General features: G+C 41.7%; 129 protein-coding genes, 1 tRNA gene, 2 riboswitches and 1 other annotated feature (2 of these 133 cut by a window edge). Of the genes, 28 read left to right on the forward strand and 102 right to left on the reverse strand.

What is annotated here, in order from left to right; all coding sequences use genetic code 11:
* Nucleotides 1-221, forward strand: partial view of an alpha/beta hydrolase gene (locus SB660_RS07490; protein WP_061408438.1) — the end only. It extends 712 nt beyond the left edge of the window; the window shows 221 of its 933 coding nt (coding positions 713-933); the start codon falls outside the window, past its left edge; its stop codon occupies nucleotides 219-221.
* A 26-nt stretch (nucleotides 222-247) separates the two neighbouring features.
* Here SB660_RS07490 and SB660_RS07495 read toward each other — a convergent pair whose 3' ends face one another.
* The 3 genes from SB660_RS07495 to SB660_RS07505 all read right to left on the reverse strand — a co-directional run bounded on the left by SB660_RS07495 (nucleotide 248) and on the right by SB660_RS07505 (nucleotide 2,394).
* Nucleotides 248-1,510, reverse strand: coding sequence for a Rap family tetratricopeptide repeat protein (locus tag SB660_RS07495; RefSeq protein WP_058014757.1), 1,263 nt, complete (start codon nucleotides 1,508-1,510; stop codon nucleotides 248-250).
* Between the two features lie 305 nt (nucleotides 1,511-1,815).
* Nucleotides 1,816-2,055, reverse strand: coding sequence for a YqkC family protein (locus SB660_RS07500; protein WP_003215790.1), 240 nt, complete (start codon nucleotides 2,053-2,055; stop codon nucleotides 1,816-1,818).
* 12 nt (nucleotides 2,056-2,067) lie between these two features.
* Nucleotides 2,068-2,394, reverse strand: a complete 327-nt coding sequence (locus SB660_RS07505) for an iron-sulfur cluster biosynthesis family protein (protein WP_180310559.1) — start codon at nucleotides 2,392-2,394, stop codon at nucleotides 2,068-2,070.
* Nucleotides 2,395-2,659: 265 nt separating this feature from the next.
* Here SB660_RS07505 and exlX point away from each other — a divergent pair, with 265 nt between their 5' ends.
* Nucleotides 2,660-3,322, forward strand: a complete 663-nt coding sequence (gene exlX, locus SB660_RS07510) for an expansin ExlX (protein WP_410582260.1) — start codon at nucleotides 2,660-2,662, stop codon at nucleotides 3,320-3,322.
* Nucleotides 3,323-3,343: 21 nt separating this feature from the next.
* Here the strand turns inward: exlX and SB660_RS07515 are convergent, their stop codons facing one another.
* Both SB660_RS07515 and SB660_RS07520 read right to left on the reverse strand, forming a co-directional pair.
* On the reverse strand, nucleotides 3,344-4,315 hold the full coding sequence (locus tag SB660_RS07515) for a GNAT family N-acetyltransferase (RefSeq protein WP_180310557.1): 972 nt from the start codon (nucleotides 4,313-4,315) through the stop codon (nucleotides 3,344-3,346).
* Nucleotides 4,312-4,791: a GNAT family N-acetyltransferase gene (locus SB660_RS07520; protein WP_034661184.1), complete on the reverse strand. Its 480-nt coding sequence runs from the start codon at nucleotides 4,789-4,791 to the stop codon at nucleotides 4,312-4,314. The genes SB660_RS07515 and SB660_RS07520 overlap by 4 nt, the downstream gene beginning before the upstream one ends.
* A gap of 278 nt (nucleotides 4,792-5,069) precedes the next feature.
* Here SB660_RS07520 and SB660_RS07525 point away from each other — a divergent pair, with 278 nt between their 5' ends.
* From SB660_RS07525 to SB660_RS07540, 4 genes are all read left to right on the forward strand, one after another.
* The gene (locus SB660_RS07525; RefSeq protein WP_061408447.1) at nucleotides 5,070-5,519 is read left to right on the forward strand and encodes a YfmQ family protein; all 450 of its coding nucleotides are present in this window, start codon (nucleotides 5,070-5,072) and stop codon (nucleotides 5,517-5,519) included.
* 150 nt (nucleotides 5,520-5,669) lie between these two features.
* Nucleotides 5,670-6,902, forward strand: coding sequence for a DNA polymerase IV (locus SB660_RS07530; protein ID WP_169057042.1), 1,233 nt, complete (start codon nucleotides 5,670-5,672; stop codon nucleotides 6,900-6,902).
* 15 nt (nucleotides 6,903-6,917) lie between these two features.
* Nucleotides 6,918-7,262 (forward strand): YolD-like family protein, encoded by a 345-nt coding sequence (locus SB660_RS07535; protein WP_058014751.1) that lies wholly within the window; start codon nucleotides 6,918-6,920, stop codon nucleotides 7,260-7,262.
* Between the two features lie 186 nt (nucleotides 7,263-7,448).
* Entirely contained in the window at nucleotides 7,449-8,684 is a 1,236-nt protein-coding gene (locus SB660_RS07540) for an MDR family MFS transporter (protein ID WP_058014750.1), read from the forward strand.
* Between the two features lie 30 nt (nucleotides 8,685-8,714).
* Here SB660_RS07540 and coaA read toward each other — a convergent pair whose 3' ends face one another.
* Nucleotides 8,715-9,674: a type I pantothenate kinase gene (gene coaA, locus SB660_RS07545; protein ID WP_058014749.1), complete on the reverse strand. Its 960-nt coding sequence runs from the start codon at nucleotides 9,672-9,674 to the stop codon at nucleotides 8,715-8,717.
* A 188-nt stretch (nucleotides 9,675-9,862) separates the two neighbouring features.
* Between coaA and SB660_RS07550 the strand changes: the two genes are divergently transcribed.
* Entirely contained in the window at nucleotides 9,863-11,191 is a 1,329-nt protein-coding gene (locus SB660_RS07550; RefSeq protein ID WP_268466014.1) for a CoA-disulfide reductase, read from the forward strand.
* 67 nt (nucleotides 11,192-11,258) lie between these two features.
* On the opposite strand, the gene SB660_RS07555 is transcribed toward SB660_RS07550, so the two are convergent.
* Together SB660_RS07555 and SB660_RS07560 are read right to left on the reverse strand one after the other, a co-directional pair.
* Nucleotides 11,259-12,035, reverse strand: coding sequence for an SDR family NAD(P)-dependent oxidoreductase (locus SB660_RS07555; protein WP_410581992.1), 777 nt, complete (start codon nucleotides 12,033-12,035; stop codon nucleotides 11,259-11,261).
* 12 nt (nucleotides 12,036-12,047) lie between these two features.
* Nucleotides 12,048-12,998: an MBL fold metallo-hydrolase gene (locus SB660_RS07560; protein ID WP_410581994.1), complete on the reverse strand. Its 951-nt coding sequence runs from the start codon at nucleotides 12,996-12,998 to the stop codon at nucleotides 12,048-12,050.
* A 169-nt stretch (nucleotides 12,999-13,167) separates the two neighbouring features.
* Nucleotides 13,168-13,379: a binding site (T-box leader), on the forward strand.
* A gap of 41 nt (nucleotides 13,380-13,420) precedes the next feature.
* Between SB660_RS07560 and proC the strand changes: the two genes are divergently transcribed.
* Entirely contained in the window at nucleotides 13,421-14,248 is an 828-nt protein-coding gene (gene proC / locus SB660_RS07565; RefSeq protein WP_058014745.1) for a pyrroline-5-carboxylate reductase, read from the forward strand.
* A gap of 48 nt (nucleotides 14,249-14,296) precedes the next feature.
* On the opposite strand, the gene SB660_RS07570 is transcribed toward proC, so the two are convergent.
* From SB660_RS07570 to SB660_RS07580, 3 genes are all read right to left on the reverse strand, one after another.
* A complete protein-coding gene (locus SB660_RS07570) occupies nucleotides 14,297-14,431 on the reverse strand; it encodes a hypothetical protein (protein WP_410581996.1) in 135 nt (44 codons plus the stop codon).
* Nucleotides 14,432-14,445: 14 nt separating this feature from the next.
* Entirely contained in the window at nucleotides 14,446-14,934 is a 489-nt protein-coding gene (locus SB660_RS07575) for a DinB family protein (protein WP_058014744.1), read from the reverse strand.
* Nucleotides 14,935-15,064: 130 nt separating this feature from the next.
* The gene (locus SB660_RS07580) at nucleotides 15,065-16,678 is read right to left on the reverse strand and encodes a M20/M25/M40 family metallo-hydrolase (RefSeq protein WP_410581998.1); all 1,614 of its coding nucleotides are present in this window, start codon (nucleotides 16,676-16,678) and stop codon (nucleotides 15,065-15,067) included.
* 140 nt (nucleotides 16,679-16,818) lie between these two features.
* On the opposite strand from SB660_RS07580, the gene namA reads away from it, so the two are divergent.
* Nucleotides 16,819-17,835, forward strand: coding sequence for an NADPH dehydrogenase NamA (gene namA / locus SB660_RS07585; protein WP_410582000.1), 1,017 nt, complete (start codon nucleotides 16,819-16,821; stop codon nucleotides 17,833-17,835).
* Nucleotides 17,836-17,954: 119 nt separating this feature from the next.
* Nucleotides 17,955-18,719 (forward strand): alpha/beta fold hydrolase, encoded by a 765-nt coding sequence (locus SB660_RS07590; protein ID WP_058014742.1) that lies wholly within the window; start codon nucleotides 17,955-17,957, stop codon nucleotides 18,717-18,719.
* 45 nt (nucleotides 18,720-18,764) lie between these two features.
* Here SB660_RS07590 and SB660_RS07595 read toward each other — a convergent pair whose 3' ends face one another.
* Together SB660_RS07595 and rnz are read right to left on the reverse strand one after the other, a co-directional pair.
* Nucleotides 18,765-20,072 (reverse strand): aspartate aminotransferase type Ic, encoded by a 1,308-nt coding sequence (locus SB660_RS07595; RefSeq protein ID WP_061408458.1) that lies wholly within the window; start codon nucleotides 20,070-20,072, stop codon nucleotides 18,765-18,767.
* Nucleotides 20,073-20,211: 139 nt separating this feature from the next.
* Nucleotides 20,212-21,141: a ribonuclease Z gene (rnz, locus tag SB660_RS07600; protein ID WP_410582003.1), complete on the reverse strand. Its 930-nt coding sequence runs from the start codon at nucleotides 21,139-21,141 to the stop codon at nucleotides 20,212-20,214.
* A 221-nt stretch (nucleotides 21,142-21,362) separates the two neighbouring features.
* On the opposite strand from rnz, the gene zwf reads away from it, so the two are divergent.
* On the forward strand, nucleotides 21,363-22,838 hold the full coding sequence (gene zwf / locus SB660_RS07605; RefSeq protein WP_410582005.1) for a glucose-6-phosphate dehydrogenase: 1,476 nt from the start codon (nucleotides 21,363-21,365) through the stop codon (nucleotides 22,836-22,838).
* A gap of 46 nt (nucleotides 22,839-22,884) precedes the next feature.
* Here zwf and SB660_RS07610 read toward each other — a convergent pair whose 3' ends face one another.
* The 10 genes from SB660_RS07610 to SB660_RS07655 all read right to left on the reverse strand — a co-directional run bounded on the left by SB660_RS07610 (nucleotide 22,885) and on the right by SB660_RS07655 (nucleotide 32,970).
* Complete coding sequence (locus tag SB660_RS07610; RefSeq protein WP_003215808.1) at nucleotides 22,885-23,607, reverse strand: GntR family transcriptional regulator; 723 nt, start codon at nucleotides 23,605-23,607, stop codon at nucleotides 22,885-22,887.
* A 153-nt stretch (nucleotides 23,608-23,760) separates the two neighbouring features.
* A complete protein-coding gene (locus SB660_RS07615; RefSeq protein WP_410582007.1) occupies nucleotides 23,761-25,167 on the reverse strand; it encodes a glycoside hydrolase family 1 protein in 1,407 nt (468 codons plus the stop codon).
* Entirely contained in the window at nucleotides 25,151-26,497 is a 1,347-nt protein-coding gene (gene celB, locus SB660_RS07620; RefSeq protein WP_012010487.1) for a PTS cellobiose transporter subunit IIC, read from the reverse strand. The genes SB660_RS07615 and celB overlap by 17 nt, the downstream gene beginning before the upstream one ends.
* A gap of 25 nt (nucleotides 26,498-26,522) precedes the next feature.
* Nucleotides 26,523-26,855: a PTS sugar transporter subunit IIA gene (locus SB660_RS07625; protein WP_058014737.1), complete on the reverse strand. Its 333-nt coding sequence runs from the start codon at nucleotides 26,853-26,855 to the stop codon at nucleotides 26,523-26,525.
* 3 nt (nucleotides 26,856-26,858) lie between these two features.
* Nucleotides 26,859-27,170 carry a PTS sugar transporter subunit IIB gene (locus tag SB660_RS07630; RefSeq protein ID WP_061408468.1) on the reverse strand — a complete coding sequence of 104 codons (312 nt, stop codon included), beginning with the start codon at nucleotides 27,168-27,170 and terminating at the stop codon, nucleotides 26,859-26,861.
* Between the two features lie 143 nt (nucleotides 27,171-27,313).
* On the reverse strand, nucleotides 27,314-28,099 hold the full coding sequence (locus SB660_RS07635; protein WP_058014736.1) for a glucose 1-dehydrogenase: 786 nt from the start codon (nucleotides 28,097-28,099) through the stop codon (nucleotides 27,314-27,316).
* 12 nt (nucleotides 28,100-28,111) lie between these two features.
* A complete protein-coding gene (locus SB660_RS07640) occupies nucleotides 28,112-28,960 on the reverse strand; it encodes a GRP family sugar transporter (RefSeq protein WP_180310791.1) in 849 nt (282 codons plus the stop codon).
* Between the two features lie 119 nt (nucleotides 28,961-29,079).
* Nucleotides 29,080-30,489 (reverse strand): NADP-dependent phosphogluconate dehydrogenase, encoded by a 1,410-nt coding sequence (gene gndA, locus SB660_RS07645; protein WP_058014734.1) that lies wholly within the window; start codon nucleotides 30,487-30,489, stop codon nucleotides 29,080-29,082.
* Nucleotides 30,490-30,587: 98 nt separating this feature from the next.
* Nucleotides 30,588-31,832: a DNA polymerase IV gene (locus SB660_RS07650; protein WP_410582011.1), complete on the reverse strand. Its 1,245-nt coding sequence runs from the start codon at nucleotides 31,830-31,832 to the stop codon at nucleotides 30,588-30,590.
* Nucleotides 31,833-31,977: 145 nt separating this feature from the next.
* Complete coding sequence (locus SB660_RS07655) at nucleotides 31,978-32,970, reverse strand: carbon-nitrogen hydrolase family protein (protein WP_257474624.1); 993 nt, start codon at nucleotides 32,968-32,970, stop codon at nucleotides 31,978-31,980.
* Nucleotides 32,971-33,150: 180 nt separating this feature from the next.
* On the opposite strand from SB660_RS07655, the gene SB660_RS07660 reads away from it, so the two are divergent.
* Both SB660_RS07660 and SB660_RS07665 read left to right on the forward strand, forming a co-directional pair.
* Nucleotides 33,151-33,432 (forward strand): hypothetical protein, encoded by a 282-nt coding sequence (locus tag SB660_RS07660; protein WP_003215677.1) that lies wholly within the window; start codon nucleotides 33,151-33,153, stop codon nucleotides 33,430-33,432.
* A gap of 27 nt (nucleotides 33,433-33,459) precedes the next feature.
* Nucleotides 33,460-34,278, forward strand: coding sequence for a membrane protein insertase YidC (locus SB660_RS07665; RefSeq protein WP_058014732.1), 819 nt, complete (start codon nucleotides 33,460-33,462; stop codon nucleotides 34,276-34,278).
* 36 nt (nucleotides 34,279-34,314) lie between these two features.
* On the opposite strand, the gene SB660_RS07670 is transcribed toward SB660_RS07665, so the two are convergent.
* From SB660_RS07670 to mce, 4 genes are read right to left on the reverse strand one after another with little or no spacing between them, the layout of a single operon-like run.
* Nucleotides 34,315-34,779 (reverse strand): chemotaxis protein CheW, encoded by a 465-nt coding sequence (locus SB660_RS07670; protein WP_410582014.1) that lies wholly within the window; start codon nucleotides 34,777-34,779, stop codon nucleotides 34,315-34,317.
* 14 nt (nucleotides 34,780-34,793) lie between these two features.
* The gene (locus SB660_RS07675; protein WP_058014730.1) at nucleotides 34,794-35,915 is read right to left on the reverse strand and encodes a M20/M25/M40 family metallo-hydrolase; all 1,122 of its coding nucleotides are present in this window, start codon (nucleotides 35,913-35,915) and stop codon (nucleotides 34,794-34,796) included.
* Between the two features lie 16 nt (nucleotides 35,916-35,931).
* Nucleotides 35,932-37,401, reverse strand: coding sequence for an acyl-CoA carboxylase subunit beta (locus SB660_RS07680; RefSeq protein WP_410582016.1), 1,470 nt, complete (start codon nucleotides 37,399-37,401; stop codon nucleotides 35,932-35,934).
* The gene (gene mce / locus SB660_RS07685; RefSeq protein WP_180310544.1) at nucleotides 37,388-37,810 is read right to left on the reverse strand and encodes a methylmalonyl-CoA epimerase; all 423 of its coding nucleotides are present in this window, start codon (nucleotides 37,808-37,810) and stop codon (nucleotides 37,388-37,390) included. Before mce ends, SB660_RS07680 begins: the two co-directional genes overlap by 14 nt.
* Nucleotides 37,811-37,924: 114 nt before the next feature.
* Between mce and SB660_RS07690 the strand changes: the two genes are divergently transcribed.
* Entirely contained in the window at nucleotides 37,925-38,005 is an 81-nt protein-coding gene (locus SB660_RS07690; protein WP_257736823.1) for a hypothetical protein, read from the forward strand.
* A 38-nt stretch (nucleotides 38,006-38,043) separates the two neighbouring features.
* Here the strand turns inward: SB660_RS07690 and SB660_RS07695 are convergent, their stop codons facing one another.
* The 6 genes from SB660_RS07695 to SB660_RS07720 all read right to left on the reverse strand — a co-directional run bounded on the left by SB660_RS07695 (nucleotide 38,044) and on the right by SB660_RS07720 (nucleotide 42,576).
* Nucleotides 38,044-38,553: a L,D-transpeptidase gene (locus SB660_RS07695; RefSeq protein ID WP_058014727.1), complete on the reverse strand. Its 510-nt coding sequence runs from the start codon at nucleotides 38,551-38,553 to the stop codon at nucleotides 38,044-38,046.
* Nucleotides 38,554-38,606: 53 nt separating this feature from the next.
* Nucleotides 38,607-39,560, reverse strand: coding sequence for an aromatic acid exporter family protein (locus tag SB660_RS07700; RefSeq protein WP_061408485.1), 954 nt, complete (start codon nucleotides 39,558-39,560; stop codon nucleotides 38,607-38,609).
* A gap of 120 nt (nucleotides 39,561-39,680) precedes the next feature.
* The gene (gene artM / locus SB660_RS07705) at nucleotides 39,681-40,403 is read right to left on the reverse strand and encodes an arginine ABC transporter ATP-binding protein ArtM (RefSeq protein WP_003215712.1); all 723 of its coding nucleotides are present in this window, start codon (nucleotides 40,401-40,403) and stop codon (nucleotides 39,681-39,683) included.
* The gene (gene artQ, locus SB660_RS07710) at nucleotides 40,396-41,052 is read right to left on the reverse strand and encodes an arginine ABC transporter permease ArtQ (protein WP_003215691.1); all 657 of its coding nucleotides are present in this window, start codon (nucleotides 41,050-41,052) and stop codon (nucleotides 40,396-40,398) included. The genes artM and artQ overlap by 8 nt, the downstream gene beginning before the upstream one ends.
* 126 nt (nucleotides 41,053-41,178) lie before the next feature.
* Complete coding sequence (locus SB660_RS07715) at nucleotides 41,179-41,943, reverse strand: transporter substrate-binding domain-containing protein (protein WP_012010505.1); 765 nt, start codon at nucleotides 41,941-41,943, stop codon at nucleotides 41,179-41,181.
* A 195-nt stretch (nucleotides 41,944-42,138) separates the two neighbouring features.
* Nucleotides 42,139-42,576, reverse strand: coding sequence for a BrxA/BrxB family bacilliredoxin (locus SB660_RS07720; protein WP_169057025.1), 438 nt, complete (start codon nucleotides 42,574-42,576; stop codon nucleotides 42,139-42,141).
* 170 nt (nucleotides 42,577-42,746) lie between these two features.
* On the opposite strand from SB660_RS07720, the gene SB660_RS07725 reads away from it, so the two are divergent.
* Nucleotides 42,747-43,640 (forward strand): YegS/Rv2252/BmrU family lipid kinase, encoded by an 894-nt coding sequence (locus SB660_RS07725; protein WP_180310542.1) that lies wholly within the window; start codon nucleotides 42,747-42,749, stop codon nucleotides 43,638-43,640.
* 15 nt (nucleotides 43,641-43,655) lie between these two features.
* Here the strand turns inward: SB660_RS07725 and SB660_RS07730 are convergent, their stop codons facing one another.
* The 9 genes from SB660_RS07730 to SB660_RS07770 all read right to left on the reverse strand — a co-directional run bounded on the left by SB660_RS07730 (nucleotide 43,656) and on the right by SB660_RS07770 (nucleotide 54,077).
* Nucleotides 43,656-43,949, reverse strand: coding sequence for a YesK-like family protein (locus SB660_RS07730; protein ID WP_410582021.1), 294 nt, complete (start codon nucleotides 43,947-43,949; stop codon nucleotides 43,656-43,658).
* A gap of 65 nt (nucleotides 43,950-44,014) precedes the next feature.
* Complete coding sequence (locus SB660_RS07735) at nucleotides 44,015-45,271, reverse strand: dihydrolipoamide acetyltransferase family protein (protein ID WP_180310541.1); 1,257 nt, start codon at nucleotides 45,269-45,271, stop codon at nucleotides 44,015-44,017.
* 18 nt (nucleotides 45,272-45,289) lie between these two features.
* Nucleotides 45,290-46,273, reverse strand: coding sequence for an alpha-ketoacid dehydrogenase subunit beta (locus tag SB660_RS07740; RefSeq protein ID WP_003215848.1), 984 nt, complete (start codon nucleotides 46,271-46,273; stop codon nucleotides 45,290-45,292).
* Between the two features lie 12 nt (nucleotides 46,274-46,285).
* Nucleotides 46,286-47,278 (reverse strand): thiamine pyrophosphate-dependent dehydrogenase E1 component subunit alpha, encoded by a 993-nt coding sequence (locus tag SB660_RS07745; RefSeq protein ID WP_050943786.1) that lies wholly within the window; start codon nucleotides 47,276-47,278, stop codon nucleotides 46,286-46,288.
* Between the two features lie 17 nt (nucleotides 47,279-47,295).
* Nucleotides 47,296-48,720 carry a dihydrolipoyl dehydrogenase gene (gene lpdA, locus SB660_RS07750; protein ID WP_169057022.1) on the reverse strand — a complete coding sequence of 475 codons (1,425 nt, stop codon included), beginning with the start codon at nucleotides 48,718-48,720 and terminating at the stop codon, nucleotides 47,296-47,298.
* Nucleotides 48,710-49,831: a butyrate kinase gene (gene buk, locus SB660_RS07755; RefSeq protein WP_058014720.1), complete on the reverse strand. Its 1,122-nt coding sequence runs from the start codon at nucleotides 49,829-49,831 to the stop codon at nucleotides 48,710-48,712. Before buk ends, lpdA begins: the two co-directional genes overlap by 11 nt.
* A gap of 33 nt (nucleotides 49,832-49,864) precedes the next feature.
* The gene (gene bcd, locus SB660_RS07760) at nucleotides 49,865-50,959 is read right to left on the reverse strand and encodes a branched-chain amino acid dehydrogenase (RefSeq protein ID WP_003215658.1); all 1,095 of its coding nucleotides are present in this window, start codon (nucleotides 50,957-50,959) and stop codon (nucleotides 49,865-49,867) included.
* Between the two features lie 25 nt (nucleotides 50,960-50,984).
* A complete protein-coding gene (gene yqiS, locus SB660_RS07765; protein WP_339165790.1) occupies nucleotides 50,985-51,932 on the reverse strand; it encodes a phosphate butyryltransferase in 948 nt (315 codons plus the stop codon).
* A gap of 72 nt (nucleotides 51,933-52,004) precedes the next feature.
* Entirely contained in the window at nucleotides 52,005-54,077 is a 2,073-nt protein-coding gene (locus tag SB660_RS07770) for a sigma 54-interacting transcriptional regulator (protein WP_339163052.1), read from the reverse strand.
* Nucleotides 54,078-54,226: 149 nt separating this feature from the next.
* Between SB660_RS07770 and SB660_RS07775 the strand changes: the two genes are divergently transcribed.
* Entirely contained in the window at nucleotides 54,227-54,463 is a 237-nt protein-coding gene (locus SB660_RS07775) for a DUF2627 domain-containing protein (RefSeq protein ID WP_144462757.1), read from the forward strand.
* Nucleotides 54,464-54,497: 34 nt separating this feature from the next.
* On the opposite strand, the gene SB660_RS07780 is transcribed toward SB660_RS07775, so the two are convergent.
* From SB660_RS07780 to SB660_RS07920, 29 genes are all read right to left on the reverse strand, one after another.
* On the reverse strand, nucleotides 54,498-55,235 hold the full coding sequence (locus SB660_RS07780) for a glycerophosphodiester phosphodiesterase (protein ID WP_339163055.1): 738 nt from the start codon (nucleotides 55,233-55,235) through the stop codon (nucleotides 54,498-54,500).
* 225 nt (nucleotides 55,236-55,460) lie between these two features.
* On the reverse strand, nucleotides 55,461-56,561 hold the full coding sequence (locus SB660_RS07785; protein ID WP_058014715.1) for a Rap family tetratricopeptide repeat protein: 1,101 nt from the start codon (nucleotides 56,559-56,561) through the stop codon (nucleotides 55,461-55,463).
* 457 nt (nucleotides 56,562-57,018) lie between these two features.
* Entirely contained in the window at nucleotides 57,019-57,822 is an 804-nt protein-coding gene (gene spo0A / locus SB660_RS07790) for a sporulation transcription factor Spo0A (protein WP_003215740.1), read from the reverse strand.
* 285 nt (nucleotides 57,823-58,107) lie between these two features.
* Nucleotides 58,108-59,385 carry a SpoIVB peptidase gene (gene spoIVB, locus SB660_RS07795; RefSeq protein WP_058014714.1) on the reverse strand — a complete coding sequence of 426 codons (1,278 nt, stop codon included), beginning with the start codon at nucleotides 59,383-59,385 and terminating at the stop codon, nucleotides 58,108-58,110.
* A 198-nt stretch (nucleotides 59,386-59,583) separates the two neighbouring features.
* Nucleotides 59,584-61,320, reverse strand: coding sequence for a DNA repair protein RecN (recN, locus tag SB660_RS07800; protein ID WP_061408509.1), 1,737 nt, complete (start codon nucleotides 61,318-61,320; stop codon nucleotides 59,584-59,586).
* A gap of 33 nt (nucleotides 61,321-61,353) precedes the next feature.
* Complete coding sequence (gene ahrC / locus SB660_RS07805; protein WP_058014712.1) at nucleotides 61,354-61,803, reverse strand: transcriptional regulator AhrC/ArgR; 450 nt, start codon at nucleotides 61,801-61,803, stop codon at nucleotides 61,354-61,356.
* Nucleotides 61,804-61,962: 159 nt separating this feature from the next.
* Complete coding sequence (locus SB660_RS07810; RefSeq protein ID WP_106067130.1) at nucleotides 61,963-62,817, reverse strand: TlyA family RNA methyltransferase; 855 nt, start codon at nucleotides 62,815-62,817, stop codon at nucleotides 61,963-61,965.
* Complete coding sequence (gene dxs / locus SB660_RS07815) at nucleotides 62,814-64,715, reverse strand: 1-deoxy-D-xylulose-5-phosphate synthase (protein WP_061408514.1); 1,902 nt, start codon at nucleotides 64,713-64,715, stop codon at nucleotides 62,814-62,816. The genes SB660_RS07810 and dxs overlap by 4 nt, the downstream gene beginning before the upstream one ends.
* 150 nt (nucleotides 64,716-64,865) lie before the next feature.
* Nucleotides 64,866-65,762: a polyprenyl synthetase family protein gene (locus SB660_RS07820; RefSeq protein ID WP_199800955.1), complete on the reverse strand. Its 897-nt coding sequence runs from the start codon at nucleotides 65,760-65,762 to the stop codon at nucleotides 64,866-64,868.
* Nucleotides 65,746-66,006, reverse strand: coding sequence for an exodeoxyribonuclease VII small subunit (locus tag SB660_RS07825; RefSeq protein WP_003215880.1), 261 nt, complete (start codon nucleotides 66,004-66,006; stop codon nucleotides 65,746-65,748). Before SB660_RS07825 ends, SB660_RS07820 begins: the two co-directional genes overlap by 17 nt.
* Complete coding sequence (xseA, locus tag SB660_RS07830; protein WP_268466060.1) at nucleotides 66,003-67,349, reverse strand: exodeoxyribonuclease VII large subunit; 1,347 nt, start codon at nucleotides 67,347-67,349, stop codon at nucleotides 66,003-66,005. Before xseA ends, SB660_RS07825 begins: the two co-directional genes overlap by 4 nt.
* Before the next feature lie 70 nt (nucleotides 67,350-67,419).
* Nucleotides 67,420-68,271 carry a bifunctional methylenetetrahydrofolate dehydrogenase/methenyltetrahydrofolate cyclohydrolase FolD gene (folD, locus tag SB660_RS07835; protein ID WP_024422943.1) on the reverse strand — a complete coding sequence of 284 codons (852 nt, stop codon included), beginning with the start codon at nucleotides 68,269-68,271 and terminating at the stop codon, nucleotides 67,420-67,422.
* 11 nt (nucleotides 68,272-68,282) lie between these two features.
* A complete protein-coding gene (gene nusB, locus SB660_RS07840; RefSeq protein ID WP_058014707.1) occupies nucleotides 68,283-68,678 on the reverse strand; it encodes a transcription antitermination factor NusB in 396 nt (131 codons plus the stop codon).
* 210 nt (nucleotides 68,679-68,888) lie between these two features.
* Nucleotides 68,889-69,296 (reverse strand): Asp23/Gls24 family envelope stress response protein, encoded by a 408-nt coding sequence (locus SB660_RS07845; RefSeq protein ID WP_058014706.1) that lies wholly within the window; start codon nucleotides 69,294-69,296, stop codon nucleotides 68,889-68,891.
* A gap of 25 nt (nucleotides 69,297-69,321) precedes the next feature.
* Nucleotides 69,322-70,671, reverse strand: coding sequence for an acetyl-CoA carboxylase biotin carboxylase subunit (gene accC, locus SB660_RS07850; protein WP_410582031.1), 1,350 nt, complete (start codon nucleotides 70,669-70,671; stop codon nucleotides 69,322-69,324).
* A gap of 11 nt (nucleotides 70,672-70,682) precedes the next feature.
* On the reverse strand, nucleotides 70,683-71,165 hold the full coding sequence (accB, locus tag SB660_RS07855) for an acetyl-CoA carboxylase biotin carboxyl carrier protein (protein ID WP_012010533.1): 483 nt from the start codon (nucleotides 71,163-71,165) through the stop codon (nucleotides 70,683-70,685).
* 196 nt (nucleotides 71,166-71,361) lie between these two features.
* Entirely contained in the window at nucleotides 71,362-71,994 is a 633-nt protein-coding gene (locus SB660_RS07860; RefSeq protein WP_003216063.1) for a SpoIIIAH-like family protein, read from the reverse strand.
* Entirely contained in the window at nucleotides 71,994-72,665 is a 672-nt protein-coding gene (spoIIIAG, locus tag SB660_RS07865; RefSeq protein WP_012010535.1) for a stage III sporulation protein AG, read from the reverse strand. Before spoIIIAG ends, SB660_RS07860 begins: the two co-directional genes overlap by 1 nt.
* Complete coding sequence (gene spoIIIAF, locus SB660_RS07870) at nucleotides 72,658-73,290, reverse strand: stage III sporulation protein AF (protein WP_144462747.1); 633 nt, start codon at nucleotides 73,288-73,290, stop codon at nucleotides 72,658-72,660. Before spoIIIAF ends, spoIIIAG begins: the two co-directional genes overlap by 8 nt.
* A gap of 14 nt (nucleotides 73,291-73,304) precedes the next feature.
* The gene (spoIIIAE, locus tag SB660_RS07875) at nucleotides 73,305-74,498 is read right to left on the reverse strand and encodes a stage III sporulation protein AE (protein WP_058014702.1); all 1,194 of its coding nucleotides are present in this window, start codon (nucleotides 74,496-74,498) and stop codon (nucleotides 73,305-73,307) included.
* A 19-nt stretch (nucleotides 74,499-74,517) separates the two neighbouring features.
* A complete protein-coding gene (spoIIIAD, locus tag SB660_RS07880; protein WP_144462743.1) occupies nucleotides 74,518-74,931 on the reverse strand; it encodes a stage III sporulation protein AD in 414 nt (137 codons plus the stop codon).
* Nucleotides 74,928-75,134 carry a stage III sporulation protein AC gene (gene spoIIIAC / locus SB660_RS07885; protein WP_003153142.1) on the reverse strand — a complete coding sequence of 69 codons (207 nt, stop codon included), beginning with the start codon at nucleotides 75,132-75,134 and terminating at the stop codon, nucleotides 74,928-74,930. The genes spoIIIAD and spoIIIAC overlap by 4 nt, the downstream gene beginning before the upstream one ends.
* Before the next feature lie 19 nt (nucleotides 75,135-75,153).
* Nucleotides 75,154-75,669: a stage III sporulation protein SpoIIIAB gene (spoIIIAB, locus tag SB660_RS07890; RefSeq protein WP_058014701.1), complete on the reverse strand. Its 516-nt coding sequence runs from the start codon at nucleotides 75,667-75,669 to the stop codon at nucleotides 75,154-75,156.
* Entirely contained in the window at nucleotides 75,663-76,586 is a 924-nt protein-coding gene (gene spoIIIAA / locus SB660_RS07895; protein WP_268496891.1) for a stage III sporulation protein AA, read from the reverse strand. The genes spoIIIAB and spoIIIAA overlap by 7 nt, the downstream gene beginning before the upstream one ends.
* A gap of 66 nt (nucleotides 76,587-76,652) precedes the next feature.
* Nucleotides 76,653-76,934, reverse strand: coding sequence for a YqhV family protein (locus tag SB660_RS07900; protein ID WP_268496889.1), 282 nt, complete (start codon nucleotides 76,932-76,934; stop codon nucleotides 76,653-76,655).
* A 179-nt stretch (nucleotides 76,935-77,113) separates the two neighbouring features.
* On the reverse strand, nucleotides 77,114-77,671 hold the full coding sequence (gene efp, locus SB660_RS07905; protein WP_003215497.1) for an elongation factor P: 558 nt from the start codon (nucleotides 77,669-77,671) through the stop codon (nucleotides 77,114-77,116).
* 25 nt (nucleotides 77,672-77,696) lie between these two features.
* Nucleotides 77,697-78,758 carry a M24 family metallopeptidase gene (locus SB660_RS07910; protein WP_410582036.1) on the reverse strand — a complete coding sequence of 354 codons (1,062 nt, stop codon included), beginning with the start codon at nucleotides 78,756-78,758 and terminating at the stop codon, nucleotides 77,697-77,699.
* The gene (aroQ, locus tag SB660_RS07915; protein WP_003215787.1) at nucleotides 78,755-79,198 is read right to left on the reverse strand and encodes a type II 3-dehydroquinate dehydratase; all 444 of its coding nucleotides are present in this window, start codon (nucleotides 79,196-79,198) and stop codon (nucleotides 78,755-78,757) included. The genes SB660_RS07910 and aroQ overlap by 4 nt, the downstream gene beginning before the upstream one ends.
* Before the next feature lie 108 nt (nucleotides 79,199-79,306).
* The gene (locus SB660_RS07920; protein WP_410582038.1) at nucleotides 79,307-79,834 is read right to left on the reverse strand and encodes a YqhR family membrane protein; all 528 of its coding nucleotides are present in this window, start codon (nucleotides 79,832-79,834) and stop codon (nucleotides 79,307-79,309) included.
* A 222-nt stretch (nucleotides 79,835-80,056) separates the two neighbouring features.
* On the opposite strand from SB660_RS07920, the gene SB660_RS07925 reads away from it, so the two are divergent.
* Entirely contained in the window at nucleotides 80,057-81,013 is a 957-nt protein-coding gene (locus SB660_RS07925) for a DUF1385 domain-containing protein (protein WP_410582040.1), read from the forward strand.
* Between the two features lie 38 nt (nucleotides 81,014-81,051).
* The gene (locus tag SB660_RS07930; RefSeq protein WP_003215754.1) at nucleotides 81,052-81,447 is read left to right on the forward strand and encodes an SA1362 family protein; all 396 of its coding nucleotides are present in this window, start codon (nucleotides 81,052-81,054) and stop codon (nucleotides 81,445-81,447) included.
* On the opposite strand, the gene SB660_RS07935 is transcribed toward SB660_RS07930, so the two are convergent.
* From SB660_RS07935 to SB660_RS07945, 3 genes are all read right to left on the reverse strand, one after another.
* Nucleotides 81,444-82,319: a patatin-like phospholipase family protein gene (locus SB660_RS07935; RefSeq protein WP_058014695.1), complete on the reverse strand. Its 876-nt coding sequence runs from the start codon at nucleotides 82,317-82,319 to the stop codon at nucleotides 81,444-81,446. The two genes, SB660_RS07930 and SB660_RS07935, sit on opposite strands and share 4 nt — an antisense overlap.
* Before the next feature lie 103 nt (nucleotides 82,320-82,422).
* The gene (mntR, locus tag SB660_RS07940; protein WP_003215946.1) at nucleotides 82,423-82,857 is read right to left on the reverse strand and encodes a transcriptional regulator MntR; all 435 of its coding nucleotides are present in this window, start codon (nucleotides 82,855-82,857) and stop codon (nucleotides 82,423-82,425) included.
* Between the two features lie 86 nt (nucleotides 82,858-82,943).
* A complete protein-coding gene (locus SB660_RS07945) occupies nucleotides 82,944-83,780 on the reverse strand; it encodes a lipoate--protein ligase family protein (protein WP_003216009.1) in 837 nt (278 codons plus the stop codon).
* A gap of 219 nt (nucleotides 83,781-83,999) precedes the next feature.
* On the opposite strand from SB660_RS07945, the gene SB660_RS07950 reads away from it, so the two are divergent.
* A complete protein-coding gene (locus SB660_RS07950) occupies nucleotides 84,000-84,380 on the forward strand; it encodes a rhodanese-like domain-containing protein (RefSeq protein ID WP_041816283.1) in 381 nt (126 codons plus the stop codon).
* 44 nt (nucleotides 84,381-84,424) lie between these two features.
* Here SB660_RS07950 and gcvPB read toward each other — a convergent pair whose 3' ends face one another.
* Genes gcvPB through gcvT form a run of 3 tightly spaced genes read right to left on the reverse strand, consistent with a single transcriptional unit; the run spans nucleotide 84,425 to nucleotide 88,335 of the window.
* Entirely contained in the window at nucleotides 84,425-85,882 is a 1,458-nt protein-coding gene (gene gcvPB / locus SB660_RS07955) for an aminomethyl-transferring glycine dehydrogenase subunit GcvPB (protein WP_058014693.1), read from the reverse strand.
* The gene (gene gcvPA, locus SB660_RS07960; protein WP_410582044.1) at nucleotides 85,875-87,221 is read right to left on the reverse strand and encodes an aminomethyl-transferring glycine dehydrogenase subunit GcvPA; all 1,347 of its coding nucleotides are present in this window, start codon (nucleotides 87,219-87,221) and stop codon (nucleotides 85,875-85,877) included. The genes gcvPB and gcvPA overlap by 8 nt, the downstream gene beginning before the upstream one ends.
* Before the next feature lie 16 nt (nucleotides 87,222-87,237).
* Nucleotides 87,238-88,335 carry a glycine cleavage system aminomethyltransferase GcvT gene (gene gcvT, locus SB660_RS07965; protein ID WP_144462734.1) on the reverse strand — a complete coding sequence of 366 codons (1,098 nt, stop codon included), beginning with the start codon at nucleotides 88,333-88,335 and terminating at the stop codon, nucleotides 87,238-87,240.
* A 104-nt stretch (nucleotides 88,336-88,439) separates the two neighbouring features.
* Nucleotides 88,440-88,535: riboswitch (glycine riboswitch) on the reverse strand.
* A gap of 3 nt (nucleotides 88,536-88,538) precedes the next feature.
* Nucleotides 88,539-88,646, reverse strand: a riboswitch (glycine riboswitch).
* A gap of 250 nt (nucleotides 88,647-88,896) precedes the next feature.
* Here gcvT and SB660_RS07970 point away from each other — a divergent pair.
* From SB660_RS07970 to sinR, 4 genes are all read left to right on the forward strand, one after another.
* Nucleotides 88,897-90,567 (forward strand): DEAD/DEAH box helicase, encoded by a 1,671-nt coding sequence (locus SB660_RS07970; protein ID WP_410582046.1) that lies wholly within the window; start codon nucleotides 88,897-88,899, stop codon nucleotides 90,565-90,567.
* A 14-nt stretch (nucleotides 90,568-90,581) separates the two neighbouring features.
* Nucleotides 90,582-91,379, forward strand: coding sequence for a YqhG family protein (locus SB660_RS07975; protein WP_058014689.1), 798 nt, complete (start codon nucleotides 90,582-90,584; stop codon nucleotides 91,377-91,379).
* Nucleotides 91,380-91,561: 182 nt separating this feature from the next.
* Nucleotides 91,562-91,726 carry an anti-repressor SinI family protein gene (locus SB660_RS07980; protein ID WP_003217357.1) on the forward strand — a complete coding sequence of 55 codons (165 nt, stop codon included), beginning with the start codon at nucleotides 91,562-91,564 and terminating at the stop codon, nucleotides 91,724-91,726.
* 33 nt (nucleotides 91,727-91,759) lie between these two features.
* The gene (sinR, locus tag SB660_RS07985) at nucleotides 91,760-92,095 is read left to right on the forward strand and encodes a transcriptional regulator SinR (RefSeq protein WP_012010555.1); all 336 of its coding nucleotides are present in this window, start codon (nucleotides 91,760-91,762) and stop codon (nucleotides 92,093-92,095) included.
* Nucleotides 92,096-92,162: 67 nt separating this feature from the next.
* Here sinR and tasA read toward each other — a convergent pair whose 3' ends face one another.
* From tasA to tapA, 3 genes are read right to left on the reverse strand one after another with little or no spacing between them, the layout of a single operon-like run.
* On the reverse strand, nucleotides 92,163-92,963 hold the full coding sequence (gene tasA, locus SB660_RS07990; protein WP_058014688.1) for a biofilm matrix protein TasA: 801 nt from the start codon (nucleotides 92,961-92,963) through the stop codon (nucleotides 92,163-92,165).
* A gap of 57 nt (nucleotides 92,964-93,020) precedes the next feature.
* Nucleotides 93,021-93,593 (reverse strand): signal peptidase I SipW, encoded by a 573-nt coding sequence (sipW, locus tag SB660_RS07995; protein ID WP_058014687.1) that lies wholly within the window; start codon nucleotides 93,591-93,593, stop codon nucleotides 93,021-93,023.
* A 44-nt stretch (nucleotides 93,594-93,637) separates the two neighbouring features.
* Entirely contained in the window at nucleotides 93,638-94,165 is a 528-nt protein-coding gene (gene tapA / locus SB660_RS08000; RefSeq protein WP_410582052.1) for an amyloid fiber anchoring/assembly protein TapA, read from the reverse strand.
* Nucleotides 94,166-94,464: 299 nt separating this feature from the next.
* Between tapA and SB660_RS08005 the strand changes: the two genes are divergently transcribed.
* On the forward strand, nucleotides 94,465-94,743 hold the full coding sequence (locus tag SB660_RS08005) for a DUF3889 domain-containing protein (protein ID WP_234034921.1): 279 nt from the start codon (nucleotides 94,465-94,467) through the stop codon (nucleotides 94,741-94,743).
* A 33-nt stretch (nucleotides 94,744-94,776) separates the two neighbouring features.
* Here SB660_RS08005 and SB660_RS08010 read toward each other — a convergent pair whose 3' ends face one another.
* The 9 genes from SB660_RS08010 to SB660_RS08050 all read right to left on the reverse strand — a co-directional run bounded on the left by SB660_RS08010 (nucleotide 94,777) and on the right by SB660_RS08050 (nucleotide 100,040).
* Nucleotides 94,777-94,971: a YqzE family protein gene (locus SB660_RS08010; RefSeq protein WP_044140973.1), complete on the reverse strand. Its 195-nt coding sequence runs from the start codon at nucleotides 94,969-94,971 to the stop codon at nucleotides 94,777-94,779.
* A gap of 59 nt (nucleotides 94,972-95,030) precedes the next feature.
* Nucleotides 95,031-95,414, reverse strand: coding sequence for a competence type IV pilus minor pilin ComGG (locus tag SB660_RS08015; protein ID WP_058014684.1), 384 nt, complete (start codon nucleotides 95,412-95,414; stop codon nucleotides 95,031-95,033).
* Complete coding sequence (comGF, locus tag SB660_RS08020; RefSeq protein ID WP_208856856.1) at nucleotides 95,411-95,866, reverse strand: competence type IV pilus minor pilin ComGF; 456 nt, start codon at nucleotides 95,864-95,866, stop codon at nucleotides 95,411-95,413. Before comGF ends, SB660_RS08015 begins: the two co-directional genes overlap by 4 nt.
* On the reverse strand, nucleotides 95,850-96,167 hold the full coding sequence (gene comGE, locus SB660_RS08025) for a competence type IV pilus minor pilin ComGE (RefSeq protein ID WP_339163096.1): 318 nt from the start codon (nucleotides 96,165-96,167) through the stop codon (nucleotides 95,850-95,852). The genes comGF and comGE overlap by 17 nt, the downstream gene beginning before the upstream one ends.
* A complete protein-coding gene (comGD, locus tag SB660_RS08030) occupies nucleotides 96,151-96,597 on the reverse strand; it encodes a competence type IV pilus minor pilin ComGD (RefSeq protein ID WP_410582055.1) in 447 nt (148 codons plus the stop codon). Before comGD ends, comGE begins: the two co-directional genes overlap by 17 nt.
* The gene (comGC, locus tag SB660_RS08035) at nucleotides 96,590-96,883 is read right to left on the reverse strand and encodes a competence type IV pilus major pilin ComGC (RefSeq protein WP_003217322.1); all 294 of its coding nucleotides are present in this window, start codon (nucleotides 96,881-96,883) and stop codon (nucleotides 96,590-96,592) included. The genes comGD and comGC overlap by 8 nt, the downstream gene beginning before the upstream one ends.
* A 16-nt stretch (nucleotides 96,884-96,899) precedes the next feature.
* Complete coding sequence (gene comGB, locus SB660_RS08040; protein WP_180310521.1) at nucleotides 96,900-97,940, reverse strand: competence type IV pilus assembly protein ComGB; 1,041 nt, start codon at nucleotides 97,938-97,940, stop codon at nucleotides 96,900-96,902.
* Nucleotides 97,921-98,991, reverse strand: a complete 1,071-nt coding sequence (gene comGA / locus SB660_RS08045) for a competence type IV pilus ATPase ComGA (RefSeq protein WP_257474620.1) — start codon at nucleotides 98,989-98,991, stop codon at nucleotides 97,921-97,923. The genes comGB and comGA overlap by 20 nt, the downstream gene beginning before the upstream one ends.
* Before the next feature lie 176 nt (nucleotides 98,992-99,167).
* Entirely contained in the window at nucleotides 99,168-100,040 is an 873-nt protein-coding gene (locus tag SB660_RS08050; protein WP_410582058.1) for an STAS domain-containing protein, read from the reverse strand.
* 98 nt (nucleotides 100,041-100,138) lie between these two features.
* Here SB660_RS08050 and SB660_RS08055 point away from each other — a divergent pair.
* Nucleotides 100,139-100,209 (forward strand) — tRNA-Gln (locus tag SB660_RS08055).
* A gap of 54 nt (nucleotides 100,210-100,263) precedes the next feature.
* On the opposite strand, the gene SB660_RS08060 is transcribed toward SB660_RS08055, so the two are convergent.
* Entirely contained in the window at nucleotides 100,264-100,644 is a 381-nt protein-coding gene (locus tag SB660_RS08060; protein WP_003217382.1) for a Spx/MgsR family RNA polymerase-binding regulatory protein, read from the reverse strand.
* A gap of 214 nt (nucleotides 100,645-100,858) precedes the next feature.
* On the opposite strand from SB660_RS08060, the gene SB660_RS08065 reads away from it, so the two are divergent.
* Complete coding sequence (locus SB660_RS08065; protein ID WP_003217440.1) at nucleotides 100,859-101,101, forward strand: DUF2626 domain-containing protein; 243 nt, start codon at nucleotides 100,859-100,861, stop codon at nucleotides 101,099-101,101.
* Nucleotides 101,102-101,147: 46 nt separating this feature from the next.
* On the opposite strand, the gene SB660_RS08070 is transcribed toward SB660_RS08065, so the two are convergent.
* The gene (locus SB660_RS08070; protein ID WP_003217463.1) at nucleotides 101,148-101,786 is read right to left on the reverse strand and encodes an MBL fold metallo-hydrolase; all 639 of its coding nucleotides are present in this window, start codon (nucleotides 101,784-101,786) and stop codon (nucleotides 101,148-101,150) included.
* 157 nt (nucleotides 101,787-101,943) lie between these two features.
* On the opposite strand from SB660_RS08070, the gene SB660_RS08075 reads away from it, so the two are divergent.
* Entirely contained in the window at nucleotides 101,944-102,117 is a 174-nt protein-coding gene (locus SB660_RS08075) for a DUF2759 domain-containing protein (RefSeq protein WP_003217333.1), read from the forward strand.
* A gap of 24 nt (nucleotides 102,118-102,141) precedes the next feature.
* Here the strand turns inward: SB660_RS08075 and SB660_RS08080 are convergent, their stop codons facing one another.
* The 11 genes from SB660_RS08080 to rpmG form a co-directional block, all read right to left on the reverse strand.
* A complete protein-coding gene (locus SB660_RS08080; RefSeq protein ID WP_034662003.1) occupies nucleotides 102,142-102,456 on the reverse strand; it encodes an MTH1187 family thiamine-binding protein in 315 nt (104 codons plus the stop codon).
* A 77-nt stretch (nucleotides 102,457-102,533) separates the two neighbouring features.
* Nucleotides 102,534-103,787, reverse strand: a complete 1,254-nt coding sequence (locus SB660_RS08085) for an MFS transporter (protein WP_410582061.1) — start codon at nucleotides 103,785-103,787, stop codon at nucleotides 102,534-102,536.
* Nucleotides 103,788-103,942: 155 nt separating this feature from the next.
* Nucleotides 103,943-105,067: a M14 family metallopeptidase gene (locus SB660_RS08090; RefSeq protein WP_410582063.1), complete on the reverse strand. Its 1,125-nt coding sequence runs from the start codon at nucleotides 105,065-105,067 to the stop codon at nucleotides 103,943-103,945.
* Nucleotides 105,068-105,153: 86 nt separating this feature from the next.
* Entirely contained in the window at nucleotides 105,154-107,073 is a 1,920-nt protein-coding gene (locus SB660_RS08095; protein ID WP_180310516.1) for an LTA synthase family protein, read from the reverse strand.
* Between the two features lie 213 nt (nucleotides 107,074-107,286).
* Nucleotides 107,287-108,240, reverse strand: coding sequence for an ROK family glucokinase (locus tag SB660_RS08100; RefSeq protein WP_144462713.1), 954 nt, complete (start codon nucleotides 108,238-108,240; stop codon nucleotides 107,287-107,289).
* 13 nt (nucleotides 108,241-108,253) lie between these two features.
* Nucleotides 108,254-108,457 (reverse strand): YqgQ family protein, encoded by a 204-nt coding sequence (locus SB660_RS08105; RefSeq protein WP_008342322.1) that lies wholly within the window; start codon nucleotides 108,455-108,457, stop codon nucleotides 108,254-108,256.
* Between the two features lie 70 nt (nucleotides 108,458-108,527).
* Complete coding sequence (locus tag SB660_RS08110; RefSeq protein ID WP_410582066.1) at nucleotides 108,528-110,066, reverse strand: rhomboid family intramembrane serine protease; 1,539 nt, start codon at nucleotides 110,064-110,066, stop codon at nucleotides 108,528-108,530.
* Between the two features lie 86 nt (nucleotides 110,067-110,152).
* On the reverse strand, nucleotides 110,153-110,326 hold the full coding sequence (locus SB660_RS08115) for a hypothetical protein (RefSeq protein ID WP_017367602.1): 174 nt from the start codon (nucleotides 110,324-110,326) through the stop codon (nucleotides 110,153-110,155).
* 89 nt (nucleotides 110,327-110,415) lie between these two features.
* Nucleotides 110,416-110,880, reverse strand: coding sequence for a hypothetical protein (locus SB660_RS08120; RefSeq protein ID WP_058014672.1), 465 nt, complete (start codon nucleotides 110,878-110,880; stop codon nucleotides 110,416-110,418).
* Between the two features lie 77 nt (nucleotides 110,881-110,957).
* On the reverse strand, nucleotides 110,958-111,518 hold the full coding sequence (locus SB660_RS08125) for a 5-formyltetrahydrofolate cyclo-ligase (protein ID WP_180310512.1): 561 nt from the start codon (nucleotides 111,516-111,518) through the stop codon (nucleotides 110,958-110,960).
* A 48-nt stretch (nucleotides 111,519-111,566) separates the two neighbouring features.
* Nucleotides 111,567-111,716 carry a 50S ribosomal protein L33 gene (gene rpmG, locus SB660_RS08130; protein ID WP_012010579.1) on the reverse strand — a complete coding sequence of 50 codons (150 nt, stop codon included), beginning with the start codon at nucleotides 111,714-111,716 and terminating at the stop codon, nucleotides 111,567-111,569.
* 420 nt (nucleotides 111,717-112,136) lie between these two features.
* Between rpmG and SB660_RS08135 the strand changes: the two genes are divergently transcribed.
* Nucleotides 112,137-112,441, forward strand: partial view of a hypothetical protein gene (locus tag SB660_RS08135; RefSeq protein WP_410582069.1) — the 5' portion only. It continues 43 nt past the right edge of the window; 305 of the gene's 348 nt are visible here — the first part of the coding sequence; its start codon is at nucleotides 112,137-112,139; the stop codon falls past the right edge of the window.

Below are 112,441 nucleotides of genomic sequence, written 5' to 3' on the forward strand. Positions count from 1 at the left end.
TGAGAGAACCTGTGCTTTTTATCCATAGTCTTCATGATGACTATATTCCATGCGAGCAGAGTCAGCAGCTATATGCTCGAAAAAAAGGTGATAAACAGCTATTTATAGCGCCGCACGGGGCGCATGCGATGTCTTTTAGTGAAAATAAAGAAGCTTACGAACAAGAAGTTCAAGCATTCCTTCAACAATTTGCATCAAATGAAGATAAAAGAGGAGATTGAACAGCGGTTCGTCTCCTCTTTTTGAGCTAACTTATGCGATAGTCACCACTGTTGTATGGTGTCTGCCCGCCAGTTCCATATGACTCTCTTCCGATTGCTGCTGACTCATGACCGATAATCCTGCAGTTGCTGCCAATAAAAGAACTATCAAACTCGTTTTCATATAAATGACCCCCATTTTGAATTTTTGATATGGCTTGAATCTTCCGTTCGTAAAACCGTGTCGATGCTTCATACAGCCCAAGCTCATTGTAATAATGAGCCGCATCAAGTGCCAATTCCTCAATGTCTGGGTATAAGCGCTTGTCCTCAAGCAGGTCTAATGTATCGTCTATGATCGTTATTTCTGCATCAACGTATAATGCTTTTAAGAACTGAAATTTGCAGATGTAAATTTCATCTTCTAATTCACAGGCTTTCATAATACCTTTTTGATAGAGGGTTAACGACTCTTCTATTTGTTTTTGTTTAAACAGGATTTGGGTGAGCATAAATAGTGGGTCTAGAGAGCGATTAAGATGGGTTAAATTCTCCTTTTCAAACACTTCAAGAGAGTCTTTCAGATAACGGCTTGCTTCCGCAAGGTTGTTCATTTGGTAATAACAGTTACCTAAGTTGAAAAGGGCCGAACCTATGACTCGAGGGTTTCCAATTGAGCGTGCTCGATTTAGAGCATTTTTAAAGTAGGGCAATGCATGTTCATAGCATTTCAAATCATCATAGTTTGCACCGATGACAAATTCACAGTGGATGATTCTCAGCGTGTACGTTCTGTAGGCAGAGTACGTATTTAACGCTTGCAAGGCATAGTGCATCGAAAAGTGGGTTTGTTTCATGTGGTAGTATATTTCAGCTAATTTAAAGTAAAATTCTGCTCTTTCTATATCATCTGATATGAGATTGAGCTTTTTTTCTGCTGAACGGTAATAGGCAATGGCACTTAAATAGTTTTGCTGTTCAAACTCAAACATTCCTGTGAAAAAATGAACATAGTATTCAAGCATGTCCGTTAATTTCGTTTGCGAATGTTCGATCGTTTCTAGCAGGTTTTTAATTTCTTCATCATTTGAGGCTTTCTTTGCCGGTTCAAAATATTCAAGCATCACCTTATGGCGAAAATCCATCAGCTGGTAAAACAGCAACAAGTTTTGATCTTGCTCCATCTCCAGAATTTCCTGCTCGATCTCGGCCTTCAGCTTCTCTGCTTTCATGACATGAAATCCGCAAATCTGCCTATACCATTCGTTTATTTTGATTCCAACCTGAGGCGATGACAGCTTGAGCTTCAATTCACTTTAGCACCTCCCTTCTCATATACGATACATGTTGTATTCTATCACATTTCCTCGAATGGAAGAAATATGAAATGTCATTTTTCGCAAAGTTTTCGGTATCCCGCAATAACCGCTTTCATTGCCTATTTTTCGGCATGTATATTCAAGATTTTTTCATGTCTATTTTTCTCATTTTGTCGAATTAGTTGTTATAAAATGGGCTTTTTTCGTTTCAAAAGATCATTTTACAGATTAGACATTCCCAGCTGCTTGGTGAGATGATGAAGGCACGAAAAAAACCCTTTTGTCAAAAAGGGCTTTTATAATACATCTGTTACCTGTTCCATATTCTCTTTGATCCAATTGACAGCTAATTCGAGTGTTGGAAACTCTTCCGTTTCAAATGTGACTTCATCCTGAAGAAGCCAAACATCCTTTTTCACCGAATCCATTCCACCTATTGACCAGTGCAAAAGGGTATAGGGATGATTGTTATTTAAAAACGACACCCATGTTTTATTTTGTGCCGTGTTTTGTATCACTCTAAGCTTCTGATCCACTACGTTTCCACCTTACTTTACAAGTATGCCCATTCTTGGACTGAGTATTTGCTGAGGACTTTTCAGCATCAATGTATTGGCTTTTTCATTAAAATCGATGGTCATTTCCTCATCAAAAAATACCTTCTGTGCAATGTGTATATATAGTTTTAAATGTTGGCTATTATTAAGTTGTTCCCATTCACCTGTTCTTTCACTTGTTAACCAAAGCATTGGTACGCCACTCACTGCACAGCCACAACCTTCTGAATCGTAGCGAAGCAGTAATTCCTTAGTTTCGTTTTCTATTTGCTGTTTTTTTATATATGTTTTAGCCAGTTCTGTGATGTGAATATACATGGAGAACATCCTTTTTAAATTGATGCTTACATTGTAACACATAAAACACCATAAAACATGACACACGACTACACGACTAAATCCGAAAATCATATTCTTTGAAATACACGCTCTTCTCACTAGGATTATATCTATCTATTGACTCTTTTCGCTTCTTGTTTTTTAGAATTATACTGATGACGCTACCAATTTCAAAAGAATAAACAGGAGGTTTTAGATCGTGAAAAAAAGATTATCTCTCTGCTTTATCGGGGCACTGATATTTATGTTGAGTTTCGCTGTGCCAAACATGAAAGCGTCATCTGTCCTTGATGAAGTACGAGAAAGCTATGCGACTTATACGGGATCTGGTTACTCAGGGGGCGCTGCATTATTAGATCCTATTCCATCTGACATGGAAATTACGGCTTTAAATCCTCATGACTATAACTATAAAGGGGTAAATGCGGCACTTGCAGGCGCTTACCTTGAAGTAAAGGGTCCAAAAGGAAAAACCGTTGTGTATGTAACCGATAAATATCCAGAAGGAGCAAAAGGAGCTCTTGATCTTTCTCCTAATGCCTTTGCCAAAATCGGTAATATGGCAGATGGGAAAATCCCAATTAGTTGGAAAATTATAAAAGCACCGATTAGCGGAAATGTAGCTTACAGAATAAAAGAAGGCAGCAGTGAGTGGTGGGCTGCGATTCAAGTGCGCAATCATAAATATCCGATTATGAAAATGGAATATTACAAAGATAGACAATGGGTGAACATGGAAAAGACAGACTACAACCATTTCCTTGGATTTAATATGGGGTCTAAATCTCTTCCTGTTCGAATCACAGATATCCGCGGGGTCATTGTAAAGGATAAATTACCCGCTCTTCCATCTACTGCTGCTTCACAGGCCTATATTGTAAAAGGCAATGTTCAGCTTCCTAATTAACGAGGAAAAGAGGTAGCTTATTTAAAGAGCTCCCTCTCTTCCTTCTCTATCCCAGTGATATGCCTCATTTTCTATTTCTTTTATGATTTCATTCTTTCCTGCCATATAGCTTTGTATATCTTCTGGATACTGACTTGCTAATTGTTCCTTGACAGACGCATACGCTACAGCTCGTTCTGGATGGGCCCTTAAGTAATCTCGAAACAATAAATGCCTTTTCACATCAGGGTGATTTCTCTCATAAACATGGACATGATGCGTACGATTCAAGCCACCCTTTTGAAAAAAACGTCTCCCTTTTATGCCATTTTCACCTAGCGCTTGATATCCAAGATGTTCAAAGCTCTCTCTTTTTCTATCGATCTCTTTTATATGACTTACTTCTATTAAGATATCAATAATTGGTTTGGCAGCAAGTCCTTCAACTGACGTACTACCAATATGATGTCCTTCTATCCAGCTCTTTTGAATGATTTGCTTGAGTTGCTGCTTTTCTTGATGGAATTCTTCATGCCACTCTTTTTTGAATTCGACAACCTCAACCTTTCGCCTCGGTGTCCATGTCATTTTTGATAAGGTGAGCTCTTTTGCAACATGAATCACACCTGTTTCAAGAAACCCTAACTTTTCATACAGCTTTTTTGCAGGGGTGTTTTTTTGCCCTGTGGTCAGTTCTATAGGGACATTTTTCTCCATAATTGTGGACATAAGTCTTGTTCCAATACCCTGCTTTAGCGCTTTTGGATGTACAGCCAATCGACTAATGATCAAATAATCTTTCTGCTCTTCATAAGAGGCAACACCTAGTAAGATTCCCTTTTGCTCAAAACCAATAAATTGCTCTTTTGCTTTCATTACATCTTGAATGGTCTCTTTTAATGGTGGGAGATCGGCATAGCCAATTTGCTCAGCTTCTTGTTGGTATGCAGCTAGTTGAATATGTAAGATCTGCTTTGCTACATCACTTATTGTTTGATCTAAATTGACAATCATTGCATTGCCTCTAATTTTTTCACAAATAAAACACGATCTTCATTTATTCCATCATAGTCTGAAAACACGGAGATTCCTTCTACAGTTTTGTCCCCTTTTTCAATTTGAAAGCCCAATTTTGCATGATAGGCAATCGATACTTTATTTACAGGGGCTGTTACCGCTTTAATGGTTGTTCTTCCTTCCTGTTTTGCCACATCATAAAAGGCTTGATATAGGATTTTTCCTATCTTTAATTTCCGATGGTCTGGATGTACACCTACAAAATGAATGTAGGCTTCATCTGAATGAGATTGCGATAAAAAACCGACTAAAAAGCCTATCAGTTCACCTTTTTCAACGACGACAAAACTTGTTTGCTGAAAATGTTCAAAAAATAGCTTCGGCAATTTTGCGCGCAAATCTCTACCTCCCCACCAGCTTTGGATGACGGATGTGACGGCGTAAAAATCTGACGGCTTCACTTGACGTATCATGATGACCTCGCCCCTTTTCATTTTTAACTTACCGCTCTCTTTTTTCACAAAAAACTGTTGTTTCAATAGTCTACCTGTCCGATTTATTGTTTGTAAAGATCACGTGTCAGCCTTTTTCCTTTCAGCTTTGTTGATTCTTCGTTCTTTCGCGGTCATCTCCTTTTAAATCTTCACACTTATTTCAAAAAGTTCACTTTTTGTGCGAAAGTTTCATTCTTTTGGTATGTTAAGATGGTTCATATAGGAAATGTAACAAATGTTTATTGGAGATGATGATATTGGTTTGGATTGTTACTTCACTTGTTGTGTTTAGTCTTTTAAAGCTTCTTGTCACTTCGCTGCCTTCTGGTGTTGTGGAACGCCTTTTTAGCCGTTATGCAGTGCATGCAAAAGTAACAAGTGATCAAACAACGATCATGTTTGAAGATCGTCCGCTCGATGATCAGCAAGCATCTGAAATTATTCAACATTTTAATGATGCGATCTTTATTGAACGCTATTATATTTATCCTGGTGATGAAGAACGCTTTCTTCGTCCGCAGGAAGGGCCTGCGCCGCTTACTATGCAAACAAAGCTTGGCAAGCATGATGTGACCCTTTATCTGTATCATTACGATGACCACGTGGATGTGGTGCGGCAATTTACTCATAAGCCTAAGAAAAAACTGACGGCCTATCGTTTGCGTTCTGAGCCGCTCCAAACATCTTACAATTTAGCACATGCTTAAAAATATGTTTGATCAAATGAGACGAAGTGGAAGATACTTCGTCTTTTTTATATGGTTTTACACTCTTTTCTTTGAATGATTTACCAGTATCAATTTCGCCTCTTGACGGTTACAATAAATATAGAACATACGTTCTAAGAGGTGAAAATAATGAATGAACGAGCCATTCTGCTTGTGGATATGCAATCGTTTTATGCGTCAGTCGAAAAAGTGGAGGCTCCCCACTTGAAGGATGTACCGCTCATCGTTTCTGGAGATCCTGAGCGGCGGAGCGGGGTCGTACTTGCTGCCTGCCCGCTTGCTAAAAAACGGGGCGTACAAAATGCATCAAGATTATGGGAAGCACAGGAGAAATGCCCCGAAGCTGTCGTCGTACGCCCCCGTATGCAGCGTTATCTTGATATCTCTGTCATGATCACAGAGCTGCTTGAACAATACACAGATCTTGTCGAACCGTATTCAATTGATGAACAATTTCTCGATATTACAGGTAGTCTGACACTACTCGGTTCTCCCCGTGAGATCGCTCAAAATATACAAACAACCATTATGAACCAGACGGGTATTTACGCACGTGTTGGCATCGGTCCTAATAAAGTGCTCGCCAAAATGGCCTGTGACCATTTTGCTAAAAAAAACACATCTGGCATTTATGAACTTCGCGCAGACAGTGTTGCGGCTGATTTATGGCCGCTTCCGATTGGAAAATTATTTGGCGTTGGTAAACGAATGGAGCACCATTTAAAACGAATGGGCATCAGTACCATTGGGACGCTTGCTGCTTATCCGTTAGACCGGCTTAAAAAACGCTGGGGAATCAACGGAGAGCTTTTGCAGCGAACAGCATTAGGGCATGATCCCTCTCCGGTCACCATTCACACACATAATGAGCAAAAAGCGGTGGGACATCATATGACTCTCCCCCATGATTATGCGTCTTTTGAGGATATCAAAGTCGCTCTTCTTGAATTGAGCGAAGAAGTGGCAAGACGTGCACGCTTTAAGCATTATCTTGGTCAAACGGTGTCTGTTGGCGTGAGAGGCGCTGATTTTTCTCACCCGACCGGATTTCATAGACAAACTAAGCTTCATTCGCCTACACAGTACGGGAGAGATATTGCAGACGCAGCCATTCAGTTATGCCAGCAGCACTGGGATGGTCAGCCCATTCGAAGTGTCGGTATTACTCTCTCACAGCTGCAGTCTGACAGTCAGTATCAGCTAAATTTATTTGATCATCATGTTCAAAAAGACAAACTCAGCAAAGTATTTGATGCAATCCACATAAAGTATGGGCCTGCTGCCCTGCTGCACGCTTCGTCACTGACAAGCGCAGGGCAGGCGTATCACCGCGCCGAAAAAATTGGCGGACATTACAAATAACGGAGGCGAACAGCCATGAATCCCAATAAATTAACACCTGGATACAACCTCATGTGGGAATCAAGCCGAATGATGCTTCCAGAGCACCGGGAGCAGCTGCTTGCTCAAAAACGGAAGAAAAAAGAATACATCCCTCTCCCGCTGAGCACCGATCAACTGGAGGAAATGAATTTTTTGATCACACAGTCGATTACCGAGGATCAAGCGATTTGCGTGACATATGCCGTAGAAGGTAGGAAAGAGCAGTTTTGGGGCTGGGTAAAAGCCATTCATTATGAAACGCAGCGCATAAAAATCATCAATGATGAAGATGTTCTCAACCTGTCCTTGCAGCAAATCGTCGCGATCGACCTTGATTAAATGGGGTCAAATGACCGCACGAATCAGTGTCATAAAAGCACCGGCATAAAAAAGCACGCGTCTTCAAATACGCTAATCAAGCTTCTCTGCCATATGGCGGATGTCCCCTCCATCAAATTGTGTATTTAATTTGCACAATTTTTCATGTATGATTGGAACATCTTACAAACTCAGGGGAGAAACAGCATGAAAAATAACTTACGTACACTACATCCGCTTAGTTGGACGATCATCATCGGCACCATATTTGGCCGAATGGCGACGTCCATGAGCATTCCTTTTTTGGCCGTTTATTTAACACAAGTCAAAGGCGCCTCAGCTTCTTCTGCTGGATTAATCATTGCCGTTAGCTCTCTGATTGGGATCGTTGCGAGTTTTTACGGTGGATATATTTCTGATCGTATCGGAAGAAAAAAGGTCATGCTTCTATCAATCTTCGGTTGGACACTTGTCTTTGTTGGCTTTGCATTTGCAGATGCCATTTGGGTCTTCTTTATCATGAACGCTTTAAACGGACTGTGCCGGGCACTGTTTGAACCAACATCTAAGGCGCTCTTATCTGATGTCACCCCATCAAGTATTCGGTTGTTTGTGTTTAATTTACGGTATACAGCCATTAACATTGGTGTCATTTTCGGCCCGCTGCTTGGCTTATATCTTGGGTCATCAAAAACGACTTTTCCATTTCTCGTCGCTGCCCTCATTTACTTGTTGTACGGGTTAACGCTGGCATGGCAATTTCAAAAGCATCCAGTGGCTGCTCCAGAAAGCACCAAACAAATCGGTGTCAAAAAAGCTCTTTCCATTATTCAGAAAGATACGGTCTTTAGCATCATCCTCATTGGCGTTACTTTATGTTCGTTTGGCTATTCGCATCTAAGTTCAACACTGCCTCAATATTTATCGGCATCGCCTATGATTGAGGATGGCCCTAAGCTATTTGGTTACCTTTTATCCTTAAACGCTGTTGTTGTCATTGTCATTCAGTACCCGCTGATTATGATCGCCAAGCGCTATTCAACGATTTTGTCGTTAACGACTGGGAACTTGCTTCTAGCAGGCAGTTTGTTTGCCATTGCTTTTTCACAAAGTCTCGGTGCGCTTGCTTTTATCATTGTCGTGTTTACGATTGGTGAAGTACTGCTCTTTGCAATGATGGATCTGTTTGTGGACAATATTGCAAAACCTGAAATGAAAGGATCATACTTCGGCGCAATGGGGTTTTCTCAGCTAGGCAGCGTCGTCGGACCGTTTGTCGGAGGATTGTGTATTGATTTATTTGGTGCATCCCATCCCCTTTCCATTTTTTCAGTCTTGGCGATTGTCACTGCTGCAGGCGTTCCGTTCTTACTCATCGGATACTACCGCCTAAAAAAACGAACGGCGGCTGCCGTCGCTGTAAAAGTAAGTGGAGGTCACTAAAAAAACCGCTCTCGTTTGAGCGGTTTTTCTTTATACTCGGCGGATGGCGATCTCTTCCACCTTATGCTGATCGCCTTTTTTTAAAATGAGATCAGCTCGATATTTTGTCGGTAAAATATTTTGATATAAATTAGGGCGATTGACAGTATTCCAAATTGTGCTTGCCATGTGATCTGCCTCTTCATCCGTCAAATCTTTGTATTGATGAAAGAAGGATTCAGGGTCTTGGAAAGCTGTTTCCCTCAGCAAACGGAACCGTTCTTTATACCATGATTGAATTTGCGCTTCAGCAGCATCTACATAAATCGAAAAATCAAAGAAATCTGATACAAACACACGCGGTTCATCCTTCAGATCATCCAGCGCTGGGGATTGCAGCACATTGATTCCTTCAATGATGACAATATCGGCATCTTCCACCGTTTCATACACACCTTCAAGCCGGTCATAAGTCAGATGCGAATATACAGGGGCATGCACGGTTTGTTTCCCTGATTTTAATTCGTTTAAAAAAGACAACAAGGCTTTGACATCATAGCTTTCCGGGAAGCCTTTCTTTTCCATGAGTCCTCGATCCTTTAATTCTTTTTGAGGATACAAAAAGCCATCTGTTGTCACAAGACTCACTTTCAGTCCATCTCCAAGCCTCGATAAAAGTGTTTCGATGATACGGGCCGTTGTGCTTTTCCCGACAGCCACACTTCCAGCAATCCCAATTAGAAAAGGAATTTTCGCATGATGCGGGTAGTTTAAAAAGGCATTCACATGCTGATTTTTTTGTTTTTCTGCAAAAACATGCAATGTCAAAAAACGAATAAGTGGTATGTAAATATCTTGAACTTCTTCAAGCGATAAATAGTCATTTAATCCTTGAAGTGCTCTTGCTTCCTCTTCTGAAACAGATACCGGCATATATTCTCCAAGAGCAGACCAAGCCTCTCTTGTATGACGTGTATATAAAGTATTAAAATCTAGTCGTGTGTCACTCAAAGTCTTTCCCACCAATCTTCACTAAACTCGTAACCAAAAAGACGATAATCCGATTGTAGCTTAAAATGAAGGCGCTGTCTTTATTTTTCCACTAAAGTTTGCTTCTTTTGCGAAAAAAAAGCATTAAAAAAAGGAAAATGAGGGTAAATAAGAGTATTCAGTTCGATAGATAGAAGGGAGCACACCAAATGAAATATGTGATCATTGGCGGAGATGCAGCAGGAATGAGCTGTGCTATGCAAATATATCGAGAGGACCCGGATGCACATATTGTCGCTTTTGAAAAAGGAGAGATTTTCTCATATGGACAGTGCGGCCTCCCCTACTTGATCGGCGGTCTCATTGATCACCACAGCAAGCTGATTGCACGCAGTGCTGAAACATTTCGCGACAAATACGGAATTGATGCTAGATGCTTACACGAAGTGACCTCCATTGACCCAAAGCAAAAAATGGTGTCAGGGGCTCATACGAAAACAAAAGAATCCTTTACCGAAAGCTATGACCGCCTCTTAATTGCGACAGGAGCAAGCCCCGTCACACTGAATTTAAATAATCAGCCGCTAGAAGGCGTACACGTATTAAAAACCATTCCGCATGCGCTGTCCATTTTAGACCACTTAAAACAAAATATCACACATGTCACCATTATCGGCGGTGGATATATCGGCTTAGAGCTGGCTGAAAATTTAAAAGCACTGGGGAAAAATGTACATATCATTCAGCGGGGTTCAACACTTGGTCCGGGCTTTGACCCCGATATGGCAAAGCACCTGAAAGAAGAGGCGGATGCCCAAGGCATTCACGTGACTCTCGGGGAAACCGTGCAGACATTAGAGGGCGAGTCACGTGTCACAGCTGTTCAAACAGACAAACAAACCATAAGAACAGATATGGTCATCATGGCCATCGGCGTCACCCCGCAAACCTCTTTTTTAGACAAAACAGGAATCAAACGACTTTCAAATGGTGCCATTGTTGTAAACGAATACATGCAAACCAATGTAAAAGACATCTATGCTGCCGGGGATTGCGCAGCCACTTATCACCGCATCAAACAATCACTCGATTATATTCCGCTCGGCACAACGGCGAATAAACAAGGAAGAATCGCTGGTTTTCATATGACGGGAACAAACCGGGCGTTTCAAGGCGTGACTGGAACTGCCGTCATGAAATTTATGAGCATGACAGCAGGACGAACGGGTTTATCTGAAAAGGAAGCACAAGCAGCTGATATTCCTTTTTCCACCATCACCATTGACAGTACAGATCACGCTGGATATTATCCAGATGCGCAAAAAATGAAAATCAAACTGCTTTACAGAAGTGATGACTACACCTTGCTCGGTGCCCAAATCATCGGAAGAAACGGTGTAGATAAACGGATCGATGTGATGGCAACTGCTCTTTACCAACAGCTAACCATAACAGATCTTGAAGATTTAGATATTAGCTATGCACCGCCTTTTAACAGTGTGTGGGACCCGCTTCAGCAAGCAGCAAGGCGGAGATAAAAAGACGGTCACAATGGCGGGCTTACTTCAAAAAAAAGAAACCAGTTCACGACCGGTTTCTTTTTTGTTATTTTTTCATCATCGCTTTGCGTGCTGCTTTTTCAAATAAAAATGGGGATAATTGATACAATTTACTGCCAGTGTTCATCCATCCAGGCAGATTAATCTCTCTTTTTTTCGTCATCATAGCGGATACGACCTTCCCCGCCACCTTGTCCGCACTAAGCATCATGAATTCAACATTCTTCACATATTCACCGCTGCGGTCGGCGATGGTAAAGAAGTCAGTGGCAATCGGGCCTGGATTCACTGTGGTGACGTGAATGCCGATGTCTGACAGCTCCATTCTGAGGCTGTTTGAAAAGCCAAGGACGGCATGCTTGGATGCAGAATAAATGGCTGATTTCGGGGTGGCAATCTTTCCTGCCTGAGAGGCAATATTGATAATATGTCCGTGTCCTCTTTGTTTCATCTCTGGAATGACCTTTTTAGTGCAGGCGATTAAACCAAACACGTTTACTTCAAACATCGACACCATTTCCTCAATGGACGCATCTTCAACGAGATCAAACGCACCAAAACCGGCATTGTTCACCAAAATATCAACAGCCCCCACTTCTTTATATGCGCGATCAATGTCCTCAAGGTGACTGACGTCTAGCTCCACGATGTGACACACCCCGCCAGCACTCATAATCTTTTCTTTTACATCCGCCAGCTTTTCAATTCGTCTTGCTGAAATAATGATCTCTGCGCCTTCTGCTGCTGCCAAGTACGCCATTTTTTCACCAATGCCGCCAGATGCGCCTGTAATCCATATTCTCTTTCCTGTTAATCGCCCCATGCGTTTCACTCCTTAGTTTGCCCTGTAATAGAGAATTCCATCTTTTTGCACTTCTTCAATTTGTCCAGCTTCTAAGAGGACATCCAGCTGCCCAACTGTCTCTGACATCGTTAAAAACAAGGCCTCTTCATACAGCACTGGAAATAGCTTGCGGCAAAGATGAAAGGCAGTCATTTCTTTTCGTTTAAGCAGCTGATACATCGTATTTGCCCGTTTTTCTTGTTTCTTAAATCTTTCTTTGATCAATTCATGATGAGACGTGATAAGCTGCCCGTGTCCTGGATAAATCGTCTTGATCGGCAGATGAAGTAATCGATTGAGTGATGCTTTATATTGAAGCAGCGATTTTTGGCGTTCCTCCCCTTCATACGGCGCTTCCATTAACGGGTTTGAGGAAATAGTCGTCAAAAGAAGGTCTCCACCAATGAAGTGGCCCGTTGTTTCATCTAGAAAGGAAAGATGAGATTGTGCATGTCCCGGTGTTTCCATGACGAAAAAATGTTCATGCCCTTTCAACCGATCTCCTTCTTTGATGACGTCATCTACATGTGCAGTACAGGAATATGTATAAGATTGCTTCACGATTCTTTCACACTCATCAGGGCGAAGCGGCACACCTAACTGCTGAAAAAGGTGTTTCGTAAAAGCAATTTGACGCTCTTTAAACACAGGGTCCTGGCTAATATACGGCTCATTTAACTCATGTCCAATCACACGGACATGAGGTTTCATCAAATTTAAAAGACCGACATGATCTGCATGATGATGGGTCAACACCACTTGATCAATATCGTCAATTGATAGACGATGCTCATGTAATTGCGTGACAAAGGCGTGCTCCGCCTCTTCTGTCATCGGCCCGCAGTCCACTAAAGTCACAGCTTCTCCTTTTAAAATATATGCATGTACATCCCCCACAGCAAAAGGGGTCGGGATAGATAATTGAATGATGTCTTCTTTCACTTTTTTATGTCATCTCCTGCTTTTTGACTCATGATTCATTGTCACTTCGTCTTCTTTATTCATTGTATCCTGCAAAGGGCAGACTGTCATGCGGTTTAGGCGGTCAATTTTTTTATCTGTCCCTATTGACACAAACTTGTCCATCGTTGCATAATGAACAACAAATATAAAATGCGTGATGACAAGGATTAGTAAGCAAAATAATGATGCAAGAGAGTGAGGTCCGCCGGCTGTAAGACCTCACCATCCTCTTATTTGCTGAACCTGCCCTTTGAGCTGTTAGGCAAACCTAAACGTTTCCCGCGTTAAGGGACTAGAGCTGAGTATGCATATTTGCATGCTAATTGAGGGTGGTACCGCGAAAAACCTTTCGTCCTTTTCAGGCGAGAGGTTTTTTTATTTTCTACAAGGAGGAGCGGCTTATGAGTAAAATTGGATTTATTGGTGCAGGCTCAATGGCAGAGTCGATGATGAAAGGTTTATTAAAAAGCGGCATCATGTCAAACGAAGATATTATTGTCACAAACAAAACGAATGAAAAACGTCTAGAAGAATTAAAGGTGCGTTATGGGGTCAAAACGGATTTCTCTCGTTCTTTTATTTATGAAGAAGCGGATATTCTCGTATTTGCTTTAAAACCGAAAGATGCTGAAAGCGGGATATCTGAAGTTCGGCCTCATTTACAAGGGCAGCTGATCATTTCGATTTTAGCAGGCATCTCAATTGAAACGATCCAACACTATGCTGGCGAGAAGACTGCAGTGGTTCGCGCGATGCCAAATACATCAGCCGCCATTCAGCAATCAGCAACAGGCATTTCTGTCAGTCAAGAAGTGACAGAGGATCAAAAGAATAAAGCAATCGAGCTGTTTGAAACGATCGGTCATGTGACGGTATTAGATGAATCACAGCTTAATGCTGTTACAGCTATTGCAGGAAGCGGTCCTGCCTTCATTTATCATTTGATTGAAGGAATGGAGCGAGGCGCTTCGGAACTTGGGATGGACCAAGCAACAGCGAAGCTGCTCATCTGCCAAATGATTGCGGGTGCCGCCAACATGCTTCAAAGCAGCGGTAAAGAACCTGCTGAACTGCGCAAAGAGATCACAAGTGAAGGCGGAACGACAGAAGCCGGCCTGAACACACTTGCTGCCTATCAATTTGAAGAAGCCGTTGTCGATTGTGTCAAAACCGCAACAAAACGAGCAGCAGAATTAAACGAAATGTTTTCAGCAAGCACGTATAAATGATAGAGAAAAGCACCTGTGTTGATGACAGGTGCTTTTTGACATACACATCTATTTTTTCTCACTAGCAACTTGATGCAAACTGCCTGTTTCACACTTCGGTTCTTTTTTAAAAATGGCTTGTTCTAATAAAGAATTACGTGCCTGATAAAAATTCATATCGATTAACAATTCTTGATGCTTCACTAATTAGCATCTCCTCATGCAGATGATTCACTCATTGACATGATGGCTTTGATTTGATCGAGATGATGTAGTTCATGTAAGGCGATCGTTTCAGCTAATATTTGCACTGTCATCACCCCTTCTTCAGGATGCAGACCTGATTGCTCCCATGTATCGTTTTCTAATAGATGAAGTGTCTTGCTTCTTCTCTCTTTCAGTCTTTTAATCAATGCTTTGATTTCCTGTACGTTAAATCTTTCGTAAGCTCTTTCCTTCACATACATTTCAGGATCATACGATTGAAAAGGCGTATGGTCATTTGATATTGCTTGCTTTATTCGCTCTGACCAGACTTCTTCTGTATCATACAAATGCCCTGCAATTTGCTTGATCGACCACTTGCCCTCTCCCAAAGATTGATCTAGTGTGTGCTCATCACATGTCCCCACTAGCTGTTCTAGTTCACGGATACTTTCCTGAAGCGATGTAGTAATTTCTGTTTTTGTTAATTTTCCAGTTTCCATTTCATTCTCACCATCCCCTTCAAATAAATGTAAGTCATATTCTTTATCATACTCTATTTATCTAAGTCGTCGGATCGTTTATTTAAAAATAAAAAGCCCAATCATCACGATAGGGCTCTTCATCATATACTTACTTTTTCTCTAACAAAGCATGAATCGCTGAGTCTAATAATTCTGGCAAAATGCCAAATGAGAACGGGATGTGCAGGCGCTCTGTCCATTTGTGTGGATCCTTTCCTAATGGACCCACGTTGATGACTGGAACGTAAAGTGCTCCCTTTTCTCCTTCCGGTAAAGAATAGCCTTTCTGGTAAAGCGGCATATTGGTCGTGTAATGCCCTACGTCCTGTTTTTCGAGCTGTAAGTAACTTAAATCAGACAATCCCGGAAAATATTTCACTTCTTCTATTTCAAGCCCATAACTATTCTTTGCCTCTATTTGAATCCTCTGTAAGGTGGCTTGAATATGCGGATCTTCCGTTGAGGAAACCGCTGGATAAAATGGCGGACTATAAAATAAAACAATCAGCGGCCCTTCTTCCTTACAAAGCGTCGTCAGCTCAGAGACGATTTTGGTTGAAAAATCACGATCTCCAAGCTCACCTCGATTGGCGAATGCATAGTTGACAATGCGCTCGACTTCCTGTTCGCCAGAGCGTTCTGCGGCTTTTTGATACAGCTCGTGATACGTGAGAACCGTAACCTGAGTGTCTATTGGTGTAAAGTGTTTAAAGCGCTGAAAATCTGCTGTTTTTTGTTTGAGATCAGCTTCGATTTGGTCTGCTGCTTGTTTCGCCGTGTCATAAAGAAGCCCATGCAGTTCTTCACTTGAACGATTCATCATCAGCACATTAAATAAAGAAACAGCGGTGTGAGGTGTTTGAACGGAATAGGCTTCTTTTAAATCCTTTTGCATTAAGTTAGTTGGGGGCGGCGTGACTTCCCCATCTACTTCCTCACAATAATCACTATTCAGCTCTAACAGCCGGTTTAATGCAGATACCATAAAATTCGCATTTAAGCCTGAGAACGGCTCTCCTACATGTGTTTCAATTCCTTTGCAGAAAAATCCGGCCAGCACCTTCCCTATACTGCCTGTATACATATAATAATGTTCATCACCCGGATATGTTTCAAACATAGGCTCACTGTTTAAGCATGCGGTATAGTCAAGGTTATGCTTTTCCTTAAGCTCCTTTAGTTTTGGAACAGCTTCAAGCATTCCTTGAGAATTCACTTCTTCATCCGGCACTGTGACGAGTAGCACATTTCCATCAAATGTCTCTGCCATCGCTCTCTCCAGCATAGACAGCTGTACAGTAAGACCTGCCTTCATATCCATGGCACCTCTTCCAAACAACCAGTCGCCTGAAGCTAGATCTTCTCTTGCTCTTTTTGGGAGAAGCGCACTTTTTTGAGAAAATGACGCCATTAACTCCTCTGGCTTGCATGCCATGTTTTGAAATTCACCGTAATCTTCTGTATCGACGACATCGAAGTGACTAAGCAGCAAAACGGTACGAGAAAGAGAACTGCGCTTTACAAGCGCCGTTAAATAATACCGTCCATCTTTCATCGGATGCAAAGCCAAATGATCAGGATTCTGCTTATAATAAGGCCGCTCCCTCAGTAAATAATATAAATATTCAGCTAACGCAACTTCTCCAGTTGTACCCGATATGCTTTCATACTGCATAAGAGCTGTGAGCAGTTCCTTTCGTTCACTCTCTGTTTGCCATTTCATTCGTTCTCCCCCTTTGCTTTCTCTATTTCTCCATTATACAAAAACGTGTATAAAAGCTATATTCTTTGAGCACCTTTTATGACGAAAGTTTGAATGGCTGTTATAATCGGCTATACAATTCTATGAGGAGGCGAAGGTATTTGGAAACAAAACTCTTTTCACCTTGGACATTAAAAGGTGTGACGCTGAAAAACCGCATCGTGATGTCTCCGATGTGTATGTATTCATCCTATGATCGGGATGGGAAATTACAGCCTTTCCACTTTACACATTATATTTCCCGTGCCCAAGGTCAAGCTGGCCTGATCATGGTGGAGGCAAGTGCCGTTTCCCCCGAGGGAAGAATTAGTGATCAAGACCTCGGGATTTGGAGTGATGAGCACATTGAAGGCTTCGCTTTATTAAACGAACAAATCAAAGCATACGGAACCAAGACAGCCATCCAGCTGGCTCATGCAGGACGTAAAGCTGAACTAGATGGTGACATCCTGGCACCATCTAGCATTCCATTTGATGAACAGTCTAAAACCCCTGTCCAGATGTCCGTCGATCAAATCAAAGATACTGTTCAGGCGTTTCAGGATGCAGCAGTCCGGGCAAAAAAGGCCGGCTTTGACATCATTGAAATTCATGGGGCGCATGGCTATTTGATTAATGAATTCCTTTCACCGCTGGCAAATCATCGAACAGATGATTATGGCGGTTCACCAGAGAACCGTTATCGTTTCTTAAGAGAAGTCGTCGATGCAGTCAATGAAGTATGGGACGGCCCATTATTTGTCCGTGTGTCGGCTTCTGATTACACGACAAAAGGACTTGATATTGCTGATTACATTGGCATTGCTACATGGCTGAAGGAACAAGGTGTCGACTTAATCGATGTCAGCTCAGGCGCTGTCGTACAGGCGAAAATCAGCACATTCCCTGGCTACCAAGTGACCTTCGCAGAAAAAATCAAAGCAGGTGCCGGTATTCAAACAGGTGCTGTCGGTCTGATCACATCTGGTGTACAGGCAGAGGAGATTTTACGAAATCAGCGTGCAGACTTAATTTTTATAGGCAGAGAATTTTTACGGGATCCATACTTCCCAAAAACAGCTGCTGAAGAGCTTCGTACATCCATCGAAAGCCCGCGTCAATATGACCGCGCTTGGTAAAAATGCATAGGAAAAAGGTGTCTATTTTTTGAAATAGGCATCTTTTTTGTTTTTAAGAGAAACATATCTGCCTTTTGTGCCGTCTTTTAGCTAAAGAACCACTTAGAGGAGATGGAAGAATGAACTCGGCAATGATTGAAAGAATGTATCATATAGATGGACATCATTTTTATACAAAACATCGTCAGGGCAAAAGGCAAGCCACCATTATCTTTGAAGCAGGCTACGGCATTTCGGGTGATACGTGGTCGAATATGGCCCGCGATATTGATCCTGAGCTTGGGGTTTTCTTATATGATCGATTAGGAAATGGAAAAAGCAGTGAGAGCAGTGAAGGAAGAACATTGCATGATCTTGCAGATGATTTAGATGCGCTGCTAAAAGAAGCCAATATCCAGCCGCCTTTTCTCATTGTGGCTCACTCATTTGGCTCTCTTGTCAGCCGGTTATGGGCAAGCCGCAGAGGGGATGACGTCATTGGCATGGTGCTGTTAGACCCAGCAAGTGAGGAGCAAGAGCAGGTGATCCTGCCGCTTTTATCAAAGGAAGAACGCACCTCATATATGGCGCAGTTTACAGCAGAATGTACGCATGAGGATTTTCAGCAAATGCTCAGCACAATGAAAGAGGAGCAAACCCATTATGGGATGATGCCGCTCCTTGTCATTTCATCAGGTAAGAGCCGATTGTTTCATCCAGCACACGAGGCATGGCTCAGACTTCATAAACGGATGCTGTCTTTGTCATCCCAAAGCGGATGGATTCAAGCGCAGAACAGCTCGCACTATATTCATCATGATGAACCGCATATTGTGCAGCTTGCGATCTATGATGTATGGTGCGCAGCCAAACAACCTGTTTCCTATTATCAAACAGCCAATTAAAAACAAAAACTCCTTGACTAGTTTTGCGTCAAGGAGTTTTTTTCTTTATGCCGTTGGAGCTGACTGACTTTTTTTAGACAGCAGCTTTTCAATGCTGACAAGCTGAACACATAATGTAAAGATGTCAATCGCTTGCTCTAGTTCTTCAAGTGATGGGAACGTTGGCGCAATGCGAATGTTACGATCAAGCGGGTCTTTTCCATAAGGATAAGTCGCGCCTGCACCTGTCATGGTCACACCAGCTTCTTTTGCCTTTTGCACAACAGCTTTTGCACAATGATCAAGTGTATTTAAACTAATAAAATATCCGCCATTTGGCTTGTGCCATTCTGCAATGTCCTTCCCGCCAAGTGTTTCATCAAGAATGGAAAGAACGAGGTCAAACTTTGGCTTAATGATCGCTGCATGTTTTCTCATATGTTCCTTCAAGCCTTCTGGATTCTTGAAGAAACGAAGGTGTCTTAATTGATTGATTTTGTCTGGTCCGATTGTTTGAATCGATAATTGTTTTTGAGTGAAGCTCACATTATCCGGGCTAGATGCCATGAGTGCAATACCTGAGCCTGGGAATGTAATTTTAGAAGTAGATGCAAACATAAATACACGATTAGGGTGCCCTGCTTCCTCTACTGCTTGAAAAATATCTTTTAACGTATCAGGCGTATCCGTTAGGTGATGGACTGCGTATGCATCATCCCAAAAAATGCGGAAGTCGTCTGCTTTTGTTTTCATCGAAGCAAGGCGGTCAACCACCTCATCTGAATACGTAATGCCATCTGGGTTGCTATATTTTGGTACACACCAAATGCCTTTAATCGCTTCATCCTCTGCGACCAATTTTTCGACCTGATCCATATCAGGTCCATCAGCTTTCATATCTACCGTGATCATCTCTATGTTAAATAGCTCACAAATGGAAAAGTGACGGTCATATCCTGGACTTGGTGCAAGGAATTTTACCTTTGGCAGCTTTCCCCAAGGTGTTTTGCTGTCATATACACCGTGGGTCATGGCACGGGCAATGGTATCGTGCATCATATTCAGGCTGGAATTACCGCCGATGATGATTTGTTCTGGCTTCAGATTGAGCACATCTGCAAAAAATGTCTTCGTTTCAGGGAGCCCTGTCAAACCGCCATAGTTACGCACATCTGTGCCATCTTCAGCCGTCATCGCATCCTTTGATGTCACAACATCGAGCATACCCATAGACAAATCGAGCTGTTTTGGTGAAGGTTTTCCTCTAGACATGTCTAAGTGTAAGTTTTTACTTTTAAACGTTTCGTACTCATTTTGTAGTGCTGCATATAGGTCATTTAATTCTGCTTCACTTAACGCTGTAAAACCGCTCATCTTTGATTGTGCCTCCCGTATTCTTCATAGTTTCATTCGTCATTTGTTTTTTCTTCACCATTTTACCACTACCTGAAAAAGAGAGTCATTATAAATATCAAAAAAATCACACAACTTTTTTTGACGTTTCATCCAATTTTTACAGGGTGCGGTCAATGGAAAAAGAAGAGAAATCCTGTGCAGCTTCTGTCAGCGGGAATATATCGCGTGCCTCTTTCAATAGTTGTTTTAGTGCCTCTTCTCCCTGGTAACGTGCACTAATATGGGTCAAAATTAATCTTTTTGCGCCTGCTTCCTGCGCTGTTTTCGCTGCTTGTTCTGTCGTGCTGTGATAATAATTGTGGGCTAGCTCAGCATCTTCTTTACCGAATGTTGCTTCATGGACTAACACATCCGCATCCTTGGCAAGCCTTGTTATATTCTCGCATAAACGGGTATCTCCTGAAAATGCAACGATTCTCCCTTTTTTAAGGGGTTCCAAATAATCGGTTCCATCAATGATTCTTCCATCTTCGAGCGTCACGGTTTCCCCATTTTTTAACTTCTGATACAAAGGTCCAGGTTTTACACCGATTTCTTTTAGATCTTCGGCTTTTAATGCACCTGGTACATCTTTTTCTACTACCCGATAGCCGTAAGCTGGAATCCCGTGAGATACTCTTCTTGCTTCTACTTGAAAGGTATCATCTTCAAATACGATCCCTTCATCTATCTCTATGATATGCAGCGGATATGTCAAATGCGTTTGTGTAGCTGAAAGTGCTGCGTTCACAAACGCTTTGATGCCCTTAGGTCCATAGATCGTTAGTTCATCTTCTCCGCCTTGGAAGGATCTGCTCCCAAGCAGTCCTGGGAGACCGTATACATGATCACCATGCATATGAGTGATAAATATTTTCTCAATCTTTCTCGGTTTAATCGTTGTATGTAATATTTGATGCTGCGTCGCTTCTCCGCAATCAAAAAGCCACACTGCTTTTCTTTCTTCTAAAAGCTTTAGTGCAGTGCAAGTGACGTTTCTAGTTTTCGCAGGAATGCCTGCACCCGTTCCTAAAAAGAGCAGTTCCATTACTTTTCCTCCTAAAGCCGGTATACAATATCTTTATTCATATAGAATACATGAAGACAAGGTAAATGTGAATTCAGCGGAATTTTCGAAAAAAGTCAAACGAGAGCAGAAAAAGTCGAATCAAATGTTTGCTTTACGAACAATGAACCTTTAAAATAAAGAAAATGTACATACATTCTCGGTTTTTACAACAATGCTACGAATAAAGTGAGGTACTTTTCGTGAATACAGAAACTAACAATCCAAAAGCAGTCATTGTCATTTTTGGCGCAACAGGAGATCTTGCCAAACGCAAGCTCTACCCTTCTATACATAGACTTTATCATAGCGGAAAACTTGGCGATCAATTCGCCGTAGTCGGTGTTGGACGCCGTCCGTGGTCTCATGAGGATCTAAGAGCTGTGGTAAAAGAATCTGTTTCTTCTGATGATGCAGAAGCGAAAATAGAGGAATTCAGTTCACATTTTTATTATCACGACTTTGACGTATCAAGCCCTGCTTCCTATCAATCGCTTAACACACTTCTAACAGGCCTTGAAGATACGTACAGTATCCCAAACAACCGGATGTTCTATTTAGCGATGGCACCGGAATTCTTCGGAACGATTGCAAAGTTCCTAAAAAGTGAAGGTGTATCAAAAACAACTGGCTGGTCAAGACTTGTCATCGAAAAACCATTTGGCCATGACTTGCCAAGTGCGAAAAAGTTAAATGAAGAAATTCGAGATGCATTCTCTGAAGATCAGATTTATCGTATTGACCACTATCTCGGTAAACAAATGGTTCAAAACATTGAGGTCATCCGTTTTGCAAATGCCATCTTTGAACCACTTTGGACAAACCGATATATCTCAAACATTCAAATTACATCTAGTGAGTCATTAGGGGTTGAAGACCGGGCCCGCTATTACGAAAGTTCAGGTGCTCTAAGAGATATGGTCCAAAACCATATGCTTCAAATGGTTGCACTTTTAGCAATGGAGCCGCCAATTAAGCTGAATACCGAGGAAATCCGCAGCGAAAAACGGAAAGCATTACGCGCTCTTCGTCCTTTCTCTAAAGATGAGGTCGATCAATTCTTTGTCCGCGGACAGTATGATGCTGGTACGGTTGATGGCGGCATGGTTCCTTCATATCTTGAAGAGCAAAATGTTGACCCGAACTCAAACACGGAAACATTCGTTGCAGGGAAACTGCTCATCGATAACTTTAGATGGGCCGGCGTGCCATTTTACATTCGTACTGGAAAACGTTTAGAAAAGAAATCTACTCAAATCGTTGTTCAATTTAAAGACATTCCAATGAACCTGTACTATGGTAACGGAAATTCCATGCATCCGAACTTACTCGTCATTCATATTCAGCCAGATAAAGGTATCACCCTTCACCTGAACGCTCGCAAGCTTGATGGTGGTACATTTGCAAAGCCGATTAAGCTCGACTACCAAACAAATCATAATGACATCATGAATACACCAGAAGCATATGAAAAGCTGATTCATGACTGCTTGCTGGGTGATGCTACGAACTTTGCTCACTGGGATGAAGTGGCGCTTTCTTGGAACTTTGTTGATCCGATTTCTGAAAAATGGGCAGAAAACAAAACATTAAAACCAAATTATCCTGCTGGTTCTATGGGACCGAAAGAAGCCGATCAGCTTCTAGAAAAAGATGGGTATCATTGGTGGAATATATAAAATGATATAAAAAAGAGCAGTCTCCCTTGGGGGTTCTGCTCTTTTTTTAACGTCCTGTTTTCGTAATTTCAACCGTTGAAAAGTCGAACTTATCATAGCGATGATGACTAAAGGAGTACTCAAACGGCCGACCTGTGTTTAAATAAGCAACCTGCTCGACCTCTAGCACAGGATCCGTTGGGTCACAGCCTAAATATTGCTGGTCTAGCTCGTCTGATTTAGCCGCTCTAATTTTCTTATGCGCGCCTGCCACCTTTAAATTCAAATCATTTGATATGTAGCCATAGATTGATCCCAATAAAACCTCTTCATCTATTCCCTTAATAAGATTGACGGGCATAAACGTTTTTTCTAATACGTATGGCTCCTCGTCCACAAGACGGAGACGGATGATGTCATAAATGGGTGTGGTGGAGTCTATGGATAGGTGGGCTGCCACCTCTTTGCTTGGAAAATGGACATCAAAGTGAATGATTTGCGTCGTGACGTTTTTATCCGCCATGACTTTTGTGAACCCTTTATTTTCATGTCCTGACACATTGATTGCCCCTTGATTGAGCGCTGCCTTCACAATAAATGTACCGTGACCTCTTTTTCTAAAGAGGAGACCTTCTGCTACGAGAAGATCGAGCGCACGCTTCATCGTCATTCGGCTGCATTGAAATTCAGCGGCAAGCGAGTTTTCATCTGGAATGGGTTGATCTTCTGGATAATATGCTGTTCCTATTCGTTTTCTGATTTCTTCTGAAATGAGTTCGTACTTTTTCATCTCACACCACCAACTGACTTGTTTTTTCATAGCTTCCTCTCATTCTACACTAAGCCTAGTGAGCTTAAAAGGTACCAGCCATTTTTGTTTCATCCATTTACCGTCACATAAGAAAAATACTTGCCCTTTTCAAGGAAAGAGCAAGTATCTTGATTAAAAACCGTTATTTTCTGATACCGATTGAAACCAGTATCCACTTTTCTTAATCGTACGTTTTCCGTCTTCTTGAAGATCAACTGAGACAAATCCATAGCGATTCTTATAGGCATTCGACCATGACCAGTTATCCATAAAGGTCCACAGATGATAGCCTTTTACATTACTTCCTTCTTGAATGGCTTGATGCACCCATTTCAGATGCTCTGAAATAAAGTCAATGCGGTAATCGTCATGAATCATTCCTTCTTCATCCTTAAACCGCTCTTCTCCTTCAACACCCATTCCATTTTCAGAAATAAAACATTCAATATTATCATAGTCTGTTTGGACTTTTTTCAATATATCATAAATGCCTTTTTCATAGATTTCCCAGCCACGATACACATTCATTTTTCTTCCCGGCATGTCAAATGCATCAAAATAATGATTTGGCATAAATGGTGCATTTGGATGCGGCATATGCTCTTTCGCTTTCACTCTTCTTGGCTGATAATAGTTGATTCCAAGGAGGTCGACGGTATTCTCTCGAATGAGCTCAAGGTCTCCTTCTTCCATACTCGGCATAAAGCCTTCTTTCTTTAAGACCTCTACTAGTTTCTCTGGGAAATGTCCCTTCACCGCAGGATCTAGGAAGGAACGGTTAAAGAAAGCATCCGCCATCTCAGCTGCTTCTACATCGCACGGATTCTGGCTTCTCGGATAAGATGGGGTAAGATTAAGGATGATGCCAATCTTACCGCCTTGCTTCAGCTTTTTATAAGCCGCAATCGCCTTCGCATTTGATAAAAGTTCATGATAACCGACCTGTACAGCCTTTTGGAAATCAACTTCGTTTGGATAATGAAAGTTATACATATATCCGCCCTCTACAGGAACGATCGGTTCATTATGGGTAAACCATTTTTTCACCCGGTCGCCAAATAATTGAAAGCACAATTCTGCATAGCTCACATAATCATCTACTACCTGTCTGTTGACCCAGCCGCCTTTTTCCTGAAGTGCCATTGGCATATCGAAATGGTACAGGTTCACAAACGGCTCAATATCATGTGTAATCAATTCGTTGATCACATCATTGTAAAAAGATACTGCTTCTTCATTGACCGCACCTGTCCCTTCAGGCAAGAGACGTGACCATGAAATGGACAATCTGAATGAATTGTGCCCAATTTCTTTCATCAGACGAATATCCTCTTTATATTTTCGGTAAAATTGAGATGTCACATTCGGTCCAACGCCATCAAAAAAACGAGTCGGCTCTTGCTCAAACCAATGATCCCAAATATTCGGTCCTTTTCCATCACCAGGGACGCTTCCTTCTGTTTGCGTGGCAGAGGCAGAAGATCCCCACCAGAAACCTTCTGGAAATGTATATATTTGCTTGTTATTTTCCATCGACATGTATTGAGTCTCCCTCACCTTTGATGTTAGTTGTTTTTGTTTTTTCCGTTGTGGTTATTTTTTCATTTTTCACATTCATACGGTCAATAAACTTCAGGAACGGGAACCAAATGACAAACACGATCATCAGGTTAAACAGCTGAAGAAGACCGCCCGCTAGTGAATTGGTTGCCATGATTCCGCTTATAAAGATCGGCACCGTCCAGGGAATATTCACGCCAGTCGGTGGTGGTACAATGCCTGATGCCATCGCAAAATACGAAATACATGTAATAACCATTGGCGCCAAAATCCATGGAATAAGAATAAGCGGGTTCATGACAATCGGTAAGCCGAAAATAATCGGTTCATTGACGTTAAATAATCCTGGTCCTAAGCCTAGCTTTGCTACCTGTTTTAATTGCTTACTTTTCAGGAAAATTAAAATCGTAAACACGACAGCTAGCGTCATACCGGTTCCGCCCATGCCAACTGTATAAATTTCGATAAACTGCTTGCTGATGATATTTGGAACCTCACCAGTTTTTGTATAGCTCTCTAGGTTTTGAATGGACAACGTATTCCAAATGGGGTCCATGACAGAGTTGATAATAATTTGGCCGTGAAGCCCAAAGAACCAAAGAATTTGTATAAAGAAAACAGCGATCAAGGTAGGAATGATACCGCTTCCAAGTCCGACAAGCGGTGCCTGAATCGCATGATAAATCAAGTCATGCATGTTTGTTTTGAAGCCTTGTGTAATGATGATATTGATCAGTAAAAAGGTTGTGAGTGTCAAAGTAGCCGGGATCAGTGCAGCAAAAGACTTTGAAACAGCTGGCGGAACCCCTTGCGGCATATTAATGACAAATTTCTTTTGGACAAAATAACGATAAATTTCAGCAGACAAAAAGCCTGTGATCATCCCAAGGAACATCCCCTTTGCTCCTAAACGATCGACTGGGATCACGCCTGCAATAGATGCACCGCCTTCTTGTTCTAGTAAAAATGGCGTTAGAAGTAGGAAAGAGGCTAAAGCAATCACGCCGCCAAAGACAGCTTCCACATCATAGCTTTTCGATAAATAGTAGCCAATCCCAAATACAACAAACACACTCATAATGCTGATGGTCGCACTTGGCGCGATATTCAGTGCAGACTGGACGCCTTCCAGTGCGGTTTGACTCATGATTTTATCTAAAAATGGCAAATTCATTAGCACAACCATTATGGAACCAAAAATAGTAAGCGGGAACGCAAGCATAAAGGCATCCCGTAATACACCTAAATAGCGGTTATTGTTCAGTCTCCCAGCAATCGGAACCAAAATGGCACTTATTTTATCAAACATTGGTTTCCCCCCTTGTTTACACCCTTTATTGTTTAAGCGATTGGAAAATCGGCAGGAGCTCTCCCACAAGCTCCTTCATCGTAATAGTCGACATTAAGTGGTCTTCTGCGTGCATGAGCAATAAGGAGAAAGGCGTTTTCTCCCCGCCTGCCTCTTGCTGTACGAGTTGAAAATGGATGCCATGTGCATGACGTAAATCTTCTTCGGCTTCTTTCATGAGACCAAATGCCTCATCTTCTTGACCTTCTCGAAATTGTTTCAGAGATTGAAGCAATTTGCTGCGTGCATTACCGCTGTGTAAGATCAATTGAAAACTGACTTGTTCTTCCGTGAGCCCTTCGAGTGTTTTCTTTTCCATTCTTTACGCTTCCTCCATCAATGAAACGGCTTGTTCATACGCTTTTTGTCCATCGGCAAGCCCATACGCCTGCATATCGATGACCTCTACTGCAATCCCGTATTTTGTTGCTTCTTTTTGAAGATCCCCTTTTAAAAAGCTCATTTGCGGGCCAATTAACACAACATCCGCATTCGCCATTTCTTTCCTCGCTTGATCTTGTCCAACTGCCCAAATTTCTGCCTCGTCCCCTATTGAGTCGGCATGAGCCTTCATCTTTGTAACTAGTAAACTCGTAGACATTCCTGAACTGCATGCTAATAAAATACGTTTCATTTCTCTCACCCCATTGTTGTAATAAAAGCGCTTCCAGTTAATATTATATATTTTTATTTTTAAATGTCTAGACATTTAGAATCATTTGTCTGTATTTTATATAAAAAAGAGCGTATGTGTGTGTACGCTCTTTTTGTTTCTTCTTATCCTTTTCCTGCTTGGAATCCAGGGTACTTCGTCATACCGCCGTCTACATATAACGTCAACCCTGTCACATAGCTTGCCTCTTTTGACGCCAGCCAGACAGCACATGCTGCTACTTCTTCTGGTTTTCCAATATAACCAATTGGGATCAGTTCTATCACGCCTTTTTTCAATGCTGGATCATCAAATTTTTCGGCATTGATCGGGGTATCAATTGCGCCTGGTGCAATGCTGTTTACGCGGATTTTTTTAGGGGCATATTCTAGTGCCAGCGTTTCTGTTAAAAGCTTAGCGCCTCCTTTACTTGCTGCATAATGGACGAAATGCGGCCATGGAATTTGTTGATGGACCGATGACATATTAATGATCGATCCTTCAATTCCATGTTCTGTCATATACTTCAATGCATCACGGCAGCCTAAAAACATACCTGTTAAATTGGTGGACATCACTTTGTTCCAATTATCTAGCGTCATCTCCGTTGAAGGGACTTCATTTTCAATTCCTGCATTATTAATCATGACATCAAGACTGCCATATGTATCGACAGCTTGATCAATCATTGCCTTCATATCCTCTTCCTTTGATACATCTCCTTTAATTTTGACAGCCTGTCCGCCACTTTTCTGAATCTCAGCAATCGTGTCGTCCGGGTTTTCTTTGTCGGAGAAATAATTAATTACCACATTGGCTTTTTCTTGTCCAAACCGGCGCGCCATCGCTTGACCTATTCCTGTACCAGCTCCTGTAATCACGACTGTTTTTCCTTCTAAATCTGGATACATTCGTTTACCCTCCTATTTTGTAAATCCTAATAGCACGCCGCCTGCAATGATCATCAAGCAGCCTGCAATGACAAAGCTTGTTCTGGATGCTTTCTCTTTTAATAAGTAAATGCCGCCTAATGTCGAGATAACGATCCCTGTCTGTGACATCGAAAAACTTACGGCGACACCAATGAGCGGAATGGCCAAAAGAAGTCCGAGATTTCCTGTCGACCAAACAAGCCCGGCAATGATATTTTTAAACGTATATTTACTAAACGGGTTCTGCTTAAGACTAATCGCCAAGGATGAAAGCAGCATGCCGACCGATTGCGGAACGAGGGCAGACCAGCCATCAATATGAAACCATCGCAAAATAACAACATATCCGACATAACCAACCGTTGAGATGAGCAGAATCATGATCCCTTTTTTGAAATTGCCCCCACCGTTTCCACCGCCATTCTTTTTTTGACCGAGCGATGTCAGCACAACACCTGCAATAATCAGTAAAATGGCACAAGAACCAATGAGTATGACCGTCATCGTTTGCCATTCTTTGAAGACCATGACGCCAAATAACGTAGTGCTCACAAGCTGCATGCCGGTTGACAAAGGAACCGCCTTCGAGACTCCGAGAAACGCAACACTTGAAAGCTGATTCATTTGTCCAATGCTCCAAAAGATGCCTGAAATGACAGAAACCGCAAAAATAAACGGTGTCAGCTCTGGCATTTTGATGAAGAAGGCTGCAATTGAAAATATAAATGCGCCAAGCGTAATACCGAGGGTTTGCTGGTAAGCATTCCCGCCAAGTTTGACACTGATGAGAACAATACTTCCCCAAAATATCGCTGGGAGAAGTGCATATAAGATGCCCACTTCGATCCCTACTTTCTTTTCTTTTTTACATAGCATCCCTCTTTTTCGCATTTTTAGCCGAAAAGATGCAAACACAAAAAAACCTTACCAAAGGGTAAGGTTTTTCAGTCATTCTATGTTTATTTCATCCATTCTGTATGGAAGATGCCTTCTTTATCTGTGCGCTCATACGTATGTGCACCGAAATAGTCACGCTGCGCTTGAATTAAGTTCGCTGGCAGGACAGCTGTGCGATAGCTATCAAAGTAAGCAAGTGCACTTGAGAATGAAGGAACAGGAACTCCTTGCTCCACTGCAAGTGAAATGACTTTACGAAGAGATGATTGATAGCTTTGAGCAATATCCTTAAAGTAAGGATCAAGCAATAGGTTTTTCAGTTCTGGATTACGGTCATATGCTTCTTTAATTTGTTGTAAGAAGGCTGCACGAATGATACAGCCACCACGGAAGATCATTGCAATTTCACCGTATTTTAAATCCCAGTTATACTCATCAGATGCTGCTTTCATTTGCGCAAAACCTTGTGCATATGAGCAGATTTTACTCATGAATAAGGCTTTTCTAACCGCTTCGATCAGCTCTTGTTTATTCTCTGCTGATTGTGCTGGCTTAGGACCTTCGATTAATTGACTTGCTTCAACACGCTCATCTTTCATTGCTGAAATGTAACGCGCGAAAACAGACTCAGTAATGATTGGAAGCGGAACACCTAGATCAAGAGAACTTTGGCTCGTCCATTTTCCAGTTCCCTTTTGTCCAGCTTTATCTAAGATCACATCCACAAGCGGCTGGTTTGTTTCTTCATCCACTTTTGTGAAAATATCAGCTGTAATTTCGATTAAATAGCTGTCAAGCTCACCTTTATTCCATTCTGAGAATACTTCATGAAGCTCCTCTGCTGACAAACCAGCCACATGCTTCAAGATAAAGTATGATTCAGAAATCAATTGCATGTCTCCGTACTCGATGCCGTTATGGACCATTTTGACATAATGTCCTGCTCCATCTGGGCCGATATACGTTGTACATGGCTCGCCATCTACTTTCGCAGAGATCGCTTCTAAAATTGGTTTCACTAGTTCATGCGCTTCTTTTTGACCGCCAGGCATGATCGATGGACCTTTTAGTGCCCCTTCTTCACCGCCAGAAACACCTGTACCAATGAAGTGGATACCACTTTCCGCAAGCTCTTGATTACGTCTTTGCGTATCCTTGTAATATGTATTTCCACCATCAATTAAGATGTCACCTTTCTCTAGGTGAGGAAGTAATGATTGAATGGTTGCATCCGTTGCTGCACCAGCTTTTACCATTAAAAGAATTTTACGCGGTGTTTCAAGCGACTGAACAAATTCTTCGATGCTGTATGTGCCTACAACGTTTTTCCCTTTTGATTCTTGAAGAAATTCTTCCGTTTTGCTGCTAGATCTGTTATAAACGGACACGGAGAACCCGCGGCTTTCAATATTAAGGGCAAGGTTTTTCCCCATAACGGCTAGTCCAACCACACCGATTTGTTGTTTTGACATAATTCTGACGTCCCTTCTAACACACTATATTGATTACTGCTGAAATGATGTACCCTTTGAAATTACCACAACACCACCTCTTTTATCAAGTTTTCAGGCTAGTCATTTCCTCTTTTGTCCTGAAAAAAGTCTTTATTAAAACTTGTTCCACTTGTTTTGCTCTCTTCTTCCTTGATAGTTATCCCTCTTTGAACGAGTGATTTTCCATACTTTTCTTTCAGGCCTTCTAAAATGGTTTGAAGAGGCTCTTCTTTTGCATCTTCTGTATAGGAAAATAAATCAAGCTGTTTAACGGCTGCTTTTCGTTCTACAAGATCTGTCCCCGTCACACCTAAGAGTCTCACAGGCTGGTCATTCCAATGTTTAAGGAATAACTGCCTTGCTGCCTCAAATAAGTCTTCCTTCCGATCCGTTGGATTCGTGAGGGTGACACTTCGCGTAATATTTTTCCAGCTTGCGTACCGAATCATGATGAGCAGCCGATTTGCCATCACTTCTTTTCTTCTTAACCTTGCACTCACAGATTGTGATAGCTTATCAATTAACGCGACAAGTTCATCTGGATCGTCAGAATCATGAGGAAGGGTTGACGAATTACCGACGGATTTAAAATCGTATATTCTTTCTGGGTCTACGATGCCGTCATGTTCACCATTCGCCTTTTGCTTTAATCTCGGTCCATTGATGCCCAGTAATTCCTTTAGTGTATACTCATTTGCTTTCGCTAAGTCTTCAATGGTGTGAATGCCAATCGTTTTCAATTTATCTGCCGTTTTTTGTCCAACTCCGTGCATGTCACCCGCTGGCAGCGGCCATAGCATTTGGGGTACATCTCGTTTACGCAAAATGGTGATGCCCATTGGTTTTTTCCAATTAGACGCCATTTTCGCTAAAAATTTATTCGGTGCAATGCCAATACTTGAAGGAAGCATGAGCTCCTCTACAAGCCTCGTTTGAATATCATGAGCCGTTTTCAACGCGTGCTCGGCATATGGCGTATGCGTTAAATCAATATAGCCCTCGTCGATGGATACTGGCTCGACTAAATCGCTGTATTCTCTTAGTATCGTAAACATCTCTTGTGAGGAGCTTCGGTACCGGTCAAAGTTTGGTGTACGGACAATCAGCCCCGGACAAAGCCGCTTCGCTTCCCATAACGGCATTGGGGGCTTTACACCTAGCGCTCTTGCCTCATAGCTGCACGTCACCACAATCCCTTTACGCTCTTTCGCATTTCCGCTAATGGCTAAAGGTTTCCCTCTCAAAGAAGGATCATACGCCATTTCTACATTGGCATAAAACGCATTCATGTCTATATGAAAAATAATATTTGACATTGGCATAACCCCATTTTCTTCAGTTCCTATATTTTAATCAGAAGTTCCGAATCGATCAAATATGATGAATCTCTTTTATGCTCAATTATACATTGATTTATTTCATCTTTCCTCAAAAAAACCTTCTCTAAAAAAGAGAAGGTTTCACGAATTATACTTTTTCTTCAAGCATACCATTTTGATATTGAATAGCCTCGTATGTTAACACTTCATTTTTATTGTCATTCAAATGTTTCACAACCGGAGTCGGCTGCTGATTAAAATTCATACTCAAGCTTTGATTGGAGTAGTGGCCAGCTGGATCAATATAATACTTGTAATCAATGACTCTTTCCACATCAATGTCTGCGTATGCAATTCCCTCTGTTTCAGCTGGAACCATATCACTGATCGGTTCTCCATCTGGACCGTAAATGCACGTATGCCCACTCTTAAATGTGTCAAAGTAATCTCTTTGCTCCTGCGTTAAACAAATCATCTCTTTCATTTCTTCCGTATAGATTGAAGAAGTCATCAGCACAAAAGTTTGTGTCGCAATAGCATAATATCTGCTTGAAATTTCATCATCAAAATAACCTGGCCAAGATGCTACATGCACCTGTTCATTTTGAGCATTCATCGCCATCAGATCTAGTGGTACTTGATGCTCCCAGCACATCAATCCGCCAAGATTGCCAATGTCAGTTTGAAAAACAGGCATCATGCTTCCACTTCCATCTCCCCAAATCAGTCTTTCTGCTACAGAAGCTCTCATTTTCCGATGTTTTCCTATTAAATCCCCATTTGGGTTAAACCAAAGTTGAGCTAAATAGAGGGAACCGCCATCTTTTTCACTGCATGATATACAAACGTACGTTTCATTTCTTTTTGCTGCCTCGCTTATTTTTTGGATAACTAAGCTAGGGATTTCGACTGCATTTTTATATAATTTGTGATAGAACTTTCTTGTATATTCTGGATGACCAATAAAAGCAAACCAAGGATAACCAGGTAAAAATGCTTCTGGGAATGCCACAAGTTTAGCACCATTTGAAGCTGCTTCGTCGATCAGTTCACATGATTTCTGAACGGTTGCCTCCAAATTTAAGTAGATAGGGGCTGCTTGTACCGCAGCTGCTCGAAACTTCGGGTAAATACTTGTCATATTCAAAACCTCCATTTCTTCTATTCCCCCTCATTATAAGATAGGAATGGTGAAGTTTGGATGACAAATACCACTTTATACAAAATAAGGATTTGCACGTAATAAAGAAAACACTTGGTCCTGTTAGACATTTCACAATGTGTATAGTACACTGTGAGTAATGAAATGGATGTGATAATCATGATTATTGATACATTCAATGAAGTCTTTTTCCTTGTTGAATTCTTTACGATTATTCTTCCAGCCCTGACGGCCATCGGCATTGCGTTTTTATTAAAAGACTGCCGTATGAACGAACACCTCGGTGGACATCGTTTGGAAGAGTTGGACGCATCTTTATTGAATCGAACAGACTTTCTGTTTATCATATATGATCGCATTACAACTTGGATTAGTAAAGTCATTCGAATGAAACGATCATCAAACGATGATGAAGACCATTCGCTTCCTCTCTCTAATTAATTTTTTAAAAAATGAGGAGGAAACGAATTGAAACGTTTATTAACGATTTGTACGACTTTATGTTTAATGATGATTGCCTCACCTGCTTTTGCAGCGAGTGGGCAGACAAATGCGAGCTCTGATGGGTTTTTCCATCATTATTTTGTCCAGCCTTTTTCTGAGCTGATCATTTGGCTTGCGAACTTCTTTCATGATGATTATGGTTTATCGATTATGTTCGTAACCTTGATCGTCCGCCTGCTGATTTTCCCTCTTTTTGCGAACCAATTTAAGAAGCAAAGAGTCATGCAGGAGAAAATGGCACTGGTGAAGCCTCAAATTGACGACATTCAAAGCAAATTAAAGAAAACGAAAGAACCTGAAAAACAAAAAGAATTACAAATGGAAATGATGAAAGTATACAAAGAGAACAATGTGAACCCGCTGGCAATGGGCTGTCTGCCTATGCTGATTCAAATTCCAATTGTTCTTGGCTTTTACTCAGCGATCCGTTCAACACCTGAGATCGCAACACATTCGTTCCTATGGTTTAACTTAGGACAAACTGATCTATTGGTCGCGATCTTTGCAGGCGCTATGTATTTCTTGCAATTTTATGTTACGCAAAGGTTTGCGAAGCAATCAGGCACCCAGACAGAGGCTGCGCTAAAGCAAGCCAAAGTGATGGGCATGATTTTCCCAATCATGATGCTGTTTATTTCAATTAATGCCCCCGCTGCCCTTCCTTTATACTGGATGACAAGCGGATTATTACTCACAGTCCAAACCATTATTTTGAATGTCATGTACCAAAAATCAAAATCAAAAGCTGAGGCAAACGACCAAGCTAGCCCAGCTGCTGAATAAAAATAATCCCCTTATCATCAGATAAGGGGATCTTCTTTATGCCAATTTTTCTTTTAACCGCGCTGGCAATTGATCGAGATCCTCAATTCTCCCAAGGAACTTATTTGGGTCCACTTGTAAAATCATCTTGTTCTCTCTCTCCACAACGCCGAAGAAGTATTCAGAGGCTTTTGTGTTCATATGAAATGGCTTGATCTCGCTTTGTTCGATATCGATAATATCTTTTGCATCCGAGACAAGACAGCCTACCATTTGTTCGTTTAATTCAAATAGCAATACCTTGGACTGCTCGTTCACATCAAGAGGCTTTCCGTGAAGCATCACGCCTGTGTCACTGACAGGAATGACCTCTCCCCTTAAAGACATGAGTCCTTTTATTTCTTTTGGAAGGTTCGATACTTCTTGTAAATAAGGGACCTTCTCAATTGAACGAATATGTTCTACACTGATGCCAAAATCCTCTTGCCCCACTTGGAAAATAATGATCTTTTGCGTGCTCACAGAGTCTCCTGCCTTTACGATGGATTTGTCGTTTCTTCGATAATGGCGAGAACCATTTCAGCTGTTTTGACTAATTCTTCAATCGGCATTTTCTCATTTTTCGTATGAATATCTTCATATCCAACAGCTAGGTTGACAGTTGGGACGCCGTTTCCTGCAATGACGTTTGCATCACTGCCTCCGCCGCTCGTCTGTAGTTCTGATGGACGGCCAATTTTCGCAGCCGCTTTTTTCGCCACTTCTACCACTTGATCGCCGTGAGAGAATTTGAAGCCTGGATACATGATGTCAATGTGTACATCGGCACTTCCGCCCATTTCTTTAGCGGTTTTTTCAAAGGCTTCTTTCATCTTCGCTACTTGCGCTTCCATTTTTGCAGGTTCTAAAGAGCGTGCTTCAGCAAGGATATCGACTTGATCGCACACAATATTCGTTTGCGTTCCGCCTTCAAAACGGCCGATATTCGCCGTTGTTTCTTCATCAATTCGGCCAAGCGGCATACTAGCAATGGCTTTTGATGCAATGGTAATCGCTGACACACCTTTTTCAGGCGCGACACCTGCGTGAGCTGTTTTTCCGTAAATGGTTGCGCGTACTTTCGCCTGTGTTGGCGCTGCAACGATAATGGTTCCGACCTTGCCATCTGAATCAAGGGCATAGCCGTATGCCGCTGTCATCAACTTTGGATCTAACGCTTTTGCTCCGACAAGTCCTGATTCCTCACCTGCTGTGATGACAAATTCAATCGTTCCATGCGGTAAATTCTTCTCTTTCAGCACACGGATTGCTTCAAACATTGCCGCAAGTCCTGTTTTATCGTCAGCACCTAGAATAGTTGTTCCATCTGTTTTCACATAGCCGTCTTCAATGACCGGCTTTACACCATTGCCCGGAACAACTGTGTCCATATGAGAAGTGAAATAGATGGTATCAGCCTCTTGAGTACCTTCCAGTGTACAGATGAGGTTGCCTGCACCGTGGCCTGTTTTCGCTTTTGAGTCGTCTTCCACCACTTTTAGTCCAAGCAGCGAAAATTTTTCTTTTAAGACTTCCACAATTTTCTCTTCGTGTTTTGTTTCGGAATCAATCTGAACAAGTTCTAAAAATTCGTCTAATAAACGTTTTTCATTGATCATGATACTGCTCCTCCTCTTATAGCGGCATGTTGCCATGCTTTTTTAACGGTCTTTCTTCTTCCTTCCTGCGAAGCAAATCAAATGAGCGAATCAATCGTTCTCTCGTTTCAGACGGCATAAAAATATCGTCTATCAGCCCTGCCTGAGCCGCTTTTAATACACTTGGCTTCGTTTCAACCTCGCGCGAATCAGGATGAACGATTTCGTCTGCGAACATTTTCCCCATCACATCAATTTCTGCCGCTGGCCATGCATAAACAAAATCAGCGCCTAAGCCCTTGCTATTCATTGCGACATATGCTCCGCCAAACGCCTTTCTTAAAATCACTGTGATTTTTGGAACGGTCGCTTCAGCGTATGCATATAAAAGCTTTGCACCGTGACGGATAATTCCCGCATGCTCGGCTTTCTCACCTGGTAAAAAACCAGGGACGTCTACAAGCGTTAAGATCGGAATATGAAACGCATCGCAAAATCGAATAAACCTAGCCGCTTTATCAGCCGCATCAAGGTCAAGGCTTCCTGCCAGCACCTTTGGTTGATTGGCAACTACACCAATTGAAGCCCCTTGTAATTTCGCAAACCCTGTGACGATATTTTTTGAGAAACAAGGCTGCGTCTCAAAGAATGAGCCTGAATCGATGATGGCTGTCACCACTTGTTTGACATCATAGGTGCGTGATGGATCCTTTGGCAAGATGCTGCCTGGATCAGCTGCGTCTTGCTCACTCGTTTTCGCATCCATGACAGTCTGTTGTTTCGTTGGTATGTACGTTAAAAGTGTTCGAACCGCTTTTAACACGTCTTTCTCATCTTTCCCAGTATAGTGCACATTCCCGCTTGTCTGATGCTGGACACTTGCACCGCCAAGACGGTCAGGACAGACCGTTTCTCCTGTTGCCTTCTCTATGACTTTCGGACCTGTTAAAAACATATGAGCTGTCTGTTCTGTCATGAACACAAAATCGGTCAAGGCAGGAGAATAGACTGCTCCTCCAGCACAAGAACCTAAAATAACGGATATTTGCGGGATTTGACCGGAGTACAGCACATTCCGTTTAAAGATCTGTCCGTATCCTTCTAATGATACCACACCCTCTTGAATTCTCGCACCACCTGAGTCTTTTAGACCGATGACCGGCATCTGATTCTTAGCTGCGAGATCCATGAGAGAAGCAATTTTTTTAGCATGTATTTCGCCTAAAGACCCTCCATGCACTGTTGCATCTTGTGCATAAACACATACTGGCCTTCCATGAATGAGTCCAGTTCCAGTGACGACGCCATCACCGACATGCTCTGACATGCTGCCTGTTGCAAATGCTTGAATTTCCATGAAGCTGCCCTCGTCAAGAAGTTCATGCAGCCGCTGACGAACCGATAGTTTTCCTTTGTTCCGGTGCGCAGCTGCACGTTTCATGCCACCGCCCATGAATGCTTTTTCGCGCCATTTCGCCAAATCATTGAACGATTCATTCATTGCCATGCTCCTCTCCTTTCAAGGGCTCGCACAATTCAAATAACACACCGGACGTTTCTTTCGGTGAAATAAATGCAATCCGCTTCCCGCTCGCGCCTATCTGTGCTGATTGTTGGAGAAGCTCCACGCCAAGATGATCAAGACGGTTAAGGTCCGCCTGTATGTCACCTGACTTTAACGCAATATGATGAAGTCCCTCTCCCCTTTTGGTTAAAAAGGTATGTAGTTTGCTGCTGCCGGACATCGGTTCAATTAATTCAATGTGCACATGATCAAGTGAAGCGAAAGACGCTTTAACCTCCTGTTCAGGAATCTCTTGTATGTCTGAAAAATGCCAGTTAAACAGCTGTTGAAGAATGCGAGATGTATTTTTTATAGAAAAGACTGCAATGGCAATATGGTCGATTTGATTCATCCGTTCACTTCCTTTGTTGATCACTTGTCGCATTTGAAAAAACGAGCTAGAATAAAGAAAGGTGCGTTCGTCGCAAAAAATCTTCGGTTATAGGGGTGCGATATGTCTCAGAAAATGATGAAATTCATGGTATTGCTCATGATTAGCCTGCTGCTAATATCTTCACTTTTAGCAGGAGCGGCAACCTTTTTATAAGATTTCAATAAAAGCAGACAAGCAGGTGATTCGTTCAATCAACGAATGGCCTGTTTGTCTTTGGCAAGCTTTTCAAATGAATCGCTTGATGTTGTAATCCATACTTTTGTCCCAACCGGAAGCTGGTCAAATAGAAGCTCTACATCGTGATTATGAAGTCTCACACATCCTGCCGTGATAAATTTCCCAATCGTTGTTTCGTCACTCGTCCCATGAATTCCGTATGTTCTGCCATCTGTTCCTCGTGCATCAAATCCAATCCATCTTCTGCCGAGAGGGTTATTCTTCGCACCGCCTTCGATATTCTTTTTTCTGTAATAGGGATCTTTCGCTTTGATCATAATGGTAAATTCCCCTTCTGGCGTTAAATCTGACGTTTTCCCTGTTGAAGCAGGATATATTTTTTGGATTTTCCCTTGATCAATATAGGCAAGTTCATTTGTTTGTTTATTAATAATGACATACGGGTCTCCTGGAAGCGGGTTTTGTCCGAGCGGCCAGATTGGTGAAAGGGACATGGTCAATACGGTATAAATTAAAAGACGCATAGGCTCCTCCTTTTTTCATTAGATTGACCAATGAAGGAGGAACTCATGCGTCTCTATTCTTTCATCCCTTTAAAATAGCTTTTCAGTACTAAATATTGTTCCATTTCTCCAAGGAAATGAAACAGTGCAGCTCTTGCCTCAAACTCTTCTCTTGTTTGCGGCAGCGGTAGCTTATCGAACTCTTCTTTCATATCAATGAGGCGCCTTAAGAACTTATGTGCCGTGTTCCCTGGGTGAATATGTTCACGTAAGTCTCTAATGTATTCCGCAATGATTTGTCCATGCTCTGTTGTAATGGAAATGGACGTGATCTTCGGAAGCACACGCTCGATGATTTCGAATTGCTTTTGCCTCATATTGAAATAATGATAATACAGGTTTTCATGTCTTAACACATGGTTTTCAACATCACGATATGCAAGAGCTTTTGCTTCTTTAATCAATTGATGTGTCTCTGGTATTTCTTTGCCTGTCCAGTCTTGTTTCCCTGTCATTAAGTATTGTTCGATTTCCTCAAAAATTTTTGCGAAGTTGGCTTCAATCTGTTCGCTGTAGCGTTTAAGCTTTTTATCAACACTTGGCATATACAGGTTCATGATCAGTGCCACGCCAACACCAATCGTAATCAGCAGCAGTTCATTCCAAATGAGGTGAAGGGTAATCCCGCCGGACATGTATAAATGGAGGATGATGACTGAACTTGTGACAATCCCTTCTTTAATGCGAAGCAATACGGTTGTCGGAATAAAGACAAGCAGCATCAGACCAATTACAAAAGGATGATACCCAATCAGATCGAAAAATAGATAAGAAAATAAAATGGCAAGACTGCATGCGGCAAAGCGGGCGCCCGATGCAAGAAGCGACCGTTTCTTTGTCACCTGAATACACAGAATCGTAATAATCCCGGCAGCGGAATAATTTTGAAGGCCAAGCAGTTGCGCAATATAAATGGCGATCGCTGTTCCTAATGCTGTTTTCAGCGTTCGGTAACCGATTTTAAACATGATGTGAGTCACTCTTTTCTGTCTTGTTTCTATTCACTTATTGTGAAATGATGAACTTTTTTACTTTACCCATTATAATCAAAAAAAGAAGGAGATGTTAAGTCTCCCTCTCTTTTTTCTTTATAATATTTTTTGCAAGAAATCTTTCGCGCGCTGTGACGACGGTGATTCAAAGAATTGCACAGGGTTTGCATCCTCTACAATTTTCCCATCGTCCATAAAGATCACGCGGTCAGCCACTTCTTTTGCAAAGCCCATTTCATGTGTGACGATCACAAGCGTCATTCCAGATTGAGCCAGCTCTTTCATGACCTCTAGCACTTCCTTGACCATTTCTGGATCTAGTGCAGACGTTGGCTCGTCAAACAGCATGATGTCTGGTGTCATCGCAAGCGCACGTGCAATTGCGACACGCTGCTTTTGACCACCTGACAAGCGGTTCGGAAAATCATCTTTTTTCTCTAAAAGCCCTACCTTTTTCAGCAGATCTTCAGCTTGTTTGATGCTGTCTTCCTTCGATTGATTCTTCACATTCATTGGCGCATATGTGATATTTTCCAGCACCGTTTTATGCGGAAACAAATGAAAATGCTGAAACACCATTCCGATGTTCTCACGCACTTTGAGTGCATTGGTTTTTGGGTTTGTGATTTCGGTATCCTGAATCGTAATGACACCAGAAGTCGGCTTTTCAAGCAAGTTGATGCAGCGAAGAAACGTCGATTTTCCTGAACCAGATGGTCCAATGACTGCGACAACTTCCCCTTCTTTAATGGTGGTGTCAATCCCTTTTAATACTTCATTTTTACCAAAAGATTTTGTGAGTTTCTCTATGTTAATCATTTGATTTTAACTTCCTTTCCACCGATTTGCCGACAAAGGTGAGAACAAGCACGATGACATAATAGATGAGACCCGCAAAAATAAGCGGTTCAAGATAATTATACGTGACGGCACCTGCTTGATAGGCTCGTCTCATGACATCTCCCAGTCCAATGACTGTTACAATTGCTGATTCTTTTGTCAGTGTAATCGTTTCGTTCACAAGTGCAGGTGAAATATTTTTAAATGCCTGCGGAAGCAATAAGTCCTTCATCATTTTAGCATAAGGGATGCCTAAAGCAACGGCTGCTTCTTTTTGACCTTTATCAATGGCATTAATACCAGCACGAATAATTTCAGATACGTATGCAGCAGAGTTTAGTGAAAATGCCGCTACAGCAGCCCAGTATTGATCGATTTGAAACCCGAGAAGCTGAGGCAGACCGAAATAAATAATGAGCAATTGAAGCACAAGCGGTGTGCCTCGGAAGATGGATGTATAAAAATCCGCAAGCCAAATGAGCGGCTTAAATACACTAATTTTGCAAAGCGTTAATAAAATCCCTAAGATAAATCCAAGAAAAAGTGATACCACTACAATAGAAAGTGTGACCTTAAGCCCTTCTAAAATAAAGGGCATCTGAGGTATTACATCTTTAAAATCTAACATGACAGTCTCCTTTTTTATGCCTTCATACGAAATCAAAAAATAAAACAGGAAAAAAGTTCAACATGAGTTGAACTTTTCAGCGCTTTCTACTGGATTTTCGTGAATGACGCTGATCCTTTTCCTGACTTATTTTTCATCAGCAAACCATTTTTTAATTAATTTATCAAGTTCGCCATTGTCTTGCATTTCTTTTAATGATTTATTAAATTTAGCTGTTAAGTCGCTATTTTTCTTGAATGCAATGGCTGAACCTTCATTTGAACTATTCAATCCAAATGCTTGGAAGTCTTTTTCTTTTTTCAAATAACCAGCAGCTACTTTATCTTCAATAATGGCTGCATCAAAACGACCTGCTTTGATTTCTTGAATGATATCAGAGATTTTATTACGGTCTTCCACTTTTAAGTTATATTTCTTTTGCAAACCGTTTGCTTCATCCTGCTGAATTGAACCTAATTGAACGCCGACTGTTTTATCTTTTAAGTCTTTCTCTGTTTTCATTCCGCTAGATTTCTTTGAGACAACTAAGTTTTTAGCATTGTAATAAACATCAGAGAAATCTAATTGTTTTTTACGTTTTTCTGTAGGGGTCATGCCTGCAAGGACGATATCAGCTTTATTTGTTTTAAGAGCTGATACAAGGCTTGCAAAATCCATATCTTGAATTTCTAGCTTGTAGCCGTTCTTTTTCGCTAGTGCTGTAGCAAGATCAACATCAAAGCCGACAATTTTATCTCCGTCTTTTGATTCAAATGGCGGATAATCTGCTGATGTCGCCATAACGAGTGTTTTGTCATCTCCTGATGCGTTTGAATTATTAGAAGAAGTTCCGCAAGCTGCGAGTGCAGCTGCAAGACCAGCTGTCATAAGTAATAATAACCACTTTTTCATAAGATAATGCCTCCCAGTATTTAAAATCATGTATTGTTTTGAATATTTATTCACTATAATGTATTTTAAACACTTTCTTTTTAAGATGCAATAGTATTTTGCTAAAATTATTTTGATTCAATGGTCTTATAAAACAAAAAGCAGACCGATCTAAAGACCGGACTGCTTTATATGTCATCATTCAAACGTCACATGTTAAATTTCTTCGCAATGCTCATCGAATGCAGCTTGAAGCTTTGACACGACTTCCATTGGCTCGTGCCCTTCAATTTCATGACGCTCGACCATTTTGATGATCTTTCCATCTTTTAATAATGCAAAGGATGGTGAAGATGGCGGGAAGCCTTCAAAGTATTCACGGGCTCTTGCTGTTGCCTCTTTGTCTTGTCCAGCAAACACTGTCAGCAATTGATCCGGGCGCTTATCGTAATGAACAGAATAGCCTGCAGCTGGTCTTGCAATACCGCCAGCACATCCGCATACTGAATTCACCATGACAAGTGCCGTGCCTTCTTTAGACAAGGCTTCATCCACTTCCTCAGCTGATGTAAGCTCAGTATAGCCAGCCTGTTTGATCTCTTCTCTCGCTTGTTTCACAATATCATTCATAAATAAATTAAAATCAATATTCATTGTCCGTCCACTCCTTTAGCATGCCAAAACCATTTTAACAACATCATATCAAGGAAAACGCCTGCGGGCAAATGTGTTGTCTTTTCATTCCACACTTTTTCTGAACATCGTTTATACGCCGCAAAATTGGGGAAAAGTGATGATAAAGAGATGAAAGGGAGAACTGCGTGATGGCACAATTTAAAAAAGCGATGCTCATTTATAATGGAAATGCTGGACAAAAAAACATGGAAAAAGTTCTCGGTCAAACAGTACCTCTTCTTTCTCTACATATTGATGAACTCATTCTTAAACCAACAAAGCAGCCAAATGATGCTTATGAATTCTGTCGTACAATTGATGAGACGATAGAATTACTTATCATATTAGGCGGAGATGGAACCGTGCATGAATGTATGAATGGCATCGGTGGTTTAGAAAAAAGGCCAGCTGTAGCGATTTTACCAGGCGGGACATGCAATGACTTTTCTAGAACGCTTGGTATTCCGCAACAAATGCAGAAAGCCGCTCAAATGATTGTAGACGGCGTAGAAAAAAAGGTCGACTTAATCAAGGCAGAAGATCGATACTTGTTAAACTTTTGGGGCATCGGCCTCATTGCAGACACGTCCAACAATATTAATGATAAGGAAAAAGCTGTACTCGGCAAAATCAGCTACTTCACAAGTGCCCTGCGCACCTTGCAGCAAACAGATCCTTTTCACGTACGAGTTGAAACAGAGGAGGAAAGCTGGGAAGAAGAAGCCGTCATCGTTCTTGTTATGAATGGACATTTCATCGGGACAAATAAAATTGATTTGCCGAGAGCAGCGATTGATGATGGAAAAGCAGAAATCTTAATTTGCAGAAATACGAGCTTCTCTGCTCTAAAAGAGATCTTTTCTATGAACCGGGAAGAACTGGAGGATTTCACCGGCGACCTCTCTCTCATTCAAGCATCCAGTATTCAGATCCACACAAAAGAGGAAATGGATGCTGATACAGATGGCGAAGTGTATATGACAGCACCAGCTTCTTTAGAAGTGTTAAAACAGCATTTGACCTTTATTGTTCCAGCAGAATAAAGAAAACGCCCGAGATCATTCTTTTTCGGGCGTTTTTTTGATATAGCGTCTGTATAAATATTCAAGTGCATATCCGAGCAGCGTTCCGGTAAGAAGAGAAATTCCTAAAAGGCTATTCGCTGCTCCTTTAAATCCACCGACAAGCAGCAAGCAATACAAAACTTTAATAATAGAAACGATTGATATGATCAGTAGTAATCTTTCAGGATGATTGCGTGATTTAGAAATATATCGAAGAAAAGCGAACGCAATTGCTGTGATAAACATGAGTCCAATCGTTAAAAATGCAAAAAAGTCTAGTCCAGACATATCATCGCTCCTTTCTCATCATGGGGAAATCCCCCTCTCCATAGCGGGAGGGGGACATTCTTGTTTTAGTAAACAGATGTCTGCTCGTCAATGCCTTCAAGGATTTGTTTAATCCGTTGAAGGAATCTGCCGCATACAAGACCATCAAGTACTCTGTGATCTAATGAAAGACAAAGGTTAACCATGTCTCTTGCTGCAATCATACCATTTACAATCACCGGACGCTTCACGATCGATTCTACTTGTAAAATCGCCGCTTGCGGATAATTGATGATTCCCATAGATTGTACTGAACCAAATGATCCCGTGTTGTTTACAGTAAAGGTGCCGCCTTCCATGTCGCTTTGCTTCAGCGTACCTTGTCTCACCTTGGAAGCAAGCTCATGAATTTCCTTGGCGATGCCTTTAATCGTTTTTTCATCTGCATCCTTAATAACTGGAACAAAAAGAGCGTCATCAGTGGCAACAGCAATCGAGACATTGATTGCTTTCTTTTGCACAATTTTATCTCCAGCCCACATGCTGTTCATTTCCGGGAATTCCTTTAAGCCCTGAGCCACTGCTTTGACAAAGAACGCAAAGAACGTCAAATTAAAGCCTTCTTTTGCTTTAAATTGGTCCTTGAGCTGATTTCTTCTAGTCACAAGGTTTGTTACATCAACTTCCATCATCGTCCATGCATGCGGAATTTCATGTTTGCTTCTCAGCATATTTGCCGCAATCGCCTGCCTGATTGGCGTGACTGGCAGTTCAACATCACCAGGCATTGTAGAGATGGAAGGAGCCGCTTTTGGTTTTGATGGCTGCACAGGCTCTGGCTTGACCGCCTGTTCAGTGACAGGTGCTGCCTTCTCTTGCATGCCGCCGCTTTCAATAAGCTGTAGTAAATCTTTTCTTGTAATTCGTCCGCCTGCTCCCGTTCCTTGCACTGCCGCTAAATCAATGCTGTGCTCATCAGCTAAACGAAGGACTGCTGGAGAGTAGCGTTTTTTTTGACTTTGATTCTCTTTTGCTTGATCTGCTTCGGGAGCTTCACTTTGCTCAGGTGCGGCTTCTTCTTTCGCACTTTGCTGCGAGCTGCCTTCTACTTCAATTTCACAGAACACTTCTCCTACTTGCAGTGTATCGCCTTCTTCAGCTGATAGCTTTGTTATCGTTCCTGTAAAAGATGACGGGACTTCTGCGTTCACTTTATCCGTCATGACTTCCGCAATAGGATCGTATTTATTCACATGATCGCCAGGTGAAACGAGCCATTTGCTGATGGTTCCTTCTGTTACACTTTCACCTAACTGAGGCATTTTCATTTGTTCAATTGCCACTTGAAACCCTCCTCTTTCTTAAAACGCCGCTAGCTCTCTCATTTCAGCTTCTACCTTATCTGGGTTGACCATAAAGAATTTTTCCATCGTCGGTGCATAAGGCATTGCCGGGATTTCTGGTCCAGCTAGACGTTTGATTGGTGCGTCTAAATCAAATAAGCAATGCTCTGATATGATCGCCGCTACCTCACTCATGATGCTGCCCTCTTTTGTATCTTCCGTTAGAAGAAGCACTTTGCCTGTTTTTGATGCCGCTTCAATAATGGCTTCCTGATCAAGCGGGTACACTGTTCTCAAATCGAGAATATGCGCAGAAATGCCGTCTTTTGCAAGGCGGTCTGCTGCTTGCAGCGCAAAATGGACGCAGAGGCCATATGTAATGACCGTGATATCATCGCCTTCACGTTTCACATCTGCTTTTCCAATAGGGAGTGTGTAATCCTCTTCAGGCACTTCTCCTTTAATGAGACGGTAGGCACGTTTGTGTTCAAAGAACAATACAGGATCTGGATCTCGCACCGCAGCTTTTAAAAGACCTTTTACATCATAAGGTGTAGAAGGCATGACAATCTTCAAACCAGGCTGGTTGGCAAAAATCGCTTCAACTGATTGTGAATGATAAAGCGCCCCGTGAACTCCGCCCCCATAAGGTGCACGGATGACCATCGGACAGCTCCAATCGTTATTTGAGCGGTATCTAATTTTCGCAGCCTCTGAAATGATTTGGTTAATGGCAGGCATGATAAAATCCGCAAATTGCATCTCAGCAATTGGGCGCATTCCATACATCGCGGCTCCAATCCCTACACCAGCAATGGCTGATTCTGCAAGAGGTGTATCCATGACGCGCGCTTCTCCGAATTGCTCATAGAGACCCGCTGTCGCCTTAAATACGCCGCCCTTTTTCCCGACATCCTCTCCGAGCACAAACACTTTCGGATCTCGCTCCATTTCTTCTTTCATCGCCAGTGTAATGGCGTCTATATATGACATAACAGGCATTTTTCTTCCCCCTTACTCCGCATACACGTAACGAAGTGCGCTTTCAGCATCAGCATAAGCAGCGTTTTCCGCTTCATCAGTAGCTTCGTTTACGATTTGCATGATTTCTTTTGTCATCTCTTCTTTCATTTCTGAAGTCATGACGTTTCCTTCGGTTAAATACGTTTCATATTGGATGAGCGGATCTTTCTTTCTCGCTTCAAGCACTTCTTCTTTTTCTCGATAGCTTGAATCATCGTCATCACTTGAATGCGCAGTTAAACGGTAAGAGATCGTTTCAATCAACGTTGGTCCTTCGCCTCTTGCCGCACGGTCTCTCGCTTCTTTGACAGCGGCATATACTTCAAGCGGATCATTGCCATCAACAGTTACGCCAGGCATTCCGTACCCAATCGCACGGTCTGAAATGCGTTCACATGCTACTTGTTTGTCATAAGGTACGGAAATCGCGTACTTATTATTTTCACACATGAAAATAACAGGCAGCTTATGCACAGCAGCGAAGTTAGCACCTTCGTGGAAATCACCTTGGTTTGAAGAGCCCTCCCCAAACGTAACAAAGCTGACAAAGTTTTTTTGATCTAGTCGTCCAGCAAGTGCGATCCCCACTGCATGAGGAACCTGCGTTGTAACAGGTGAAGATCCTGTCACAATTCGATTTGATTTCTGTCCAAAATGCCCTGGCATCTGTCTTCCGCCTGAGTTTGGATCGTCTTGTTTTGCGAAACCTGACATCATTAAATCTTTTGCTGTCATTCCAAATGCGAGGACAACCCCCATATCACGGTAGTAAGGTAAGACGTAATCCTCTTCTCTATTAAGAGCGAAAGCAGCACCGACTTGCTGCGCTTCCTGCCCTTGACAAGAAATGACGAATGGAATTTTACCAGAACGGTTTAAAAGCCACATCCGTTCATCAATTTTTCTTGCTAGAAGCATTGTTCTATATATATCAATTGCTTGTTCATCAGATAATCCTAATTCATGATGACGCATGTTACTCATCTTATTTCCCTCCTTGATTAAAAATGGATCGCTTTCCCGTCAACAGCAAGGGCAGCCTCGCCAATCGCCTCTGATAAGGTTGGGTGCGGGTGAATTGTCTGCCCGACTTCCCACGGCGTTGCATCAAGTACTTTGGCTAATCCAGCTTCAGATATCATATCTGTGACATGAGGACCAATCATATGAATCCCTAAAATATCATCTGTCTTTTGATCAGCAATGATTTTGACGAATCCATCAGACTCCCCGTATACAAGTGCTTTTCCGATCGCCATGAATGGAAATTTCCCCATTTTGACTTCGAAGCCTTGCTCTTTTGCCGCTTGTTCAGTGAGTCCAACACTAGCGGTTTCCGGGTGAGAGTAAACACATTTAGAAACGAGCGTTTCATCGAGCGGCTTTGGATCTTGCCCAGCCATATGCTCCACAGCAATCATGCCTTCGTGTGATGCCACATGTGCCAGCTGAAGCCCGCCAATGACATCTCCTATTGCATAAATATGTGATTCTTTCGTTTGATAATGTTCATTCACGACAATGCCTTGTTTTTCTGTTTGGATGTCCGTGTTTTCAAGACCAATGCCTTCAATATTTGGTACTCTACCGACTGATAGAAGAAGTTTTTCCGCTTCAAACGTCTGAATGTCTCCATCCTTTTCTGCTTGAATCGTCACGAGATTCTCTTGCTTTTTGACGGTATCTGGCAGTACTTTCGCATTTGTCACAAAGGTGATGCCTTTTTTAGATAAAAGCTTTTCCATTTCTTTAGAAATGTCATGATCCTCTGTTGGCAATATGCGGTCTGCAAATTCAATCACCGTCACCTTCACACCAAAATCATTGAGCATAGAAGCCCACTCGATTCCGATTACCCCGCCGCCGACAATGAGCATCGACTGCGGAAGCTCTGGCAGTTCTAGTGCATCATCTGATGTAAGAATGTGCGTCCCATCTGCTTCAAGTCCAGGCAGCACACGCGGTCTTGAACCAGTCGCAATGATGACCTGCTTTGGAATAAGCATTTCATTTTCATCTCCATTTGCCATTTCTACGGAAATGGTTCCTGGCATTGGCGAAAAGATAGATGGACCAAGGATGCGGCCGATCCCTTCATAGACATCAATTTTCCCTTGTTTCATTAAATGTTTGACGCCGCCTGCTAGTTTCTCTACAATCTCTGCTTTTCTTTTCTGCACACTTGCAAACTGCAAGGCGATGCCATTTGCCTCAACGCCAAAATCAGCAGCACGTTTGACGGTTTGATAGACTTCAGCACTTCTAAGCAGCGCTTTAGACGGAATGCATCCTTTATGGAGACATGTTCCGCCAAGCTTTTCTTTTTCTACAACTGCTGTTTTCAATCCAAGCTGTGAGGCACGAATGGCCGCTACATAGCCGCCTGTGCCTCCACCAAGAATGACGAGGTCATATTCAGTTGCCATGACTTGTCACTCCTTTCTTCATCTCTTGATCATTTGGGTATTCTTTCGGAGATTCTTCTTCTTTTAAAATACGAAGTGCACCTTCTGCTAAGGATTGCAGTTCATTTTCGCCTGGATAGACGACAACATCTGAAATCCAGTCAATGTGACCTCTAATACTTGATGTAATTTGTTTGCTGTACGCAAGTCCGCCTGTTAACACAATAACGTCAACTGCACCCTTTAGGACAGCACTAGCCGCACCGATTTCCTTGGCAATTTGATAGCACATCGCTTCATAAATCAGCGCCGCCCGTTCATCGCCTGCTTCAATCATGCGCTCAACTTTCACAGCATCTGTCGTACCAAGGTAGCCCGCAAGACCACCTTCACCAATAATGCGTTTCAGCATTTCCTCTTGGCTGTACTCACCAGAAAAGCAAAGATTGACGAGGTCACCTGTTGGCAGTGTCCCCGCGCGCTCCGGGCTGAAAGGTCCTTCACCATGGAGTCCATTATTGACATCAATGACTTTTCCTTTTTCATGGACACCAATGGTGATGCCGCCGCCCATATGGGTAATAATCATATTCAAATCTTCGTAGCGCTTCCCAAAGGATGCAGCTGTTTTTCTTGCGACTGCTTTTTGGTTTAATGCATGGAAGATGCTTTTTCTTTCAATCGTTGGCAGCCCTGAAATACGAGCAATTGGTTTTAGCTCATCCACCACAACTGGATCGACAATAAAAGCTGGGATGTTCAAACCTAGTGCAATTTCTCGTGCAATGATACCCCCCAAATTTGATGCATGCTGGCCGGCATATCCTTCTTTCAGGTCTTGCACCATTTGCTCATTGACTTCATATGTGCCGCCTTCAATCGGACGAAGTAGACCGCCGCGCGCACAAACTGCATCAAACTTTGAGATGTTCATCCCTTGTTCATGCAGCGTCTTCAGGATTGTTTCTTTACGAAATGAAAACTGATCAATGATATGAGGGAATGTCTTTAATTCCTCATCTGTATGTCTCAGTGTCGTTTCAAAAATAGATCGTTCATTGTGAAACACACCGATTTTTGTTGAAGTAGAGCCAGGATTAATTGTGAGAATACGCCATTCTTTTGTCAGCAAAAACAAAACCTCCGTTTCAACTCATTCTTCAAATTAGCGACGACTTAAAATATGTTGACCATTTTGCAGGAATTGACTTCTAGATTTACGCATTCTTTCAATTCGCTCCTCCGCCAATCGGTCTGCCGCTTTATAAGTTGGAATGGCATCACGGTTTGAAATTTCAATCACGCGTTCAATGTTTTGGTAAATACCTTCTACCTTTTTCATCGCACGATCTGCATTATAGCCATAAAGCTCATCAGCTACGTTAATCACACCGCCTGCATTGATCACATAATCAGGTGCATACACTATGCCCATTTCATGAATCAGGTCGCCGTGATGCGTTTCTCTCAGCTGGTTATTCGCTGCACCTGCGATGACCTTTGCTTTCAGCTTAGGAATCGTTACATCATTGATCGTTGCACCAAGTGCACATGGTGCATAAATATCACATGCTTGATCATAAATGTCGTCAGGGTCTACTGCTTTTGCGCCAAAGTCTTCTACAGCTCGTTTTACAGAGTCTTTGTTGATATCTGTGACAATCAGCTGTGCGCCTTCCTCGTGCAGATGTTTACACAAATTGTAGGCCACATTCCCAACACCTTGGACTGCAATCGTTTTTCCTTCTAATGAATCGGTTCCAAATGCCGCTTTGGCAGCAGCTTTCATCCCTTTGTATACACCGTAAGCTGTAACAGGAGACGGGTTTCCTGATGAACCAAATGCAGGAGAAATACCTGTCACAAAGTCTGTTTCTTCATGAATCAGATCCATGTCTTCTACCGTTGTACCGACATCCTCCGCTGTGATATAGCGGCCATTTAATCCTTGGATGTAGCGTCCAAATGCACGGAACATTTCTTCATTTTTATCTTTTCTTGGATCACCGATGATGACTGTTTTACCGCCGCCAAGATTCAGACCTGCTGCTGCGTTTTTATAAGTCATCCCTCTTGCTAGACGAAGCGCATCTTCAATCGCTGCTTCTTCGTTTTCATACGTCCACATTCTTGTCCCGCCTAGTGCTGGCCCAAGTGTTGTATCATGAATGGCAATAATCGCTTTTAAGCCAGATTGTTCATCCTGACAAAATACAAGCTGTTCATAATCGTATCGTTCCATATATTTAAAAAGTTCCATTGTTTATTCCTCCTATGACTTTCGCTTAATTTGATGTACAGATGGCAAGTGCAATTGAATAAAGCTTACTTTCAGCTGTATCCGACCGGCTTGTTAAAGCAATCGGCGCCTTCGCTCCTGCCACCACAGCTCCCACCTTTGCATGCGCAAAGTAGATGAGAGATTTATAAAGAATGTTTCCTGCTTCAATCGTTGGCACAAGCAAAATATCTGCATGACCGGCGACATCACTCGTAATATTTTTATGAGAAGCTGCTGTTTGAGAAATGGCATTGTCTAAAGCAAGTGGCCCGTCAATGAGGCAGCCAGAAATTTGCCCTCGCCTATTCATTTGCGCCAGGCTTGCCGCTGTCAAAGTGGAATCCATTGCCGGGTTCACAACCTCTACCGCAGATAACACAGCCACCTTTGGCATGTCGTTTCCGACAGCTTGTGCTACTTGAACAGCATTGATCGTGATCTCTTTGAACATGTTTAAATCCGGCGCGATGTTCATCGCAGAATCTGTGACATAAATAAAACGATCAAAGCCCGGCACTTCGAATGCCGCGACATGTGATAGAACACTCGCCGTCCGCAGCCCGTACTCTTTATTCAGCACCGCTTTTAAAAGAACGGCTGTCGTGACATGCCCCTTCATCAATATATCTGCATGCTTCTCGCTCACTGCCTGCACGGCAATCTTGGCTGATTCTTCAGGAGAATCCGAATGAATAATATCTATCCAGTCTTCATTGATCTCATGCTGTTTCACCAGCTCCTTCAGGTTGCGTTTGTTCCCAACCAGCAGGAAGCGAGCGACCTTGCGTTCAATTGCCATTTTAATGGCATGAAGCACTTCTTCGTCTTCTGCATGAGCCACAGCAGCAGTTTTATTCTGCAACTGGGCGGCTTTCATAATCAGATCGTCAAGCTTCATATATGCCCACCTTTCCTTATGCTCGGGTTCATGGTTTTCATATGCAAGTTCTATGCCAGCTTAAAATGCAGTGAAATGAGGCATTTCGCATGAGATACGTGCAATTTTTTGCAGGTAACGTGCATTTTATTGCATGCTATCTTTTGCAAGTTGATATTTATCCATTTTATAGTAAAGGTTACGAATGCTAATCCCTAATGTTTTCGCTGTTTTCGTACGGTTGAATTGATGCTTTTCAAGGGTTTGTTTAATCAGCTGCGTTTCAAACGCTTCAACAGCATCCGAAAGAGTCTCTCCCTCAAATTGACTGACAGCTAGTTCCTGCTGCTCTTTTTCTTCCTGCTCTTCTGACTCCATGAAGGAAATATGATCTTCATCGATCCATTCTTCTTGCGGATTCAAAAAGATCATGGCTCGTCCAAGGACATTTTCCAGTTCTCTCACGTTTCCAGGCCAGCTGTAAGACCGAAGTCTATCGAGCGCACCTTCTGTTAAGCCGCTCACATTTCGACCATAGTCTAAATTGATTTTCTGAATAAGACGTTTGCTTAATGAGTCAATATCTTCAAGGCGCTGCCTTAGAGGCGGAATGGAGATCGGATATCTGTTCATCCGATAATATAAGTCCTCTCTGAACTTTCCTTCCGCCATCGCTTTTTCAATGTTGACATTTGTTGCGGTAATCACACGCACATCAACTGGTATCGCTTTTGTTCCGCCTACTCTCACAATTTCTTTCTCCTGCATGACGCGTAATAACTTTGCTTGTGTACTTGGCGTCATTTCACCAATTTCATCTAAAAAGATACTGCCATGATTCGCTTCTTCAAACAGCCCTTTCTTCCCGCCGCGCCTCGCACCAGAAAATGCACCTTCCTCGTAGCCAAAAAGCTCTGACTCTAAAAGTGTTTCTGATAAGGCAGCACAGTTGACTCTCACAAAGCGATTATATTTCCGGTCACTTTCATTGTGTATAGCGTGCGCAAATAGCTCTTTTCCAGTACCTGACTCTCCCCTGAGTAAAATAGTGGCTGGTGTTTTAGCCCCTAGCTTTGCCTGCTCAAGCGCTACAAGCATTTGCTCACTTTCTCCAATAATGTCTTCAAAAGTGTACTTTGCCTCAAGTGTTCGGATGAGCTGTCTTGCTTTATTTAATTCATTCGTGAGTGATTGAATTTCTGATACGTCATGAATGACGCCGACACTGCCTTTTAAAATGCCATCAACGATCACTGGTGCTACGTTGACAATCACATCCTTCTTATTAGGTCCGACTTTCATTCTGACGCCTCGAACTGGCCTTCTTGTTTCAAGCACCTTTAAATGCATGCTTTCCCCTTCAGAAATATCCGCACCCGCAGGTTTGCCCACAACCTCTTTGTCTGTTAATCCCGTCATTTTCGTATAAGCTCTGTTAATTAAAATTCCTTTCCCCTGCTCATCTACGACGGATATCGCTTCATCTGATGATTGAATGATCGCCTCAAGCATCGTGCGCACTTCTTTGAGGTTTGTGACTTCTTCTGCAAGTTCCACTGCATCTGTAATATCTTTAAAAATGGATAGAGCGCCTAGCATTCTTCCTGCGTCGTCAATAATCGGCAAACGCGTTGTGACAATTTGTATTTGCTGATTCAGAAATTGTTTTTGATGAAATTCTGGCTCCCTCGATCTTAAAATATCGGGGAGTTTTGTATTTGGGATCACTTCACGTATGTGCCGGCCAATCGCATCTTTTTGCGAACGTCCAACCATTTTGGCAGCCGATCGATTAAACAGAACAACTTCTTCATCCATATTAATAAAAATCATGCCGTCGTTCGTTGCATTAAAAATGCGGTCATGTTTATAGGTTTGTTCTTTTAATATTTGAATGAGCTGATGCTTTTCTGACATTAATTCTGAAATGACGTATGCCATCGAACTTGGAACAATGACAGACTGCTCTGCTTTTTCTTCCATCAGTTCTTTAAGGACAGCTGAACTGCCCGTTGTTTCAATGATGATATCAATGTCATCTTTTATGTATTCTTTCCAATCCGTTGTCGTATCAATTCCATTTTTTTTCGCTTCTACCATCCCCGGTGCCCCAAGATCAAGGTCGGCGATTGCAACGATTTGAATCATATTTGTTTTCAGCAATGTTTCAAGCAATGCTGATCCACCCTGTCCTGCACCGACAATCAAGACTCTCTGCATCCCGTTACCCCTTTATATGAAAAAATTTGCACACCATATTTTTCCGTTGCAAAAAATTGCACAACTCTTATATTACCACGTTTTCCTTTCTTGACAAAATATTTTTTGAATTAGACAATGGAAGTAAATGACGTTTAAGGGGACATTTGATGGGGAGAATACTTGCATTAGTGATTATTTTAATACCTGGCGCGCTTGCTGCACTTGGAATTAAGCTGCTGCGTGACACTGTTTTCGGTATCATCATTTCACCATTTCCATTTTTATGGCTGCAAGGAATTGCAGGGTTGGTTTTTTTAGGGGGAGGTCTTTACGTAGTCGCTGGCTTTATTTTATATAGAGACCGCAAACGAAATAAAGTGACCACCCGCTTTAAACAGAGATAAACATGAAAAAAGACCCGCTGTTGATCGCAGGTCTTTATTTCATTTCTTCTCTTATTTCGACGGCTCTATCAGGAAAATCTGTGAAAATTCCATCGACACCTAAGGAAAACATGTTTTTCATTTGCTTTTCACTGTTTACTGTAAATGGCCTGATCACTTGCTGGGCAGCATGGAGAGCTGATACGACTTCTTTTGTTACCCCTGCGCCCTTTATATTGGGGTGATAACCTCTTGCAGGTACTGTTTTTATGTACATCTCTGGCCGATGAATGACATCCATTGTGAGAACAGCAAGCTCAACATGCGGCATCCGCTTGTGAAAAAGAGCTAAACTGCCGTGATGAAACGATGAGACTAGTACACGATCTTCTATTTGAAAGTGTTCAATTTGCTCTTTTACTTTCTCTTCCATACCAGGATATCGATAAATGGAGTTTTTCAGTTCAATATTGATGATGAGTGATGATTGCTGCGTCACTAGCTCCAATACTTCTTCTAAAAGGGGAATGGATACAGCACCGGTTTCTTCATAAAAAGAATGACTCGCATCTCCTGCTTTTAACTCTTCATATGTATGGTCTTTCACTAAGCCTTTCATATTCGTTGTTCTATTCAGCTTCTCATCGTGAATGACAGCAAGCCTGCCATCTTTCGTCAACTGAACATCCAGCTCAATTCCGTCAGCCCCAGAATGAAGTGCATGCTCAAAGGCTATCATGGTATTTTCAGGATAGATGCCTTTAAAACCTCTGTGTGCAAAAATTTTCGTCATATGTCACCTCTAAGTATGATGCTTCCTTTCATTATGACGTCTCTCTTTTCGTTTTTCCAGTTTGAGCACATAAAAAAACCTCTTCTGATTCGTACGAAGAGGTTCTGTATAAATTCGATCACGTAATCGCTCTGATGGCTTGCTCTGTCGTCTCTGCGTCAAGAGCAAAAAGGGAAGAAACAACTGCGACTGCTGTAACAACGGTTAAACCTAACAACAACTTTTTCATAAGATAACCTCCACTTTCTTTTGAAGTATTTGTGCATCGAATTTCTTTTCAAGAAAACGAATGGCATTTTGATAGTCATTTCGTTCCTTGAAGTATTTCGATATTTGTTCAGACAAATCCTCAAGCTCCACATATAATCTATTTTTTTCTATGTAGTCTAATTTTTCAGAGAATAAGTCTGCTGCTCCACTATTTTCGCACATCAAATCTAAAATTTCAAATTTTACTATATATTCATTATTTTGGATATCACAACTATACTGAATGCCCTCTTTAATATATTCCTTCGCCTCTTGATCTCCTAGATGAACCAAGGCATTTGCCAGAACATATAAAGATTGGATGTAATAATGGCTATTGTCACGGTGCATTTGAATGCCCATCCCTTTTTTGGCATATTGTGCGCTGTTTTCGTAATCATGTTTCGCATAATAAAGAACGGCTAAATTGTGATAGCATTTCCCAATCAGCACTTCATTGTTAATACGTTTACTTTTCTCAAGTGCTTCTTGGTATTTTTCCTCCGCTTCGTCAAATTGGATCAAATCGATACAATTACTTGCATGTAAAATCAAGCTGTCAATCGCCTGCGCTGTATATTCTTCATGCGCTTTGAACGTATCGATGGCTTTTTTGATATGATTAATGGATATGAAATTTTGTTTCAGTTCGTAATAAATTGAAGCAACCTTATGATGAAAAGTCCCTACTTCAAGGTCCTCATTCACACGTTTTAGACGCTGTTCTGCAATTTTGTAAAAGCTGATGGCTTCATCATATTTTTTCACATATGCAGCATATTGACCTTTGTAAAAGTAAAAATAAAAATTAATAATGTCATCTGCTTTCTCATCAAGCGTTCCGACACTCTTCATAATGTGATTGGCTTTTTCAATATTTCCAAGTAACATTTCATGTCTGCCATTAACAAGCTGATAATACAGGAGAACTTCGCGGTCTTCATCTGTATTTTTTAGCAAATTCTGAATTTTCTCTTTATAGATCGCAGATTTTTCTAGGTCATTTTGAGAAATGACCCTCGTCCACTTGCTAATTTCGTTCGCTACCTCAGCAGAGTGGATTTTCAGCTTTCCCATAACCTCACCCTCTTCTTTTCATTATTATAGCATAGTAAAAGAATGTGAAAATTATTAAATTCGACAATGGGAATATTCAGTTCAAATGGCACAATCTCTAAGAAGCCAGTGACTTTAAAACGCCAACCAATCAGGTCAATAGCAATAGAACTTTCGATCTCATTTGCTTTATTTACCAAATTCATCAGACCTTTTCCTCTCATCCTTTTTCTTACGAATGAGCGTTTCCTTCTACTATTTTGAAGACCAAACAATTGATTGGCGTAGCTGATTACCACTAATTTATGTCATACCCATTTCTTTCATGCTTTATTTTTCATTTTATTCTGAAAATAAATCAAGCTGAGTTGTCCAAATGAAACAATAAGATGATTGTATCAATACAACCAATTTTTTACAATATTTTTTCAAAATAAAAAAACGCCTCTTTGAAGAAACGTTTTTCTATAAAAATGAACTAGCTAGCTCGATGCTCCAAGCGGAGACGGTCAGCCACCATTGCGATAAATTCAGAATTGGTTGGTTTTGCTTTAGACATGCTGACTGTATAACCAAAGAGTGAGGAAATGGAGTCGATGTTTCCTCTACTCCAAGCCACTTCAATCGCATGACGAATTGCTCGTTCGACCCTGCTCGCGGTCGTGTTAAATTTCTTCGCGATGTCTGGATACAACACTTTTGTGATGCTTCCGAGAAGCTCGATGTCATTGTACACCATCGAAATGGCTTCTCTTAAGTATAAGTAACCTTTAATATGAGCAGGTACACCAATCTCATGAATAATCGTCGTAATGCTCGCATCTAAGTTTCTGCGTTTCGGTTCAGGTTTGTTTCGAAGGACACTGTTTTGGATAGATGAAGATCGATGGGTGACTTGTGTGCCGTTTCCACTGACTTGACGAATATGACCGACTAGGTTTTCCATATCAAATGGCTTTAAGATGAAATAGGATGCCCCTAAATCAACTGCTTTTTTCGTGACATCTTCTTGTCCAAACGCCGTTAGCATAATCACACTTGGCTGTTTGGTCATGTCATTGTTTTCACGGAGGCGTTCCAGTACAGCAAGGCCATCTAAATGAGGCATGATAATATCTAAGAGGAGAACGTCGGGCTCTTTATCTTTAAATAATGTCAGACATTCCTGACCATTATACGCCACGCCAAGTACTTCCATATCTTCCTGTCCCTCAATATACTCTGTCAAAAGGCCAACAAGCTCTCGATTGTCATCAGCTACACACACTTTAATTTTCTCCACGTTCTTTCCTCCCCAATGTCGATTCCTTTAGTCTTTTGTATTTCTCTTCTGAGTGTTCAATTCGACAAAACCATGCTATCCCCTTTAAAAAACTTTAATTTTCCGAATAATAGAGCATTATCTAGCTTTTTCTACGTTTTTCTTAACGAATCGACGATTATTGCAATTTGACAACATACCACTTTCCATTTTGTCGAAAAATCTCTTTTTCCTTATTTTATAACATGATGGCAGAGAAAGAAAGGGGAGAAAAAAACTGCCGGAAGATTCGCGGCAGTTTGATGATCAGCTTGCTTTTTTGTTTTTTTGATAAAGGTCGATGCCTGCTTCTGACAGCATCCATTCAATGTGTACGCCGTAGCCGCTTGTCGGGTCATTGACGAAAACGTGCGTGACCGCCCCAATGACTTTTCCGTTTTGGATGATGGGGCTTCCGCTCATACCTTGGACGATACCGCCCGTTTTACTTAAAAGACGCTCATCTGTTACCTTTAATACCATCCCTTTTGTTGCCGGGAATTTCTGCGGAGTCGTGCTGACGATTTTAATATCAAACTTCTCCACTTTATCATGATCCACAACGGTTAAAATTTCTGCTGGACCTTCTTTCACTTCATTTGATAAAGCAACTGGAAGCGGTTTGTCTGATACATGATTTTCAAGCTTTTCGGTTAACGTACCAAAGATACCAAATGGACTGTTGCGGGAGATATCTCCTATTGTTTTTCGTTCGGAAGAGAATCTCGCCAATTTTTCTCCAGGATTGCCTCCTGTGCCTTTTTCAATCGATGTTACGGTTGATCTAACAATTTCACCATTGTCGACAACAATTGGTTTTTTTGTATCCATGTCAGAAATGACATGCCCAAGGGCACCATATTTTTTAGAAGATGGTTCAAAGAAGGTCATCGTGCCGATTCCTGCGGCGGAATCTCGAATGTAAAGACCAATTCGATAGGTGCCTTCACTTGCATCTTTTGCGGGTGTTAATGTTGTTTGAAAGGTTTTATGGTCTCTTTTTATGAGTAAACGAAGCGTTTCACCTGTTTTCCCTGCTTTCTGGATAAATGGGGTGAGGTCATTCATTTTCTCCATCTTTTGACCATTGATTTCAATGATCATATCCCCTGATTGAATGCCTGCGGCTTCGCCTGGTGATTTTTTGCCGTCTGCTGTTGTGATTTGATGAAAACCTACAACGAGAACTCCTACAGAGTGGAGCTTGACGCCAATGGATTGTCCTCCAGGAACGACTTTTAATTCAGGGAGAACGTCGACTTTTGTTTTCTTAATAGGAAATCCTTTAAAATCATAAACAATTTCGGCTTTTCCTGCCTTTTGTCCTGTTACTTCAAGCTGATTCTTTTTCTCTGAAAGACTAAAGGCTTGTGAAGAAGCATTGGCTGACGCTTCTATTGATGTGTCAATTGCGTGCTTCTGTTTTTCAAATACAGCAACATTTGTTGGAATGCTGATGTATTCCTTCACTATGCTCATAAACCCTGTACTTATTAAAGAAACAAGGAGAATCACACCAATGGCTTTTCTCATCTTTTCGGGCATTCATTTTTCACTCTCCTCGCTCCTTACCCACACCAGAACACTCATGTTTTGGCTACATCTTTACTTTTGCCTTCTTCGCTTTGATTTATAACCAGCAGCTATAGAAAATGATTGGATAAATTGATAAAAGAAAAAGACGAATTCGCGGGTATATACAGCGATTTTGACACAATATAAAAAAGGCAGCTGGTTTTTCAGCTACCCTGTTGTTTTGACATCATTTGCTTGATGCAGCAATTCTTTTGCATGCTGTTTTGTCAGCTCAGTGACTTCGACACCCGCAATCATCCTGCCAATTTCACTCACTTTTTCTTCATGACTTAATGGTTTGACGTTTGTCAGTGTTCTACCAGCTTTAGAGCGTTTCGAAATGAAGAGATGCGTGTCAGCCATTGCTGCTACTTGCGGGAGATGCGTAATGCAGAGCACTTGTGAGCCAGCCGCCACTTTATAAATTTTTTCGGCAATTGCCTGTGCAACTCTGCCGCTTACGCCTGTATCCACCTCATCGAAAATAATGGAAGTGACCTCTTGTTTGGCTGAGAAGATACTTTTCACGGCGAGCATAACACGTGAAATTTCTCCACCAGAAGCAACTTTTGATAAAGATTTCATCGGTTCGCCAGGATTAGTAGAAATCACAAATTGAGCTTGGTCAATTCCGTTTTTCCCAAGCTGGACGGGCTTTCCATCTAGCAGCGGATTATCCGTGCTGCTAAAAGGCGCATACCGAATGGAAAAGGATGTATCAAATGTTGACTTCTCCATATACAAATCCTTTAGTTCTGTTTGAATTTGCTTCGCTAGCTTTTTGGCCCATTTTTTACGAAGCTCCGAAACGTTAAGTGCTTCAAGCAGGGCGTCACGGCTCATTGCATCCAGTTTGTTTTTAAGTGTCTGCAGATGACTGTCCCGATTTTGAATTTGATCGATTTCTTCTTCAATCTTCGCCGCATACTCCAAAATTTCCTCAACCGTCGTCCCGTACTTTCGCTTTAACTGCTTCATTTCATTCAGCCTAGACTCAATAAAATCAAGGCGTGCTGGGTCAAACTCTAATTGATCCAGCATGCTTCGCATTTGAAACGTCGAATCCTCTAATAAATAGTAAGAGTTCGACACTTGTTCGGAAAGCTTTTTTAGATCGTCGTTAATCTCAGAAACCTGCTCGAGCTCGCTCGATGACATGCCAACCCAATCAAGTCCCCCCTGCTCATTGCGCAAGGCATTATAGGCGTTTTGGAGTGAGGAAAAGATCTTTTCGTAGTTGCTGATCTGATGGCGCTCTTCTTGAAGCTTCTCATCTTCTCCCGGCTCTAATTGTGCCGCTTCAATCTCTTCTAGCTGAAATTGCAATAAATCTAATCGGTGCACCATTTCTTGCTCATTCTCAGAGAGCTGTTTTAGCTTTTGGGCTGTCTTTGTATATTGCTCATATGCTTCTTGATACTGTGACAAAGCAGGTGCAATTTCTTCTGCTCCAAATTGATCGAGTAAATGCAGATGATTTTCATCCTCCATCAATAACTGGTTATCGTGCTGTCCATGTATATCGAGCAAAAGGCGTCCTACTTCGCGTAAAAGTGAGATTGTGACGAGCTTGCCATTGATGCGGCAAATGCTTTTCCCGTTATTGTTAATATCACGGCGAAGGATCATCATTTCATCAGTTGCGTCAATTCCCTGCTCTTCGCATAAAGCAAATACAGGGTGGTCAGCTGCTGGTACAAGAAAAAGCCCCTCCAGCTCAGCCTTTTTCTCACCATAACGAACAAATTCAGACGACCCTCTACCTCCCACAAGAAGTGAGACAGCGTCAATCATGATGGATTTCCCTGCACCTGTTTCCCCTGTTAGGACTGTGAGTCCTTTTTCAAATGAAACCGTTAACTCTTCAATGATTGCAAAGTTTTTAATGGTTAGTTCTGCTAACACTCATTTGCCACCTCTTTTTGTAAACCTGATTCTTTATAGGAGCTCTAAAATTTTGCTTGAAACTATTTCCGTATCATCTGGTGTGCGGCAAATGATCAAAATGGTATCATCTCCGCAAATGGTTCCCATGATTTCTTCCCAATCTAAATTATCCATTAAAGCCCCAATCGCCTGAGCATTACCTGGCATGGTTTTGAGGACGATTAAATGACTGGCAGCATCCATTTTAATAAATGCATCCATTAAGGATCGCTTTAGTTTAGACAGCGGATTAAACCGCTGATCCGCAGGAAGGCTGTATTTATATGTTCCATTGTTCGTCGGCACTTTCACTAAATGCAATTCTTTAATATCTCTTGAAACGGTCGCTTGTGTAATGTTATATCCATCGGCTTTTAAAATATCGACTAGTTCATCTTGTGTTTCAATCTCTTGGCTCGCGATGATTTCTCTAATCTTAATATGCCTTTGACCTTTATTCATTATTGACCCCCCTAGGCGTTTGATCTCAGTTTTTCTTTACGTTCTATGTTATATGAACCACAGTTCAAAAAACAAGCGTTACGTGAGAAACGGCCAATTCTCATCTTTTGACCATGTAAAAAGGAATAATAGCGAGCTATTATTCCTTTTGTTTCAACCTCATGTATCAGCCGGCTCAGGACTGTTTTTCTTTTCTTTCAATACAGAATGGGCTTCCTTGACGATCTTTTCAAGTTCTGAAACTGGAAGTGCCGCATTCTCTTCTTGATCAGGGTGAAGCACTAAATGGAGAAGGAACTCAATATTCCCGTCTCCGCCTGTAATAGGCGAAAATGAGACATCCTTCACATCATAGCCTTCTTTTGCAGCAAATTGATTCATCTCTTCCAGCACACCAAGGTGGACAGACGGATCTCGCACGATGCCTTTTTTCCCAACAAGCTCTCTTCCTGCTTCAAATTGGGGCTTGACGAGTGCAATACAGTCTCCGCCCGGAACAAGAATGTGCTTTAAAGCCGGAAGAATGAGTTTAAGTGAAATAAAAGAGACATCAATTGACGCTACTTCTGGCAATCCTTCGGTAAAATCTGCCGGGACCGAATGACGGAAATTGGTGCGCTCCATGACGATTACCCTGTCATCCTGCCTTAATTTCCATGCAAGCTGATTGTAGCCAACATCAACAGCATATGATTTGACCGCTCCATTTTGAAGAGCGCAATCTGTAAATCCACCTGTTGATGAACCAATATCAATTAGCAATTTCCCTTCAACAGTTAAGTCGAATTCTTTTAGCGCTTTTTCCAGCTTTAATCCGCCGCGGCTCACATATTTCAGAGGGTTCCCTTTCACAGTGAGCGGTGTATCACGAGCGATTTTCTCTCCTGGTTTATCCAAGCGGTTTTCATTTGAGTAAACGATCCCTGCCATAATGGCACGCTTTGCTTTCTCTCTCGTTTCCATTAGTCCTTGTTCGACTAATAAAACGTCAAGTCGTTCTTTCTTTGATGTCATGATCCAATTCCTTTTCTTGGTGCTGCGGGAAGCAAGTCACGTAAAGTGTCAGCAACCTGTGCTTTCGTCAAACCAATTTCTTCAAGCAGGGCATCAACACTTCCATGCTCAATAAATTCATCTGGAATGCCCATACGTTCTACTTTGATATGAGATGCTTTCTTATCGTGTATATATTCTAAAACGCTGCTGCCAAATCCGCCTTGGAGCACAGCTTCTTCAATCGTTAAAATCGGAATACCTTCAGAAAGAATATCATTTAACATCGCTTCATCAAGAGGCTTAATAAAACGAGCATTGACAACACGAACCGATTTCCCTTCTTTTTGAAGTTCTTCTGCTGCTTGAAGCGCCATTTTAATCGTCGTACCAAATGTTAAAATCACAGCATCCTTCCCTGGACGAAGAACCTCCCAGGACCCAATCGGAATGGTTTTCAGCTGTTCATCCATTTTGACACCTAACCCATTACCGCGCGGGAAGCGCATGGCAATAGGACCGTCATCGTACTGAATAGCTGTATTGACCATGTGCTGCCCTTCATTTTCATCTTTTGGCATCATGAGCACCATATTCGGCATATGACGCATAAAGGCAATATCAAACACACCTTGATGGGTTTCTCCATCTGCACCGACAAGTCCAGCACGGTCAATGCCAATAAAGACGTTTAGATTCTGGCGGCAAATATCGTGGAGCACTTGGTCATAGGCTCTTTGCAGGAACGTTGAATAAATCGCTAAAAATGGCTTCATGTCCTGCGTCGCAAGACCAGCTGCCATTGTGGCTGCATGCTGCTCGGCAATGCCTACATCAAACATCCGCTCTGGAAATTCCTTCGCAAAGCCTTCAAGCTTTGAACCAACAGGCATCGCAGGCGTGATCGCAACAATCCGCTCATCTTCCCGTGCCAGCTTTCTGACTGTTTCACTGACGAGACCACTCCAAGACGGAGCTGCTGCTGCCGGTTTTACAAAATCACCTGTATCAATTTTGTATGGACCCGTACCATGCCAAGTGCCAATTTTATCGGATTCTGCCGGCTGATAGCCTTTTCCTTTTTTCGTGATGACATGCAGAAGAACAGGCCCTTTTGTTTTCTTTGCATATTCAAGATTCTCAAAAAGATCTTCATACGAATGTCCGTCAACAGGACCTAAGTAGGTAAATCCCATTTCCTCAAAGAACATGCCAGATACAAGTAAATATTTGAGGCTGTCTTTGATACGCTCTGCTGTCGCAGCAAGCTTACCACCTACAGCTGGAATGCGCTTGAATAAATATTCAAGTTCGTCCTTTACCCATTGGTATTTGCCAGCTGTACGTAATCTGCCAAGCATTGTGTGAATCGCACCGACGTTTGGTGCAATACTCATTTCATTGTCATTTAAGATCACAATCATATCTTTCTTTTCATCACCGATATGATTCAAAGCTTCCAGCGCCATACCTCCGGTTAGTGCACCGTCTCCAATAATCGGCAGGATATATTCATCTGTCCCTTTGATATCACGCGCTGCCGCCATACCCATCGCACCAGATAATGAGGTTGAACTGTGACCTGTCTCCCAAACATCATGCTCGCTTTCATTTCGTTTAGGAAAACCGCAAAGCCCTTTATATTGGCGAAGTGTATCAAACTCCGCCCCTCTTCCCGTTAACAGCTTATGAACGTAAGACTGATGTCCAACATCCCAGAGGAATTTGTCTTTTGGGCTGTCAAATACTTTATGAAGCGCAACAGTCAGTTCAACGACTCCCAGGTTCGGACCGATATGCCCGCCAGAGTTAGCTAAGGACTCAATTAAAAACATGCGAATGTCAGCGCTAAGCTCCTCTAATTCTGCATTTGACATTCCCTTTAGAAACGTTGGATTTTTTATTGATAAAAGATCCAATTAGGATCAACTCGCTTTCAACAAAATTTCTATATACATCTATAATGCCTTATTCCTTTGAAAACCAGTAGGGAATAAGAGTTGTCTCATCATAATAAACTGTTTACAGTTTACCACAATTGCTCGAGGACCCTCAAATCTAGGCTGTTTTTAATGATCTCTTGAGGCAATTAGATCACATAAATCATGCAGTAATTGCTGCTCTAATTGAAGATTGGAGACAATTTCTTTTGCACGTGTGATGTGCTCATGCAGTTTTTCTTTTGCTCCTGAAAGCGTTAATAAAGAAGGATATGTCGACTTTTCATTTGCTGTATCAGAGCCGACCCGTTTTCCGATTTTTTCTTCGCTTCCTTCGAGATCTAAAATATCATCACGGATTTGAAACGCAATGCCAATATGATAGCTGAATTCCCTTAGCTTCTCGATATCGTCATCTGATGCTCCTGCCAGCATTCCACCTGCTGCGACGCTGAACGTGAGGAGCTTTCCTGTTTTACGGGCGTGAATGGATTCTAGTTCAGCAAGCGATACTTGTTTTTGCTCTGCTTCCATGTCATCAAACTGACCGCCAACCATTCCTAGTGCACCTGCTGACTTTACAAGCTCATCTACAATTCTGATCTTTTTGTCAGCAGAGACGCTGCTTGACAGCTGTGATGTAATCAAACGGAAGCTCTCTGTTAAAAGGGCATCACCTGCGAGAACCGCTGTTGCTTCTCCGTACACTTTATGATTCGTCGGTTTTCCTCTGCGAAGGTCATCGTCGTCCATGCAAGGAAGGTCGTCATGTATCAAGGAATACGTATGAATCATCTCAACCGCACAGCCAACAGGTATACCGTCTTCTTCGTTTTTACCGTAAGCATTTAGAAGAGCAAGAACGAGAACAGGTCGAAGCCTTTTCCCGCCCGCTTTAAGTGAATAGAGCATAGAAGATTTCAGGTCTTCTGGAATCGTCAATTCCTGAACATATGTAAATAAATAATCTTCAATGGCCTGCTTTCGTGTTGTTAAAAATTCATTTAAATTACTTGTCACCAGCATCTGCCTCCTTCACTGAGAAGGGAGCCAGCTCACCGTCCTCTTTTAAAATGAAATCCATTTGCTTTTCAACATGCTGTAATTTTTCATGACAAAGCTTCGAAAGGGTCATGCCTTCTTGAAAATAATGAATGGCCTGCTCAAGTGGTACATCTCCTTCTTCGAGCTTTCCCACAATCTCCTCAAGACCTTTCATCGCCTCTTCAAATGTCATTTGTTCTTCTTTTTGTTTATTGGATTCTGTCATGATGATTGCCCCTCCTTCTCAATAACCTCACAAATTAGACGTCCATCCTTCATCGTGATAGTCAGCTGATCCTTCGTCTCTACTTGGTTCACACTTTTTACTAGTTCTTCTTCTTTATAGGCTAAGCTGTAGCCTCTTTCCATCACTTGAAGTGGATTTAATGCATTTAGTTTACCAAGAACCGATTGGAACTGCGAATGAATTGTTTTCATTTGCACATTCATACTGCGAATGAGCTGTTCTGTTTCATTGGCGTGTCGTTTTTTCGCTTGAAGCAGCTGTTCTTTAGGATGAAGCGGCTTCAGTCTGTATGTCTGGCGGTCTAGCTGACTGCGTTTTTGCTCAATTTGTCTCGTCAGCTGTTTTTGAAAACGGTCAAATACCAAATCGAATTGCTGCTCTTTTTGCTCCTGTAATCGTTTTGGAAAACGGAAGGCATAAGAGGATTGCAGCGCCACAAGACGGTCTTTCGCTTGTGAGGTTCGATTCTTTACCGCTCTTGTTAGCCGTATATCGATTGATTTGATTCGCTCTATTAAATCGGTCGTGCTTGGAACAGCAAGTTCAGCCGCTCCTGTTGGTGTGGGTGCTCTCATATCTGCAGTGAAATCACTGATCGTAAAGTCTGTTTCGTGCCCAACTGCAGATATGATTGGAATGTCTGATGCGAAGATGGCCCTTGCGACAGCTTCTTCATTAAAAGCCCAAAGCTCTTCAATCGAACCGCCTCCTCTTCCGACAATCAAGACATCACAGAGCTGTTTTTCATTCGCTTCCTTGATTCGCTCTACGATGGAACGGGTCGCATGCTCACCTTGGACGAGCGCCGGAAGCACAATGATTTTCGCCTGCTGATAGCGCCGATTGATCGTCGTAATGACATCTCGAACAGCCGCTCCTGTTGGAGACGTAATGACACCAACAACCTCTGGATATTCAGGGATTGGCTTTTTATAGCGCGCATCAAATAAGCCTTCACTTGCTAGCTTTTTCTTCAGCTCTTCATAAGCAAGATGAAGAGCACCAACACCATCAGGCTGCATTTCTTTTGCATATAATTGATAGTTGCCGCTTGGTTCATAGACTTGAATTCCGCCGCGTACAAACACCTTCATCCCACTCTTAGGTGAAAAAGGCAGCTTCGCCGCAGAGCGCTGGAACATGACAGCTTGCATGCGGGCGTTTTCGTCTTTTAAGGTGAAGTACACATGTCCCCTTGAATGAATCTTGACATTGGATAGCTCACCTTTGATCCAAATATCTTCTAAATGCGGATCGACATCAAATTTTCTTTTTATGTATTTTGTAAGGGCTGTGACCGTCACAAAGGCTTTTTCACTCATGACGTATTCCTCCTCCTCAAAAACGCACATTCATCCACCAGCAGTATGCAGGTGGATGAATGGATAAAGCTTATGCTAATGTACGTTTTGCTGATTTAACCGTATTATGTGCAAGCATCGTAATCGTCATTGGACCGACTCCGCCAGGGACTGGTGTGATATAAGAAGCTTTTTCTTTTGCCTCTTCAAAATCAACATCACCAACAAGCTTCCCGGTATCCAAACGATTGACTCCTACATCGATCACAATAGCGCCTTCTTTAATTTGGTCAGCTTTAATAAAGTTTGCTCGACCGACGGCAACAACTAAAATATCCGCTTTCAACGTATGTTCTGAAATATTCGCTGTTCTTGAATGGCAATAAGTAACCGTTGCGTTTTCGTTTAACAGCAATTGTCCTACTGGTTTACCGACAATATTGCTGCGTCCGACAACAACGACTTCTTTTCCAGAAAGACTAACACCCGTCTTGTTTAGTAGTTCAACAATGCCTGCTGGTGTACATGGAAGGAATGTGTCTTCCCCAAGCAGCATTTTCCCGATATTCAATGGATGGAAACCATCAACATCTTTCTCAGGTGAAATACGTTCAATCACGGCTTTTTCAGAAATATGTTTTGGCAGTGGAAGCTGAACAAGAATCCCGTGAAATTGATCGTTCGCATTGTACTGATCAATCAGCTGAAGCAATTCTTCTTCTGTTAAAGAAGCATCTAAATGATCTAGCTGGAAATGCATCCCCATTGCTTCTGCTGCTTTTTTCTTTCCGCGTACGTAAGAAAGTGAAGCCGGATCATCACCGATTAGAATAACGGCAAGACCAGGTGTGACACCTTTTTGTTTTAGCTCTTCTACTTCTTTTGCTAATTGCTCACGCTTTTCTTTTGCTGTTTCTTTCCCATCGATGATTGTTGCTGTCATGTCGAATCCTCCTATTGCTGCTTTAGGTCGTTTTTAATGTTTGAAAGTACTCCATTTACAAATTTCGGTGCTTTATCATCACCGAATAATTTGGCCAGTTCAATCGCTTCATTCATTGAGACACTAACCGGGATATCTTCTTGATACACCATCTCGTACACAGACAGCCTTAAAACGGCTCTGTCTACGTTTGCAATACGATCGAGTTTCCAATTCACTAAATGCTGTGAAATCATGTCATCGAGCTTGTCCTTTTGTTCAAGCACACCGAAAACCAGCTCCTCAAAAAAAGGATCTGATTCTTGTTCGTCCAGCGCATGTGTAATGGCCTCTTTCGGATCAATATTGCTCACATCAATTTGAAATAATGTTTGTAGCGCCTTTTCTCTTGCAGTTCTTCTTTTCATTATTTACTCCTTTAACCACTTTATCCGCTTGTCGTTAAGCCATACAGAGATCATAACATATTTTGACCGTGGTCGCACCAAGATCCATGTGAGCTGTCACGAAAAACGAATCAATCCACGTGTGAGATCATCATTATTCGGAAATGACCCAAAAATGGGCTTTAAAAAACCAAAGAGGCGATGCCTCCTTGGTTTCACTTGAACTCTTTTTTACATTTCTTGATCTACTTCAGCATCAGCTGATTTTGTATCAAATTGAATACCAACGACATGGATATTGATTTCATTAATCGTTAAGGCAGTCATGTTCAAAAGAGTTTGACGGATATTTTCTTGTACAGCAGTGGATACCTTTGGAATGGATAGGCCAAATTCAATCACACAATATACATCGATTGTGATGCCTTCATCAGAGACATCTACTTTCACACCTTTACGGTGATTTTTTTTACCAAAGCGTTCTGCTACATCAGCAGCGAAATTGCCGCGCATTTCGGCAATGCCTTCGACTTCTGAAGCGGCGATCCCAGCAATGACCTCAATCACTTCTGGTGCAATTTGCACTTTTCCCAATTGATCTTCATCAAGGTTCATTTCAAGCAAATTGTTTTCTGACACGATCATTCACCTCCGAAAGCTGTGATTATTTCATAATTTGGTATGTTTCTAAAAACTTCGTATTAAAATTACCGCTCACAAATGTTTCATGCTCAAGCAATCTTAGATGGAATGGAATTGTTGTGTAGACTCCTTCAATGACGAATTCTTGAAGCGCACGTTTCATTCTCGCAATCGCTTCTTCTCTCGTCTTACCATATGTGATCACCTTTGCAATCATACTATCGTAATATGGCGGAATCACATAGCCCGGATAAGCGGCAGAATCCACGCGTACTCCTAAACCGCCTGGCGGAAGATACATTTTAATTTCACCAGCTGATGGCATGAAGTTTTTCTCTGGGTTTTCTGCATTAATACGGCATTCGATTGCCCATCCTTCAAATTCGACATCCTCTTGTGTAAGAGAAAGCTTCTCACCTGATGCCACTTTAATTTGTTCTTTGATCAAGTCAACACCTGTGACCATTTCTGTTACAGGATGCTCTACTTGAATACGGGTATTCATTTCCATGAAGTAGAACTTCTCTTCACTATAATCATAAATAAATTCGACTGTTCCAGCACCAGTGTATTCAACAGCTTCTGCAGCTTTTACGGCTGCTTCACCCATTTGCTCACGGATGTCTGCATTTAGCGCTGGTGATGGCGTTTCTTCAAGAAGCTTTTGCATTCTTCTTTGGATTGAGCAATCACGCTCTCCTAAATGAATGGTATTGCCATGCTGATCTGCAAGCACTTGGATTTCCACGTGTCTAAAGTCTTCAATGAACTTTTCTAAATAGACGCCAGGGTTACCAAAGTTTTGCGCTGCTTCCTGCTGCGTGATGGTGACACCGTTAATGAGCTCTTCTTCGGTACGAGCTACACGGATTCCTTTACCACCGCCGCCGGCAGTTGCTTTTATAATCACAGGATACCCAATACTTGCTGCTGTTGAAACAGCATCATCAAGATCTTTTACAATTCCTTGAGAACCAGGAACAATCGGAACGCCAGCATCTTTCATTGTTTCCCTCGCGACATCTTTTGTTCCCATTTTGGAAATCGCTGACGGAGTTGGCCCAACAAAGATGACATTGCATTCCCCGCAAAGCTCAGCGAAGTCTGCATTTTCAGCAAGGAAACCGTATCCTGGATGGATGGCATCAGTACCTGTTAATTTAGCAACACTAACAATATTCGTGACATTTAAATAACTATCTTTTGAAGCAGTCGGTCCGATGCAATATGCTTCATCAGCCATTTGAACATGAAGCGCATCGCGATCCGCTTCCGAAAATACCGCAACTGTTTCAATTCCAAGCTCTTTACAAGCGCGGATAATTCTAACTGCGATTTCTCCTCTGTTTGCAATTAATAGCTTTTTAATCATGATCGTACTCCTTACTCTGCTTTCACTAGAAAGAGGGGTTGTCCGAATTCTACAAGCTGACCGTTCTCAGCTAATACTTCGACGATTTCACCTTTTACTTCTGCTTCGATTTCATTAAACAGTTTCATCGCTTCTACGATGCACACAACTGTGTTTTCGTTCACCTTAGAACCTGTTGTCACGTAAGGACCTGCTTCTGGTGAAGATGAAGCATAAAATGTGCCAACCATTGGGGATGTAATTTTATGCAGATTATCAGACGCAGCTGCCTCTTGTGCAGGGGCTTCGGTCTGAGCTGGAGCTTGTGCTTTAGGAGCTTGTTGAGCTGGAGCTGCTTGGACAGGAGCCACTGATGCTTGTGCCGCAACTTGCTGAACGACTTCTTTATTTTTCTTCAGTTTGATTTTTGCACCTTCGTTTTCGTACGTAAATTCATCAATAGTAGATTCGTCAATTAATTTAATCAGTTCATGAATTTCTTCAATTTTTAACATGGATTTGCACCCCTATGTATGGATTTATCTTTTTCTTTATAGGCTAGTACTAAAAGTACATACTATAACCATCTTACAGGAGGATTTCAATGAATTCAACTACTATTGTGGCGAAGCGCTTTGCGAGAGCATCTTGAAGAGGGCGCAAAACCGCATCAAAAAACGCCCTTTTCGGCAAAGGGCGTCTGTTCATTTTTTATTCGTTAGAGGGCTCAAAAGTGACCGCTACGTTATCAAGACCTCTCATTTCTTTTGTGACCATATCAATAATATCGGCAGCTTGGGACTTTGATTTTTTGTCAGAACGAACTGTGATGCTCACTTTATCTCCCTCTGCACTCACTAGCGCATCTTTATAACCTTTTGTTTTAATTAAGGTTTCAAGTTGACGCTCCGTTCCTTCTGCTTCACTAAGCGCTGTCATTTGGTCATACGCTTCGCTTTTTTCTTGTGCTGTTGCATCATCACTGGATACGATTTCGTTGAACTCTTCGCGCTGCTTGCTTCGTTTATCTTCAAGCTCTAATCTGTATGTTGTAAAAAGCTCATCGTCTGTTTGCTCTGACACAGCCTTTCCTTCTTCACCGCTTGTTTCGATATCCTCTTGTTTACCATTTGTTTCTTTGTCAGTGGACTTCTCATCAGCGCCTTTTTCTGTTCCTTTATCCATTCCTTTTTCTGGTTCAGTCTTTTTCTCTTCCGTTCCTTTTGATTTCATCTCTTCTACTGTCACTGCATTTTCACCTTGTGGAGACATGATATAGTACACACTTAAGACGACAACTAAACTTAGCATCGTTAATAGCCAAACCGTTTGTTTTTTTAACATCATTCCGAATCCTCCTTGATTTTTTTAGGGGCAACAGCCACTCTATGGCTCGGTACATCAAGCACTCGTGTAACCGCTTCAATGATGGTTTTCTTTATTTGAACGTTGTCTACTCCTTGAGCAACAACGAGAACACCTCGAATATCTGGTTTTTTCGTTTGCACCACAACTGGCGTTTCTTCATTGCCATTTTTGATGATGACGATTTCTTCTTCTTTTGTTTGATCAGTGACACTTCGCACGCCGCCTTCTTTATCTGTTTCTTCGGTCGTTGTGCTTTTATTGGATTTGTTTTTTTCAAACACTTTTAAAGAAGTTGCGTCTACATTGACCACAATCGATACATCCTCAACGCCAATAATGGTCTCTAAAATTTCTTTCAGCTGATTTTCGTATTCTTGCTCCACATCCTCAATCGAATTCTTTGATTTACTTGACGATGCCGGCTTGAATACCTCCTGCTCTTGTGAGGTTGTTTTTTTAGAAGCAGGAACAGCAGCTTGTTCTTTGCTTGATGGCGGTGACAAGATCTGACTGACTAACATGAAAGATACGCCGATGATGAATACAAGCAGCAAGTAATGGTGCTTCGTTAATTTTGGTTTCCCTTCACCTTTTTCAGGCGGCTGCAAGAATGATTTCAGCTTTTGTTTCCAGTCCTTGTTATTCATGATCTGCTGCGTCACCTCCCTCAATGTTCAGCGCAATGTGCTCAGGACTCGTATTCCAAACATCAGCAAGCGTCTCTTTCACCCTCTTGATCTCTTTGCTAGAAGATCCAGCGCTGTCCTCCTTTTGCCTGGAGAGATCAATGTCCACCTTTGCCACCGTTTCTACAGCATCACCTGTGAGCGGGGAAAGAACTGCTTTGATGCGAAATTGATCCGCCTCCATATTCTGATCCAGGTGCTCAACATCTGCCTGCACTTCTACGTGTTTCATTTCATAGCTCTCCTTCTCCAGTGGCTCCTTTGCGCTTTTTTCTAGTTGGACAGCCATTTGCTTTAAAATATATGCACGCTGAGAGGCTTGTATTTCTTTTTTTTCTAAATTCATCTGATTTTTTATTTCTTCTGACTGTGCTTCTTCCTTCCCCTTCATCAATTCTGAGAAGATTTGGTCAGGGTCTGCCCGAAATAAAGCAAAAATCGGATTGAGCATCACGACAATCAACAGGAGACTGACGACCATTTTGGCATATTTTTGCATGCTTGAATTGGGAAGCAGAAGATCAATGACAATCGCAAATAAGATAAAGAGAATAATACTTGTGATCCATTCCGTGAGAAAACTCAAAAGGTGTCCCCTCCTTACTTCATCATCATGGTCAAATTGCCAGCAGTGATAATGACGGTAATGCTTAAAAAGAACATGAGCGATACGACAGCAAGTGCAGCAAAGATATAGAGCACACTTTTTGAAATGACATCAAGGCAGCTGATAATCGGACCGCCTCCTAATGGCTGAAGAATGGCTGCGGCAAGCTTATATATAAGAGCTAGCGAGAGCACTTTGATCGCAGGGAAGGCGGCAATTGAAATGAGAATAGCGACGCCGACAAGTCCGACCGTATTTTTAAGTAATACAGAGGCACTGATGACGGTATCCGTCGCATCTGTAAACATTCTGCCAAGGACGGGGATGAAATTTCCGGTAATAAATTTGGCTGTACGAAGTGTGATACCATCTGTAACCGCAGCAGATGCCCCTTGCACAGAAATGACACCAAGAAAGACAGTTAAAAAAACGGCTAACCCGCCTATCGCCACATTTCTTAACAGCTGGGCAAGCTGGGTAACCTTGTATTGTTCAGTCAGCGTACTGACAATGCTTAATATCGCTGATAAAAAAATAAGCGGAAGAACGACATATTGAATAAAAACGCCGCTCGTATTCATCAAAAATAAGATAACCGGATGAAAGAATCCGGCTGAGACAAGCCCGCCTGAGGAAGCAATAAGTGCTAATAACAGAGGAATAAGAGCAAGAATAAAACTGGTCATCGTTTGAATGGCTTCCGTTGCATAAGAAATCGCCACATGAAAGCTGTTGAGTGCAATAATGATCAGCACCATATAAACAAGTGCGTATGCGACTTTACTGACAGTGCTCTGTTCAAATGCATTCTGCAAAAGCTGTAAAAGCGAACAAAAGATGGTGAGTAAAATCAGTGTCCCAAGGAGCTTTCCGTTTGCGATGACCTCGTGAAAAAGATAATGAACAAAGGCTTTCAGCCATGTCTTGGGAGACAGCTCTTTATCGCCATCAATCATTTCTTTCACTGTTCCTTTTTGGCTTTCTGGCAGAAAGCCGCCATACTCATCCAATATGGTTTCCCAAAAGTCACTAATGGAATGAAGCTCAAGTGCATCAGCTTGTCCAGCCGCCACGTCTTCTGCTGCTGGTGCTTCATTTGATAAAGGCTCTTTTTCTTCTGCACCTGCGTGCGGAGCGATCAGCCAGAAGAAAAGCATCAGTCCCATAACAGCTGTCACCCGTTTCATTGTCATCACCTCTTTTCAATTAAGTCATAGACGGGATCATACCTAAGATCGTCTCAATGATGACTGTTAAAATAGGAACTGCCATGACCAAGATGAGAATTTTGCCGCCAAGCTCTATTTTTGATGCAATGGCGCCTTGTCCAGCATCTTTTGTCAGCTGGGCGCCAAATTCCGCAATATAGGCAATGCCAATAATTTTTAAAATGGTTTCAACATACTTCATATTGACACCGGCACTTGCCGCAATTTTTTCTATCATCGAGATAATGGCATAGATTTGATCTATTAAATAAAGAAAGATCACACACCCTGTAAATACAACTAGCAAAAAGGCGAAGGTTGGCTTTTGTTCTTTGACGATTAATGCTAAAAAAGTAGCGATTAAACCAAGTCCAACAATTTGTATGATTTCGATTTGTAAGCCCTCCCCTATCCTTGAAATAGAAATACGGCTTTAATCTTTTTAAACAAATCATCTACAATGGTTGCTACCATAAACAAAATGTAGATAAACCCAAGCAGCGTGACCCACTGAGCGTACTCCTTTTTCCCCATTTGATCTAAAATCGTATGGAGGAATGCCACAACGATGCCTACTCCCGCAATTTGAAAAATGACGTTTACATCAACGCCCATGCTCTCGACTCCCTTCCTCTCACATCAATAAAAGAATCAGTAGTAATCCGCTTAAAAATCCGAGGCTTCTGACCATTTTTTCATTTTTGGCTTGGGCGATTTCAGCTTCCTTCTCCTCCGATTCCAAATGACCTAAAGCAAGCTTGATATATTTTTGCTGAGACGTGACATCATGCTGGCCAAGTGTTTCTCCAAAGTGCTTCAGTGCCTCATATTCGCCTTTTTTTAAGACGGTTTTTTTCCAAACATCCTCAAGACTCTCATTCCATGCATGCCGTGCAGAAAAAGTTCCACCTTTCAGCTTTTCTGCAAATTGTTCAAATAACCGATTCACAGGAGTGCCTACTTGTGACGCAATTTGCTCTGCTGCACGCGCTAGAGGTGTTTGACCATACATAATTTCAGCTTCAAGAGACTGGAGCGCAAACCGGAGCTGTCGAATTTGTTTCGGCCGGTCGCTATATCGTTTGGCAAACTCGAACCCTCCCCAAGTCGTAGCCGCGACAATCAAGATAGCGCCAATGAGCTTTAACATACGTCCACTCCCCGCCTCCATTTCATCTCTTGTCCGCCTTGGTCATATATTCGTCCGATCGTGCCGGGACCGTCCTTGCGATTTAATTCAATATAACGCTCAAACACACGAAGCTCCCATAGCGGTTTCAATGATGGACGTTTATATACATCTTCAAGTGAATACCCATGAACGGAAACGATAATGGTGACCCCCGCATGAATCGCTTCTAAAAGTGCCTGCACATCCTCGCGTTTGCCGATTTCATCGACAATCATGATCTCTGGACTCATAGACCGAATCATCATCATCAAGCCCTCAGCCTTTGGACACGCATCGAGCACATCCACCCGGTGTCCAAACTGGTGCTGCGGCACCCCTCTTATACACCCAGCGATTTCTGATCGCTCATCTATAATGCCTGTTTTTTTAGGAGGAATTGCTTTTGTGCCCGTACTAGCCAGTCTTGCTATATCCCGCAATAATGTCGTTTTCCCTGTTTGCGGTGGACCGATGATCAGTGTATTGCACCAGTGCTCATCATATAAATAAGGAAGAAAGGGAAGCGCAATCCCGACTTTTTCTTTTGCGATGCGGATATTAAATGAAGAGATATCTCTTAATCCTTTGACAATGCCGTTTTCAACGATCACCTTTCCTGCAAGTCCCACCCGGTGCCCGCCTGAAATGGTGATGTAGCCTTGCTTTAGCTCCTCTTCAAGTGTGTACATGCTGTAATTGCTCAGCCTGCCTAATAGCTGAGACGCATCTTCTCCTGTTGTGCGATAAGAAAGAAAGCGCGGTTTTCCTCTTTGCATTAATTCAATAGGACGATCCGTGCGAATGCGGATTTCTTCTATTTGATCCCATTCTGCTTCTTTTAGCAGTCTAAGTTCTTGTCCAATCGAGTGCGGGAGAATATCCAACAAGCTCCGCAACGAATTCCCCTCCTTTTTTTCTTCTCTAAAATGTATGATGGGAGCCGTTAATTATGCCAAGCCGTTTTACTTATAAATCCCAACAAGAATAAATACGACACCAATGAAAATAAAGACGAGCTTGGCATAGGATAACTGCCCTGCGATTTGATAGATTCCAATCGTCATCGTGATAATAAAAATGAGCGGCCCAATGATCGCCAATATACTATTAATGACAACCGCTTTTCGGACATCATTTGTGACTAAAATGAGGATGGCGGCTGTCATTTCAATCGTTGCTGATAAAAACCTCATGCCTGCCATCGCAGCGACTGATGGATGGATGCCCGGGAGAAATTGTTTCATACTAGAACCTCCAGCTTTTTTTACACTATATGCTTGTCTAGCTGGAAGTAGTCTTGTTTTTCGGAAAGGAAAAGAGATGAATGAGAGAATTGAGAGAAGGCGTACCTTTTGGGGGAGTCTTACATGTTTTACAATAAAAAAAGACTGTAAACACGAGGTTTACAGTCTTTTTTCGTTCATTACGCTCTTGACACGTATGAACCGTCTGATGTATTAATGACTAGTTTATCTCCTTGGTTCACAAAGAAAGGAACGTTGACGATTAAACCAGTTTCTGTTTTTGCAGGTTTTGATCCGCCTGATGTCGTGTCACCTTTAATACCAGGCTCTGTTTCTACTACTTCTAGTTCTACCGTGTTTGGAAGTTCTACTCCAAGTGTTTCAGCACCATACATCACAATGTGAACCGACATATTTTCTAGCAAATATTTCAGCTCATCTTTAATTTGTGTTTCACTTAGTTCAAGCTGCTCATAAGAACTTGTATCCATGAAGACATGTTGGTCGCCATTTGCATATAAATATTGCATTGTTTTTGTTTCGATTTGAGCTTTCGCTACTTTTTCGCCTGCACGGAATGTTTTTTCTTGAATAGCACCAGTACGCAGGTTACGCAGTTTCGAACGAACAAACGCTGCGCCTTTCCCTGGCTTTACGTGTTGGAAATCCACTACACGCCAAATACCGCCGTCCACTTCAATTGTCAGGCCTGTACGAAAATCGTTTACTGAAATCATTTTGTCATCCTCCTACATTTCACCATCATAATATGATAAGTTCTTTCGGTGAGTGGGTCAATCGTTTATTGCCGTCAGCTGTCAGGACAATATCATCCTCAATTCTCACGCCGCCGACATCCGGCAAGTAAATTCCCGGTTCAACTGTCACGACCATGCCCTCTTCTAAAACGACCTCTGATCGTGAGGAAAGGCCTGGCGCTTCATGTACTTCCATCCCTAGCCCGTGGCCAGTTGAATGCCCGAAGTATTGACCATAGCCATACTTTTCAATGATGTCACGTGTGATGCGATCAGCTTCTTTTCCTGTTAAGCCTGGCTTGATTCTATCCACACCAGCGTTTTCTGCTTCTAATACGATATGATAAATTTCCTTTAACTTATCGCTCGGTCTGCCAACAGCAATCGTTCTTGTCATATCAGAACAATACCCTTTATAGTAAGCACCGAAATCGAGTGTAACTAAATCACCAGATTCAATCACCTTTTCACTCGCTCTTCCGTGCGGCAGGCTTGAACGAACACCTGAGGCGACAATCATATCGAATGAAGATCCTTCAGCGCCTTCTTTTCTCATGAAAAATTCAAGCTCGTTCATGACAGCAATTTCCGTCAAGCCCGGCTTGATGTAAGTGAGAATATGATCAAAGGCGTGATCTGCAATCTTCGCAGCTTCCTCTAATATCTTAATCTCTTCACTAGACTTAATCAAGCGCAACTTTTCAACTGATTCTGAGACCGGAACAAGCTCAATATCACCTGCTCTATCTGCATACTGCTGGTACGTGGCAAATGTCATATGGTTTTGTTCAAATCCAAGGCGTTTGATCCCAAATTCCTTTGCCGTTTGAGCTGCGGTTTCTGCGATATTTCCTTTATGTTCAATAATGTCGAAGCCTTTTACTTGGTCCTTCGCTTGCTCTGTATAACGGAAATCCGTGATAAAAGCTGCCCGATCCTTTGAAACAACGGCGAGACCGGCTGAACCAGTAAAGCTGGTCATATACTGTAAATTAAAGCTGCTCGTAATGACTAGACCATCGATCTCTAATTCAGATAAAAGTGTTCTTAACTTTTCAAGTTTCATGATACTGCTCCCCCTTCACTCACTAAATAACGAATCGCCAATTTATACCCTTCTAAACCAAGACCAACGATTTGCCCTTGGCATACTGGAGCAAGTACAGAATGATGGCGGAATTCCTCTCTCTTATGAACGTTTGAGATATGTACTTCAACGACGGATAAAGAAATACTTGCAATGGCATCTCTCAGGGCATAGCTGTAATGTGTAAAAGCCCCCGGGTTAAATACGACTCCATCGTACTGATCTTCTGCCTCGTGGAGCGCATCAATCAAATCTCCTTCGTGATTTGATTGAAAGAACGTTAACTGGATATTGGCTCTTTCTGCAAACTGGAACAAATCTGTCTCTAAATCTGTCAGCGTCTTACTTCCGTAAACAGCCGGCTCTCTTTTGCCAAGCCTATTTAAATTCGGCCCATTCAGCACAAGAAAATGAGGCATACAACCACTCCTTCACCCTAATTCAATCTATATCGAGATCTGTTTCTTTTTCCTTAGAAACCTTTCGTTTCCAAAAATATTTTATCATATGAATAGGTGATTTACACTTTATTCTGTCTTTTTCCCGAGTGCCCTCGCAAGCTTTTGACTCGTTAATTCATTATATTCAAACGAAATACTGTACCCGACAAACATGCCGTATAAAATATATAGGCAAAATGTCGTGACGATGGTGCTTTGCTGCAAATCTTGTACTTGCTTTACATCTGGGAAAATCGGGTTAAATAAGTAAAAAACGATCAGCCATAAAAGCGCGCCATATATCAGCCCCATCCAATAGCCTTTGATCCGTTTCAAAAGCCCATAATAAATAAAGGCTGCTCCGATTGATAAAACCCCTAAAAGCACAATACTGATAAAAGTACCAAGTCCGCCCTTTTTCCACTCTCCGAGCACAAAAGGCTGAAGGAGCATATTGGGACTCACCTCTGAGAAATGAAACATATGGGTCAGAAACCCGATAAAGCCCCAAAAAACACCGCCAACAAAGCCTGTCGCAGCTGCTCTTGCCAATAGCGATGACGTTTGTACAGACTGATTGTTCTCTTCTTGGTTTTTCTTTTCATCACGTTTCATTTGTGAACACCTCCAGCAAGTAGTATGTCCAAAATGTCATAAAAAAAAGGATTTCCATACGTGAGTGTAAAATTTTTATAACAGGGTATACTGGCTAAAAAGAGGTAGATAGAATTCTAGTAGATAATCGACCTGTGCGCTAGTGATTTCCCTACATTTCCTGTACAATAAAGGTATAAGGAAATGCATGTAAATTACAGGAAACAGGCAGGTTGATGAAATATGTCCAATCAAACAAAATCTCCAGCATATGGAGGGCAGGCAGTTGTCGAAGGTGTCATGTTCGGAGGTAAAAAGAACTATGTGACAGCGATTCGGCGTAAGGATCAGTCCATTGAGTTTTTAAAGCTTCCCCGGACCTTCAATAAACGAACCGCCTTTCTCAAGAAAATCCCCTTTGTCAGGGGTGTTGTTGCACTTGTTGAAGCAAGCGCAAATGGCAGTAAGCACTTGAACTTCTCCAGCGAGCGCTATGACTTAGATCCTTCAGAAGATCATACTCTTGAAAAAGAACAACAAAGCTCAAAATTATCTATGATTTTCGGCATTGCTGTGATCGGAGTTCTCTCTCTCCTCTTTAGTAAATTTGTCTTTACCCTAGTACCTGTCTTTTTAGCTGAACTTGTGCGGCCCGTCTTTTCAGGGAATTTCGCACAAATCGCAGTTGAAACATTCTTTAAACTGGTCCTGTTATTAGGCTATATTTACTTTATTTCCATGACCCCTTTAATTAAAAGGGTATTTCAATATCATGGCGCAGAACATAAAGTCATAAACTGCTATGAACAGAATCTTGACATCACAGTGGAAAATGTCCAAAAACAATCACGTCTTCATTATCGATGCGGTAGCAGCTTTATTTTATTCACTGTCATTGTCGGAATGTTCGTCTATTTACTCGTACCGACAGATCCTTTATGGGTGAGAATTCTGAATCGCTTGGCGCTCATTCCAGTTGTTCTCGGCATTTCATTTGAAGTGCTTCAGCTTACGAATAAACTCCGAGAAGTGCCTGTGCTGAAAGTGCTTGGCTATCCTGGCCTTTGGCTGCAATTGCTGACAACAAAAGAACCTTCTGACGATCAAGTCGAGGTAGCCATTGCAAGTTTTAATGAACTTCTTCGTTTAGAGGAAGCATCTCTGAAACAAGCGTCAGATTCTGCTCATCAAGTGATCTAACTTATAAATCCGGTAAATTCCTTCGGAGGTGGACAGTTATGAATCGCCGAGTACATCCTGCTTTTACCATTATTTTCGCTTTAGGTGTTTTGGGATTTGTGTATTTACTCACAACGAATCCAGGCAGACTTTTTACAATGCTGCTATCAGTTGTGATCATTGGAGCGGTTATGTTTTTCCTATTTAGATGGCTGATGAATCGAAGAACTGGAACAGAGGGCAATCTTTATCGTAAAGCAGTCAAACAATCTAAACGTCGCTACCAGCAGCCTAAACCAAAAACGAAAAGCCAGATGAAAAATCGGGTCACTCATTTGCGAAGCGTGCCGACTGACCACAAGTCTAAGCCCGTCCTTCTCAAAAAGAAAAGCCAAACACAGTTAACTGTGATTGAAGGCAAGAAAAACAAAAAGAAGAATCGCGCTTTGTTTTAAAATGTCCAGCTTTTTAAAAATTGCTCGGCCTTCTGTCTGCCTAGATCGACGAGCGCCTTTTTCTTTTCTGTCATCAGCTGAAAATCAGTGGCAATGACGTGTTCTACAGGAATAAAAATCACATGACGTTCGTGTTTTGTGGCAATGTGTCTTTCGTCATGAGCACCACGCATCGTTTCAAAAAGAGCGCCAAACAGTTCAAACGCATTGCGGATGGAGTGTTGAGGGCGTTCTTTTTCGTTTGGGGTTAATGTGACACCGACGAACGGTCTTTTTTTCTCTTCGGCAAACAACCAAATTGGAAAATTACTAAGCACGCCTCCATCCACAATGGTACAAATGCCTTTTGATGACTTTAGTTTGACAGGCTCGAAAAAATACGGCAGACTGCAGCTCATCCGGATTGCCCTTGCAACAGAAAAACGCTCTGGATTTAAGCCGTATGAAGGAAGGTCGTCTGGCAGCACGAGAATTTTTCCATTTGTTAAATCAGAGGCAACAATTTTCAGCGAATCTTTTTTAAGATCCCCAAATACGGTGACCCCCTTTCGTTTCAACACATCTGTCAGCCATTTTTCCAGCCGGTCGCCTTTGTAAAGACCAAGACGCCAATAAATAGACACCCATCTAAGCATTTTAAACGGGATGAATTGACATCTCCTATCAAGCAACTGATGTTCATCCATTTCATCTAAAAGCCCCCGAATCTCCTGACTTGTAAAGCCTGCCGCGATGAGTGAAGCAATGATCGCTCCAGCACTTGTACCAGCAAGGCGGACAAATTGATATCCTCTCGCTTCAAGCGCTTCATAGGCACCCGCAAGTGCTGCCCCTTTAATGCCTCCACCTGAGAACACACCATCTATCTTCATCGAGGAGCCCCCTTTGATATCACGCTATTAATAGTGTAAGAGCATATGCTTTCAATTAGAACTTTAATCAAAAAGGACACCCATGCTGAGGGTGTCCTTTTTCTTAAGATTCTTGATTTGTTTGTTCGTTCTTCTTTTGAATCGCTTTCAGCTGAACAGATCGCTCGTCGTTTTCTTCAAAGAATTGAACGAGATCGCCGATACGGTCAATGCTGTTCCAGCTGAGATGATGTTCAATGCCTTCTACATCATCATAAATTTTCTCTTCATCTACACCAATGATTCTTAAAAATTGCTCTAGCAGTTCATGTCTGTATACGAGACGTTTTCCAATTTTTTTGCCTTTCGGGGTTAAAATTAGACCACGATACTTCTCATAAATGAGGTATTCATCTTTATCTAGCTTCTGAACCATTTTTGTTACAGAGGAGGGATGGACAGCGAGTGCTTCTGCAATATCAGAGACTCTGGCATATCCTTTTTCTTCTATCAGCATATATATTTGTTCAATGTAATCTTCCATACTAGGTGTAGTCATAAAACCCCTCCATAATGCACCTTTACTTAATAATCATAACAATTCTACACCATCGCCCATTAAAAAACAAGGAGTGTCCACTGTCTTTAACGCTTGTAATTCCACTCGTCTGATGCATATTTCGTTTTGGCAAGGTGGTGGACAAATGCTAACTCTTCATCTGTCAGCTCATAAGGCACAAGCTCAATATTTAATCCTTTTTCAAATCCTCGTTTAAACGCCACACGCGCATCATCTATTGTACAGGTTCGGTCTGAGATTTCATTGATGGCGACCGCTTTGTTTTTAAAGCTTCTCTGCATCCGCTCTCTCACCCGGTCGTTTGGATAAAGAAATAAATCGAACAATTTGTCCTCATCAAGGTCAATTAAGATGGAGCCGTGCTGGAGGATCACTCCTTTTTGTCTCGTTTGAGCACTGCCTGCTACCTTTCTGCCTTCTACGACAAGCTCGTACCAGGAAGGGGCATCAAAGCATACAGACGATCTTGGGTTTTTTAAGCTTTCTTTTTCTTTATCTGTTCGAGGAATGGCAAAATACGCATCGAGTCCCAGTTCTTTAAAGCCCTCTAAAATGCCTTCTGAAATGACGCGGTATGCCTCTGTCACCGTCGCCGGCATTTCTGGGTGTTCCTCTGACACAATCACGCTGTAGGTCAGCTCCTGATCATGAAGAACCCCCCGCCCTCCAGTTGGTCTGCGCACAAACCCAAGGCCATAACGCTCGACTGCTTCCATGTTGATTTCTTTTTCAACATGCTGAAAATACCCAACAGACAATGTCGCCGGATTCCATCCATAAAAACGGATGACAGGCGGGATGAGCTTCTCACTATGCCAATAAAGCAAGGCTTCATCCATTGCCATGTTAAAGGCAGGGTCTTGATTTCCTGTATCAATGAAACACCATTTCTCTTTTTGCATATAAAATCCCTTCTCTTTTACGTAGTCAATGTTAGATGATGGTCACAGCCACCGATATTCTCTCTTCATCAGTCTATCAAATAGGGAACGAATTGAAAATAATTCTGACCATTTATGATGACAAGTTTCTTTTGCTTTACTATAATAGTATTTGTCTAAAACGTACCATCAGACAGGCCACTGTGCTGATGCTCAAGAAGGAGTCGAGTTGTATTGTCAATGTTCAACTATATCGTCCTCTCACTTTGTGGACTTTTCGTTCTTTATTCTGTCGGCAGCTACATTTATCAGCAGCGTATTATGAAAACGCTGACGGAAGCAGAATTTATTAAAGGTTACCGCAAAGCTCAACTCATTGATGTGAGAGAGCCAAATGAGTTTGATGGCGGACATATTTTAGGGGCAAGAAACATCCCCCTTTCCCAGCTAAAACAGCGCAAAAATGAAATTCGTCCTGACAAGCCTGTTTATCTCTATTGCCAAAACAATTTGAGAAGCGGAAAAGCAGCGCAAACTTTACGTAAAAACGGCTGTCGTGAGATTTATAATTTAAAAGGCGGCTTTAAAAAATGGGGCGGCCGCATCAAAACAAAGAACTAACAAAAAAGACTCTGGGAGCATGATCCCCCCTGAGTCTTTTTTCTTTATCTTTCAAAAACGAGAACTGGATTTCGCGCGGCCTTTGTTTCGTCCATTCGTTTGACGACTGTTGTATGCGGCGCTTCCTGTACCACTTCTGGATTTTCTTCTGCTTCTTTGGCAATCTGAATCATTGCTTCGATAAAGGCATCAAGAGTTTCTTTTGATTCTGTTTCAGTTGGTTCAATCATGATACATTCCTCTACATTGAGCGGGAAGTAGATCGTTGGCGGATGATAGCCAAAATCAAGTAATCGTTTGGCAATATCCAGTGTACGCACACCTAATTTTTTCTGACGTTTACCTGAAAGGACAAATTCATGCTTACAGTGACGGTCAAATGGCAAATCGAAATGAGTACTTAAACGGCGCATCATATAGTTCGCATTTAACACAGCATTATCAGTTACAGCCTTTAAGCCGTCTGGACCCATAGAGCGAATATACGCATACGCTCTGACATTAATGCCGAAGTTGCCATAGAACGGCTTCACGCGGCCAATTGATTCTGGTCGATCATCATCGAAGTAAAAGCGGCCTTCTTTCTTTACAAGCACCGGCTTTGGCAAGTACGGAATCAAATCCTTTTTGACGCCTACAGGACCTGAACCAGGGCCTCCGCCTCCATGTGGACCTGTAAAGGTTTTATGAAGATTTAAGTGAACAACGTCAAAGCCCATATCCCCCGGTCTTGCTCTGCTCAAAACGGCATTCAAGTTGGCTCCGTCATAATAAAGCTTGCCGCCAGCTCCGTGAACGATTTCAGCCATTTCTAAAATATTTTCTTCGAATAGGCCAAGTGTATTTGGATTCGTCAGCATTAAAGCCGCAGTTTCTTCATTGACAACACGGCGCAGGTCCTCTAAATCAACAAGTCCATTCTCATCAGATGCGACGGTAATGGTTTCAAATCCGGCCACTGTCGCAGATGCAGGGTTCGTTCCATGAGCAGAATCCGGTACAATGACTTTTGTTCGCTTATGGTCTCCTCTTGCTTCATGGTACGCACGGATCATCATGAGTCCTGTCCATTCCCCGTGTGCTCCTGCCGCAGGCTGTAATGTCACAGCGTCCATCCCCGTAATTTCTTCAAGATGATCACCTAGGTCATACAGTAATTCTAATGCTCCCTGCACAGTGTCCGCCTCCTGTAGTGGATGGACTTGCGCGAAGCCTGCAAAGCGTGCAACCTTTTCATTAATCTTTGGATTATATTTCATCGTACAAGAGCCAAGAGGATAAAATCCGGAATCGACCCCGTGATTACGTCTTGATAATGCTGTATAATGACGCATAATATCAAGTTCAGATACTTCAGGAAGCTCCGCATCCTCATGACGGATATACGCCTCATCAAATAAGGACGGGATCTCCTGTTCAGGTACATCTAAATCAGGCAGGCTATAACCAATTCTTCCTTCTTTGGATAATTCAAAAATAAGCGGCTGATCTTGTTTATTCATGGCGATCCCCCAATTCCTTAATGAACGTATCAATTTCTTCTTTCGTTCTTAGCTCTGTCACGGCGACGAGCATGTGATGTTGAAGCGCTGGGTAGTCTCTCCCTAAGTCATAGCCGCCGATGATTCCTTTTTCAAGCAATCGTTTATTGGCTTCTTTTACAGGTTCTTGTAATTTGATGACAAATTCATTGAAATGGGCCCCTTCTACATCAGCAAGCAGTCCATATGCTTCTGCCTGCGTCTTCGCATAGTGAGCTTTTTGCACGTTTTGATAGGCGATGTCTTTGATGCCTGTTTTTCCGAGCGCTGTCATGGCAACGGAAGCGGCTAATGCATTTAATGCCTGATTCGAACAAATATTAGACGTCGCTTTATCTCTCCGAATATGCTGCTCACGCGCTTGAAGGGTTAGTACAAACCCACGAACACCATTTTCGTCTTCTGTCTGTCCGACTAAACGGCCTGGCACTTTTCGCATCAACTTTTTCGTCACAGCAAAATATCCGCAATGTGGCCCGCCAAACGCTGCTGGAATGCCAAACGGCTGTGCATCACCAACGACAATATCTGCTCCAAGTTTTCCTGGCGGTGTCAGTAACCCGAGTGCAAGTGGATTACTAGAAACAACGAACAGACTTTTTCCATTATGCGCAATAGGTTCGATGTCTTTTAACGGTTCGACGACACCAAAAAAGTTTGGATATTGCACAAGAACTGCTGCTGTCTCGTCGCAGACAGCCTTTTCTAATGCTGCTAGGTCCGTCTGTCCTTTTTTCGCAGGCACTTCAACAACTTCGATGTGCTGTCCTTTGGCGTATGTTTTTAGCACGGCTCTTGATTCAGGGTGAACCGTTTCAGAAACAACCACTTTTTTCTTTTTTGTATGTCCAGCAGCTAGCATCGCCGCTTCAGCTAATGCCGTCCCGCCGTCATACATCGAGGAGTTAGCAAGATCCATACCCGTCAGCTCAGCAATCATTGTTTGAAATTCAAAAATGGCTTGTAGTTCACCTTGCGAAATCTCCGGCTGATAAGGTGTGTATGCTGTATAAAATTCAGAACGTGAGATGACATGATCCACAATGACAGGCTGATAATGATCATAGACTCCGGCACCAAGAAACGATGCATAGGAAATCGTATCTTTGTTCTTTGCAGCTAATCGGGATAATTCCCTTACAAGCTCTGTTTCAGATGCGGCTGCTTTAATGTTGTATGCTCCTTTAAATCTCACTTTTTCTGGGATATCTGAAAAAAGCTCATCGATCGACTGAACGCCGATGACATCCAGCATTTCTTTTTGATCTTGCTCGGTTTGCGGCAAATACCTGTGCTTCATCCTCTATTCCCCCTCGTTATTTGGCTCTTTTATAAAATGGTGTTGCGACGATTTTTGCTTTTAGACGTTTTTTGCGAACTTGTACTTCTATCTCTGTTCCAAGCTGCGCCTGAGAAGATTCGATTAAAGCAAGCCCGACATTTTTCTTTAATGTTGGGGATTGTGTGCCTGTGGTGACAACTCCAATCTGCTTTTCTCCTGAGAAGACTGGATAGTCTGTGCGCGGAATCCCTTTATCTATCATTTCAATGCCGACAAGCTTTCGCTTCGGCCCTTCTTCTTTTTGCTTCTTGAGCGCTTCTTTGCCAATAAAATTGGCTTCTTTATCTGTTTTGACCGCAAAGCCAATCCCGCCTTCTAATGGAGAGATCTCCTTTGTCAGCTCCTGGCCATAAAGCGGAAGTCTTGCTTCAAATCTCAAGGTGTCACGCGCACCGAGCCCGCACGGTATTAACCCTTTTGGCTCGCCTACTTTCAATAAAACCGACCAAATGTGGACCGCATCTTCTGACTTGCAGTAGATTTCAAAGCCGTCTTCCCCTGTGTAGCCCGTTCTTGAAACAAGCACCTCTTTTTGAGCAACCTCAGCTTTTGATAAAAATGTAAATGGCTTGAGCGATGTCACTTCTTCACCCGCTACAGCTTTCATGATGTCAGCGGCAAGAGGTCCTTGAAGGGCTAGCAAGGCGATTTGATCAGAGACATTTTGGATCAATACGTCGTTCGCCTCTTGATGCTGAAGCAGCCATTCCACATCTTTTTCGATATTCGATGCATTAATGACAAGCAAATAATCGTTCTTTTCTTTTTGATAGACGAGCAGATCATCCACTGTCCCGCCATCTTCATAGCACATGGCTGTATATAGTGCCTTGCCGTTTGTCAGCTTCGACACATCATTGGTTAATAACCTTTGTAAAAAAGGAAGGGCGTCTTGACCTTTGATTTCCACCTCACCCATGTGAGACACATCAAAAAGCCCTGCCTTTGTTCGAACAGCTTCGTGCTCTTCTTTAATGGAAGAAAATTGGACAGGTAATTCCCAGCCCCCGAAGTCAATGGTTTTTGCGCCAAACGTTTCATACGCATGAAAAAGCGGTGTTCGTTTCAACATCAATCGTTTCCCCCTTTTTTCTTTCAGTGCAGATCACAAGCTGAATTTTCAGAAAAAAATCACAGCAAAAAAGGACAGAGCGCTCCCTTTTATCAAAAAGAAGTCTCTGTCCTTGCACCTGAAAGTTTACAGCACAACATCATTGTGCGTTTTCCCCTTTGGTGGTTTGCTAAAAAAAGATGAGCAAACACTCTCCAGAGTTGCGTCCGGTAAGAGTACTTTTGCCTGAGAGATTCACTGAAACGATTCAGCTTGCTCCTTCGGCGCCTGCCAGTGCTAAATACCCGCCAAGTCTCTCCTCATACCATCATCCGCTCATATTTTTCACATTTATTGGACATACTATCAAAATGGGTGACTTATTTTCTAGATCACTTACCAACATCCTACCATTAGAAACGGATGAAGAGCAACAGAAAAATCATTAACATTTTTTAAACAACCACTCATTATCGTTCGCTTTTATTCAAATATCTAGTCTTTTCAAGACCTCTTAAAAAATGAAGCGTTTAAATACAGAACAATTTTATCCTTAACCTACTAGAAAGGCAGGCGATCACATTGAAGATTCAAACGATTTTTGATCAGGAATGGGCAAGTGAATTTCAGCAGCGGCTTTCAGCAGACGGACCATGGGCGAACTGGGAAATGTACCGTTTAGCGACGCAGGTCCAAAAAGTCACAGCCATTGATTCATTTGAAGGACTGCAAGCTCCTGCCCATCTGCCTGCATTCACGCCTTTAAAACATCAGCTTGAAGTTGCCAGAAGAGTCGTAGAAGAGATGAACGGAAAAGCCATTTTAGCAGATGAAGTGGGACTTGGAAAAACCGTAGAAGCAGGACTTATTATCAAAGAATACATGATTCGTGGACTTGCCAAAAAAATTCTCATACTCGTTCCCGCCTCTCTTGTATCTCAATGGGTACAGGAGCTGCGCACGAAATTTTATATTGATGCTGTCGAACAAAAAAAGAGCTACGTGTGGGAGCAGTGTGACGTCGTGGTTTCCTCCATTGATACAGCCAAAAGGCAGCCGCATCGAGATACTATTTTATCCATTGCCTACGATATGGTCATTATCGATGAAGCACACAAACTGAAAAACAATAAAACGAAAAACTATGAATTTGTGAGAAATCTAAATAAGAAATTCTGCTTGCTGCTGACAGCGACGCCTATCCAAAACCGTATCGGAGAAATATTTAATCTCGTTTCTCTTCTGAAGCCAGGTCACCTAGGGAATGAACATCAGTTTAAAGATGTCTTTGCCAAAAAGGATTTACAGCTAGAAGACCATGACCGTTTAAAACAGCTTGTGAATAAAGTGATGATTCGTAACCGAAGACAAGACACAGGCATCGAGTGGACAAAACGGCATGTCAAAACGATTTCCATTGATTTCTCTCCGACAGAACAAGCATTATATGATGAAATCTGCAAGCTGAAAGAGAACCCATCTTATACGAAACACATGTTTTCCATCATGACCTTGGAACGAGAATGCTGTTCAAGCCGTGAGGCGGTCTATATGACAATTAAAAAAATGCAGGAAGATGAAAAACATATCCTTGGATCCTCTGCTATAGCGCAAATTATGGAGAAAATCAACCAAGTGCAGCAAAACACAAAGGCGCTTGAAGTCGTCAAGCTTATTCAGCAGTTAAATGAAAAGGTCATTATTTTCACCGAATACCGCGCGACACAAATTTATTTACAATGGTTTCTTCAGCAAAATGGCATCAGCTCCGTTCCTTTTCGGGGCGGCTTTAAGCGGGGCAAAAAGGATTGGATGAAAGATTTATTTAGAGAACGGGCGCAAGTGTTAATTGCTACAGAAGCAGGCGGTGAAGGAATCAACCTTCAGTTTTGTAATCAGATCATCAACTACGATCTTCCGTGGAATCCGATGCGTCTAGAACAGCGGATTGGACGTATCCACCGCCTTGGACAAGAGCGGGATGTCCACATTTACAATATGGCAACTAACGGTACCGTCGAGGAACACATCTTAAAGCTTTTATATGAAAAAATTCAGTTGTTTGAAAACGTCATTGGCGATCTAGATGATATCTTAACGCGAATCGATATCAAAGATGCCGAAACAGAACTGCATCAGATTCTTTTTCATCATGAATCAGATGGAGACATGAAAAAGAAATTAACCCAGTTTGCTTCCTATTTAACAGAAGCAAAAACACCGCTTTTAGAAAAAAGACAGCAAGGCTCATAAAGGAGAGTTGATCAATGAAGCAGCGTGACATACATACCTTTCTTCTCCGTTTCTTTCAGGCAAATCAATGCGACATACTGGAAGAAAGCGCAGGACATATGACCGTACAACTGACCATCGATATGGATAAATTGATAATGAACCGCCCTTTTTATTGGCACTGGCTTGAAAAAACTGGTGGTGTTCCGGAGCCGCGGCAATTGACCCTCATCACCGATCAAAAAATAGTGGATGACACTATTGAAGGTGAATTTATCCACTTCGGCTCCCCTCGTTTATTTCAGATTTTTGAAGCCGTCAAACAGCAGGGCCGATTTATCCGTCTCTATGAACGAGTCACTCCACTCATGACCAAACAGATCGCACTCGAGCCTTGGCTTGGTCTCAATGTGAAAATTTCTTATCTCGCAGATCGAAAGAAGGATAAGCTTTTATCACTAGGACTTCATCTCATACGAGGAGAAGTCGTTGAACAATTTCAAGAAAAGCTAGAAACCCGTGAGCTGTCATCTCAAATTCCCGATTACTGCTTTACGATGAGTACAATGATCAAGCCAGAAAGCGGAATCAGACGGCTCTACAGTTTAATGGAGCATTACGCCCATGAGGAACCAGATGATTGGGCGGTAAGAGCTGTTCAAAAATGGAAAGAAGACACTGAACTTTTAAACCAATTTTATGAAGGGACTTCAGACACGTCTGTAGAATATGAAATAGAAAGACAAGCACTCAAAACTTTATACGAACCAAAAATCAGTCTTACGATTGAAAATGGCGGACTTTTTTACTTACAGCAAAAAAGAGGAGGTTGATCCATAGGTCCCCTCCCTTTCATGTGACGTACAATTTTCGATCAGCCAAAAGCAACGTTTGTCTGTTTGTATTGGGCGGAAAAATGACGCAAGCAAACTACGAGGTCTTACCACCTGTGTCTTTCCATTTCATGCGTTAAGTGCCTGAAATACATGATTCAGTATTTTAGGAGGGTATTTGTATGGAAAAGAAAACGAACATATTAGACAGTGAATGGGTTCAATTATTACTTGAAGCTCGTAAAGCAGGGCTAACAGTGGAAGAAGTCCGTCAATTCCTCAAATCAAGTGAAAAGTCCTCTGAGTCTCACCCTCTGGTAAGAAGTCATTCTATCAAACCTTTCTGAATGTGCTATAATATCGAAAGGAAGGTGATGACATTGATTGGCCAGCGTATTAAACAATACCGCAATGAAAAAGGCTACTCACTATCAGAACTGGCCGAAAAGGCTGGGGTAGCGAAGTCTTATTTAAGCTCAATAGAAAGAAACTTGCAAACAAACCCCTCCATTCAATTTCTTGAAAAAGTCTCCGCTGTTCTGGACGTCTCGGTTCATACACTGTTACACGAAAAAGATGAAACCGAATACGATGGTCAATTAGATAGTGAATGGGAAAAACTAGTTCGAGATGCAATGACATCAGGGGTTTCGAAAAAGCAATTTCGTGAATTTTTAGATTATCAAATCTGGAGAAAAAAGCAAGAAGAGGAGTAAAGCGCACATTTTAGCGCATACTCCTCCAATTGCTATGCAGAACTTGATATCAGTCTAAAGACTGGCTTTATTTTTTATCTTCGCTGTGTGCTTTTTCGTTTTCTTTCACGTAGCCTTTTTCATCCGTATGCTTTTTGGGATTGATCGTTAAACCATTCCACTGAGTCGCTTCGAAGGAAAGATCAATTTGAATCGCATCGCCTTGGTATTTATTTTGGATATAGTGACCAGCTTTATCCTTCGTCTGGTCATTGACAAATTCAATGATCATTTCCATTTTATCGTAATCAAACGGGTTCTTTGGTATGCCGTCATACTCTGGAGCCACTGTTCCATCAACAGTTGCTACATTAATCTTCCCGCTTTCATGTAAAAACTTCTCATCGACGGCATGACGAAGCTTTTCAAATGCGGTCTGATCCTGTTTTGCCGTTAGTTGATGCAAGTCAAGCAGGTTTGCAGCGTCTAAGATAATATTTTTCGGATAACCATTTCCACCTTCAGCTCCGACCGTCAGAACACTTACCTGAAACTGGCTAAGAAATTCTTCAGCTGTATTCTTACCGCCATTTTTTGCGGAAGCTCCGTCTTGAAACTGGCTGTAATCAAGACTCATCAGCACTTGATTGATCGCAAGCGATCCTTTATTTTCAAAATTAAATTCTTTTTTGATCCGATCACCAGGTTTTAAGTTTGAAAGGTTGATGGCGCCGGAGTTCTCTTTTGCAGATAAATCCAGCTCTCCTGTCGAGTAGACCGCGTTTGCCGTTTCAACATCGTTAAACGCCGCCCATGTCCCCCCACCGATTAATGCCAGGCCTAAAGCCCCTGATAATACACCTAAACGAATTGATCTTTTCTTTACCATGAATGAACCCCCTAATAAATTGTTTTATTGAAACCTAATTAGGTTACAAACGAAAATTTAAGCTTGTTCCTCTGACATATGTAAATCAGCTGTGCGTCTTCGGTGTTTTGCAGCGCCCACAAAATGAAGAGTTGAATAAACGAGCAGCATCACACCTGGTATAATGAGCAGCAACGCGGTTCCAGCCGAAGTCCCAGCATACGAAAGAAGCTTTCCTGCATAAGGAATGTTCACACCCGTATACTGCGCAGCTACCTGATCCGCTTTTACTAGCGTGCCGTCCCGATACATATTGTTGTCACCTTTCGTCTCAAAGGCTTTATTTGCTCCCTTTCCTTTCACCCCAACAATTCGGTGGGTCACATAAGACTGGTCCTGTTTTGTTTGAAACGTGATAATATCTCCTTTTTTAAGCGACTCCGGTGAAGTCACTTCTTTTACGACAATGAGTGAGCCAGTTGGAAATTCTGGTTCCATTGATCCAGATAATACTTGCTTGAATTGAAAACCGAAAATTTGAGGATCTCCTCCTGTAGTTCTTGATGACAATACGACAATAATGCATGCAATCATCACCGTGAATACCACCACATAAAGAATACTTCCAGACATCTTCATCCATTTTTTCATGACCTCTTCTCCCCTTCGCCTATCATTAAAAAAGACAGCTCTATTTAAGATACCTTTTCTTGACACTTTACGAGCTGCATATGTTTAGACCATATAAATGCTTTTTCAGACCCACCAAAACCTATAGGATAATAAATTTTAAACGCATAAATTCCATTCGTTTTTGCTTTATCTGTCGTGACAGTCACTGTTTCTTGTGAAAGAAGGGATTTTATAGAACCTTTTTCAAGAATATGACCATCTTGTAACGGATTCTGCTCACTTTTCACTTTATGTAATTCCCATTTCCATTCAGAGTGTGCAATAGATTGTCCACTATTTTTTAATGTCATGCTCAAGCTTTGAGGCGCACAGACTGTTCCTTTGATCATTGTTTGATCGATGAGTTCCAAATGACTTCTATCCCATTTGGCAGGCTGACAATGCTGATCCGTCTGTTCAAAATTTTCGCATGTTTTCATGACAAAGTTTGAGTGCTCAACATCGTTAAAAGAAGCGTTCGTTGTTGAGATCAATAGAGACGTGAAAATCAAACAAATGGCACAAAAAAGTACAAAGAGCGACTGTTTCATTCATTCTCCAACTCCTTGAACGATTGTTCTTTAATAAGAACGATTACATACAGTATAAGGAAATACCTATAAAACCCAAAACGTCAAATTAGTCCATTTTGTTCTTAAACAAGAATGATTACGAGAAAATTCTTCCATTTTCTCATTCTTTCGCCGTATTCAATATTTTTTTGTGTGACATTTGTACTTCTTAAAAATTTACATAAAAGTGCAGCATTTGGTCAAAATAATAGCAGGTGAGGTGATGTGAAGTGAAATATGGAAAGATGATAATCATGCTCTGTTTACTGTTGATTCCTATGATACAAGACACCAACCCTGCGGATGCGAGAGGTTTCACTGCCGCCGCAGATCAATGGGAAACACGGGCAGTCAAAGAAGCAAAGAAGCGATATCCTCTAACGCAAGTCTTATTCAAACAAAAAGTATGGGACCGTCATCGCGAGAAGGAATCTGTGAAACAGTATCATATTACATTAAAAGACCACACCAAAGAATTTGGGGTATATGTCACTATTTCTTATAATCCCTACTCAAACAAGGTCAATAAAGTGATTGTTGTGGAAGAATACAGCTAAAGAGGCATAAAAAAACCGCCTGCTGGCGGCTTTTTACTTTTGTCGATGTCGCTTACGTTTTTTTAGCATCATTGAAAACCCAAACGGCAGAACCCCAAATAAACGCTGTGAAAATGGCGGTTTCGTTTCCATTTTCTCTTGTTTATGTTCCTTCCGTTCGTCACGTGGTGTATTCATATATTTAATGATTTCCTGTGTCATATATTTTACATAGTCATTTGTTTTCAAGCACATTCACCTCTTCTTTCTTCAAGTGTTACCAGGAAGAGGATCATTTTATACACTGGCTATTCACTGTTTGCCCATTTCATGATTTCACGGGTCTTCCAATTTAGCACGAGTTCCCGCTCATCTGATAAACCATCCTTTGTTTTCACACTGACTAACATGTGGATATGCTTTTTCTTTTGATCGCATGTCACCTGCTTTAATGTCACTCGTCCTTCTTCAGTGTCAATAGGGGTATGCTGCTTTTCACACAACCGATGTAATGTACTGGCAGCTTCATTCGCACCCACCCTGAAAAGCTGCTGTTTTTTATAAAATGAAATCGTCAGCTCTGCACTTCTCAGCTCTCTTTGAAACCCCATCGTCATCGCCCCTAGAATCAAGAGAAAAAATAGAATCGCAGCCAGTACTTGCGGATAGATAAATCCTCCTTCCCTTTTCACGATGTAGGTACCACCCCTTTATATATGAAAAAAACGGCTTCATACACCTTACCAGATTCATCTGTGACTTTAAGGATAGCTTTGTGCTGATTTGTTCTTACGCGAAATTCTTTCACCTTTTGCAATAAAGGGAGATGGCCTGCTTGATCCATTCTCTTTCGAAGCATCTCTTGATATGGCTCAATCGTTACGACTCGCCCTTGATCAGACACATACTCTAACGCTTTCCCTCCTTGCGCCGATCGAATAGCCGTTGCTCGGCTTAATTCCTCATCTAATTGCAGCACAGTCTGTCTCCACTCCATTTGTGAAAATCGGTTGACCTCTTCAAAAGGACGAGCTTTCTCAGCTGTAGAAAAGATCAGTACACAGCCAATTGAAAGGAACAAAAAGAGCTGCAATTGCCACAAAGCCTGGACAAGGGTAAAACCTCGTTCACCGTTCAGCAACATGGTGAAAGCATATGGTCTGCTTTTTATGTATCGTGTATGATACACATCCCTTCTCTTTACTCCAATTGAATACATATGTGATGTCGCCTCGCTTCTTTTTGACAGAAGTTTTTGTACCATCTATGAACAATTCATTCATCTGTTCATGCAAAATTTGGTAAGCTTCAAGTTTGGCTCTTATTTCATTTTTCCCTATCATGATTCTTTCATAAGCTGGCATGAGCACAAGGGCTGCAAATAGGAAGATATGACAAGCAAACAGCGTTTCAATCGTACTAAACCCTCTATTGCTTTTGAACATGGATTCGCCCGCTTCCTAAATAGATCGTGAGCTTATACGTTTGACTGCCAAATTGAATAATGAGGGACCCGCCGCTGCTCGGATGTCCGTTTACATTAAAATAGATACCTTGTGGAAATGTAGAAGCCTTAATGCTTCCCTTTTGCTGCTGAAAAGAAGCAATGATTTCGCCATCCCTTTGATCGATTACCTGATACGATACATGTGGTGGATGGAATTCAACATACACACGTGTTTTTTTGACAAATGCAGTATAAGCAGCCAATTGAAAATCTTGTTTCATGATGTTCACTTGTCTTTTGGCTTCAGCGCCTTCTATTAAATTTGGGATTTTCACTCCTATGATCGACAATAGAATCGATAGAACCAGTAAGATCATTAGCTGTTCTATGAGGGTAAAACCCTTTTCATGAAAAACTAATTTATTCATGCTTCACATGGCCGTTTTGAATGACAATCGCTTTTCCATTAGGACACGTTAATCCCTTTTTGACATAGCCCTCTTTTTCTAATTCAGCTAAAGATGGTGTCTTGCCATCGTGCTCTAATTCATATGCCATCACCTGTGTGCTCACCATTGATTTAAGCCCTTCACAGCCCTTTGCTTGAATCGTTTGGTGGTGACGAGTGATATTCGGAATGGTAATCAGTAAAAGAATTGAAATCACAAGCATGACAATTAACATTTCTAACAGAGTAAATCCTTTATCATTCATGTTTTTGTCCTCCTTCTTACACTTGCTCCATCAGTTGATACATTGGTAAAAGAATAGATAAATACACAATGAGTATTAGAATTGCCGTCAGACCATAGATAACCGGCTGCAGCCACGACATCCATTTTTCAATTTTCAGCTCTGCATTCTCTAATAGAAATTGGCTGTACGTGTACATTTCTCTTGCAAGCATCCCGCTCGCTTCACCATGTTCGATGACGGCGGCAAAATGTTTTTCAAAAAAAGGAGACAGGCTCACTTGATATGCCATGCTCTCTCCTTTTCTTAACTCTTCAATCATCTGTTCTGATATTTCTTGAAGAAAGGGTAAGTAGCTTTGCTGCTTAAAAGCTAGCAAGCTCTCGTACATCGATAACCCAGCCTGAAGCAGTCCGCTTAACTGTAGAGAGAATAGGTACGTATGCATGAGCCGCATTCCTTTATATAAAAAAGGAAACCTGCTTATGACCCTCAGCTTCTCAAGGGTAGATTTTTTCCTAAAAAAGAAGGCATAGTATCCAGTCAGACAAATACACACACAGCCGATGAGGAGGAGAGATACATGAAGCAATTGAAAAATGCCAAACATACCTTGAATCAGCCATGACATTCGGGTATCCATCGAGGAGTACAAGAGAGTAAATTGAGGAATGATCATTTGCTGAACGAGTATGAGCACGATCAAAACCGTAAAGATGAGGAAAATTGGGTAACGTAATATGCGTTTAAACGTGTCTACCTGTTTAATTTTTTTCTCTAAAAACCGTGCGCTTTGTTCAAGTGCTGTTGCTAGACTGCCATGCTTTTCGGAAAAACTTAAAATGGCGATGACTTCCCGCTGAAAATGAAGTCTTTCTAGCACCACATACAAAGGTTCCCCTTCGAGCAGCCACTGAATGCCCGGTGCTAATTGTTGCTGCTGTTTATTCGACAACTGAATATTCACCATCGTTAATGCCTCAACCAGTGTATATCCAGCCTGAATCAATTGAGCAAGTTTTGATAGACATTCCGCTTGATCCTTTTTAGACCACGCTTTATAGGCTTGCTTCTTCATAAACCCAGCGATGATAGGTGTTTTTCGATAAATAGCCTAGTGCCACTCCTTTACGAATTAATCTTTGCAGTGTTTCATATGACGAGTGAGCATATTCTCCTTTAGCCTCCTTGATACACTCACCGAGCTCCTTTCCGAACAGCAGTTCAAATACATTTGTTCGTCTGACCGGACGATTTAATTTACAGTAAAGCTGGCATGTTTCTCCGCAAAAAGGACAGGTGAGCTCGATTAATCGCTGCGCAGCAATCGCAACCATCGTTTGTTCGAGTTCATTCATCGTGACACCAAATTCAAGCATACGATAAAGGGCTCCTTTTGCATTTTTCGCATGTAGTGTACTCAACACTAAATGGCCTGTTAGTGCTGCTCTAATTGCCGTTCGAGCCGTTTCAGCATCTCTTATTTCTCCTAGCACAATCATATCTGGATCATGTCTTAAAATAGCGCGTAATCCTGCGGCATATGTGATACCGGCTTTTTCATTTACTTGAACCTGTAACACTTCTTCATTTCTTGTTTCCACTGGATCTTCAAGTGTAATTATATTTCGGTTGAAATTCTTTTTTGCGAACTGGATCAATGAATAGAGGGTCGTTGTTTTGCCTGAATTGGTTGGACCGGTAAATAAAATGAGCCCATGCGAATGATTCAAAAACGACAATAATCGAGTAGAGGCTTTCGGAAATAGTGACAGATGTTTTATTTTCGGAACATGATCCTGCGGCAATATTCTAATCACTAAACTTTCATCATTTACAGTTGGTAAGGTAGACATTCGAATAAACACCTGGCCTCTTCTCAGCATCACAGCTAGCGACCCATTTTGCGGTCTCCGTTTTTCTCCGATATCCATGGACGATAAAAATTTAAAATGAGCAATGAGCCGCTCGCCGCTTTTTTTATCAATGGTTCGCTGCTGAATTAAATCTGAGTCTACTCGGAAAGATACAGACGCTTCCTTTTCTTTTGGGACAATATGCACATCAGATGCCCTCATACGGCATGCTTCTTCTAGCAGCTCTTGTCCCAAATATTCAATCCCATACAATTGGTTCACTCCTTTCAGTGACCCTATTGTAAGTCGGAGGAATCTGTCTGACAAAAGAGCAATTTATCATTTTAACGCCTAATCAAACGAAAAAATCATCAGCTTGTGATGGGAAACGTGGTTTTTTAAAAAAGTGCATATAAAAAAACCTGACTTTTACAGTGCAGGTTTTTTGGTCATGTTGCTTCTTGCTGCTGCTCTTCAAAGATACGAAATCCTCTTTTTTCTAACGCTTTTGCAAGGCTGTGTTCTGTATTTACTTTTGAGAAATCAATGCCGAGTTTCACTACAGTTTGAGCGATCTCTGGGCGAATGCCTGATATAATCGTCTCAATTCCAAGTAGCTTCGCACTATCGACCACTTTAAACAGCTGATAAGCAACCATCGTATCAACGATCGGTACGCCCGATATATCAATGAATAAATGCGTTAAACGAAGTCTTGAAGCCTGTTCTAGTACGGATTCTAGAATAATTTTGGCCCGGTACGTATCTATTTCTCCGATCAGCGGCAAAATCCCGATCTCCTTTGATACTGGAATAACAGGGGCACTCAGTTCTTGAATCATCTCTCTTTGTGCATTCAGCTGACTGAGTGTCACGCGGTCATATTCTTCTGATAAACGCTCAATCATATCATCAAATGTGGCGTGAAAGTGCTGATTCCACTGACACACATCTTGCAGGGTCACTTCAAGCTCTGTTTCTTGGGTGAATGTCTCAATTCTCGAACAGAAAATGTGGCGGAAGATCTTAAATTGTCCAATGATTTCATATAACGGCACCTCGTGCACTGCTCGATCACGAGCAATATCAACTGACCATTTTTTCAAATGGTTTTCTGCTTTGTCTGACAGTGTCACAAGTGTTGCTGCAATGGTTTGAATAAACGCTGTATTCTGTTCCTTCAGCTTCTTTTCCGTTTCCTCTGAAGCATGTTTAGAATATAATGAGCCTTCTTCTGTTCTTGTCTTTAACCATTCTTCGGTCATGACAGGGGCTTCTTTTAGGATAAATTCATATAATTGCTTAGATTTTTCATTTTTCATTTACTTCTTCCGCTCCTTTTTCACTTAAAACTCGTGACATACAACTTTTATGTATAAATGACCGTAGATGGTGAACAATATCATTACACGTTTGATATTGGGCTATAGCCAAGTGGTAAGGCAATGGACTTTGACTCCGTGATCGTTGGTTCGAACCCAGCTAGCCCAGTTCAGCACAAAAACGAAGACGGCTGAAGCATGTTTCAGCTGATCTTCGTTTTTATTAGGAAACTGATTGATGAATCGCTTTCTTTTTTGATAATTTCATGAGTTCTCCGGGATTATAGCCTACTACTAACTTATTTCCATCAATGATAATCGGTCTTCGGAGCAGTTTTGGTTTTTCAATGAGAAGTTGAAGAACCTCGTTTACTTTTAAATCATTAATATTTAAATTTAAGCTTTTAAAAGCTTGGCTTCGTGTGGCTAAGATTTCATCCATTCCTTCTGTTGTTAAGGAAAGGATCTTTTTTAATTCTTCTAGGGTTGGCGTTTCTCTGAAAAGGTGACGCTCTTTAAAATCAATTTGATTCGCCTTTAGCCAATGTTTTGTTTTGCGGCAAGACGTGCAGCTCGGGTATGAATAAAAAGTAATGTCACTCATTAGTCTTCCTCCTTAGGTCGTTAACCTTTTCTCTTATGGAGTAAGTACCCTCATGTATTTCGGCATAAACACGTTTTGATCACTTTTTTCAAAAAAATTTTTTCTCCCCGTAAAATAAATGTTCACACGTTGTCAAAAATGTAAATGTTTACATAACAAGTGATCATCAGCTATAATATGAATCAAAGGGGTTTTTTTAAGGGGAGGGAAAGAAATGAATCGCATGTTCCGCGTGCTTGGCTTTTGGACGGGTATTTTTGCTGTCATGTTCTATTTAGGGCATATGAAAGATGCATCGTTGCTGTTCTTCGGTCAAACCGTTCTTTTTGTATTTTTATCCTACTTGAATCTATCCGAAAGAATGTATATTTACATTTTCGGAGCGTACTTGACGATTTTCTTTGCCGGATTTACATATTATTCGATTTTCATCATGGTTCCCGGTACCGGACATTAATTGAAAAAAAGCATCTCTATCAAAAGAGATGCTTTTTTTCATACGTTTAAAGAGAAAAACCATTGATAAATGGATTTTGTTCCTGCTCCGTGAGTACAGTCGTTTCTCCGCCATGTCCACTTAAAACAAGAGTTGATTCTGGTAATGACAACAATTTGTTATGAATCGATTGAAGCAGCACTTCTTGACTGCCCCCTACTAAATCTGTTCTCCCGATGCCGCCTTCAAATAGCGTGTCACCAGAAATCACAAATCCTTCTTCCGCCGAATAGTAAGATACACTGCCTGGAGAATGCCCAGGAGTGTGGAACATCTCTAATGTAAACGATCCAATTTGAAGAGTTCCTTCTGACGTGATTAATTTTTCAGCTTCTTTGACCGTAATTCCATTCCCAATCAATCGAGCTGAACCGTTTAATTCAGCATTCGTGAGCCATTCTTTTTCATTCTCATGTACATAGAGTGGCACTCCCCACTCTGCCCGCACCTCATCTGCGGCACCGATATGATCAAAATGAGCATGTGTCAGTAAGACAGCAAGCGGTGTGAGCTGTTTTTCTTTTACATAGGAAATCAGCTTTTGTGCTTCACCGCCTGGATCAAAGATTAAACATTCTCCGTGCTCATTTTTCCAAATATACGCATTCGCTTGTACATAGCCTAGTGGCATTCTTCTCCAATTCATTTTCATCACCTACTTTATTCATTCTTTTTTATTATGAAGGCTACACAATAAAAATTCAAACAATCGTCAACTGGAATCTACTCGACAAGCTTTATGAAAACGGTTAAAATGAAAAGAAAGGAAATCAAGGGGATTGATGACAAAGGGGGACTTTCACATGATGCTCGTCATTATTTTTGGTCTAGTCACGATTTTAGCTGCACTCGGGATCTATCGCTCACTTAAAAAAGTGAACGTACTTGCCATCGCTTTTGCTGGCGCAACATTTTTGGTTTTTGGCTGGTTTACTGTCATGACCATCATCTATAGCGGTTATCCAACTGCACATTAAAAGCCTGCATAAAGCAGGCTTTTTTCATTGATTCAAGTGCTTATTCACGCTTTCTATTTTACTTGTAAGCGTTGTGGTTTGATCCCGCCTGTCATCAATGCGGATATTGGTCGCTACGCGGTGCAGTCCCTTTTCAAAAGGTGCTTCATGAATGCGCTGAATGACTTCAAATAAAACGGATAATTCACCTTCAATTAACGTATTCATTGGTGTTAATTGATAATTAATTTTCCCTTCTTTTTGAAAGCCTTCTAAAATTCTTTGTACATCTGCTACATAAGCACTGACACTTGGTGTTTCGGTGCCTATTGGAATGATCGTGACATCTGCTATGGCCATGTTTAGTGCCCCTTTCCATTGAATCCTCATGTTTTCTCGTCCTCATTGTAACCTATTCGCATTCCATCATGCCATGCTCACGTTGCATTTAAAGAAGGTTTGTCTCTTTCTATCGTCAAATCCGCCCTCTTTACCTTCCCAATCTTTGTGAATAGCAGCAGGCATATCCCAGACACAGCTTCAATGATGCCGCCAGCCGCAATGACATATCCAGACCCAAATCGTGTTGCCATATAGCCGCCAATGAGTGCGCCTAACGGAATCATGAAGAAGGAAATCATATTGATAATTGCATACACTTGCGGCTGATCCTCTGCTTTTACTGACAATTGAATCATTGTATGTTCAGGCACGTTGACTGCACTGATGGCGGCACCTAAAGCAAAAGCTGATATAAATACAAGTGGTAAAAATGCGTTCATACCTGTGATGAAAAACGAGATTCCGTCAACGATCCCGGCACCTATAAACAGCAGCCCATACCGGTTCACTTTTACCTTTGTCAAAACAAATCCCATCAAGAATGCACCTAGTGCCGTTGTGACTTTAATAAATGAATAGATCACTGGTCCACTATGTAAATCCTCTGTTAAATAAATAACCGACAATGCTTCCCAAGGTGCGGCAGCAAAGTTCGAGCAGACACAAAAAATCGCCAATGGGAACAAAATATGATGCCTTCTCACAAGTGAAAATCCCCGAATCAATCTTTTGCCGTATGATAACCCTTTTTTGGCTTTATCGATGATGATTTCTGTTTCATATGTAATGATGAATACGAGTAAAGCGGACAAGAGATAAAGAGGAATAATCACAAGCATTGTATATCCTACCCCCGCAAATGCAATCATGACACCACAAACCGTGACCGTCACAAGCCTGACTACATGACTTGCTGATTGAATAGTTGCATTCGCTTTTTGTATGAGGTCCTCATGGACAAGCTTTGGAATAATTGATACAGACGCCGGTTCGTAGGAGCCACCTGTTGCTGAATGAAGCAGCATACAGCCAATAACAAGTGCTAATGGCGTGAAACCATAAAAGTAACTGACCACAATCACAAGGATTATCGCTCCTCTAGTTAAATCAGCAAAACACATCCAAAATTTCAGTTGATGCGGCTTCATCATTGGGGTAATGAGCGGGCCAACAATGGCTTGCGGAACAAAGCTGACCGCAATAAAAAAGGCTGTTCCAATTGCCCCTTTTCCGCCTAGTACTAAAAGCCACAAGATGGTGTTGAAAGATAAACTATCAGCGGTTATTTTGAACATTTTAGAAATAAATAAGTAAGTGAAATTCCTTTTCCACAGGCTTTGAGCACTCAATAATCGACATCTCCCTAAAACATATCCTTTTTTTTACATCCATATCTTTCACAATAGCTCACAAGAGAGGCCTTCGTCAATGACCCTACTATTATTTTTATTGACAATAAGAAATTGCTTCATGTCAAATGTAAAAAGCACCTGACAGGTGCTTTTTAACACTTACATGCTTCCCATAACAACCGCTTTGTTTTCTCATAGATGGTGTCAAATTGATTCATGGAAAGAGGATTTTTTCCTAGACCAAGCTCGACTGTATAGCCCTCATTGTGACATTGATAAATAAACCAATCGCGATAGCCTGCATAGCTGTCAAGATATTGAACTGGCTGATAGCCGCTTACTTGCTCAAATCGTTTGACCGTTTCTTTTGAGATGGCTGGTTCATGACCAAGAAAACCCCAGTATATCTCTTCTCCTTGTGTATGAAGAGCAACAAGCCTGTCAAAGCGTTTTCGTAACGCTAGATTTGCCATCGCTTTCGCTTCTGGCTCTGTTAGCGGCTGATATCCAGGAAAACCGCGATTGGACGGTTCCTTAGGCTCATAACGGTAGTATTCGATCTCCCAATAAGCAGGAAATTGATTGTTCAGATCCACCCCTCTTATATTTGCTTTCCATTCTTGATAATCAGCATATCCTCCATGTAGCGCTGTGAATTCTTCACTGCTGAGCCCTAGTGGCTCTGGTCCATTTCGTACGAGATCCACGCCATCTGGATTCACCATTGGTACGATGGAGAGAGCTGTAGTTCGCAGAATATGAACGGCTTCATGATGTCTTGCTTGCACCGGGTCAGATGCAGCCAAACACAGCGATTTCAGCCATTTTATTAAAACAGACGTCGTGATCCACTCATTTGCATGAAAAGAGGCATTCAAATGAATAGAATGCAAATGCTGAACAGGCTCTGTTCGGATTTCATAAATAGGTGTATCAAGCACTGAATGACCTATGACACTGATTTGAAGAAAAGGAAATGCGGCTTTTAATCGGCCCAGCTCTTTTTCTAATTGAACACTATCATATTCAAAGGTTCCATTGATCCAATCATCGGATTGCTGCAGCCTGTATGGCGCAATAAATTTCTGCAGCTCACCTATGGAAGAAAATGAATGGATGCCTTCCGGAAGTCGATATCCCGGTAAAAGGAGATACTCAGTGCTGATATGATTGGATAAATGGAAAGCCGCATTCCCTATCCCTAGCTGCTTTGCCACATTATCCTTTTCCTCTTCATCAAGCTGCCATTCAATTTTCCCAAACGACGTTGTCTTCATTTACATCCCTCCTCTCATACTATATGAGCTGGCATACAAAAAAAGAAAACCTCTGCATGTAAAAATAACAGAGGTTTTCTCATATGTTAGGACGCCTTTTTCAGCTTCGTTTCATCTTCTTTTTTGGATGGAGAATGGTCCGGGCTGTTCCGGTCATAAAATCTAAGGAGATCCCCATAGATGATCTGATCAGAGAATTGGAGCTCTTGCTTTGTCTTTTCTTCATAAGACTGACAAACAGTCTCATCATCTCTCGGCTCACCCGTTTTTTTATTGTAGCAAACACCATCTGTGAAAACACTGTCCTTCGTAATAAAGCTGCCATCACGAAGCACGGTAAAGTCATTCTTATCTTTTGATAAAAGATCATGACCAAATTGGATTTGTTTACTTGTATCGACTCCTAAAAGATTGAGTATAGTTGGACGGATATCGATTTGTCCGCCTACTGTATCAATTTCTTTTGGCTGTTGATCTGTGATCCCTGGAATGTGTACAACAAACGGCACTTTTTGAAGCTGCACTTCTTCAAATGGCGTAATCTCTTTATTTAAAAATTGTCCCATTGCTTCGTTATGGTTTTCTGAAATTCCATAGTGATCCCCATATAAAACAAAGATGGAATTTTCGTACAAACCTGTTTCCTTCATCTTTTCAAAGAAAATCTTCAGCGCCTCATCTTGATATCGCACTGTCGGAAAGAACTTGTTTAACGTTTTGCTCTTAGAATCATATTCATCAATCAGCTTATCTTCTTCGTCTAGATCAAACGGAAAGTGGTTCGTTAATGTAATCAATCTCGTATAGAAAGGCTGCGGGATCGATTTCATCAATTCCGCTGACTGTTCGAAGAATGGACCATCTTTCAGCCCCCAGCCAACGGAATTTTCTTCATTTACATCAAATGATTTAATATCAAAAAACTTGTCGTAGCCAAAGCTATCGTAGATCAGGTCACGGTTCCAGAAACTTTTGTTATTCGCATGAATGACAGAAGAATGGTACCCCTCATCCTTTAACAGCTCAGGTGTGGCTGTATACTCATTGCTTGGGTTTGTGAAGAACACAGCCCCTCTTCCAAGTGGATAGAGAGAGTTATCAACAATAAACTCCGAGTCCGATGTTTTTCCTTGGCCTGTTTGATGATAGAAATTAGTAAAGTTGTAGCTTTTCTTGATTAGTTTGTTGAGAAATGGGGTGATTTCTTTACCATTTAATTTTTCATTGACCACAAAGCTCTGAGTAGACTCAAGTGAGACAAGGATGACATTTCGTCCTTTAGCTTGACCAAACGTCTTTTCATTACGGTCAGTTTGATTTGCGCTTACATAGTTTTCAATTTCCGTTAAGCTATTGCTGTCAGCAAGAGCTCGCTGAGCAGACTGCTTCGATTGCAGCACTCCATCATAAATATGGAAATTATATAAGCTAATATTTTTCACCAGCATCTCACGGTCAAATGAGCGAGTGAGCAGTTCTGGTCTTTCTGTTTCAGCCAAACCTAGGTTAAAGAAGAAAGTCGCTGCCACAAATAAATAATACGCTGCTCGTTCTTTTCGTGAAATGGTGACATCCGTTCTAAAGGAAGGCTGCTTTTTATAGAGCCACATTAAAATGATGATATCAACGAACATCAATAAATCGACTGGTTCAATTAAAGAGGTAATACTTGACCCGAGGTCACCCATATTGTTTGTTTGAAATAGGACGGGGATGGTTAGAAAATCACTATAGAATCGATAAAACACAATGTTAGCTAACAAAATGAATGTCAAAATAAAGCTCATGACGATGATATATCGATTGCGATTTTTTTCTTTCATAAATAAACCGATACCAAAGATAAACAAGAGAAAGCTTAGCGGATTAATAAACAGGATAAATTCCTGCATGAAATTTTCTATTTTAATATTGAAGCTAGATTTATAGATAACATAGGTTTTGACCCACATGAGCAATGTCGCAATCAGTAAAAATGAAATCGCCTTTAATCTTTTCTTTCGCATTGTAACCTCCTTATGCTAAGCGAGCACTCAAGCTAGGGATACACCCTAATTATTGGTGCTTCTTCAAAAATAACTAAACTATATCTTATCCTGTATGTGCTGGAAAATCAATGTCTTTCTCCTCATGACAAACTTATGAATATGCTAAATATTTCATTTCATGCCCATCTATCGCTTTTTTTAATAAAAATGACATCATGATGACTTTTTTGTTTAAGACAACCATTTGTTTTTTGCCATCCATGCACCGCCGATGACTCCTGCATCGTTTCCGAGAGAGGCAATCACGACTTCGACATCATCAGCGCAAGGCGGAAATGCGTGATGCTTAACAACGCGCTCTACTTTACTGCGAAGAATCTCACCTGCTTTTGAAACACCGCCGCCAATCACGATTTTTGTTGGATTTAACGCACTGGCAAGATTCGCTAAGACAAGGCCAAGATGAGTCGTCACTTCTTCTACGACACGCATGGCAAGGTCATCTCCACTTTCAGCGGCCTTAAACACATCCTTTGCAGTCAGCGAGGTGAGTGTGCCCAGTGAAGATGTATGCTGCTCTGTTTCTAATTTATCCTTTGCTAGCCGGACGATGCCAGTCGCAGATGCAATGGTTTCAATACAGCCCGTTCTTCCGCAGTTACACGGTGCTCCTTGGAATGGAACGGCACAAATATGGCCAATTTCTCCGCCAGCCCCTGTCTCCCCTTGAACAACTTCACCATTTACAATAATACCGCCGCCAACACCTGTACCAAGTGTGACCATCAGGATGTTTTTTGCGCCATCGCCTGCACCCTTCCACATTTCACCGAGTGCAGCAATATTCGCATCATTTTCGATGACAGATGGAAGTCCTGTCTCTGCCTCTAGGTGATCTTTGAGTGGATAGTTTGTCCAGCCGAGATTCGTTGTTTTATAGACAATCCCAGATACTTTATCTACAGGCCCAGGTGCACCCATTCCAATCCCAATCAGCGCTGATTTGGGCATACTGATTTCGACCAATTTGTGGTCAATTGATTTGGCAATATCGACTGTGATCGTCTGCCCTGATTTATCCGTAGGAATTTCCCACTTATGCTGAATTTCACCATATAGATTAATGAACGCAAGCTTAATTGTCGTACCGCCAAGATCAACTCCTACAAACCAATCCCCTATCATATGCCCTCCACCTTCACATTGTTTTTCGATTTAATTTGGCTAGTTCCATTTGAAGAATCGTCATTGCGTTTGACCATTCGGTCCGGTCAATAATGCCCGATGTATACATTTCCTTCAGTTCATCTGCCATAAATTCTAATTCCACTTCACGATCTCCGAAATACACATAATTTCCAAATCTCATGAGCAGCTGCTGTACATCATATAACGTTTTCATTGTTTCCACCATTTCTTCTCATCAACAGATAGGATAAGCGTATTCATAAATGCGCTTTCAGTCAAGTCATTCAATGTGTTTGCGTGTTTTCAATATATTGTTTCAGCTTTAAAAATTGATCATTTTTTGGATCTTGGTCTAATCCTTTTTCTATTAGATCCTCTGCTTTCGCTGTCTCTCCTTTTTCTACGTACAACAACGATAAATGATACAGTTTATTTGGATCATCTGGATCTTTTTTAAGCGACTTTTGTAAAGATCCAATCGCTTTGTCAAGGTGGCCGAGCTGGGCTTCCGATAGTGCATATATATGGAGAGCCTCAGCTGATGCATCCTTCTGATGTACATATTCCTCTAGACGTTTACTTGCTTCGTTATAGTTCTTGTCATCAAATAAACTTGCTGCCTCACTTACTGCCGCCGCTTCCTTTTGATCATCTGAATGAAACCCTGTATACAATCCAAAACCACCAATCAATAGTAGAACAATACTAGCAAGAAACATTTTGACAGGCTGCACCTGTTTAGGGAGACGGACAGCTAAAGCAGCTAAAAAACCGCCAACCAGACCACCAAGGTGCCCTGCGTTATCAATACCTGATACGGTGAAGCCGATCCCTAAATTGATGAGGATGATCACAATAATATTTGTCCCCATCGTCCGAAAGAAGAGCTTACGGTTAGAGATTGCCAAATATAATAGTGCACCTAAGCATCCAAAGATCGCACCTGATGCACCGGCTGCGATGGCGGTATTAAAGACAAAGCTCGCTATGGAACCAAAAATGCCGGAAATGAAATAGATGAGCACAAATCGCCATGAACCATAAATTCTCTCAACAGCCGCTCCGACAGACCAAAGAGCAAATGTATTAAAGAGTAAGTGCGTCAAGCCAATGTGCAAAAACATTGGTGTAATCAGGCGCCACCATTCTCCCTCTAAGATCAACCCATTATTTTTAGCACCAAACGCTGTCAAAGTTGCCGTATTGGTACTTCCGCCAAATAGTTCAAGTAAAAGAAACATCACCACTTGAACAGCGATGAGCAGGTAGGTGAAAATCGGTCTGCCATTTTGAAAAACGGCCCGTTCTCGTTCACGCTGCTTTTCCTGATCATCGAATGCTTGAAGTACGTTCACTTTAAGCTTTATGACATCTTCAGCTGTGTCTCTTTTTGCCTCTTCTACATCCACTGTCAACGATGTATTGAGCCATTTTTGCAGCTCGTTAACGTCGTGTTGAAGAGTGTCTGCATTCAATAATACTGGTGTAACCGTCACCTTTTGCTTTTTTTGCGGCTGACCGTTTAGGTCCTCCCAATCATCTACAGGGTGGTCAGCTGTAAATTGGAGCTGTAAGAGATGAAGAGACCGTTTACGCATGGCCTCTCTCAGCTGATTCATCCGATACGTCTGCTCTTCGATATCTCGAACAATCTCCTGTTTAAAATTCACATCTTTTCTATATAGACGGATAAGATCATACCCTGAGTTTCGTGGTGCTTCGAAAAATATTTCATCTTCTGGATACGGACTTTGAATCATCTCGTACCCTTTTTGTCTTAATTCATCAACAACTCGCCAAAATAAACTATCTATGACATTCATTCATTCGCGCTCCATTTTTTACATTATTATAACAAGAATCGTTCTGATCCGCATTTCTGAACAAAAAAATCCCGGCGTCTGCGGGATTAGAATGCTTGGCGAATAAATTTCGTCCGAAAATATGGGATTTTCATCAGCCACTTAATAAAAAAGTGACGCACTTGATTTTGACCTAAGATCAAATTCATCAGCCGATAACGATTTTGCACGAGAACAAATGCAAACAATGTGAACACAATGCTCCAAATCATTTTATTCATCATATTCCCTCCTATGTTCGTATCGTGGCTTAAATAGGATGTGTTTATGCATGAACCATCATTTTTATCGCTTACCATGCGATCTGCTTTCACACTCTAATCCCTTGTTCTTTTGATTGAATATAATAGACCTCTTCACACTCTGATTGATCAAAAGAAACGTCAAATTGATGAAGGTCGATTAAATCCTTGAACGTATGAGGCAGTTTACAATTCCGCTCTACCACTTCGATCTTATGCGGGAAATAACTGTCGTATGGATTTGGTGTATGTACATATACAGCGTCCAAACCAGGGTCATGTTCGTGAATACAAATCCATGTTTGGTATGGCTTTTCAAAGCCTTCAAGCTGTTTTAACAGCCTATGATATAAGGTGATATGGGCTTTGATATGCTCTCTTCTTATTTTTAAGCTATTTTCCCCGACTCCAAAAAAATCAAGGTGCGTATGCCAAAAATAAAACCATGAATCCTGATCGAGTTTTAGGTCACAAGTATTGACTTCCTCCCGCATATTGCGGAAGTATCTTTTCTTTCCACGAAATTTTTTCAAAACGGACCTCCTATCAGCTAAAATGAAATGACTTTATAAACAACAAAAAGCCCGTTCTTTGGACAATCAGCGGACTTTTACTTTTGATATAACGTACCTTTTTCACTGACAATTATAGACACCGGTATGTCGTGTGCTTCAGATGGCACATGCCTGATTTGCTGTAAAGACAGACAAAGTGCAATGGTGACGCCGTGAAAGTCAGCTAAGTAGCGGTCATAATAGCCGCCCCCAAATCCAATCCGGTAGCCTTTTTGATCGAAGCATACTCCAGGCACAATGATTAAATCAATGGCTTCTTTATGTACAGCTGTTGATACTTGAGGGTCTGGTTCCAATAGCCCAAAGTAGCTGGATGTCATCTTTGTTTCGGGTGTATATTCATAAAACATCATCTCTTTTGTTTTCGGAAAGCAGGTGGGGATACATACTGTTTTTCCTTCTTCCCACGCTTTTTCAATCAGAGGCATTGTCGGTATCTCTTTTCCTCTAGACATCGTCAAAGCGATCGTTTCCGCCTGTTTCCATGCTGGCAGCTGCAGTAAATGCTCATGAAGTAAAGCCGTGCTGCGCTCAAATTCTTCAGCGCTTATCTGATCAAGCTTGGCTAATGTTTGAAGGCGAAGCTCCTTTTTCATACAGATCATCTCCCATCATAAAAAAACAGCAGGAAAATTCCCTGCTGCTTACTTTGTTTCACGATGTACAGTTTGTTTTTTATCACGTGAGCAATACTTTTTGAATTCAACGCGATCTGGATTGTTTCGCTTATTCTTTTTAGTAATATAGTTACGCTCACCGCATTCAGTGCAAGCTAGAGTAATATTTACGCGCATATTTTTCCCTCCAAACTAAAATCAATTCACATTCAGACCTAACTATAATACCACTTCTAGCTTAGGAATGCTAGAATGTTTTTTCACCAATTTCAATTTGAGTGCATTCACTTACATATCGTATGCTTATGTCATGAAAAATCGTCTGCTCCCCTATAAAACCTGATCCTTTGTCGTACTGTATACATGAGACCCCTCTTCTCCCCGCCGCTTTCATTTATTTTGACAGCGAGGCAAGGTTTTCATACCCGTTTTACATATAAAAAGAAAAAAGATGAAAAAAAGGTGATTTTCTTCAGCAATTCCTTTTGAAACTAGCTTTTTTATGGTATAAAAAAGAAGGGTCGAAAACTGTCTGAAACAATCTTGAAAGCCTTTTATGGCTTTCAGCATTAAAATATGAATAAAAGGTGATGAAACATGGAAATTGCAATTATCGGATTGCTTGTTGTCAGTATTGTACTGATCGCATTCTCATATTTTCAAAGAGAGCCGATTAAAGAAGTCGAGCAGGAACTTGAAACACTTCAACTATCTGCAATGCAAGAAATCTATAAACTGAAAAAGAAAATGAAAGTGCTTGAAGAAGAATTACTTGAAACAAACATCGTTGTTCGCCAGCATTCTGAAATTGATCCATCCATCGCAAGACAGATCATTTCAAAGCATCAAAATGGCATGTCTTCTGAGGCCATTGCGCGCGCTGAGCATGTATCTGTAGAAGA

This window comes from Bacillus sp. SIMBA_005, assembly GCF_046535585.1.
Taxonomy (GTDB): domain Bacteria; phylum Bacillota; class Bacilli; order Bacillales; family Bacillaceae; genus Bacillus; species Bacillus pumilus.

What these genes read in the sequence shown, in the direction of transcription:
- SB660_RS07505 (WP_180310559.1), bottom strand. Translation starts at nt 2,394, where the DNA reads ATGTATATTCACATCACAGAACTGGCTAAAACATATATAAAAAAACAG.
- exlX (WP_410582260.1), top strand. Translation starts at nt 2,660, where the DNA reads ATGTTGAGTTTCGCTGTGCCAAACATGAAAGCGTCATCTGTCCTTGAT.
- SB660_RS07515 (WP_180310557.1), bottom strand. Translation starts at nt 4,315, where the DNA reads ATGATTGTCAATTTAGATCAAACAATAAGTGATGTAGCAAAGCAGATC.
- SB660_RS07520 (WP_034661184.1), bottom strand. Translation starts at nt 4,791, where the DNA reads ATGATACGTCAAGTGAAGCCGTCAGATTTTTACGCCGTCACATCCGTC.
- SB660_RS07530 (WP_169057042.1), top strand. Translation starts at nt 5,670, where the DNA reads ATGAATGAACGAGCCATTCTGCTTGTGGATATGCAATCGTTTTATGCG.
- SB660_RS07535 (WP_058014751.1), top strand. Translation starts at nt 6,918, where the DNA reads ATGAATCCCAATAAATTAACACCTGGATACAACCTCATGTGGGAATCA.
- SB660_RS07540 (WP_058014750.1), top strand. Translation starts at nt 7,449, where the DNA reads ATGAAAAATAACTTACGTACACTACATCCGCTTAGTTGGACGATCATC.
- SB660_RS07550 (WP_268466014.1), top strand. Translation starts at nt 9,863, where the DNA reads ATGAAATATGTGATCATTGGCGGAGATGCAGCAGGAATGAGCTGTGCT.
- SB660_RS07555 (WP_410581992.1), bottom strand. Translation starts at nt 12,035, where the DNA reads ATGGGGCGATTAACAGGAAAGAGAATATGGATTACAGGCGCATCTGGC.
- proC (WP_058014745.1), top strand. Translation starts at nt 13,421, where the DNA reads ATGAGTAAAATTGGATTTATTGGTGCAGGCTCAATGGCAGAGTCGATG.
- SB660_RS07575 (WP_058014744.1), bottom strand. Translation starts at nt 14,934, where the DNA reads ATGGAAACTGGAAAATTAACAAAAACAGAAATTACTACATCGCTTCAG.
- SB660_RS07580 (WP_410581998.1), bottom strand. Translation starts at nt 16,678, where the DNA reads ATGAAATGGCAAACAGAGAGTGAACGAAAGGAACTGCTCACAGCTCTT.
- SB660_RS07590 (WP_058014742.1), top strand. Translation starts at nt 17,955, where the DNA reads ATGAACTCGGCAATGATTGAAAGAATGTATCATATAGATGGACATCAT.
- SB660_RS07595 (WP_061408458.1), bottom strand. Translation starts at nt 20,072, where the DNA reads ATGAGCGGTTTTACAGCGTTAAGTGAAGCAGAATTAAATGACCTATAT.
- rnz (WP_410582003.1), bottom strand. Translation starts at nt 21,141, where the DNA reads ATGGAACTGCTCTTTTTAGGAACGGGTGCAGGCATTCCTGCGAAAACT.
- SB660_RS07610 (WP_003215808.1), bottom strand. Translation starts at nt 23,607, where the DNA reads ATGAAAAAGTACGAACTCATTTCAGAAGAAATCAGAAAACGAATAGGA.
- SB660_RS07615 (WP_410582007.1), bottom strand. Translation starts at nt 25,167, where the DNA reads ATGTCGATGGAAAATAACAAGCAAATATATACATTTCCAGAAGGTTTC.
- celB (WP_012010487.1), bottom strand. Translation starts at nt 26,497, where the DNA reads ATGTTTGATAAAATAAGTGCCATTTTGGTTCCGATTGCTGGGAGACTG.
- SB660_RS07625 (WP_058014737.1), bottom strand. Translation starts at nt 26,855, where the DNA reads ATGGAAAAGAAAACACTCGAAGGGCTCACGGAAGAACAAGTCAGTTTT.
- SB660_RS07630 (WP_061408468.1), bottom strand. Translation starts at nt 27,170, where the DNA reads ATGAAACGTATTTTATTAGCATGCAGTTCAGGAATGTCTACGAGTTTA.
- SB660_RS07635 (WP_058014736.1), bottom strand. Translation starts at nt 28,099, where the DNA reads ATGTATCCAGATTTAGAAGGAAAAACAGTCGTGATTACAGGAGCTGGT.
- gndA (WP_058014734.1), bottom strand. Translation starts at nt 30,489, where the DNA reads ATGTCAAAACAACAAATCGGTGTGGTTGGACTAGCCGTTATGGGGAAA.
- SB660_RS07650 (WP_410582011.1), bottom strand. Translation starts at nt 31,832, where the DNA reads ATGCCAATGTCAAATATTATTTTTCATATAGACATGAATGCGTTTTAT.
- SB660_RS07655 (WP_257474624.1), bottom strand. Translation starts at nt 32,970, where the DNA reads ATGACAAGTATTTACCCGAAGTTTCGAGCAGCTGCGGTACAAGCAGCC.
- SB660_RS07660 (WP_003215677.1), top strand. Translation starts at nt 33,151, where the DNA reads ATGATTATTGATACATTCAATGAAGTCTTTTTCCTTGTTGAATTCTTT.
- SB660_RS07675 (WP_058014730.1), bottom strand. Translation starts at nt 35,915, where the DNA reads ATGATCAATGAAAAACGTTTATTAGACGAATTTTTAGAACTTGTTCAG.
- SB660_RS07680 (WP_410582016.1), bottom strand. Translation starts at nt 37,401, where the DNA reads ATGGCAATGAATGAATCGTTCAATGATTTGGCGAAATGGCGCGAAAAA.
- mce (WP_180310544.1), bottom strand. Translation starts at nt 37,810, where the DNA reads ATGAATCAAATCGACCATATTGCCATTGCAGTCTTTTCTATAAAAAAT.
- SB660_RS07690 (WP_257736823.1), top strand. Translation starts at nt 37,925, where the DNA reads ATGATGAAATTCATGGTATTGCTCATGATTAGCCTGCTGCTAATATCT.
- SB660_RS07695 (WP_058014727.1), bottom strand. Translation starts at nt 38,553, where the DNA reads ATGCGTCTTTTAATTTATACCGTATTGACCATGTCCCTTTCACCAATC.
- SB660_RS07700 (WP_061408485.1), bottom strand. Translation starts at nt 39,560, where the DNA reads ATGTTTAAAATCGGTTACCGAACGCTGAAAACAGCATTAGGAACAGCG.
- artM (WP_003215712.1), bottom strand. Translation starts at nt 40,403, where the DNA reads ATGATTAACATAGAGAAACTCACAAAATCTTTTGGTAAAAATGAAGTA.
- artQ (WP_003215691.1), bottom strand. Translation starts at nt 41,052, where the DNA reads ATGTTAGATTTTAAAGATGTAATACCTCAGATGCCCTTTATTTTAGAA.
- SB660_RS07715 (WP_012010505.1), bottom strand. Translation starts at nt 41,943, where the DNA reads ATGAAAAAGTGGTTATTATTACTTATGACAGCTGGTCTTGCAGCTGCA.
- SB660_RS07720 (WP_169057025.1), bottom strand. Translation starts at nt 42,576, where the DNA reads ATGAATATTGATTTTAATTTATTTATGAATGATATTGTGAAACAAGCG.
- SB660_RS07725 (WP_180310542.1), top strand. Translation starts at nt 42,747, where the DNA reads ATGGCACAATTTAAAAAAGCGATGCTCATTTATAATGGAAATGCTGGA.
- SB660_RS07730 (WP_410582021.1), bottom strand. Translation starts at nt 43,949, where the DNA reads ATGTCTGGACTAGACTTTTTTGCATTTTTAACGATTGGACTCATGTTT.
- SB660_RS07740 (WP_003215848.1), bottom strand. Translation starts at nt 46,273, where the DNA reads ATGCCTGTTATGTCATATATAGACGCCATTACACTGGCGATGAAAGAA.
- SB660_RS07745 (WP_050943786.1), bottom strand. Translation starts at nt 47,278, where the DNA reads ATGAGTAACATGCGTCATCATGAATTAGGATTATCTGATGAACAAGCA.
- lpdA (WP_169057022.1), bottom strand. Translation starts at nt 48,720, where the DNA reads ATGGCAACTGAATATGACCTCGTCATTCTTGGTGGAGGCACAGGCGGC.
- bcd (WP_003215658.1), bottom strand. Translation starts at nt 50,959, where the DNA reads ATGGAACTTTTTAAATATATGGAACGATACGATTATGAACAGCTTGTA.
- SB660_RS07770 (WP_339163052.1), bottom strand. Translation starts at nt 54,077, where the DNA reads ATGCAGAGAGTCTTGATTGTCGGTGCAGGACAGGGTGGATCAGCATTG.
- SB660_RS07775 (WP_144462757.1), top strand. Translation starts at nt 54,227, where the DNA reads ATGGGGAGAATACTTGCATTAGTGATTATTTTAATACCTGGCGCGCTT.
- SB660_RS07780 (WP_339163055.1), bottom strand. Translation starts at nt 55,235, where the DNA reads ATGACGAAAATTTTTGCACACAGAGGTTTTAAAGGCATCTATCCTGAA.
- SB660_RS07785 (WP_058014715.1), bottom strand. Translation starts at nt 56,561, where the DNA reads ATGGGAAAGCTGAAAATCCACTCTGCTGAGGTAGCGAACGAAATTAGC.
- spoIVB (WP_058014714.1), bottom strand. Translation starts at nt 59,385, where the DNA reads ATGCCCGAAAAGATGAGAAAAGCCATTGGTGTGATTCTCCTTGTTTCT.
- ahrC (WP_058014712.1), bottom strand. Translation starts at nt 61,803, where the DNA reads ATGAATAAAGGTCAAAGGCATATTAAGATTAGAGAAATCATCGCGAGC.
- SB660_RS07810 (WP_106067130.1), bottom strand. Translation starts at nt 62,817, where the DNA reads ATGACATCAAAGAAAGAACGACTTGACGTTTTATTAGTCGAACAAGGA.
- SB660_RS07820 (WP_199800955.1), bottom strand. Translation starts at nt 65,762, where the DNA reads ATGCTGGTGACAAGTAATTTAAATGAATTTTTAACAACACGAAAGCAG.
- SB660_RS07825 (WP_003215880.1), bottom strand. Translation starts at nt 66,006, where the DNA reads ATGACAGAATCCAATAAACAAAAAGAAGAACAAATGACATTTGAAGAG.
- xseA (WP_268466060.1), bottom strand. Translation starts at nt 67,349, where the DNA reads ATGAGTGAAAAAGCCTTTGTGACGGTCACAGCCCTTACAAAATACATA.
- folD (WP_024422943.1), bottom strand. Translation starts at nt 68,271, where the DNA reads ATGACAGCAACAATCATCGATGGGAAAGAAACAGCAAAAGAAAAGCGT.
- nusB (WP_058014707.1), bottom strand. Translation starts at nt 68,678, where the DNA reads ATGAAAAGAAGAACTGCAAGAGAAAAGGCGCTACAAACATTATTTCAA.
- accC (WP_410582031.1), bottom strand. Translation starts at nt 70,671, where the DNA reads ATGATTAAAAAGCTATTAATTGCAAACAGAGGAGAAATCGCAGTTAGA.
- accB (WP_012010533.1), bottom strand. Translation starts at nt 71,165, where the DNA reads ATGTTAAAAATTGAAGAAATTCATGAACTGATTAAATTAATTGACGAA.
- SB660_RS07860 (WP_003216063.1), bottom strand. Translation starts at nt 71,994, where the DNA reads ATGTTAAAAAAACAAACGGTTTGGCTATTAACGATGCTAAGTTTAGTT.
- spoIIIAG (WP_012010535.1), bottom strand. Translation starts at nt 72,665, where the DNA reads ATGAATAACAAGGACTGGAAACAAAAGCTGAAATCATTCTTGCAGCCG.
- spoIIIAE (WP_058014702.1), bottom strand. Translation starts at nt 74,498, where the DNA reads ATGAAACGGGTGACAGCTGTTATGGGACTGATGCTTTTCTTCTGGCTG.
- spoIIIAC (WP_003153142.1), bottom strand. Translation starts at nt 75,134, where the DNA reads ATGGGCGTTGATGTAAACGTCATTTTTCAAATTGCGGGAGTAGGCATC.
- spoIIIAB (WP_058014701.1), bottom strand. Translation starts at nt 75,669, where the DNA reads ATGTTAAAGCTCATTGGCGCTATCTTGATTGTCGCGGCTACGACTTGG.
- SB660_RS07900 (WP_268496889.1), bottom strand. Translation starts at nt 76,934, where the DNA reads ATGAAACAATTTCTCCCGGGCATCCATCCATCAGTCGCTGCGATGGCA.
- efp (WP_003215497.1), bottom strand. Translation starts at nt 77,671, where the DNA reads ATGATTTCAGTAAACGATTTTCGTACAGGCCTGACAATTGAAGTGGAC.
- SB660_RS07910 (WP_410582036.1), bottom strand. Translation starts at nt 78,758, where the DNA reads ATGAAACTTGAAAAGTTAAGAACACTTTTATCTGAATTAGAGATCGAT.
- aroQ (WP_003215787.1), bottom strand. Translation starts at nt 79,198, where the DNA reads ATGCCTCATTTTCTTGTGCTGAATGGGCCGAATTTAAATAGGCTTGGC.
- SB660_RS07920 (WP_410582038.1), bottom strand. Translation starts at nt 79,834, where the DNA reads ATGAAACGTGATGAAAAGAAAAACCAAGAAGAGAACAATCAGTCTGTA.
- SB660_RS07925 (WP_410582040.1), top strand. Translation starts at nt 80,057, where the DNA reads ATGTCCAATCAAACAAAATCTCCAGCATATGGAGGGCAGGCAGTTGTC.
- SB660_RS07930 (WP_003215754.1), top strand. Translation starts at nt 81,052, where the DNA reads ATGAATCGCCGAGTACATCCTGCTTTTACCATTATTTTCGCTTTAGGT.
- SB660_RS07935 (WP_058014695.1), bottom strand. Translation starts at nt 82,319, where the DNA reads ATGAAGATAGATGGTGTGTTCTCAGGTGGAGGCATTAAAGGGGCAGCA.
- mntR (WP_003215946.1), bottom strand. Translation starts at nt 82,857, where the DNA reads ATGACTACACCTAGTATGGAAGATTACATTGAACAAATATATATGCTG.
- SB660_RS07945 (WP_003216009.1), bottom strand. Translation starts at nt 83,780, where the DNA reads ATGCAAAAAGAGAAATGGTGTTTCATTGATACAGGAAATCAAGACCCT.
- SB660_RS07950 (WP_041816283.1), top strand. Translation starts at nt 84,000, where the DNA reads ATGTTCAACTATATCGTCCTCTCACTTTGTGGACTTTTCGTTCTTTAT.
- gcvPB (WP_058014693.1), bottom strand. Translation starts at nt 85,882, where the DNA reads ATGAATAAACAAGATCAGCCGCTTATTTTTGAATTATCCAAAGAAGGA.
- gcvPA (WP_410582044.1), bottom strand. Translation starts at nt 87,221, where the DNA reads ATGAAGCACAGGTATTTGCCGCAAACCGAGCAAGATCAAAAAGAAATG.
- gcvT (WP_144462734.1), bottom strand. Translation starts at nt 88,335, where the DNA reads ATGTTGAAACGAACACCGCTTTTTCATGCGTATGAAACGTTTGGCGCA.
- SB660_RS07975 (WP_058014689.1), top strand. Translation starts at nt 90,582, where the DNA reads ATGAAGCAGCGTGACATACATACCTTTCTTCTCCGTTTCTTTCAGGCA.
- SB660_RS07980 (WP_003217357.1), top strand. Translation starts at nt 91,562, where the DNA reads ATGGAAAAGAAAACGAACATATTAGACAGTGAATGGGTTCAATTATTA.
- tasA (WP_058014688.1), bottom strand. Translation starts at nt 92,963, where the DNA reads ATGGTAAAGAAAAGATCAATTCGTTTAGGTGTATTATCAGGGGCTTTA.
- sipW (WP_058014687.1), bottom strand. Translation starts at nt 93,593, where the DNA reads ATGAAAAAATGGATGAAGATGTCTGGAAGTATTCTTTATGTGGTGGTA.
- tapA (WP_410582052.1), bottom strand. Translation starts at nt 94,165, where the DNA reads ATGAAACAGTCGCTCTTTGTACTTTTTTGTGCCATTTGTTTGATTTTC.
- SB660_RS08005 (WP_234034921.1), top strand. Translation starts at nt 94,465, where the DNA reads ATGATACAAGACACCAACCCTGCGGATGCGAGAGGTTTCACTGCCGCC.
- comGF (WP_208856856.1), bottom strand. Translation starts at nt 95,866, where the DNA reads ATGTTGCTGAACGGTGAACGAGGTTTTACCCTTGTCCAGGCTTTGTGG.
- comGE (WP_339163096.1), bottom strand. Translation starts at nt 96,167, where the DNA reads ATGTTCAAAAGCAATAGAGGGTTTAGTACGATTGAAACGCTGTTTGCT.
- comGD (WP_410582055.1), bottom strand. Translation starts at nt 96,597, where the DNA reads ATGAATAAATTAGTTTTTCATGAAAAGGGTTTTACCCTCATAGAACAG.
- comGC (WP_003217322.1), bottom strand. Translation starts at nt 96,883, where the DNA reads ATGAATGATAAAGGATTTACTCTGTTAGAAATGTTAATTGTCATGCTT.
- comGB (WP_180310521.1), bottom strand. Translation starts at nt 97,940, where the DNA reads ATGAAGAAGCAAGCCTATAAAGCGTGGTCTAAAAAGGATCAAGCGGAA.
- SB660_RS08050 (WP_410582058.1), bottom strand. Translation starts at nt 100,040, where the DNA reads ATGAAAAATGAAAAATCTAAGCAATTATATGAATTTATCCTAAAAGAA.
- SB660_RS08060 (WP_003217382.1), bottom strand. Translation starts at nt 100,644, where the DNA reads ATGAGTGACATTACTTTTTATTCATACCCGAGCTGCACGTCTTGCCGC.
- SB660_RS08065 (WP_003217440.1), top strand. Translation starts at nt 100,859, where the DNA reads ATGAATCGCATGTTCCGCGTGCTTGGCTTTTGGACGGGTATTTTTGCT.
- SB660_RS08070 (WP_003217463.1), bottom strand. Translation starts at nt 101,786, where the DNA reads ATGAATTGGAGAAGAATGCCACTAGGCTATGTACAAGCGAATGCGTAT.
- SB660_RS08075 (WP_003217333.1), top strand. Translation starts at nt 101,944, where the DNA reads ATGATGCTCGTCATTATTTTTGGTCTAGTCACGATTTTAGCTGCACTC.
- SB660_RS08080 (WP_034662003.1), bottom strand. Translation starts at nt 102,456, where the DNA reads ATGGCCATAGCAGATGTCACGATCATTCCAATAGGCACCGAAACACCA.
- SB660_RS08090 (WP_410582063.1), bottom strand. Translation starts at nt 105,067, where the DNA reads ATGAAGACAACGTCGTTTGGGAAAATTGAATGGCAGCTTGATGAAGAG.
- SB660_RS08095 (WP_180310516.1), bottom strand. Translation starts at nt 107,073, where the DNA reads ATGCGAAAGAAAAGATTAAAGGCGATTTCATTTTTACTGATTGCGACA.
- SB660_RS08100 (WP_144462713.1), bottom strand. Translation starts at nt 108,240, where the DNA reads ATGATAGGGGATTGGTTTGTAGGAGTTGATCTTGGCGGTACGACAATT.
- SB660_RS08105 (WP_008342322.1), bottom strand. Translation starts at nt 108,457, where the DNA reads ATGAAAACGTTATATGATGTACAGCAGCTGCTCATGAGATTTGGAAAT.
- SB660_RS08110 (WP_410582066.1), bottom strand. Translation starts at nt 110,066, where the DNA reads ATGAATGTCATAGATAGTTTATTTTGGCGAGTTGTTGATGAATTAAGA.
- SB660_RS08115 (WP_017367602.1), bottom strand. Translation starts at nt 110,326, where the DNA reads ATGAATAAAATGATTTGGAGCATTGTGTTCACATTGTTTGCATTTGTT.
- SB660_RS08125 (WP_180310512.1), bottom strand. Translation starts at nt 111,518, where the DNA reads ATGAAAAAGGAGCTTCGCCTTCAAACATTAGCCAAGCTTGATCAGATA.
- rpmG (WP_012010579.1), bottom strand. Translation starts at nt 111,716, where the DNA reads ATGCGCGTAAATATTACTCTAGCTTGCACTGAATGCGGTGAGCGTAAC.